This is a genomic window from Corynebacterium sp. HMSC074H12, assembly GCF_001813755.1.
Classification (GTDB): domain Bacteria; phylum Actinomycetota; class Actinomycetes; order Mycobacteriales; family Mycobacteriaceae; genus Corynebacterium; species Corynebacterium hiratae.
The window spans coordinates 1-105436 of sequence record NZ_KV813878.1 but is presented as its reverse complement, the minus strand read 5'-3'; the positions used below and the strand labels follow the sequence as shown (position 1 = coordinate 105436).

The following is a 105436-nucleotide window of genomic DNA, read 5'->3' as shown; positions in this document are numbered from 1 at the left end:
GGACTCCGTGTCCAAAAAGTCCATGGACATAACAATGTTAGCGGGGAGGCCAAACTTTCCGGGGGGAAATGATATGAAACACGGCATTGTGTGCGGCCTATCTAAAGGTGCGCTTGCAACTCGCGTGCGCCGAGGAGAGGTAACGCGACTGGCCAAGGGGCTCTATGTCTGGGGCAAACCCGAGACATTAGAACTATTGAAGCTGTTACAGGAGCACCGGCCATTCCTTAAGACGACAGGAACAACGGCTGCCCAGGTGCTCCTTGGCGAGCCTGTCACTTTTCCGCTGAGGCTAGCCAGCGTGGAGAGAATGCCGGCATCAACTTTCTATGTGCACTCGCGGGTGAGCGTCGAAAGTTTTGTTACCTCGTCTGGGATCCGGATCCTTAATCCTCTTGTCGCTATGAAGTCAGTTAGTCCTGAACTGGGGATTCGCGTGTTTGAGTCCATCTATTCCTCGAAGGCAGGACGTGCTCGCTTGGATAGTCACCGCGAAGCGCTCAAAGTTGTCCCCGTTGCCAGTCAGCGCATGCTGGAGCAAGCTGCGTTGTTCACAGATTCTGGTGCGGAGGTCAAGGTGGCAAGAGGCTTGAAAAGGCGCGGGCTTAAGGTCGAGTGCAACGTTGTTATCGGCCACTACACTTGGGACATCGTGCTCCCAGAGCTCAAGGTCGCGGTAGAAATCAACGGGATGAAATTCCATTCCCAGCAAGCGTCATGGTTGCGGGACCATTGGAAGAACAACGAGGGCGCACTGATTGGGTGGTTAACGCTGCGCTACACAGGTCATTGCGTGGCTCATCATCTGGACTATGTCATCGACCAGATAGCCAATGCCAGGAATCCGGACTTTGAGAAGCGCTACTTCAAATTCATTGGTTTCTGGCATGAGGGCGTGCTGCCTCCTAAACCAAAACCATGGGAGTACAGCGAGCACTTGGGGTATTTGCCGCCTGTGCCGCCGGAACCGCCAGACTATCCAGAACCGCCCGACTTTCCGGAGCCCCCCAACTGCCCTAGGTGACGAAGTTATTGCCAGATCTTGAACCGGAGGCGAGAACTTTGGCAGGACGGGCAGTGTGAAGCGTGAGCCCGGCAGTTGAACCCGAAAGCGGGTCGCGGGCGCTAGGCAGCAACCAGCCCCTCAACAATGAGCGCTAAGGCCGCGCTGATGGCCACGATAAGAACGATGCGGTTGAGTACCTTGGCGTTGATGAAACGGTTAAGGTAGCCAGCGGCGATGAGGCCCACGATGGCTACCGGCAGGTAGGCCGCGGCGGCGGTGAGCTGTAGGCTAGTGATTTGCCCGCTCAAACCCAAGATTGCCAGCGAGATGGTGCAGCCGATGATGAAGGTGCCCGACAGCGTGCCGCGAATGCGGGCGGGGTCGTAGCCCTTGAGTACCAACGCCATGGGCGGGCCGCCGATGGACGTCGACGTGCCCAGAAACCCGGAAGCAGCGCCCGCGACAGCAATGTTGGCGGTGGTGCGCTTGGGAGACCAGCCGAGGCTGGACAAGGTCATGGCAAAGATGACGGCGCAGCCGATGAAAAGGGAGAGCCCGCGGTGGGAGAGGGAAGCAATCGCCCACGCACCCGCGAGCGAGCCGGGGATGCGCGCGATGGAAGAAATGGCCACGATGTCCCAGGACACCGCTGAGCGTGCTTTGAGCATCGTGGTCGTTGAGATGACGAATGCCAGCAGGAGGATGAGCGTGGGAACCAGCTCCGGCTTAATGAGCGCCAAGATGGGGGTGGCGATGGTGCCCAGCCCAAATCCGATGGTTCCCTGGCAGATTGTGCCCACGAGGATGAGCACGCCGATGAAGATATACAGCCAGCTGAACATTGCTCTACTATCTCATGACGGCGTTTAGGAGCGGACGGTGACCTTCTCGTTGTCTGCGATGTCCTCCAAGCGGTCGGCCGAGCACAGGCCCGCCACAATGACGGCGGAGCCGCCCGCAGCCAGTGGTTCGAGGACGGCCCGCTGGAAGGAAGCGCTGTCCGTCCAGCCCTGCGAAAGCACGCGCTCAGCGCCCAAGTCCGTGGGGAAAAGCTCCGGTAGCGGGGTAGTGGTGCCGTAGAAGTGATCGCCGTAGAAGCGTACCGTGGGGCCGAAGTCGATGGTACCCAGTGGCAGTTCGCCGCCGCTTTCGACAACGCCGCGGCCAAAAGGATCCTGCGTGACCAGAACCGTGTCGACCAGTGGGGCCGATGCAGAGCCGGAGCCCGCGTCCGCCGCAGCCTTGAGGTAGGCCTCCGGAGAGGTGAAAACCACGGCGACATCATCGGCGTGTGGCTCTGCAGCAGCCGCGCCATCCGTAATGTCAAAGGGGATTCCGGCGGCTAGTGCCCCGAGTGCAATCACTGCGGCCTGCCAGGACACGGGAAGGTCGATGAGGATGCGGGAATCCGATTGTGGTTCGAGGTCGAGCTCTTCCAGCAACATGTTGGCAATCTTGGAGGTCCAGTTCTCCAGCGTTTGCGCCGAGAAGTCCATGCGGGTGCCGTCAGTTTCGTTGTACACACTGAGGCGGGGAGCGGAGGCATCGGCGGACAGGAGATGCTGTAGGAGTTCCATGTCCGCCCATCGTAGGTGGCGGGCGCCAAGCCCGCCACGGTGTCTTTAGTTCACGCAGCGCGGGCCATCGCCGCCCGCGTCGATCTCAGGCGAAACCTCCGCGGTACCGAAGTCATCGCCTGGGGTACCAACCTGCTGAGTATCGCCGCCTTGGTCGGGCTCCGCAGCAGCCTCTTCTTCCTGCGCGGAGTCATCCTTCGGGCCGGAGTAGTCATCCGTAGCCACCACGATGAAGGTGTCCGGCTCGAGCTCTTCGTTAGCCGTGACTGGCAGGCCGCCGAGCTGCTCAGCCAAGGCGTGGGCGCGCTCGTCGTTGGCATCTGCGGCAACAATCTGCGATTCGGTGTATAGACCCGACTGCGCGTTGGCCGTACGTTCCACGGTATAGCCCACGTTCTTCAACCACGCGCCGATTCCGCCGGCCATTCCGTCGACGTTGCCGGCGTTGAGGACGTGCAGGTTGAGGTTCTCAGCCACGGGCTTCTCGCCTTCCTCGGCGGCCTTGTCGGTGGCGGCGTCCTCGGACTTTTCGTCCTCCTCGGCCTTCTCCTGAGACTTGGCCAGATCCTCCATGAAGCGGTGGACCTCTGCGGTATCGATGGTCACCACCGATTCGCCATAGTCGCCCACGCCGGTAATTGAGGTCACCGGGATCGTCGTAAAGGTCACGTTGCCGCCGGCCAGCCCGGCCAGCTGGGTGACAAAACCCATGATGTCCCAACCATCGTCGATGACTACGGAGCGCTCCACGGCATCAGCAATCTTGTTGAGCTTGCCCGGAGAGGTCAGGGTTCCCGAATCCAGAACCTTCGACGTCAGCGATGCCATGTAGGCCTGCTGGCGCACGATGCGGTCAAGGTCACCGCGCGGTAGCTCATAGCGCTGGCGCACGAAGGACAGGCCCTCGGAGCCCTGCAAGGTTTGGCGCCCAGCCGGGAATTTAGCGCCCGACATCGGATCATCGACGGCGTCGTTGAGGCAGACGTCGACGCCCCCGACGGCGTCGGTAAGCAGCACGAAGCCCAAGAGACCCACCTCAGCGTAGTGGTCGACGTTGACATCAGTGAGCTTGTGCACCATCGAAATGAGACCAGCGCGGCCAGCCTCCGTGCTCTCCTTCTCCATCTCTTTCTCGGTGTGGGGAGGGGTGTTTCCTGCGGCTTCAGCCTCCGCGTTTTCCTGCTGCAACTCCTCCATCTTGTCTGCTTTGTGCAGCGCAAAGACGGCGTTTATTTTCGTGTTTCCGAAGTCCTCGTCGTGGACATAGGTATCGCGCGGAATGGATACTGCCGTGGCGCGCGAGCCATCATTGGGGATGCGGATCACCATGATGGTGTCGGTGTTTTCCTCGCCCTCATCCACACCGGCATGCAGGTCCGCCAGCTCCTGCTCGGAAAGCGGATTCCCCTTGGCATCGGTGCGCGAGTCCTTGCCCACGAGCAAGATATCGACCGCGCCATCGAGGCCGTTGTCCTTAAAACCGCCCTGATTGCCGAGTGCCAGATTGGAGGCGGAGGAGATGTCATTTCCCAGCTTGCCCACGGTGAAGTAACCCACGCCGGAGAGCACGAGGACCACTGCGGACAGGAAGGCGACGACGGCCTTGAGTGGCGTCGATCCTCGTTGGGCGGTGGGCGCGGACTGCGAGGGCGCGGCCTGAATGTGGCGGGCGGCGCGCGGGGAATTCGGGGGAGTCACGGGACTAGTTTAAGTGAGCACGCTGCAAAACCGTGAAGCAGTGTCGCGGGCGCGTGCGCACGCCGGCGTTGGGTACTCTCAAGAACATCGTGAAGAATATACAGAAACCCCTGGCCGTGGTCACGGTGACCTTTTCGCCTGGCCGCTACCTCAGCGACTTCCTGGAGTCGCTGCGCTTGGCGACGTCCCTTCCTACTCTCACCGTTCTCGCCGATAATGGCTCAACCGATGGGGTGCCGGAAGCCGCCGCGCGGGAGCATGAGGACGTGGAATTCCTCGATACTGGAGGAAACATCGGCTACGGCGCGGGAATGAATGCCGGCGCGCGATTCGCCCGTGCGCACGGCGTTGATGACGAGTTCTTCCTCATTGCCAACCCGGACGTGACGTTTAGCGAAGGCTCCCTGGATGAGCTGATCGCGTGCGCGCGCCGCCACCCGGACGCCGCGGCGGTGGGGCCACGCATCGTGGAGCCGGATGGCAGCAACTATCCCTCTGCTCGCGCCGTGCCTACGCTGCTCACAGGGATCGGCCACGCGCTGTTCGGAACTATTTGGCCATCCAATCCGTGGTCGCGCGCCTACCGCGATGATGCCGATATGGATAGCGAGCGCCCAGCCGGTTGGCTCTCCGGTTCCTGCCTTCTGGTGCGGTGGGCGGCCTTTGAGCAGATTGGTGGCTTTGATGAGCGTTACTTCATGTATTTGGAGGACGTGGACTTAGGTGACCGCTTTGTCCGCGCCGGCTGGCGCAATATCTTCTGCCCCACGGCGGTGATTACCCACGCCAAGGGCCACTCGACGAAAGCGCATCGTGGCGCGATGCTGCGCGCCCACCACGATTCGGCTTACCGCTTCCAAGCGGATAGGCACCCGCACTGGTACCAGGCGCCACTGCGCGCAGCCTTGTGGATGGGGCTGCGGGCGCGAGGGCTGATTTTAAGCGCGTGCCGCGACGGCTCCTGAGTCAGGCGCGCCTATACACTAACGGTGACTTATCTGAAAGAGATTAAGGAACGATATGACTGAATCAGCGCCCCAGTGGGGATCGACGGCCGATGCCGTCATTCTGGTGGGAGGTCGCGGCACCCGCCTGCGCCCGCTGACGATTGGCACGCCGAAGCCGATGTTGCCCACGGCCAACTACCCATTCCTCCAGCACCTGCTCGCCCGTATCAAGGAAGCCGGGATTGAGCACGTGGTGCTCTCCACTTCTTATAAGGCGGAGGTCTTTGAGGAGTACTTCGGGGATGGCTCCGATCTGGGCCTGGAAATTGAGTACGTGGTGGAGGAGACCGCGCTGGGTACCGGCGGCGGTATCCGCAACGTCTATGACAAGCTGCGCCAGGACACGGTCATGGTGTTCAACGGCGACGTTTTGTCCGGCATGGATCTCAACGGCATCCTTGATACGCATCATTCCAAGGACGCCGACGTGACGATGCACCTGCTCAACGTCGCTGATCCCCGTGCCTTTGGCTGCGTTCCTACCGATTCCGAGGGCCGAGTAACGGCCTTCTTGGAAAAGACCGAGGATCCGCCGACGAACCAGATCAACGCCGGTTGCTACGTGTTCAAGAAGGATGTCATCGAGACGATTCCGGCTGGCCGCGTGGTCTCCGTGGAGCGCGAGACCTTCCCGCAGCTGCTGGAGTCCGGCCGCCTGGTGGTAGGCCACGTGGATAACTCCTACTGGCGCGATATGGGCCGCCCGGATGATTTCGTCCGCGGCTCCTCCGACTTGGTGCGCGGTATCGCGCATTCGCCGCTGTTGGTGGGGCGCACGGGTGAGTCTGTCGTGGATGAGTCTGCGGGTATCGCCGGTGGCGTACTGCTGCTGTCCGGCACGGCCGTGGGCCGCGGTTCCGTGATTGGGGCGGGCTGCCGCTTGGACGGCACAGTGGTCTTCGATGGCGTCACTATCGAGCCGGGCGCCATCATTAACAACTCCATCATTGCCTCGGGCGCGCACATTGGTGCCAACGCGCACATCGACAACTGCGTCATCGGCGAAGGTGCCACCATCGGCGCGCGTTGCGAGCTGCAGGGCGGCATGCGCGTCTTCCCAGGTGTGAGCATTCCGGACGCCGGCGTGCGTTTTAGCTCGGATGCCTAAACACCTCAGCTAGCTGGGGCAAAGCCTGGGGATAGGCACAGGTCTTGGCGCTGGGAAGTTATCTTCCCGGCGCCTCTTTTCATGCCGTGACGCATGGTTTTTATGGTGCGAATGAGATCCATGTGTTTTGCCCGACTGGGTGGCGACACGCCGAAGAAACCTTGGAATTGTTCACAGGGTCGGGGGTGGCCACTACATGTAGTACCCCCGATGATCACCCCTTAACTAGGAGATCTGTGACTGATGTGAAAGTTGGGGATGCTGTACAGCGTTTTCGCTGGAGCCCAACAAAAATCTTCCGCGACAGGTTGACGATATTTAGTGATCCGGTGTGAAATGACATCAGTGTAATCAACGGCACGGCGGGCGCGGCACCGAGAAATTGTTTCGGTGTAGGGTCGGTGCCACTGAATCAAGAGAGAAACGACCTCGGAGAAAGGAAGCGGCGTGGACAATACAACGAATAACAGCGCTATTCTCCGTGGCGGTGCTGCTGCAGAGATGTCGCTCGATGAACTCTTTGGTGCCGTCGAGCAGGAGTGGCAAGACCAGGCGCTGTGCGCCCAGACGGACCCGGAAGCTTTCTTCCCAGAAAAGGGAGGATCGACGCGCGAGGCTAAGCGCATTTGCCAGGCCTGTGCAGTGCGGGATGAATGCCTCGAATATGCTTTGGAGCACGATGAGCGCTTTGGAATTTGGGGCGGCTTGTCAGACCGTGAGCGCCGCCGATTAAAGCGTGAGATCGGTTAAGCGCAGCGGATCTAGTAGTGCAGCGTCATCGCTCCCCCTATCGTTTGGGCCCTCAGTCCCAGCGGTGAGGGGGAGCGATGGGTTTTCAGGAGTGGTTTACCAGGTAAAGCGCGGATCGATGTCTCCGGGATCGACGTTCAGGTAATTGGCCACTAGTGCGGTAAGCACGGTCGATAGCAGTTCCTCGCGCTCCTGTGCCGACTGCACGCGCTCCTCAATGGGCATGCGGAAAATGACCAGGCGGGCGCGCGTAGGCTGACCGGCGGAATCCACGCCCGCAGGCACGATGCGCCCTAGTGGAACGGGGCCGTCGGCGATGATCTCATCCGGCATGACCGTCATGTCTACCGACAGGCGCATCCGGGGCACGGTATCAACGGCAAGGTCGAGTCCGGTGAGCTGTTCAGCAAAAGCGTTATGGATGGGGGCGTAGGCCTCGAGCACCGCCATATCGAAGCGCTCGGCGCTGCTGCGATAGCGCGGCGTGTTGTGTGGCAGCAGCGGCCCTCGTGCACCGCGGCCGTGGCGGTGGCGGGCCGGGCGGATATGCGGGCGGGGCGTGCTCATGCGGCTTAGTTTAGGCCGGGCTGAAGGAGGGTTGTGGCGAGGCGCGCCGCGTTGGACTATCTAAATCTCAAGTTAGGGTTTAGACTTGGGCGCGTGACTAGCTCTCGCCATTGCTCCCGCCCCGGCTGCGGCCGTCCCGCCGTGGCGACGTTGACCTATGCCTACGCGCAGCAAACCGCCGTCGTGGGTCCGCTCTCCGAAGAAACCGATCCCCACGCTTGGGACCTGTGCGAAAAGCACAGCGCCCGCATCACCGCCCCGCAAGGTTGGGAGATGGTGCGTGTTGATCGCATCGAGCTTGATGAGGATGATGACCTCACAGCGCTCGCCGAAGCCGTCCGGGAGGCCGGGCGAGTGACCACTGGCTTGGTGGATGATTCCACAGCCGGCTCCGGTGCCGATCCCATTGACTACTCCGCTACCTTCGACGGCGCCGATCCGCGGAACTCGAATCACCCTGTGTTCCGTACACGCCGCGTCCACGACGCCCGCCAGCGCCGCCGCGCACACCTGACGGTGGTGCCGGACGCCGAGTAGCCCGTCGGACGCGGATCACCGCGTCCGACCGGGGTATGCTTGTGGGCTATGCGAACTCGTGAACAGCTCAATGCAGTGATCAAGGCCTATGACGTCCGTGGCGTCGTGGGCGAGGATATCGATGACGCCCTCGTGCGCGATACCGGCGCGGCCTTCGCCGCCATCCTCCGTGAAGAAGGGGAGACCACCGTGGCGGTAGGCCACGATATGCGACCGTCCTCCCCGCAGCTGGCCGCCGCTTTTGCGGAGGGCGCTGCCGCGCAGGGCCTCAATGTCATCCAGCTCGGCCTGACGTCGACCGATGAGCTGTATTTTGCTGCTGGCCACCTGAATTGTGCGGGCGCTATGTTCACCGCCTCCCACAACCCGGCGAAGTACAACGGCATCAAGCTGTGCCGCGCGGGTGCTGTTCCGGTGGGCCAGGAGACCGGCCTGGAGCAGATTAAGGACATGCTGATCGACGGCACCCCGGCCTTCGACGGCGAGCCAGGCACCGTGACTGAGCGCGAGGTGCTCGGTGATTATGCCGACTTCCTGCGCGGCTTGGTGCCGCTGGAGAATTCTCGCCCGCTCGTCGTCGCGGTGGATGCCGCGAACGGCATGGGCGGCCACACCGTCCCGGCGGTCTTTGAAGGCCTGCCTTTCGACGTGCGTGACCTCTACTTTGAGCTGGACGGCACCTTCCCCAACCACGAGGCCAACCCACTGGATCCGAAGAACCTAGTGGATCTGCAAAAGTTCACCGTTGAGCAGAAGGCGGATATTGGCCTGGCTTTCGACGGCGATGCCGATCGCTGCTTCGTGGTGGACGAGAAGGGCCAGCCGGTGCCGCCGTCCGCCATCTGTGCGCTGGTGGCGGAGCGCTACCTGGACAAGTTCCCCGGCGCCACCGTCATCCATAACCTGATTACGTCCAAGACCGTTCCGGAGCTCATCGCGGAGAAGGGCGGCAAGGCCGTGCGTACCCGCGTGGGCCATTCCTTCATCAAGGCCCAGATGGCCAAGGAGAAGGCGGTCTTTGGTGGCGAGCACTCCGCGCACTACTACTTCCAGGAGTTCTGGAATGCGGACTCCGGCATGCTCGCGGCCATGCACGTACTGGCTGCTCTGGGTGAGCAGGACAAGCCACTGAGCGAGCTCATGGCGCAGTACTCACGCTACGAGGCCTCGGGTGAGATTAACTCCACCGTGGAGGATCAGAAGGCTACGACCCAGCGCGTGCTGGATGAGCTGGCGGACAAGATTGAGTCCGTCGACGAGCTCGATGGCGTGACCGTACAGCTGAAGGGCACTGACGCCTGGTTCAACGTCCGCGCCTCCAACACCGAGCCGCTGCTGCGCCTCAACGTTGAGGCCAAGACCGCTGACGAGGTGCAGGCCATCGTCGACGAGGTGCTCGCCATCATCCGCGCCTAGTGTGAAGGAACGTGCCTTCACACTAATTCCTTGAAGAAAAACTGCCCTATCTGACGATTTTCCCCGCGTTCATTGCGGCGGGAGCGATAACTTCGTCAGATAGGGCAGTTTTAATTTGGGTCGAGCCGGCTTAGCCGCGCGAGTGGTTGACCATCTCTTCCCACTCGACGAACTTCTTGCGCTCGCGGCCCTCGGCCTCACCCAGGGCGCGCTCGGCGGCGTCGAGCTTCTTCCAGCCCTCCCAGGTCAGGTGCTCCAGCCCCTTGGACTCGAAGAGCTCGACGATGTCCTCGTCACGGGAGTGGGAGAGGTTGCCTGCTTCGGCGTCGGCAAGCAGCATGCCGATGGTCTCCGTGGCATCGGACTTGGTGTTGCCGATGAGCCCCACCGGGCCGCGCTTGATCCAGCCGGTGGTGTACAGGCCCGGCACGACCTCACCGTCGAGGTCAATCACGTGGCCGCCGTCGTTGTTGATGACGTTCTTCTGCTCGTTGAAGGGGACACCCTCAATGGCATCGGAGCGGTAGCCCACAGCCAGGTAGACGGCCTGAGCCGGCCACTCGGTGAACTTGCCGGTGCCGGAGACGGAACCATCGCCGTTGAGTGCAGTGCGCTCGGTCTTCACGGCAGTCACCTTGCCGTTTTCGCCGATGAACTCCACCGGCTGCTCGAAGAGGTGGATCTGCAGGGTGTGCGGGGCGTCCTTCGGCTCGCGGATGGCGTAGCCTTCCAGAGTCTGGCACACCAGGTCGCAAGACTTGGCCTCTTCGCGGGCCTTGAGGGAGGCTTCGTCGTAGTCGATATCCTCCGGGTCCACCACCACGTTGATGGTCGGGGAGTGGTCGAGCTCCTTGAGCTCCAGCGGGGTGAACTTGGCCTGAGCCGGGCCGCGGCGGCCAAAGACGCGGACGGTGGTGGCCTGGTTCTTGGCCAGGGACTCGTAGACGTTGTCGGGAATCTCGGTGGATTCCTTGAGTTCATCGCCGGTCTTGGCCAGGATGCGGGCCACGTCGAGGCCGACGTTGCCCACGCCGATCACCGCGACGTCAGTGGCGGAGAGATCCCAGGAGCGCTCAAAGCGCGGGTTGCCGTCGTAGAAGCCGACGAATTCGCCGGCACCATGAATGCCCTCTAGATCGGAGCCCGGGATGTTCATACCCAAGTCGCCGACTGCGCCGGTGGCGAAGACGATGGCGTCGTAGTACTCCTCGAGCTCGGACACGGTGACATCGCGGCCCACGTTGATGTTAGAAAGAAGGCGAATCTGCTCGGTGTCGAGCACGCGGTGCAAGGAGTTGATGATTCCCTTAATGCGCGGGTGGTCCGGAGCCACGCCGTAGCGGATGAGCCCGAAGGGGGCGGGCATCTGCTCGATGAGATCGATCTGAACGTTGCCGCCGGTCTTCTTCACCAGGATGTCGGAGGCGTAGATGCCGGCTGGGCCGGCGCCGATGACGGCTACTTTCAGGGGCTGCTGGGTCATGATGGCCTTTCGGAATGTTGTGGTAACTAACGAAAGCTTAGGTTTAAAACAAGCGTGGGTTTCATTGAACCGGCTTGTCTGCTGTAGGGCAACTAGGCCTAATTACATTCGGAGAACATTGTGGCATAAACCCAGCGTGCTTTGCATATTCGGAAGAAAATAAAAAAGACCGCTTTGTCTGGTTTAGCTAGACCGGTAGGTTTTCACTATCCGACGAAAGGCAGCAAACATGACCACCGCGACGAAGCGACCACCCCGCGCGAAGAAGCCGGAAGGCCAGTGGAAGATCGATGGCACCGCCCCGCTGAACTCCGACGAGGAGATCAAGCAGGCCGACGATGCCCTGGCCGTGCGCCAGCGCGTTATCGATATCTATTCCAAGCAGGGGTTTTCTTCCATCCCCGCCGAGGATCTCGCTCCCCGTTTCAAGTGGTTGGGCCTGTACACCCAGCGCAACCAGAACCTGGGCGGGGAGATGACCTCCAAGCTCAGCAACACCGAGCTGCAGGATGAATACTTCATGATGCGCGTGCGCTTCGACGGCGGCCGCGCCGATCCCGCCAAGTTGCGCGCCGTAGGAGAGATTTCGCGCGACTATGCGCGCTCCACCGCGGACTTTACGGACCGCCAGAACATCCAGCTGCACTGGATCCAGATTGAGGATGTCCCCGCCATTTGGGAGAAACTGCGCTCTGTTGGTTTGGATACCTTGCTGGGCTGCGGCGACGTCCCCCGTGTCATCCTGGGCTCACCGGTAGCGGGAGTGGCTGCTGACGAAATTATCGACGCCACCCCGGCCATCGAGGAGATCAAGAATGACTACCTCCCGCGCGAGGAGTTCCACAACCTCCCACGCAAGTTTAAGACCGCTATTTCTGGCAACTCCCGGCAGGACGTGACGCACGAAATCCAGGACATCGCTTTTGTTGGCACCGAGCACCCTGAGTACGGGCCGGGCTTCGACTGCTTCGTGGGCGGAGGCCTGTCCACCAACCCGATGCTCTCGCAATCCCTCGGGGCATGGATTCCGCTTGAGCGTGTCCCGGTGGTGTGGGCCGGTGTCGCGCGCATCTTCCGCGATTATGGCTTCCGCCGCAACCGCAACCGCGCGCGCCTGAAGTTCCTCGTGGCGCAGTGGGGCATTGAGAAGTTCCGCAGGGTCCTAGAAGAGGAGTATCTGGACGCGCCGCTTTTCGACGGCCTCCCGCTCCCCATCGCCCCTGGCGACCGCGACCACCTCGGCGTGCACCGCCAGCGGGACGGCAAGTTCTACGTGGGCGTCAAGCCCACCGTGGGGCATGCCACCGGTGAGCAGCTCATCGCCATCGCCGACGTGGCCGAGAAATTCGGAATCAACCGCATCCGCACAACCCCGATGAAGGAGCTTCTCTTCCTCGACGTCGAGGAAGAGGACATCCCCGCCTTGTCCCGCGCCTTGGATGAGACGGGCCTGTACTCCCAGCCCTCGGAGTTCCGCCGCGGCGTCATCTCCTGCACCGGCCTGGAGTTTTGTAAGCTCGCCCACGTGACCACCAAGGCCCGCGCCATCGAGCTCGTCGACGTCCTGGAAGATACCCTCGGTGACCTCGACGTGCCGCTGTCCATCGCCCTCAACGGCTGCCCTAATGCCTGCGCACGCTCGCAGGTATCGGATATTGGCCTCAAGGGACAGATTGTCACTGATGCTGACGGCAACCGCGTCGAAGGCTTCCAGGTCCACCTAGGCGGCGCCCTCGGCCTATCCCCGGACTGGGGCCGCAAGCTGCGCGGACACAAGGTGGTGGCCGATGAAGTGCCCGACTACGTCATCCGCTTGGTCAATAAATATAAGGAGCAGCGCGAAGACGGCGAACAGTTCCGCCACTGGGTCCTGCGCGCGGACGAGGAGGACCTGCAGTGAATTTCCGCCGCCAGCCCAACCCCAACCGCAACCACCCAGCCTTTTGTCCCTACTGTGCCGGAACAAACCTATTTCCCGATGAGGAAGATGATTTTGCCTGGAAGTGCGAAGAATGCCTCCGCATCTTTTCCGTACGCTTCCACGGCCAAGACGATGCCCCCGTAGCGCCCGCGCCGGCGGTCTCCTCCGCGGAGGCGCTGCAGCGCTCTCTCGCTCGCCGCGGCCACTCCACCGCGAAAGCTCACACTTAAGGAAACACACCATGACCGCCCCGACCGCTACCACTGCTTTACTAACCCTGTCACACGGCTCACGCCACCCCGAGGCCGCAGCGAACGTTATGGCTCTGACCCACGCCGCTGGCGAGCTAGCCGGTGTGCCGGCTACCGCCGCACACTTGGAATTCAATGACCCGCCGCTCGATGAGGCGGCGCGCAGCCTAGCAGCGCAAGGGGTACGCGAGGCGGTCGTTGTGCCTTTGCTCTTTACCGAGGGCTACCACCAGCGCATCGACGTTCCTGCCGCTCTGGCCCAGGCCTCTGTGGCGTCCGGAGTGCGCCTTCATCAAGCCCGTGGCCTCGGTACCGGCGAGGACATGGCGCGGTTGCTGGCTGAGCGCGTTCCCGAGGGGACAGACACCGTTGTCGTCTATTCTGTCGGCTCCTCCGATGAGCGTGCCAACGCCGCCGTCGCTGATTTAGCGCGTCGTGTCGGCGAGCTTGCCGGTTGCACGGCGAAGGTCGCCTATGCCACGCGCGGTGAGCGCGAGCCCGTTGGCTCAGATGGCAATCAGGAGGTCGTCGTGCCACTCTTTGTGAGCCCCGGCCTGCTCTTAGATCGCCTCGACGAGGATGCAGGGCGCAGCGATGGGGAGACTCGGCAGATTCTCCCTCCGCTGGGTGAGGCACTCGCCGGCATTGTCTCCCACCGTTATGCGGAGGTGGCCCATGCGTAGCCTCATTCTCATCGCGGTTGCGGGTGCTGCCGCGCAGCTTGTCGACGGTGGCATCGGCATGGGCTTTGGTGTTACCTCCACCACCATCCTGCTGCTGGCGGGTTTGGGACCGGCGACGGCCTCCGCCGTGGTGCATACCTCGGAGCTAGGCACCACCTTGGTCTCGGGAATCAGCCACTGGCGTTTTGGCAACGTGCATTGGCCCACGGTGCTCAAGCTCGGCGTGCCGGGAGGTTTGTCGGCCTTCATTGGAGCGACGGTTCTGTCTAACCTCTCGCTCGAGGCTGCCGCGCCCGTGACCTCCGCTATTCTCGTGGTCCTCGGCATCAACCTCGTCTGGCGCTTCTCACGCCCACGGATCAGTACATCGCAGGAGACCCGACAGCACTCCACTCCTTTTCTCGCGGGGCTCGGCGTGGTGGGAGGCTTTGTCGATGCTTCGGGCGGTGGTGGCTGGGGCCCGATTTCCACCTCGACGCTCATGGCGGTCGGCCGCGAACAGCCGCGGCGCATCGTCGGCACCGTCAACACCGCAGAATTCCTCGTCACTTTTGGCGCCACGGCGGGCTTCATCGTTGGCCTCTGGGAGGAGATCGTAGCTAACGCCGCCGCGGTTGTAGCGTTGCTTATCGGCGGGATGATCACCGCACCGATTGCGGCGTGGCTCATCTCCCGCATTAACCCCACGCTCCTTGGAGGCTTCGTGGGCACGGCTATCGTGACACTCAACATTCCGAAGGCTCTAGGGTGGGCGCTGGCGCATCAGCAGATCCTTCTTCTGCAGGTCGCTGCGCTGGTCCTCGGTGTTGCTCTCACGGTCTGGGCGAACCAGCGCCGGGCCCGGTCTGCACAGAGCTCGGAGGGGGATGCTGCTTCGCAGCAACGCGGTGGCAGTCGTGTCGTTGAAACGACGGAGCCGACCGGCCGCGAGGGCTCCGAAGCTGGCAGCTCTTCGGAATCGGAGGAAGAGCGCGTCGGAGTTGAGTAGAACTCGGGGCTAGAGCCCAGCAACCTCGCCGATGACGATGACCGCCGGGGGAGCCACCGAGTGCTCCTCCATGGTGGCCCCCAGCTCCGCGAGCTCGCAGCTGAAGGCCCGCTCACCATCGAGGGAGCCTTCCTGGATGATGCGCACGGGGGTGTGGGGGGAGAGGGAGGCGTCGATCAGCGCGGCGGCGATGGCGGCCGCGTTCTTGACACCCATAATGACGGATAAGGTAGCCCCGGAACGTGCCAGCGCTGCCCAATCCACCAAGGACTTGGGGTGGCCTGGCGGCAGGTGCCCGGAGACCACAGTGAAGGCGTGCACCACCCCACGGTGGGTCACCGGCGTTCCCGCTAGGGCGGGCACCGCGACAGCCGAGGTCACCCCGGGGACGACCTCCACCGGGATACCCGCTTCGGTAAGCGCCGTGAGCTCCTCGAAGCCACGCCCGAACACGTACGGGTCCCCGCCCTTGAGGCGGACCACGCGGCGCCCCTGGCGGGCATTCTCCACGAGGATCTCGTTGATACGCTCCTGGGCAACCTGGGCGCGGTAGGGGATCTTGGAGACGTCGATGAGCTCCTTGGCGTCAATATCGCACAGCTTATCTAGCTGGGCAGTGGGACCGAGGTGATCGGCCACGATGACCTCGGCTTCCTGCAGCGCGCGCATGCCGCGCACGGTAATCAGATCCCACGCGCCTGGGCCGCCGCCGACAAGGACTACCGGATGAATGCTCATGGCCACTGATCCTAGCTATGCTCGGGCCTATGACTTCCTATGACCCCGAAACCGTGGGCTTCTTTGACATCGCCCACGAAGGCGCCCAAGCGCGCGTGGTGGCTGCATCCGTGCCGGAGCTTGCTCGCGTGCTGGGCGGACTCCGTCCGCGAAGCCTCGTCATCCTTGCCGCCGACCAAGTTTCCCGCGCTGCCGCTCACGTTGCTGTGGGCCTAGCTGAGCCCGCTGAAGTCCCCATCATGGTTAGCGAATCGCTGCCGCGCTTTACTGGTGCCCTCGACGTCGTGGTGGTGGCGGGAGATAGCCCATGGGCGGAGCGCGCGCTGCATACCGCTGCGCGCCGGGGTTCCACGACCATTCTCCTCAACGAGATCGAGGACGCACCCGAAGACGCCATCGTCATAGACACTTTGCCCACCGCCGAAGGGATTTCCCCGGTGCGCGTGATTACAGCTGTGCATGCGGTGTACGCGGTGCTGAGCGAAGACCCAGTTCTCGTTTCTCGTCGCGTGGAGGACGTCGCCGATGCCGTGGACCGTGAGCTGGAAGCACTATCCCCGCAACGTGACTCCACGACGAATCCTGGGCGCGCGTTGCGTGAGTTCGTAGAGGGCGGCCGGGTCATCCACAGCAGCGGGCCTGATCCCTATGCGCTGTCAGAAGAGCGCACGCGCGTGCACCTCGACGCGCTTGTTGCCCGCATGGCCGGTGAGCTGTGGGCAGCCCACGGGCTGGGAGGGACCGTTGTTGACGCGGAAGGCTTAGGGCCGATTCTGCAGACAGACCAGACTGACATCTTCTATGACCCGTTTGAAGCGGAAGAGCCTTTGGTACCCTTGAGAGTTGTTTTATGGGGACAGGAAGAGGCGAACCTTCCCCACTCTTTCGCAGCAGCGAGCGCCGATACCTCCTGTGGGGAATTGGCCCGCGCGCTGCAGCTGATTACGCGCAGTTATGCCGCGACCGCCTACGACGTGAAATAGAAACAGAGGAAGTCAATGAAGTTGCTCACCAGCGCTGCCCGCAACTACTCGTGGGGTTCGCGCACGCTGATCCCCACGCTGCTCGGCGAACCGGAAGCTACTAGCCCGGTGGCTGAGCTGTGGTTCGGCGCGCACCCGGCTGATCCCTCGACGGTGGATGGCGAGAAGCTGGATGAGATCATCGCCGCGGATCCGCAAGGACAACTGGGCAAGCGGGTAGCGGAAACGTACGGCGCCGGACTGCCCTTCCTGTTGAAGATCCTGGCTGCCGCCGAGCCGCTGTCGCTGCAGGCGCACCCGTCCAAGCAACAGGCCGAGGAAGGCTTTGCTCGCGAGAACGCGGAGGGTATCGAACTCACGGCGGCCAACCGCAACTACAAGGATGACAACCACAAGCCGGAGCTCATCGTGGCACTCACAGAGTTTTACGCCATGGCGGGCTTCCGCCCCCTCTCGCAGACCCGCAGCCTCTTCGCGGCTTTGGACTGCGAAGAGCTCGCGCACTACGAGGGCATGCTCGATCCGGACCCCGCTGCCGAAGGCGACAGCCTCCGCGCGCTGTTTACCACGTGGATCACTATCCCCAGCGCTAAGCGCAAGGAGCTTATCAGCGCGGTGGTAGCCGCGGGCGAGCGCCTGCGCGAAAGCCAAGCCGGTGAGCCGTGGATGTCTACCGTGATGGGGACCGTGTCGAAGATCAACGAGCAGTACCCGGGGGACATCGGCGTGCTGGGCGCGCTGCTGCTGAACCACATCGTCTTGCAGCCGGGTGAGGCGATCTACCTCGACGCCGGACAGCTGCACGCCTATGTGTCTGGTCTGGGCGTGGAGATCATGGCCAACTCGGACAACGTGCTGCGCGGCGGCCTGACCCCGAAGTTCGTTGACGTCCCTGAACTGGTCAAGGTCCTGACGTATCAGGCGGCAGAGGATCCGCGAGTGGAGCAAGTAGCGCACGCAGATGCAGCTGAAAAGGAAGCAACAGGCAGCATTACGGGCGCCACGGCGTGGGCCTACCCAGTGCCGATTGGGGAATTCCTGCTGGACCGCGTGGAGCTTTCCGGTGCGGACTCCGCCGAGGTAGACAGCGATGGCCCGATGATCCTGCTGTGCACCGCTGGCGCGGCCACGGTGAGCAACGACGAGGGGGAGAGCGTGGACTTCAGCGCTGGCCACGCCGCATGGATTCCAGCCAGCGACCCGGCTGCCACGATTCGTGCCGCGAAGGCCGAAGGCGCGGAGGTATTTGTCGCTCGCGTCTAGAGCTTAAGGTGCACCTTTAGAGGTGCACCTTTAAGGATGCACCGCTGCCGGTTCGGCGGCGGGTTCCATGGGCTTCTCGCCCTGCTTAACGGCGGTGGGGTTTTCTGCGGACGGTTCCTTCGCGGCGGGGACGTCATCCGTTGGGGCTGCCGGGGTGGGGGCCTCATTGGTTCGGTGCGCCTCGGATTCGCGCGCCAGCTCCTCTAGCGCCTCGTTGCCGTGCTGAGCAGACTCGTCCCACTGCTTTTGCTCGGCTTCGGTCGGCTCACGGTGTTCCGTAACGGAGTCAGGCTCGGCCTCAGGCTTCGGGGCTTCTTGGGCGAGCCCGGCCGGCCGCGGGTTGAAGGAATCAGAAGCCTCGGTGGGTTGCTGCTCGGTCAACTGGGGGTTGTGCTCGCGTTCCCCGCGGGATTCCTGTGGGGCCGAATCCTGCGGTGCGGCAGTCTGCGGCTCCAGGGTGGCCGGCGGTGGCGTTGGCTCGGTGTGCTGCGGGGTAGAGCCAGGTGCCACGGATTCGGAGGCCGTGGACGGGTCAGTCGAGGGAGCCGTCGCTGGGGTGGTAGCAACCGGTGCCGGCGGGTTCTGCACGTTCTGTGTCGCCTGCGGTTGCTGGTTCTGCAGCGAGGAGACGTTATCCGGGCGGTAGACGGCCGTGGGGCCAGCGGGCTCCGTGTTGTTGACAACGGCGTTCGGCGCTAAGTACGGATCCTCTGCCGGTGCAGCAACCGGCGTGTGCGAGTCCTTCGACTGGGTGGTCGTCGGAGAAGCCGTGGTGGTGTAGGAGTGCGTCGCTGATGAGGGCGTGGTGGCTGTGCTGGACACCGCGGTGGCGGCCGAGGGCTTAGCCACGACGGATTCGGGTGCGCTCATGCGCCACACCGCGACGCCCACGGCGACGGCACACAGGAGGCCGGCCGCCACGAAGGCGAGGATGCGGCGTGAACTGCTCGTCATGCGGGGCGCTCTCCTAACTGCACAAAGGTCACAAGTCGGTAACAACGATAGCACGAATATAGGGATAGTAAATGGCCTGGGCAATAATCCCTGTTCATAATTCTTTCTACGATGCAGGCAGGTCGGCGTTACGGAGAACTGTGGCGCAGCTGTAATAAACGGGCTCATTGGCCGAAGCCTTGCATAAGGGCGCCTAAAGAATGGTAGAAATTGGATTAGATAGCGGCTTGGCGGTGGGCGCGCCCCACGACGCCACACTGACCCACCGTGGACACAAGAAAATAGACCCCAACATAAACCCCTATTCGCGTAAAGATGAAGGAGAAACAATGAGCTCATGGGATGAGGACATCTTCGCCGACGAAGTCAACGTCGACTTCTTGGATGAACTGGCAGACCTTGAGGACGAAGAGATCGTTGCCGCGGTCGATGATGCCTGCGCCCTGGCGGTCTCCGGTGAGGATCAGACCGAGGACGAGCAACGCAACGCGCTGGCGGCGGCCACGATCGCCGCGATTTGGGCGGGTGCCCCGTTCAGCGCCGGGGAGGTCGTTGAGGACTACCCGTTCATTCGTGATCTGGCCGGTTCCGGTAGCGAGAACCTCAACGAGCACGCCCTCGAGCTGCTCGAAGGCGTCGAGGAGGACTACGACCTCGAGCCCTTCATCGAGGCGCTGTCCTAGTACGCCAGCATGCTGATCAGTATTGAAGGAATCGATGGTGCGGGAAAGAACACCATCACCCAGCGCCTGCGGGAAGAGCTTGCTTGTGAGGTTTCGGTCTTAAGCTTCCCGCGCTACGAAGACTCCGTGCACGCGCAGCTCGCACAGGAGGCGCTCTATGGGCGCATGGGAGATCTCACCGATTCGGCTTACGGGATGGCCACTCTCTTCGCCCTGGATCGGTGGGGCGCTAAGGAACAGCTGCTCGCCGCCGCCGAATCCACAGACTCCTTGCTCATCCTGGATCGCTACGTGGCATCGAACGCGGCCTACTCCGCCGCAAGGGTGGGCGGGGAGCTCATCGTTGACTGGGTCTACGAGCTCGAATTCGAGCGTTTTGGCCTTCCCATTCCGCAGTTGCAGATCTTCTTGGACACCGACGTCGAAGTCGCCGGCCAACGCGCCGTGGCCCGCGCGGCGGAGGATGAGGGGCGCCATCGCGATCGCTATGAGCGGGATGCGGGGCTGCAGGCCCGCACGGCCGCTGCTTACCGTCGTCTAGCGCAGCAGCAGTGGGCTGGGCAGTGGATCGCCACCGCGGATGCCGATATGATTATCCAAGCTGTCAAGGAGCTTGTAGGAGAACAATAACGTGGCACCAAAAATCTTGGTCGTGGATGATGACCCGGCAATCGCCGAAATGCTCACCATCGTGCTCGAGGCAGAGGGGCTGGAACCAATTGCCGTCAACGATGGTAACGAGGCCATCCCAGCCTTCCGTGAGCACGACCCAGATCTGATCCTGTTGGATCTCATGCTGCCGGGCATGAACGGCGTCGATATTTGCCGTGCCATCCGCACCGAGTCCTCCGTGCCCATCGTCATGCTCACGGCGAAGACGGACACCGTCGACGTGGTCCTCGGCCTCGAATCGGGGGCGGATGACTACATCACCAAGCCCTTCAAGCCCAAGGAACTCATTGCCCGCATCCGTGCGCGCCTGCGCCGGATCGACGGGGGCTCCGGAGAGATCATCGAGGTAGGGGACCTGCTGATCGACGTTCCCGAGCACACCGTCACCCGCAAGGGCGGCGAGGAAATCTCGTTGACCCCGCTGGAGTTCGACCTCCTTTTGGAAATGGCCCGCAAGCCCGGGCAGGTCCACACCCGTGAGGCGTTGCTCGAATCCGTTTGGGGTTACCGCCATGCCTCGGATACTCGCCTCGTCAACGTGCACGTTCAGCGCTTGCGCGCCAAGATTGAGCACGATCCGGAGGATCCACACATCGTCCTCACCGTGCGCGGTGTGGGGTACAAGACTGGAAAAACCGCCGAGTAAAGGACTGCCGCTATTTTTGGTTGGTTAGCGCGAGCCCGGGATGGCATCGTCGAGCGCTGGCGTACGTCACTGCAGACACGCGTGCTGGGCATGATGCTGGTGGCTTCCACGGTGGTCATGATCATTCTGGCCTACGCCCTGGTGTCGGTGCTCACGCAGCAGCTGGTGAGCCAGAAAGAGGACACCGCGCTGCAAGAGCTCGACCGCGCCCGCGTAGCCGTGGAGCAACAGATTGATGCGACAGGAACGGCTAACTCAACGCAGGTGCGCATCAACTCCGCACGCGCCGCACTGGGGCAGATGTCGGCACAGCAACCCGATGCTCAGGCCGTGTACGAACCGGTTCTCCTCGTGGAGAACTCCGACGGCACGGCCACCACCTCGCCGGAGGGCTACCGCATCCCCGATGGCATGCGCGAGCTCGTCGGTCAGGGCCAAGTCGTGCAGCAGTACGCCACGGTGGATCAGCAATCGGGGGCTACCTACAACGCGCTGATGGTGGGCACCCCCATTGAAAGTGATATCCCGAATACCCAGGTCTACCTCGTGCTCTCCATGGAGTCTGAGGAATCGACGATGGCGCTCATGCGCGGATTGCTCTCTGCTGCTGGAGTGGTCGTCGTGGTCCTCCTCGTGGGCATCGCGTGGCTGGCTACCCAGCAAGTGATCGTGCCGATTCGCTCTGCCTCCCGCATCGCGCAGCGCTTTGCCGCCGGCCACCTGCGTGAGCGCATGGTGGTCAACTCGGATGATGAGATGGGCCGCCTTGCCTCTTCCTTCAACGACATGGCGGATAAGCTCTCCAAACAAATCACCCAACTGGAGGAGTATGGCGATCTCCAACGGCAGTTCACCTCCGACGTGTCCCACGAGTTGCGCACGCCACTGACCACGGTGCGCATGGCGGCGGATGTCATTGCGGCGGACGCGGATGAGTTCAACCCTTATACCAAGCGCTCGGCGGAGCTGCTTATTAAGGAGCTGGATCGCTTCGAGGACTTGCTCGCGGATCTGCTGGAGATCTCTCGCCACGATGCGGGCGTGGCGGATCTGTCCACGGCCTCCATCGATATTCGTTCCTGCGTAGACTCCGCACTGAGCCAGGTTGAACACCTCGCCGCCGAGCTCGATGTGGAGGTCATCGTGCATGTTCCGGAGGAACCCGTGGCCGTCGAATGCGATTCACGGCGTGTCGAGCGCATCCTGCGCAACCTGCTCGCGAACGCCATTGATCACTCTGAAGGCAAACCCGTCACCGTGGATATCGGGGCGACGGAGGACGCCGTCGGCATCGCTGTCACCGACTCCGGTGTCGGCCTCAAGGAGGGCCAGGAGGAGTTGGTGTTCAACCGCTTCTGGCGCGCGGATTCTTCCCGTAAACGCCATTCTGGCGGAACCGGTCTGGGCCTTGCCATCGCCCGCGAGGATGCGGTGCTGCACGGCGGTACGTTGGACGCTATTGGCTACTTCGGCGTGGGCTCGCGCTTCCGGCTGATCCTGCCGCGCACACCAGGCCAGACGGTTGAGTCTGAGCCCATCGCTCTGGAGGTGCCGGGCGCCCCGGAGCAGGTCGAGGCAGAAGAACAATCCGCGCTCGAGGTGACCTCGGAGCCGGGCATGCCTGTGTTTAAAGGTGAGTCGGACACAGGAATCGTGTGGCCTTCAGAGCGCGAATCCCGTGGCGTGGACACGCCTTTCAATCACAACACCGTTCCTGATTTCGAGGAGGAGGCCCAGCGATGATGCCGGCCCGCCGCCCACTCGCAGTGTTCAGCTGCGTTGCGCTCATAGCCCTCGTCGGGTGCTCGACCTTGCCGAACAACACGGATCCGCAAGTGATCGGGACTTTCGAACCGCATGACCGGGCAGACGATGCTGTCGTCGAACCGCGTACAGATAGCGAGCCTGATCTCCTCGTGCGTGACTTCTATTCGGCGGTGGCGATTCCCACCGGTAACTACGCCGCCGCCCGCACCTTCCTTTCGACGAATATAGCTAATTCCTGGGACCCCACGGATACCGTTCTGGTGGTGGATTCCATCGATCTCGTGACGTCCAATATGGAAGACGGCGACCTGGAATACTCGGTCCGCGGCAATATTATTGGCCGTTTGGCCAATGGCGGGGCTTATGTCCCCGATAATTCGCGCATCGAAGCAACCGTCCGACTGCGCCAGTTCAATGGGCAATGGCGCATCACGGATTTGCCCACTGGTGCTGTGATTGAGCGCACCGAACTGCGCAACCGCTACCGGCCGCAGTCGCTGTACTTTTTCGATACAACCCAACGCCTGCTGGTGGCGGACCGTCGTTGGCTCTATTCGGGGAAGGAGTCAATCGCCTCGGAGCTAGTGACCCTGCTGCTGCAGGGGCCGTCCTCCGATATCGCGCCGGCGACGTCCACCTTAAGCCCCAAGGACGCTACCTTCTTGGGAATCAACGATGGCGTCTACGAGTTCAGCGGGATGGCAGGAATGACCCAGGAGGAGCGCCTCAAGTTCGCCGCCCAGTTGGTCTGGACCCTCAACAACGCAGAGATCACGAATTCAGTGCGCGCCACCATCGATGGCAGCCCGCTTGTCGACGGCATGGAGGAAATGACCATCGATGACTTTGCTGAGTTCAACCCAGAGGTGGCTGCCCAGTCCGTGCCTAAGCTCTACGCGGTCAATGACGGCTCACTCCTCGAGGTTAAAGGTGAAGGCAGCACCGAGGTGCAGGGAATGGCCGGGCAGATTCACGATATCCAGTCCGCGGACGTCTCCGATGAGGGCATGGTCGCCGCGGTACGCAAGCGCTCTGAGAAGGAGTCACAGCTGGCGATGGGCGAGCTCGGCCACGAGCTCAAGGATTCGGTCAAGGGTGAAACTTTAGCCCGCCCCACCTTCGAGGTGGGAGGACAGGTGGCGTGGACCGTCGTCGACGGCAAGCACGTGGTCCGCGTGACACGCTCGCCGGCCACCGGCGAGCTGAGCACCGCGGAGGTGGACACCTCCGCATTAGAGAACGTGGAAGGCGAAATCTCCGTCATCCGGCTGTCCCTGACGGGAGCGCGTATCGCCATGATTATCGATGGCAGCATTTATACCGGTGTGGTTGCCCGCGCGACGTCGGGTGAGCGGCGCATCGTCAACGTTCACCAGGTGGGCCCAGAGCTGGCCGGCTCTGCTTTGTCGGTGGAGTGGCAGACAGACGGCTCCCTGCTCGTGGGTACCTCGGCGTCGAGCTCTCCGGTGTGGCGCATCGAGCAAGACGGATCTTCGGCCACCACACTGCCCACCGGAAATATCACCGCACCCGTGGTCGCGGTGGCCTCTTCGCCGTCGACGCTTTATGTCACCGATGCGCATGCGCTGCTGCAGCTTCCCGCGGGTGGATCCGAGCGTTCTTATTGGCGTGAGGTCGAAGGCCTGCAGGGAGTGCGTTCCTCTCCGATCATCGCGCGCTAGAGGACAGCTCAGGAGTCAGGCTAGAGTAGGGCGCATGCCGAAACATCGGGGGATAGGGGAGGCCACCGCCGCGCTCGTGGAGCTGTTCCTACCGCGCCCGTGCGCCGGGTGCGGGGGCGAGACCTCTGCGGGTGGGGTGCTGTGCGCAGCCTGCCAGCACCACCTGCGGCAGATACCGCGCCGCGTGGAACGTCCCCAGCCATTAGGTTTTCCGGCGTGGGCGCTCGGACCGTATTCCGATACCCGCCGCGGGGTCATCATCGCGATGAAGGAACGCGGACACCAGGCGGTGCGCGCGCATTTGGGCGCGGTGCTTGCCGCTGGCATCGACTACCTGCGTGCTCGCGGCGACATTCCGGAGACCGCGCTGTTGGTTCCCGCCCCGACACGAGCATCGTCGGCCCGCAAGCGTGGTGGTGATCCGGTGGCCGCGCTGTGCCGGGCGGCGTCTGCTCGGCTTCCTGGTTGGGACGTGGTTAATGCCTTGATGACGGTCGAAGGCAGTGCGGATCAGTCGCAGCTCAACGCCGCGGAGCGCACAGACAATATGCGCAGTGCCGTGCGCTTGCTGCCGTCCGCCCGGATGTTGGCGGGGCGCAGCGTGCTGCTTGTCGACGACGTCATCACGACCGGCGCGACACTCCGCGCCAGCGCCGCTCGCGTGTGGGCCGTCGGGGGTGACGTGGCGGGGGCGATTGCCCTGGCAGACGCGTAGGGTGGAGCGACATCAAGCCTCTGTAGAGGGGGCCAGTGAACCCGTTGGTTATGACCAGTGGTAGCATGAGGGGTGTCACAGGGAAGCGGACACTAAGCCCCGAATCACAGGCTTGAATGAGGTCCGCAGAATGTGCAGTCATTCAGTCCCCACGAGTAAAGGGAGGCATTACATGTCCCAGCAGACCAACGCTCAGGTCACCATCACCGGTCGTAACGTGGAGGTTCCGGAGCACTTCCAGGAACGTGTCACTGAAAAGCTAGCCAAGATCGAGCGCCTTGATCCGACCCTGACCTTCTTCCACGTGGAGCTGCAGCACGAGCCGAACCCGCGCCGCGAGTCTGAGGCAGAGCGCCTGCAGATTACCGCTACCGGCAAGGGGCACATCGCCCGCGCTGAGGCTAAGGAAGATTCGTTCTACGCGGCACTCGAGACCGCTCTGGGCAAGATGGAGCGCTCCCTGCGCAAGGTAAAGGTGCGCCGCGAGAACGTGAAGTCCGGCCACCGCGCTCAGAAGGGTACCGGTCAGATTGCTGCTGAGCTGGTCGCCGAGGCTGAAGCGGCTAAGCCGGGTAAGGAAGAACGCTACATCGATCCGTACGCAGAGACGGTCGAGGACGTTCGCCCGGGCCAGGTTGTGCGCTTCAAGGAGCACCCGGCTACCCCGATGTCCGTGGATGATGCACTCAGCGAGATGGAGCTGGTCGGCCACGACTTCTACCTCTTCATCAACGAGGAGAACAACAAGCCGTCCGTGGTCTACCGCCGCCACGCCTTCGACTACGGCCTTATCTCCCTGACGGACGCTTAAGGGCTAAGCGTCCTAAGGGCTAAGTATTAAGCCCTTCGGGAAAATTATCCCGGCTACAACACGTTTCCCCGCGCTGAACATGCAGCGCGGGGAAACGTGTTTTCGTTTATCGCGACGCAGCTATATTCCGAATTGGCTGGACAGGTGCACTTCGGCCTCAGCTAGCTTTTGCAGTGGCAGCATGAGCAAGGCCACTGGGGCGAACAGAATCAGATCCAGTCCGAAGTTTTCGGTGGGATGCGACCCTGGGCGGTGGGAAGTGGCGATGGCATCCATGGTTCCAGTCATGATCGCGTCATAGGTCCACATGGCGCTACCACCGCGCGGTGCTTCAGAATCATCAGCCACGGCGGCGGGGGCGGTTATGGTGCTCAAAGCTAGGGCTGCGGAGGTAGCGGTAGCTACGGCAATCTTGGAGAACTGCATAGTCATTCCTTTTCTGTCTCGCTCTGCGTCTGGGTGAGTTAGGGAACTTCGGGTTGGGGAAGTGGGCGCCCTTGTCGCGCCCTTACATAAACCTTCGTTGTGAGGCGCGCAACTGTTAGCAGTTGGTTGTTAGCGGTTGGGTGTTGGTGGTTCGTTGCGGTGCCTCGCTCTGTGGTTCTGAGAAAACACAGGATGGGCGCACGAGTGGGCGCGGGCTAAGTATCGGATTTTGCGTTTTGGGTTGGGTGGCGAATCGATACGGAAAAGCTAGTGAGTACAATGGCGACGAGTTAACTTTATTGTCGCGACCAGAAGGACTATCTAGACGTGTTTGGACTTTCCAAGCTGCTCCGTGCCGGTGAGGGACGCACCGTCAAGCGCCTGGCTAAAATTGCTGATGATGTTATTGCCCTAGAAGATAAATTCGCGGCGCTGTCGGATGATGAGCTTAAGGCTAAGACAGACGAGTTTAAGAAGCGTCTGGCGGATGGCGAAAAGATGAATGACATGCTTCTCGAAGCATTCGCCACCGTGCGTGAAGCCGCCTGGCGCGTGCTCGACCAGAAGCACTACAAGGTACAGATCATGGGTGGTGCCGCCCTGCACTTTGGCAACGTTGCCGAGATGCGCACGGGTGAAGGTAAGACCCTGACCTCGCTGCTGCCGGCGTACCTTAATGCCCTGGAAGGCAAGGGCGTCCACATCGTGACTGTCAACGACTACCTGGCTAAGCGTGACGCCGAGATGATGGGCCGTGTTCACCGCTGGCTGGGACTGTCCGTTGGCGTCATCCTCTCCGAGATGCGCCCTGCAGAGCGCAAGGAAGCCTATGCCTGCGACGTCACGTACGGCACGAACAACGAGCTGGGCTTTGACTACCTGCGCGACAACATGGTCCGCTCGCTTGATGAAACCGTCCAGCGCGGCCACAACTACTGCATCGTGGATGAGGTTGACTCCATTCTTATCGATGAGGCGCGTACCCCGCTCATCATTTCCGGCCCTGTCGATGGGTCCTCTCAGTTCTACGGAGTCTTTTCCAAGCTGGCCCCGAAGATGCGCGAGGGCATCCACTACGAGGTGGACCACAAGAAGCGCACCATTGGTGTGCTTGAGGACGGCGTGGAATTCGTCGAAGACCAGTTGGGCATTGAAAACCTCTACGCACCTGAGCACTCCCAGCTGGTGTCCTACCTCAATAACGCGCTGAAGGCGAAGGAGCTCTTCACCCGCGATAAGGACTACATCGTGCGCAACGGCGAGGTCCTCATCGTGGATGGATTCACCGGCCGCGTGCTGGCTGGTCGCCGTTACAACGAGGGTATGCACCAGGCCATTGAGGCGAAGGAAGAGGTGGAGATCAAGAACGAGAACCAGACGCTGGCGACCGTTACCCTCCAGAACTACTTCCGCCTTTACGATAAGATTTCCGGCATGACCGGTACCGCAGAAACTGAGGCGGCCGAGCTGCACTCCATTTACGGTCTCGACGTGGTGCCAATTCCGACCAACAAGCCGAACCAGCGTACCGACCACTCCGACCGCATCTACAAGACCCAGGAAGCGAAGTTCGCTGCGGTGGTCGATGACATCGAGGAGCACGTGGCTGCCGGTCAGCCGGTGCTCGTTGGTACCACCTCCGTGGAACGCTCCGAGTACCTCTCGCAGCTGCTGAGCAAGCGCGGCGTCAAGCACTCGGTGCTCAACGCCAAGCACCACGAGGAAGAGGGCCAGATCGTCGCCCGTGCTGGCCGCCCTGGCACCGTCACCGTGGCCACCAACATGGCCGGCCGTGGTACCGATATCGTTCTCGGTGGCAACCCCGAAGTCATCCTGGATGAGAAGCTGCGGGACCGCGGCCTCGATCCCTTTGAGGACGAGGAGAAGTACCAGGAAGCCTGGGACGCTGAGATCGAACAGGAGAGGGAACGCTCCAAGAAGATGGGCGATGAGGTCCGTGAGGCCGGCGGCCTGTACGTGCTGGGCACCGAGCGCCACGAGTCGCGCCGTATTGATAACCAGCTGCGTGGCCGTTCCGGACGTCAGGGTGACCCGGGCGAGACCCGCTTCTACCTGTCCATGCGCGATGAGCTCATGGTGCGCTTCGTGGGCCAGTCCATGGAGAACATGATGAACCGCCTCAACGTGCCGGATGACGTGCCGATTGAGGCCAAGATGGTGTCGAACTCTATCAAGGGTGCGCAGGCACAGGTGGAGAACCAGAACTTCGAGATGCGTAAGAACGTGCTCAAGTACGACGAAGTTCTTAACGAGCAGCGCAAGGTGGTGTACGCCACCCGCCACGACATCCTTGAGGCCAACGACATCAAGGACAACATCCGGACGATGATCAATGACACCGTGTCTGCCTACGTGGCGGGGGCTACTGCCACCGGTTACGTGGAGGACTGGAATCTCGATGAGCTGTGGAATGCGTTGGATTCCCTGTACGGGCCGACCATGACACATGAGGAGCTCGTTGACGGCACCGAATACGGCGCTGCCGGCGAACTGACCGCGGAGCAGCTGCGCGATGCCCTCCTAGCTGATGCCAACTCCGAGTACGACAAGCTCGAAGACGCTGTGACTGCCATCGGCGGAGAGAACCAGATGCGCAATACCGAGCGCATGATCATTCTGCCGATCATCGACCAGAAGTGGCGCGAGCACCTTTATGAAATGGATTACCTCAAGGAAGGTATTGGCCTGCGTGCTATGGCGCAGCGCGATCCCCTGGTGGAATACCAGAAGGAGGGCGGTGACATGTTTAACGCCATGAACGACGCAGTGAAGGAAGAAACCGTCCGCCAGCTGTTCATGTTGCGCAAGCAGTTCAAGGCCCAGGAAGAGGCGAGCGCAGCGGGTGAAGCAAACGCGGAAGCGGAAGCTTAAATCTGTCGCGGTCTGAAACTTCGCTGATGCGCGAACGCTAGAAAGCGCGGAAAAGTGCTGAGGCGCCGTGAGGGAAGAACTCCCCACGGCGCCTTTTTGTTGGAAGCAGTTAGGTATATACTGTCAAATTATTAATTGTTCTGCTTCGGAAGGTTGAGTTAGTATGCGCCGCTTGTCTCTGCGAGTAGGTCTCTCCGTGTTCGCATCTGCCACTCTGTTGGGCGGCGGCGCAGCTGCGTCAGCTATCGAGCTTGCTCCCGAGGAGCAGTGCCAGCTCTCTTCCGTCTTGAGCTCGCAGGACGATGAGTCCTCCCAGGACGCCGTGCTCAGCTCCCAGGACACCATGGCCACTCAGTGCGGCGCTGTGTCCGCTCCGGAAACCTCCGAGGAAGCTGCAAAGAACCTGCCTGTGGTCGGAGCTACTATGTTTGGCGGTATCAGCTTGGCCCTGGTGAGTGCGTCCGCAGCGTTCGCCGGAATCGATTGGACGCCCATCTTGATCAAACTCGGTTCGCTTTTTTAATCTCCCACAGTTTCCAGCCAAGGTTATCCCTTGGCTTTTTGTTTAGCCTCCCATAGCCTGCCGCTCGCCTCCAGCGATACTGGGGCTGGGGCCGACTGAGAGTAACCGGAAGGAACGTATGTGCCGCCCGGCTGCGGAGCCGGTGAAAGCGCGCTGGTGCGAACCTATCAGCACCGAACCAAAGAACTCGCCGTTTGCGCGCGCATGCAAGCTGGTGAGCGCCATGCCCCCGCGGAGCTCTAACGCTGCATGGGCCTTTCGCCACGCGCGTACATGGGTGATGATTTCTGGGGCAAAGCGCGGGTTGTTGAGATGGCTCATCGGACGCAAAGCGGCGGCAACTTCTAAAACAATGACGACGAGCCCGTGGATCTCGTCACGCGTGGCGAGGTCACCAGCGGTAGGCTCGCGCTCATAGCGGATACGCTGTGGAGCAACATAGAGCTGCAGATGGCTCATGCCGGGGATGGGGGTATACATGCGGAATCCGGTCCTTATCCGCGATGAGCAGCGCGGAGAAAGGCGTTCGGGTAGGAGAAGGCGAGCGGAGGGAAGGAAGCTGGACGCACGTTCATTGTGCCATGCTGGCGCCATCCGCGGCTAGAAGGCGCTGCGCCTTGGCCTGTGGGAGCAGGCGAGCGGTATGTTCGCTATACTTTCGGACGATAAACACAGCTCAATGCGAAGGGTAGATAATATGCGTGGACTCATCGTCGATTTTGTAGGCGTGCTTGACGGCACCGAAGAAGACGTCAAGCGCTGGCGGGAGCTGTTCGCCGCCGCGAAATCCAACGGAGTCGCCACCGCTATTCTCTCTAACGATCCGGGCGGCCCAGGCGCGGAGCACATTCGCGAGTGGGAATACCGCGGCATCGTTGATGCCGTCGTGCTTTCCGGTGAGGTCGGTGCGGAAAAGCCGGATCGTGCTGCCTTCCAGGCTGCAGCGGACGCTATCGACCTGCCGATTAATGACTGCGTCATGGTAGATGATTCCATCGTCAACGTCCGCGCTGCGGTGGAAAATGGCATGGTGGGTATGCTCTACACGGTCTTTGACCGCACCAGCGTGGAAGTCCAGGCAGTCTTCGACATTGAAGGTGAGTTCTAAGTGTCGAAGGATGTGCGCGTCTTCCTGCCAGCCACTTTTGCCATGCTGACAGAGCTGGAAGAAACCGGCCAGCTTGCCGCCCGCAGCGGCTGGGGATTTACAGTAACCCCGGCGCTGCGCGAGTTCTACACCGAGGGCGACGAGGAAGAGATCGAATACTCTGCCTTCCTCGAGGCTTCCATGGCCTCCCTGCGGCTCTTGGCCATCGGCGATGAGGACAAGTTCCCGCACCGCCGAGTCGTCATTTCCGTCGACGTGGACGAGTCCGTAGTGACCCCGAAGCCGGACATGGGTGAACCAGTCGTGGCGCTCAACCCGGCCACTATCACGAAGGACAACCTGCAAGCCATCCACGTGGACATCGAGGAATCCGAGGCTGCCACCGCCAAGGCTATCGCCGCCATCGACAATGCTGACCTCGGCGACGAAGACGCCGAGCTTGCCGTCGGTGATGCCCTGGATAACTTCATGGCCTTCTATGATCCCACTGAGCTGCCCATCCTCGTAGAACTGCTCTAGGATCACCAGCGTTAACAGCCCTAACGCGAGTGGTGGTGCTACTCTAAGCCCTTATTGCCATTGCTTGAGAAAAGGAGCACCATCATGAAGGCAACTCGCCTTGCTAGCCTTATCACCGCTGCAGCCCTGAGCGTCACAACCCTCGTTTCAGCACCAATTGCCGGGGCAGAGGAAGCAGTAGCGCCGGCAGCGCAGACAAATCAGACCGCGCAGGGGAGCTCTGCTCAGGAAGCGGCTCCCAGCGAACCTGACCCCAACAATCCGGACCCCGACATGGCCGTGATGCCGACGACCCCGTGGCTGCGCATCGTTGAGGGCTCCTCCCAAGGGCCGATGGGGGCTATCGTCGCCATCCTCTTCGGAATCATTAGCATCGGCTTCGCCGTGTACAAGGAGTTCGGTGATTACCTGCCCAAGTTGGGCTAAATGCTGATAGTCTGCTGGAGTAAAACTCAGCTCGATCGAAAGGTCCCCTCAGCATGACTTCCTCTCGTCTTCGCCGCGTAGTTGCTACCTCCACCTTGTCCGTCGCACTTGTTGCTGGCGGAATCGCTGCCCCCACTGCGGGTGCGGTGACCACCTCCATCAAGAATGACAAGTGCACCATCACGTTGAGCGAGGACGAAGCCAGCGACCTCAAGAACGCGGAGTCCAAGGACAACGACGTCGACAGCAGCCTGCTGAAGGATGGCCTTAAGATTTCGCCCAAGGACGCGGAGAAGCGTGCTCGCGACGTAGAGAACCAATCGGACGAGCTCTACCGTGCTCTGGCTGGCTATGAGGCAGAGGTCGAGCTCGGTGACGAGGACGCCGTCAAGCGCGCTAAGAACAACATCAAGGTAGCCGAGACTTTCCGCGACATCGCGCCGGAGTACGTCAAGGCTCTCGATGCGTGTGCCAAGAAGGAAGAGTTCAACAAGAAGGCACCGAGCGGTGATAACACCTCCTCCAACATCGACAAGGGTGGCGCCATCATCCTCGGAGTATCCGGCGCCCTGACGGTGCTCTTTATGGCTCTTCGCGCAGCCAGCCCCTTCCTGAAGACCGTCCTGCCGCCGCAGCTGGCGGCTATGCTTCCGGCCTAAGCTTGAGGGCTTAAGGCCTAAGCCCAATCGACGTTGGTGCGCAGGGAGGCCAAAAGGCCCCGCACTGCATCGCGACGGCGTGCAGAAGCAGTGCCTTCCTCGATGTTTAAGTCCAGGCCGCACTCAGGGTCCGCGGGCGGCCCAGCATGTGTGCAGCCGCGCGGGCAGTCCTCGATGGCTTCGGCCAGATCATCGAAGACCTCGATGACGTTCTCGGCATCAATGTGGGCCAAACCAAAGGAGCGGATGCCGGGCGTATCAATGATCCACCCGCCATTCGGCGTGCTTCCTTCCGCCGGCAGGCGCAATGCCACTGACTGCGTCGAGGTGTGGCGGCCCTTGCCCACCGCAGACACCTCACCGGTTTCGCGGTTGGCGTCCGGGACAAGCCGGTTGACCAAGGTTGATTTACCCACACCGGAGTGGCCGATGAGGGCCGTGACATGTCCATCAATTGCGGCACAGACCTGCTCCAGTCCATCGTCGACGCCGGCCTCCACCACCGTGACATCCAAGTCCGCAAACTCTTGGGCAAACGGAGTGGGGTCGGTGAGGTCGGTCTTCGTTAGACATAGGACCGGCTGGATATTGCCGGCAAAGGCCGCGATGAGTGCACGTTCCACGAATCCGGAACGCGGCGGCGGATCCGCCACGGCGCTGACTATGAGCAGGCGGTCCGCATTCGCCACCACGATGCGCTCATAAGGATCGGTATCGTCCGCGGTGCGCCGGAGGACGGAGCGGCGTTCCTCGAGCTTCACGATGCGTGCGAGGGTGTCTTTCTTACCCGAGGTATCGCCCACGACGCCGACGCGGTCGCCGACCTCGACGGGCGTGCGGCCCATCTCTCGGGCACGCATGGCCGTGACGACCGGGCCATCGTTATCTAGAGCGACTCCCCAACGGCCGCGGTCCTTGGTGATGACCATGCCGAACTTGGCATCCTTGTGCTTTGGGCGGTCCTTCGTGCGCGGGCGCGAGCCTTTGCCGGGCCGGATGCGGACATCGGATTCGTCATAGCTGCTTGCGCGCCTAGCCACGGATCATGGCCTCCCACATCCCGGCGAAGCCGGGCAGAGTCTTGGACGTGGTATCGATGTCCTCGACCTCGACCCCTTCGACTGCTAGGCCAATGATGGCGCCGGCGGTGGCCATGCGGTGGTCGGCGTAGGAGTGCCACTGCCCTCCGTGGAGTGGGGCAGGGGTGATGCGGAGGCCGTCGTCAAGCTCGGTGACGTTGCCTCCCAAGCCGTTGATCTCGGTAGCGAGGGCCGCCAGACGGTCCGTCTCGTGACCGCGCAGGTGCGCGATGCCGGTCAACGTCGAAGGCGTGGAGGCCAGCGCGCACAGCGCAGCCACGGTCGGGGTGAGTTCACCGATATCGCCCATGTCGAGATCGATACCGCGCAGACCTGCTAGGCCCTCCTCTGGGCCGGTGACCTTCAGGTACGGATCCTGGCGAGGTGCCTGCGGGACGTACTCAACCTGAGCTCCCATCTGTTCCAAGATGCTGCGGAAAGCGTCACCAGGCTGGTCCGTTTCCTCCGGCCAGTTCGGGATGCTTACGCTGCCGCCACAGGTGGCAGCAGCGGCAAGGAAAGGAGTGGCGTTGGAGAGGTCCGGCTCGATATACCACTCGCGGCCTTCAATCTTTCCAGGGCGCACGACCCAATTATCTTCGCCCGCGACTACATGCACGCCGGCATCACGCAGCATGCCGATGGTCATCAGGATGTGGGGCTGGGAAGGTACGGTGCCGCCTTCGTGGCGCACGCTGAGCCCGTAGCGGTAGCGCGCACCGGCCAGGAGCAGGCCAGAGACGAACTGGGAGGAGGCGGAAGCGTCAATGGTGACCTCGGCGCCCTCTGGGACACCATGGGGCGTGATGGTCAGCGGCAGGCTATCGCCCTTGATGTCAACGCCCAGCTCACGCAGGGCCTTCGTCATGGTGGACATGGGGCGCTTGCGCGCATACGGGTCGCCATCGATGATGACGGGGCCATCCGCCAATGCGGCTACCGGTGGCAAAAAGCGCATAATCGTGCCGGCCAAGCCGCAATCGACGGTCGCCCCATGCAGCTGGCCCGGGGTCACACGCAGGTGCGGGCCCCAGTCGGAGATACCTACGCCCATGGCCTTCAAGGCTTCTTTCATCAGGTCAGTATCGCGGGAGATCAGTGGGTTGTAGATGATAGAGGGGGAGTCAGCCAGCGCGGCGAGGATGAGGGCGCGGTTGGTCATCGACTTCGATCCGGGGACTTCTTGAGTCCAGGACAGCGGGCCGGTGGGTTGGGGAGCACTCCAGTAAGCAGACATGTAGTCCATAATAAAGGGCATGTGCGGAAGATTTGTTCTGTTCACCGAGTCCCTACTGGAGGAAATCGGAGCGTGGGAGTCCATTACGGAAGTTCATGCGCCGGAAGGCCTGCCGCCGGCACGCTATAACATTGCTCCGACCCAGCCCATCGCCATCGTGCGGGTTGCGGAGGAGACCGCCCGTGTGGAGCCAGCGCGCTGGGGACTTATTCCGCATTGGAAGAAAGACCTCGACGGCCCGCCCCTGTTTAATGCCCGCGCGGAGACTGTGGCGCAGAAACCTTCCTTTCGCGATGCCTTCAAGGCGCAGCGCTGCGTCATCCCGCTGGATGGCTACTACGAGTGGAAAGCCGGGGAAGATAAGAAGGCCAAGAAACAGCCCTACTATGTGACCGGACCCGATGGCCTGTTGTGGGCGGCTGGTTTGTGGGCCACGGGGATGGAGAGGCTCTCAGCCACGATGGTGACCACGGATGCCACGGAGGAGATGGCGTGGCTGCATCACCGGCTACCCAAGTTTCTGACTACAGATGAGATCGCACCTTGGCTGGCGGGGGAGGCTCTGTTGGAGCCGAGCTCCGTGCGCGGCTTCCAGGCACACCCGGCGGACCCCGCGGTGGGTAACGTCCGCAACGACTACGCAGAGCTTATCGACGAACCACCGGCCGCCACCCTGTTCTAGTACGCGAGCTCTAGACGGCAGAACTAGTCGGCGAGCACGTCGGCGAAGGAGAGCTCCAGGACGCGGGGGAGATCCTCCGGGTTCATCTCGATGTCGAGGCCACGCTTGCCGCCGGAGAAAAAGATGGTGTCGAAGAGTAGCGCCGTCTCGTCAACAACGGTGGGCAGGACATGCTTGTGCCCTAACGGGGAGATGCCGCCGGGGATGTAGCCGGAGGACTTGGAGGCGTCGGCAGGCGCGGCCATTGTGGCCTTGGACGCACCGAAAGCGGCGGCGGCCTTCTTGAGGCTGAGCTGGTGGGTGACCGGAAGGACGCAGACGGCAAGTTGGCGTTTGGGGCCTTTGCCGGCGCTCAGATCAATGACGAGGGTTTTGAAGATGCGTTCAGGCGCAACATCGAGGGCCGCAGCGGCTGCCTCGCCGAAGTTTTCGCGACCGCCGTCGAAGGTGGAGACGCGGTGGTCAATACCTGCCTCTTCGAGGAGTTTGAGAGCGGGGGTAGCGGCACGCGGGGTCTTCTTAGACATATAAACCACCCTAGTCCGGAGCGCTAGGATGGTCGGTATGGCCACAGAAACGACGAGCGAGACGCTTCAGAAACAGCGGTTGTTTGAGGAGCAAGCCTTGCCCTTGCTGGACCAGCTCTACGGCGGAGCGATGCGTCTGACGCGGAACCCGCAAGACGCGGAGGATTTGATCCAAGAGACCTACCTCAAGGCCTTTAGCAACTTCGATTCCTTCAAACAGGGCACGAACTTGAAGGCGTGGCTGTACCGCATCATGACGAATACCTACATCAACTCCTACCGGAAGGCCAAGCGCCGCCCGGTGGAATCCTCCGCGGATGAGCTTAGTGACTTTCAGCTGTATACCACGTCCGGGCATGATTCCACGGGCCTGGAATCAGCGGAGGTCGAAGCACTCAAGCAGATGCCGGATTCGGAGATTTCCGAGGCCATGAATGACCTGCCGGAGGACTACCGCATGGTGGTGTACTACTCGGATGTGGTGGGTTTGGCTTATAAGGAAATCGCAGAAGTGATGGGCACCCCGTTGGGGACGGTCATGAGCCGCCTCCACCGCGGAAGAAAACTACTCCGCGCGGCGTTGAAGGACGTAGCACGAGAAAAAGGCATTGGTCGCAACCACCCAGAGATGGAGGAGAAGTAATGGAACGCGCAACAGGACGCAATTGCGGTGCGTGTAACTCTCCCGAGGTTGAAGCGCTCTTTCGGGAGCTGTTCGATGAATCAACGAGCTATGCGCGAGCACTGGAAATCCGCGAGCACCTCGCGCAGTGCGATGCCTGTCAGCAACGCGTAGAGAGTGAAGAAGTAGTCCGAGCGCTTGTGCGCAAATGTTGCGGGGGACAGGCTGCACCGCAGTCACTGCGCCAGCGCATTTGCGTGGAGATTACGCGGACTGAAATCACCTGGGGCTAGGGCGGCCAAGGCCAAGTTAAATAGGCCTCGGCGTATAAGCAAAGGGCTCGTTCCCGTCCTCGGAATGAGGAAGGAAACGAGCCCTGAATGCTGACGTTATGCGTTAGGACGCTTGCCGTGGTTAGCGGACTTCTTACGGCGATCCTTGCGCTTACGGCCACGCTTGCTCATCGCGTACTCCTTCTGTTAAGGGTAAATGAACTTATTTAACTGTAGCGGCAGGGTATGCCGGAGTGTTAATCGGGGGTGTGCCTTCTGAGGGGTCTTTAGGCGGAAACGCGAGCGCGGGCGCGGCTGCGGTTGCGGCGCTTGATGGCGCGGCGCTCCTCCTCGGAGAGACCGCCCCAGACACCAGCGTCCTGGCCGGATTCCAGGGCCCACTTGAGGCAGGAAGAGGCAACTGGGCAGCGGTTGCAGACCAGCTTGGCCTTAGCGATCTGGGTGAGAGCAGGGCCGGAGTTACCGACAGGGAAGAAGAGCTCCGGGTCTTCGTCGCGGCAAACAGCTTCGTGGCGCCAATCCATGATTGAAATCTCCTAACAAATTTTTGACAGCAGTGGGTGAAAGTAGGCGCACCTAGGACAGTTCACAGCTGTGAACTGTTCCGAGTGCTACGGGGTGAAGTGGACTGGTCTGCGGTCAGTGGGGCCCTGTCTCGAGTTGGGGCCAGCGTCGACGCCGCCGTGGTTCACTTTCTGTTAACTCGAAGTTTGCTCCGAGTTATGAACTGATTTAACAGCTCGTTGTTTTTGCTACCTGAGAATAATGACACGTTTACTCAAAGTCCGCTAGGGGTAAAGGGTAAAAAGTGTCCAAAGTCACTAAAGAAATGTCGTCGGTTTAGGATTTACTAATGGGTTGAAGGCTGTAAGAAGGCTGTCAATAATTCGTCTACCAGCGTTGATGTGGGTAAAACTGTGAGTGTGGTGACCTGGATCGCGTCAAATCCATATTCAGTCCTCTGCCCCCGAAAACCCTGTGTGAGGGAAGGCCTAGCTGAATGCCGAGGACTGTGTCTGCGGGGCGGGGGAGTCTGCGGTGTGGAGATGGCCTAAACCGAAGGGGTAAGAAGTAGACTAAGCGGCCGTGAACAAGAAGAAGAAACAGTCCTCGACTACGTCACCTCGTACCAGTGGGAATGGCGCGCCGGCTTCAGTCATCGCGGCTGCGGGAATCGCGGTGGTTCAGTCCATCGCCGTAATCATCTTTGGCATTTTCCTCATCGTCCGTGAGGTATCTGGTGCTGAAAACGACTCGATGGTTTCGGACTCAGGCGCGACAGGCTTCGTCGGCCTGGGCACGGCCATCTTCATTTTTATCGTCTTCGGCTTTGTCATCGTCGGCTCCTGGGCCTTCGTGAAAGGCAAACGCTGGGGGCGCGGGGCCATCGTGCTCGTGGAATTCATCCTGGGCGCCATCGCCTTCCAGATGTTTAGTGGGGGCTCGGCCCTGCTCGGTGCGCTAACCCTAGCGAGCGCCGGGTTGGTGCTGTACCTGCTCATGGTGCGACCCGAGGCAGCGCAATGGGCTGAAAGCCACTTCTAGGATGCCTTGAGCGCCACGGCCGTGTCCCCGCGCTGTTCAACGATGACCGTGCCAGACAAGGTCAGCGAAATCGGGCCTGAATAGCCATCACGGTCGACGGGGATGGTGCGCTCCGTCTTACCGGTCGACCAATCCACCACGTCGATCCCTTCTTCAGTGGGCACGAGAACGCGTTCGTCAACGGCTACGCCGGTGCCCAGCGCTTGCTCTAAAACGTGGTCAACCTTGAGCTGAGTTGGCGTAAAGAGGTAGAGGCGCTCGCCATCAAACCACGTCATGTGGTGGGGCAGATCGGCTACGGCAGGAGCAAAGGGGGAGGCGGAGTTGGTGATGGACGTCGAAGGTTCCACGTCCGTGGACGACAGCGCTTCACCCTCAAAGTTATAGGACACAATGCGAGGCGTATCGCCCGGCAAGAAGACTGCGGCCGCCTCCTGACCGTAGGCGACGAGGCGCGCGCCCGGATCCTCGATCTTGATGTCTTTGGAAATCTCCGGGGAGCGGGAATCCTCCGGTGTGGCGGTCTGGATACGCAACCACGTGGCATCCGGGGAATCCGGGCAGGATTCGGTCACTGCCATCGTCTCGGTACGGGTCAGCGCTGATGTGATGGCGCAGTCCTCGTGGGGCTGCATGTTGGGTTCCTGCTTGGCATCGACATCGCCGTACTCCACCGTGCGCACGAGGTCGGAGCGCCACAGCTCTACCCGCTCGGCGGAGACCGTTCCCACGCGGTCGTTCGAGACGATGGGGACCACCTCGTCGGAATTGCGGGCGCTGCGGGTATCGGAATACTGGCCGGAGGCAGCATCGATCGCCACCACATCACCGCAGCCGTTGCCCGAATCATAGGAAGCGACAATCTTGTTCCACGCCGTGCCGAGCGAACACAGGTCGGCATCGCGGCGCTCATAGGTCCACACCTCATCGCCGGCAGCATTCGTGGCGCTCAGGGTGTCGCCGTCATGGGTCACCAGCAGACCCTTCGACGACACAGCCCGGGCTTGGCCCGGGACTAAGGCGTTGGGCAGGCTGAAGGATTCGGTGAGGGAGTTCGGGACGGCGGTGAAAAGCGCTGGCTCGGCGTTGGCAGCAGCATCGACTGCCGGGGTGAGCTCAGCTTTGTGGATCGGTGCGGTGATGACCGCACCGCCGATGGCGATGGCGCATACCGCGCTGATCGCGCCCACGGCAATCCAGTCCGCCTTCGTGGAACGCAAAATGGGTGCCTTCTTCGCAGCGGCGTTGTCGACCGGGGATTCTTGGGCGTGCTCGGTGCTCATCGGCGTCCTCCTTGGCGGGGATTGCGTTTACGGGAACGAGTGCGGCGCGAAGCGCGGGCTGAGCGCGTGGATTCGCCACGCGGGGAGCTTCCACGCGGGGAGCCCGAGCGCCGGGGTCCACCCAACACCTTGGTGGGTGGGCCGACCGTATCGGCAACCCCTTCCGGAACATCAAGTGCTTCCATAAGCTCCGGAGAAGTGCTGAACCACTGCGGTGGCTCCGCCTGGCCCAAGTCGAGCTCATCGTTGATGACCTGCCACTTGCCCAGCTCGTCGTAACCGACGAGGGTCACCGCCGTGCCCGTATGGCCGGCGCGGCCGGTACGGCCGATGCGGTGAACAAACGTCATTGGATCGTCCGGAACCTGATAGTTGATGACGTGGGTGACATCATCGATGTCGATGCCGCGGGCAGCGACATCCGTGGCCACTAGAATCTCCACGGTGCCGTCGCGGAAGGCATCGAGCGAGCGCTCGCGTGCTTTTTGATCCATGTCGCCATGAACCGCGCCCACCGCGAACCCGCGCTGCGCCAGCTCCTCCGCGACGGCGGCCGCCGAGCGCTTCGTGCGCGTGAAAATGATGGTGCGCCCGCGGCCGTGGGCCTGCAGGACCTTTCCCAGTACCGCAATCTTGTCCATGCGGTGCGCTTGGAAGGTGACCTTGCGGGTGGAGGCATGGGTCTGCTGGGCGTCGGCAGATTCGGCACGGATATGCACCGGCTGGTCCAGGAATGTGCGAGCCAGCGTCACGATGGGGCCAGGCATAGTGGCGGAAAAGAGCATGGTCTGGTGCGGGTTGCCGTGCAGCAGGGAGAGAATCTTCTCGATGTCCGGAAGGAAGCCCAAGTCCAGCATCTCGTCGGCCTCATCCAATACAAGAACGCTGACCTGATCGAAGGATAAGTGCTTCTTCTGGCAGAGATCGAGGAGGCGGCCCGGGGTGCCCACGACGACGTCCGCGCCTGCGTTGATCTGTTTGATCTGCTCCTCATAGGGGCGGCCGCCGCACAAGGTGATGACGCTGAGCGGCAAATTCGCGGCAGCGACCTGCAAGTCCCCGCTGACCTGGATGGCTAGCTCGCGCGTTGGCGCAATGACCAGCGCGCGGGGGGTTCCGTCAAGCTCTGGGATGTCGGCGTCATCGAAGACGCGATCGAGAAGCGGTACACCGAAGCCGTAGGTCTTTCCCATGCCGGTGCGAGCTTGACCAATGAGGTCCTGGCCATTGAGAGCGATGGGGAGCGTGAGCTCCTGGATGGCGAAGGTGTGCGTAATCCCGTTGTCAGCGAGGGCATCGCAGATCTCTACGGCGACGCCGAGCTCGGCAAAGGTAGGGGATTCGCGGGATTCGCGGGAAGATTTCGGGGCAAGCACACCTTGATAGTAGAGGACGTGGCTATAGTGGGGCCATTAGAGCGCCGGGGGCGCAGGCCTCACGGCACCGATTAATGACAACGATCTAAGGGAGACACACCACATGGACATCAAGTTTGGTTTTGCCGATACCGCCCGCGAACTGGTTATTCATGCCGAAGGCGAGCGCGAAGAACTGACCCAGACCATTAACAATGCCTTGGCGGAGAACTCCACCCTCGAATTGAAGGACACCAAGGGCCGCTCCTACATTGTGCGCACCGAGCGAGTCGTCTACGTAGAAATCGGCACTGCACGCGCCCACACCGTCGGTTTCGCGGGCTAAGTACGCGCGCGCCGTCTCAGCGGGTAGCCTAAATGGCCATGGAGAATCCCGCGGATCTTGGACAGCACCCACAGCGCCTTTCAGCGGTGGAGCGTTTCGCTCGCGAGTATGGCTGGTGGCGCGTGGTGGCGATCCCCGTCATGGTCGTCATCACCGTGTGGGTGCTCGTTGACGTTTTCCGCTCCCCAGCTCAGGAGGCGGACGTGACGGCGGCAGGGGAGACGTCGACAAGCAGCGCTACCGCAACCCCGTCCCTGCCCAAGGGGCCCGATCCTGCCAACGCCAGTGCGGTCGCTGCTGCCAAGGATGGCTTGCCCGCCGGCGGTGCCTTCACGGAGCAAGGTGATGAAACCTACCGCGATGCCGGCCCTTCCACCATGCACGCGGGCAAGGGTGGAAAACAGACCATCCGTTTTTCCGTGGAGATCGAAAATGGCGTGGACACCTCCGCCTACGGTGGGGATGCTGCGGTGGTCGCTCTGGTCGACGCCACCCTGTCCGACCCCCGCGGGTGGACCGCCAACGGAGACTTCGAATTCATCCACGTCAAGGCCGATGACAACCCAGATACGCACATCCGTCTGACCTCGCTGGGGACCACCGCAAAGCTGTGCGGTGCACAGCTGGAATCGGAAACCTCGTGTCACACGACGATTACCGGTGAATCCGCGGTCAACCTCAACGAGTCTCGCTGGGTGCGGGGCGCTGCACCGTTTGAGGGGGATTTGGGCAACTACCGCCAGTACCTGATCAACCATGAGTTCGGCCACGCCATTGGTTACGCGGCCCACCAGCCCTGTGGTGGCGAGGGTAAGCTCGCGCCCGTCATGATGCAGCAGACGCTGAGCCTCAACAACGGGAAGCTCTTTGAGAAGGAACCAAACGAGGTGTATCCGGACGAGGACGTCACCTGCGAGCCGAACCCGTGGCCCTACCCGAATCCGGCTAATTCTGATCACGCCAAGCCCGAGTAAGCCGCTCGAAATTTAAGGACTATTTCCCCCATGCCACTGCCACCTGAGCCCGTTCTTGCCGCCTTCAACGCCGAGTTTCACCCGCGCCGAACGCAGGGAGAGCTCGTGGGGTCTGCCTGGGATAACGGGATTCGCGTCGGGGATATCGTCTTTGCCGAGGCGCGGCCGTGGACTGGTTGGTCCGCTAAGGTACGCGAGAAACTCAGCGTGCCGGGAGCGCGTATCGCCCGCCCGGTTCTGACCGCCGATGGGCGCTACACAGCCGCTGGGTGGAAGGCCACGCAATTCGTGGACGGTCAGTTGCGAGGGCGCATCGATGAAACCGTGCAGTTGGCGCTTCGCCTTGATGACGCCCTCGATGTGGCCCCGCTGCCCACCATGGACCGGCGCGAGGACGTGTTTGCGCGGGCGGAGCGGGCCGCGTGGGAGGAGAGCGGCGAGGCCTATTCTGATGCTGAGCTTGCGCACCTCCCGTTGGTCACCGCTCACATGGATCTTCTGGGAACCACCATTTTTTCCGGGGCCAATCCGCCGGCGTTGATTGATATCGTGCCTTCTGCCGCTCCGCGTCCGGCGGGCTGGACTGCAGCGATAGTCATGGTGGATGGTCTGATCGCGGGGGCGGTCGATGGTGATATTTGCACCCGCTTTGCGTCGGTGCCCGGAATACAGCAGCTCTTGCTGCGTGCGGTGGCGTATCGCCGTTACGTCAATATCCTGCACCCGCGCTCCAAGGCGACCGTGCGTTCGAACATAGAAAGGGTGGAAGAGGCCCTCGTGTCCGCGGCATCTGACAGACTGTAGGGCGTGAAGTACAGCAGCGAATCCCCCACACGTTCCGGCGTCACGCTTCCTCCCTCGCCGGATGTCCGCCTTGTTCCCCGGAACCGCCGGGCCACGTCGCGCACATGGGATGTACCGGTGCCCACGGAAGGCACGTGGCGGGTGCTCGGCGCGGCCGGGTCCGGAGTATCGAGCCTGCTGATCGACGTGGTCTTGGGCCAGCTCAACGCCGGGGCCGATGCCTCCGGCATCCTCGTCGTCGCCCCGTCCAAGGAATCCGGTTCGCTGCTGCGCAGGGAATTAGCAGAAAACCTCGATGATTATGCGGCGCAAACATCGATGGTGCGCTCGGTGCACTCTTTGGCCTTTGCATTGCTGCGCCAGAGCAGCGAGGAAGAGCTGCGCCTGATTACCGGCGCAGAGCAGGATGCGGTCATCCGCGAGCTGCTCCAAGGCCATGCTGCGGATGGCAGGGGTGCGTGGCCGGAGGAGATGCGGCCGGCCCTGGAGTACGTGGGTTTTGCGCGCCAGTTGCGTGACTTGTTGTTGCGTGCCATCGAACGGGGGCTGGGCCCGACAGAGCTCGAGGAGCTCGGGGAGCGCCATGCTCGGCCCATGTGGACTGCTGCCGGCGAGTTCCTGCGCGAATATGAGCGGACTCAGGCGCTGGCGGGTTCGCATTCCTATTCCGCGGCAGAACTGGTCAGCCAGGTGCTTTTGCGCCCTGAGCTACTGCGCGAGCACCCGTGGCACACCATCGTGGTCGATGACGCCCAGTTGCTCGATCCGACCTCCGGCCAGCTGATCGCGGAGTTGGCGAAGACCGCCCGCCTCACCGTGATTGGTGGTGACCCCGACCAAGCGGTCTTTGCTTTCCGTGGTGCTAATTCGGAATTCCTCACCACGTGGGAGGCGGAGAACGAGCTGTGCTTAGACTCGACGCACCGCACTCCCTCCCCGGCCTGCGTGAGCGTCGTGGAGTCCCGCGGCACCTTGCGCGATGTCCTGGCCAACACGGTTCGCCGCCGGCACCTCGAGGACGGTGTGGACTGGCGTGATATCGCTGTCATCGTGCGCTCTACTGGGGATATCGGCCCCGCCCGGCGCACGCTGCTGTCTGCTGGCGTGCCGGTGCACATCAACCCCACGGACGTGGTGCTCGCTGAGCAGCGCTTGGTCAAGGCGGTGCTTCTGGCTCTGCGCGCCCTGGAGAATGAGCTTGAGCCCGTGGAGCTCGAGGACCTGATTACTGGTCCCGTCGGCGGCGCTGATCCGGTGACGCTGCGCCGACTTATTCGGGGCCTGCGCCGTTGGAAGCCTGAGCAGCGCGGTATGGACACGCTGCGAGAGCTGCTGGATGGTGAGTTGCCGGACTTCAACAACCTCCTGACAGAGCGCGAAGAAGCGATCCTGGCCCGTATTCGCGGGGTGCTATCCGCCGGGCGCGCGGCCCTGCACGTAGGCGCCGCAGTCGAGGAGGTTCTCTGGGAGGTGTGGCAGGCCACCGGTTTGGACACGCGCCTGCAGGCGGCAGCCCTGCGCGGCGGTGCTGCGGGTTCGCAGGCGGACCGAGACCTGGATGCCATGATGGCGCTGTTCGATGCCGCCGGTGACTATGCCGAGCGCCGCCCGGCGGCCTCCCTAGAGTCCTTCATCGTGCACATCACGGAGCAAGAATTGCCCACCGGCGTGCGAGATCGTCGCTCGGCGCTGCCTGATGCGGTAGAGATCCTCACCGCGCACGGCGCGGTGGGCCGTGAGTGGGACACCGTCATCGTGGCGGGCGTTCAGGAAGGAACGTGGCCCTCGGTAGGGGAGACGGGCTCTCTTTTCGGCCAGGAAGACCTCATCGATTTGCTGGATCGCGGCATCACACCCGGCACCCCAGTTAGCCACGTGTCGGGGCGCTTGGCGGAGGAGCGCCGGCTCTTCCACGTGGCCACCACGCGCCACCGATGCCGCCTGCTCGTCCTCGCGGTGGATTCGCCGGAGAGCGATGTGGCTGAGGAGCCGTCGCGCTTCATCGATGAGTTCCTGTCCGCTCGCGGTGTCGATGTTCCGGGATCACAAGCGCGCCGGGAAGCGGGTAAGCGGCTGGCGCGCCAGGCCTGGCCACGCGAGCTGGGCCTCGAGGTTCCGGAACCGCATCCAGTGACGTTGCCCAGTGCGGCTAGTGGGGAGGAAGAGCTCGATCCCCTTGACGTCTCCGTGCTGTCGGTGCCCGCCTTCGTGGCGCAGCTGCGGCGTTGCGCTACCGATCCGGAGACGGGTGAGGCCGAGCGCTCCCAAGCGGTGCGGCAGGTGGCCCGTCTGGCGGAGGCTGGGGTTCCGGGGGCGCACCCGAATCAGTGGTGGGCCGCCCGCGGCGTGGCCTCGGAGCTGCCGCTGCATGGTTCCAGTACCGTGTCGCCGTCCCGGGTCGATGCCCTGCTCACGTGTCCGCTCAACGCGGTGCTCGGGCAGCTCGTGGAAGATGACTCAGCGGATATCAACCTCCTGCGGGGAAACTTGGCGCATGCTTTCCTAGAGGCGCTGGGCCGGGGAGCAGCCGCAGAACCCGCGAAGCAGCTCGTGGTTGATGCCTTCGCTGCGCTGCTCGATGGCCCCTCATGGCGCCGCGAGGCTGAGCGCGCGGACTTTGAGCGCCTCATCGACCGCACGCACGGCTGGGTGCTCTCGAGCTCGACGTCACTCGAACCCGTCGGCGTTGAGGTCCCCGTCACCGTGGACATCGGCCCCGATGTCACCATTCGTGGGTTCATCGACCGGCTGGCGAAGGCCGGTGAGGACTACGTTGTGGTGGATCTCAAGACCGGAACAACGGTTCCCTCTAAGGCCAGCGCCCAGGACAATACCCAGCTCATGACGTATCAACTGGCCCTGGCACACGGTGAACTCGTCACGGCACCAGCAGACTCTGACGGCGAGCCTCAGTCTGTATCCATCCGGACCGGTGCCGGCCTGCCGCGTGGCGGCGGCGTGCTGGTGTACCCGCGATCCAGCGCTGCCTCCGTGTCCACCCGGGAACAAGCCACCAAGCCCCCGGAGGAACTCGAGGAATTTGCGCAGGCGCTACCTGCACTTGTAGCCGAGCTGCGCGGACCGGGGCTGACCGCGCGTGAAAACGCCGATTGTGATCGGTGCCCGATCCGCCCTATTTGCCCTGTGATGAATGAAGGAGCTCTGGTGACCGATGCCTAAGAACCCTACCCAACACTTCAGTCCTGAGGAGCTGGCCAGCGCGCTGGGGAAGCCTTTTCCTCCCACCGCAGAGCAAGCCGCAGTTATCGATGGTCCACTCGGGCCGAAACTGGTCGTGGCCGGCGCGGGCGCTGGTAAGACGGAGACGATGGCCTCGCGCGTGGTGTCGCTCGTCGCAAACGGGTTGGTGCGGCCCGAGCAAGTCCTGGGCCTGACCTTTACCCGCAAGGCAGCCCAGCAGCTGGAGCAGCGCATCCGCCGCCAGTTGCTGACCCTGCGTTCCTCAGGAATCCTTGCTCCGGGCAGCCCAGCGGCAGAGGCAGTGGAGAATATCGCGCCTAACGTCTCCACCTATGACTCCTACGCGGGTGATCTGGTCCGCGAGTATGGCTTGCTCATGCCGGTGGAGCCGAATGCCCGCATTATCACTGAGGCGGAGCGCTATGCCATCGCCCACGAGGTCGTCAGCAACTACACGGGCTCGCTGAGCACCGATAATGCCGTGGCCACGGTCACCGCCACCTTGCTCAAACTGGCAGAGACCATGGACGGGGAGCTCAAGGATCCCCATGATCTGTATGAGCACGAGGACATCTTCCGCAAGACCGCTGAGGACCTAGAGAAGAGCAAGAGGACCAGCAGTGAGTACAGCCAAAAGCTGCAGGGATACCTGGATACCCAACGCCTGCGCCTGGAGTACCTGCCCTTGGTGGAAGCACTGAAGAAGGAACAGGCGGAGCGGGGCGTCATCACCTTCGGCGAGCAGATGTCCATCGCTGCCACCCTGGCCAAAAACTTCCCCCTCTTGGGCGAGCAACAAAGCGCGCGGTATCGCGTGGTCATGCTGGATGAGTACCAGGACACTTCCCACGCGCAGCGCATCCTGCTGCGTTCCCTCTTCGGTGGTAAGCGCGAGGGGCTCTCGGTTACCGCGGTCGGTGACCCCATGCAGTCCATCTATGGCTGGCGCGGGGCGACGGCGGAAAACCTCGAGGCCTTCGTCACGGACTTCCCGCAGGCTGACGGCACCCCGGCGCCCAAAGACCAGCTGACCACCTCCTGGCGCAACCCCTCGACGGTGCTGGGAATGGCCAATGACGTGGCCTCGAAGCTCTTCTCCGAAAGCCCGGGTGAGCGGCCGGTGAATGAGCTATCGCCGAAGCCCACCGCGCCGGCAGGCACGGTGGAGCTGGGCTATTTCGCCTCCGAAGATGAGGAACGAGACTTCATCGCAGAGCACCTGCGTCAGCTCTATGAGTCCACGCCGGAGGGTGAGGACTTCAGCGCCGCAGTACTCGTGCGCACCAATAAACAGTCGCCGTTGATCGCCGCGGCCCTGGACAAGGCCGGGGTCCCCAACGAAATCTTTGGTCTCGGCGGGCTGCTCTGGCAGCCGGAGATCCAAGACCTCGTAGCGGTGGCCACCTTGCTGGTGCGTCCGCAGGACACCGCGGCGGCGCTGCGCGTGCTGACCGGGCCGATGTGCGGCCTAGGTATCGCCGACATCCAGGCGCTGCATTCGCGTCAGCGCAACCTTGCCGGTGCTGCGGAGGGGCGCACACGCTGGGAGGGCGGTGATCCCCTGGAGCACCTGGCTACCCAAATCGAGGACATCACCGCAGAGGGGCCTGACCAGGTGCTGGGGCTTGCCGACGCCCTCGCAGACCTCGGCGAACGCGAGCGCTACAGTGCCGAAGGCCTAGAGCGCATGGAAGAGGTTTCCTCCAAGCTGCGCTACCTCCGCACCTATTCCCTGGGAAAGTCGCTCAACGACATTGTCGCCGATATTGAGTTGCTCTTTGGTCTGCGTACCGAGGTCTTAGCCTCCGGGAAGCCAGGCGGGGCAACACACCTCGACGCCTTCGCCGACGTCGTCGCTGGTTTCCACGGGGAGGGCCTAGCCGGGCTCCTGGACTATCTTGAGCTGGCTAAGGAGAAGGAAGACGGCCTTGAGTTGGGAGAGGTCCCGCTCGTGCGCAACCGCGTCCACATCATGACGGTGCACAAGGCTAAGGGCTTGGAATGGGAACACCTCTGCGTGGCACACGCGGATTCCACAAGCTATAAGGCGCAGGCGGAGACTTTCCTGACCAAGATCGAAAAAGCACCGGGTGATGAGGATGTCATCGATGTCCCCGAGGACGCGGTGACACGCTCCGACTTCGACAAGGCGTGTGAGGCTTTCAAGGAACAAAACCGCGAGTTCCAAGCAGAGGAAGCAGCCCGCCTGTTCTACGTGGCAATGACCCGCACCGAGTCCACCCTGACGGTGACTGGCTCCGGAACCAATAAGGCGAAGGGCAAGAGCAAGAAGGGCCCGTATTCCTACCTGCAACTGCTGGCGGATAAGCACCCAGAGCTCGTCGTCCACTGGGAGGTCCCCGAGAACCCCGTGGAAGACGAAGAGCGTTCTGTTACGGAGGCCTCCTTCCCTGCACTAACCCCGCAACCGGAAGCGCTCAAGGCCGCAGACGCGGTGCGCGCGGCAATGGAGAACCTGCCACCGCTGCGCGATGGCGAGGTCTTTGGACTCTGGGAGCAGGAGGCGAGCGCGCTCATCGAGGAACACAAAGCCCTCCAAGCCCCGGTGGTCGATGTGGAGCTGCCTGGCGAGTTGACAGCCTCCGACATGGTGGCGATGTCAGCGGATCCCACTCAGTTTGCCCGCCGCCAGCGCCGCCCCATTCCCTTCAAACCTAACTCCTATGCCAAGCGCGGCACCGCCTTCCACGCCTGGCTGGAGGATCGGTTTGGGGCGCCCGCCTTGCTGGGGGAGGACGAGCTGCCCGGCTCCCACGATGAGCCGGACCACGACCTGGAATCACTCAAAGAGTCTTTCCTAGATTCGGAGTGGGCGCAGCGCACACCTGCCTATGTGGAAGCGCCTTTTGAGATCACCATTGGGGACTCGGTCGTCCGCGGCCGCATGGACGCGGTCTTCCAACAACCGGATGGTTCCTGGCTCATCGTGGACTGGAAGACTGGCCGCCGCCCGCAGGGCGCTGCACTGAACTCGGCGCAGATTCAGCTCGCCGTGTATGCGGAGGCATGGCGGCGTATTCACGGCGTGGAGACCGTCCGCGCGGCGTTCTTCTATGTGCATGAGAACTACCTTTTGGAGCCGGATGACTTGCCCACTGGAGCACGGCTGGCTGAGCTTTTAAGCTCTGCAGTTTCCACGCCACCAGGGTTGAGTCTAAGGTAGTCTCACGAGGAAATCCGCATCATCTAGGGAGGTTGGCGCTTCGTGCCCAAGCACTTAAGAAAACGCATTACGTCGCGTTTTTTATCGCAGGTTGAGCTGACCTCGCAGCCTGACCACGCGTTGCTCGATGTCATCACGATTCCGCGCACGCAAAGCACCAGCCCGTGGAAGCAACTGGCGCGCCGCGTGATATGGGCCATGGGGCTGATGGTCTTTGTCACCATCATCGTCTTTTTCGACGGTGACGGGTATAGCGAGGATCTGTCTTTCTTGGATGCGGCTTATTACTCGGCGGTGTCGCTGACCACTGTGGGCTACGGCGATATTGTCCCTGTGACCCCGACCGCGCGCTTCATTAACCTTATTATCGTTACCCCGGCCCGCCTGCTCTTCCTTGTCTTGTTGGTCGGTGCTACCTTGTCGGTTTTGACGGATCGAGCCCGTCGCACGTTTGAAATCCAGAATTGGAGAAAGCAATTGCGTAACCACACCGTCGTCATCGGCTATGGCACCAAGGGCGCCGGTGCGGTCGCCGCGCTGATCGCGGATGACGTCCCCGCCTCCCAAATCGTTGTTGTTGATAACAACCGTGCGGCCTTGGCCAGCGCCGAGCACCATGGCCTCGTCACCATCTATGGCTCCGGAACCAAGCAGGACGTCCTGCGCATCGCCGGGGCGCAGCATGCTTCCTCCGTGGTGGTGACTCCGTCCACGGACGATACCGCGGTGCTGTGTACGTTGTCCGTGCGCGAGCTTAACCCTAAGGCCAAGGTGGTCGCGTCTGTGCGTGAATCTGAAAACCGCCACCTACTCCTTCAATCCGGCGCTGATTCGGTGGTGACCTCGGCGGAGACGGCCGGCCGTCTCTTGGGCCTCGCTACCGTAACGCCAACCGTGGTGGAGATGATGGAGGATCTCCTCTCGCCGAACGAAGGCTTTTCCGTGGCCGAGCGCGCGGTGCGCGAATTCGAGGTGGGCTCCAACCCGCGCCACCTCGCTGACATTGTTCTAGCTGTTCTACGCAACAACGAGCTGCACCGCGTCGACACGGCAGATGCGTACGCGCTCAAGCCCGGTGACCGCCTGCTCTACATCAAGCACGAGATGCAGCAGGCTGCGGAAGATTCCGATGAAGACGAGGACGAAGGCAACTAATGTTCCTTCCCGTCACCGAGATCGGCCGCGTCCCGGTTACGCCACAGGGCCAGCCGGTCTTTCTGGCTGAGCCGGCGGGGGACATCGTGGTCACGGCCGGGGCCATCCATGCTTTCCTACTGGACACCAAGGCCGCCGAGCGGCTCGGCGCGCTGCGTGATGCCACCTTCTTTAATGGTCAGCGCGACATCCTCAAAGCCCTGCACCTGATCCGCAACCGTCGGGAAGCGCGCTTTGATCCGCGCAGCGGCCGCGAGCTGTCTTATCCCGCGCCCGGGGCGGTGGGGCGCGACGGCGAGCGCCTCGTCTTCCCACGCCTTGATCCCGCAGTCATCGGCATTATCCGTCACGCAGAGTCGGACCAGATCCTGTTGGCGCGTAACCGCCACCGTCCTAACTTCTTCTCCTTGATTGCCGGCTATGTGGATCCCGGTGAGACCCTCGAAGAAGCGATGATCCGGGAGGCACTGGAAGAGACCGGCCGCCGCGTGGAGTCAGTCAAGTACTGGGGTTCACAGCCGTGGCCGCCGAGCGGTTCGTTGATGGTGGGCTTTTCCGCGGTCACGGAGGATGTCCAACCCGTGTGCGATACTGACGAAGAGCTCGCTGAGGTGCGGTGGGTGTCCCGCGCCGAGCTTCCAACATTGACCATTGCCCGCCAGGGCTCAATTGCACACACGATGATTATGGAGTGGTTCCACGGTGATGAGACCGGATCTGTCCCTGCTCGATGAGGACCAACGGGCCGCCGCCACGGCGCCGCGCGGCCCGGTCTGCATCCTGGCCGGTGCCGGAACGGGCAAAACTCGCACGATCACCTATCGCATCGCCCACATGGTGGATCAGGGCTTCGTCAACCCGCAGCGTGTTCTGGCTGTCACTTTTACCTCTCGTGCCGCGAGTGAAATGCGCGAGCGTCTCAACCAGATGGGTGTCGGGGGAGTGCAGGCTCAAACCTTCCACGCCGCGGCGCGCCGCCAACTGAAGTACTTCTGGCCGCAGGTCGCCGGGGATCTGCCGTGGCAGCTCATCGATAATAAGTTCAGTCTGGTTGCACGTGCGGTGCGTTCGCTCGGTCTGGACAATAACAAGGACACCATCCGTGACTTCCTGGGGGAAATCGAATGGGCGAAGTCTTCGTTGATCAGCCCCGAGGGCTATCCCGGCGTCATCGAGTCCACGGACCGTGAAGCACCGGGGGATCCGGCTAAGGTGGCGGAGGTCTTCCGCCGCTACGAGGATATGAAGGCCACCCCGGATCTCATGTACCTTGATTTCGATGATTTGCTCATGCACATCGCGGGCGCCATCGAGAACGTACCTGCGGTGGCGGAGGTCTTCCGTGAGCAGTACCGCACCTTTGTCGTCGATGAGTACCAAGACGTGACGCCGCTGCAACAGCGCGTGCTGGAGGCCTGGCTGGGGGAGCGCGATGACCTGACGGTCGTGGGCGATGCTAACCAGACCATTTACTCCTTCAACGGGGCTTCCCCGGAGTACCTGCTGAATTTTTCTCGCACCTATCCGCAGGCCACGGTGGTAAAGCTGCAGCGAGATTACCGCTCCACCCCGCAGGTGACGGATTTGGCCAACGAGGTCATCTCGAAGGCCACGGGCCGCGCGGCGGGGACCCGCCTGGAGCTGCAGGGCATGCGCGAGCCGGGCCCCGAGCCCACCTTTAAGGCGTATGAGTCTGAGGAGATCGAGGCCAAGGAGGTCGCAGGCCAGGTTCTGACCCTGCTGAACCAGGGCGTGAAGGCCTCTGAAATCGCTATCCTTTACCGCATCAACGCGCAATCGGAGCAGTTTGAGCAGGCGCTTGCTGACGCCGGAGTGGTCTACCAAGTCCGCGGCGGCGAAGGCTTCTTCCGCCGCCCCGAGATCTTGGAGGCCATCCGCGTGCTCATCGCTGCCACTCGCCGTGATGATCTGCCGAATGACCCGGTGGCCGTAGCGCGTGCGGCCTTCGTGGAGCTGGGACTGTCCGCCACGGAACCGCAAGGCGCGCAGGCCCGCGAGCGCTGGCAGTCGCTCACGGCGTTGGTGGATCTCATCGCGCAGATCGTAGAGGACCACGAAGGGATCGACCTGCCTGGCGTGCTGGGGGAGCTGCACCGCCGATCCGAAAACAAGCACAACCCCACGATGGAGGGCGTGACCCTAGCGACCATCCACGCTGCCAAGGGCCTGGAGTGGGATGCGGTGTTCTTGGTGGGGCTCACCGAAAAACTCTTGCCCATCAACCACGCCATCAAGGCCGGCGATGAGCACGTGGAAGAAGAGCGCCGGCTGTTCTATGTCGGCATTACCCGTGCGCGCGAGCACCTGGCTTTGTCGTGGGCGTTAGCCAAGACCACCGGTTCGCGGGCCTCGCGTGAGCGAACTCGCTTCCTGGACGGCGTGGTGCCGGGAATCGAGGAGAGCCAGACATCGAACCGTCGCTATCGCCCGCGCCGCTGCCGCGTGTGCTCGGGCCAGCTCAGCAGTCCCGCCGAAAAGGTTCTGGGGCGCCACGAGTGGTGCGAATATGAGGGCGATGAGGATGTCTTCAACGCGCTGCGCGCCTGGCGCGCGTCCGTTGCTAAGGACTCCCAGGTTCCTGCCTACGTCGTGTTTTCCGATGCCACCCTGCAAGCCATCTCGGAGGCGCTTCCCGCCAGCGAGGCCGAGTTGCTCGACATCTCCGGGGTAGGCCCCTCCAAGCTGGAGCGCTACGGCGCGGAGGTGTTGCAGATCATCGCCTCTACCCGGGGTTAGGCACCGGCGCAGAACGTACAGCGTGGGTGCTCCATCAACAGCCGGTGTTGCTCGATCCCGTAGGGGTCTATCTCCTTAAGCTCCCCGGCTAACGGCTTGCCGCCGGGAGCCCCGGGCGGGGCGGGCCTTCCCAAAAGGCGGCGGATGGTGACCACAGCATGCATCACTATTGCGGTGCGCACGATCGGATCCCCCGGCGGTTCTACCGCGGCGGCGCGGCGCGCCACCTCGTGCCACTGCTCGTCCGCATCGATGCGGTGCAGATGCGCGCACAGTGGGCAAGGCCCCGCGCCGGCTACGCGGACCGGACCGATGATGCCGCGGGCATCCAGCATCGATACCGGTAGCCACGTCGCCGAGGATTTGTGCAGGGCTTGTGCCCATTCCGTCGCGCCGTCCAGCATGTCGACGGCGACAATCGGCAGGTGCCCGGCCACGTTCGCGATGTACTCGGAGGGTGTTTCGCTGTGGAGAGGGGAGCGGGGCTGGAAGGAATCGTTCAGGAGGACGTCGCGCAGCTCGTTAGCGAGGGCCGACGTACCCAGCACGGCCACGCGCTGCGGCTGGGGCGCTGGCCACAGAACGCGGTAACTGATCAGATCATCAACCAGGCTGCGGGCAGCGGACGGGCTCGTGCCCGTATTCTCTATGGATTTTTCAATGGTCTGCCGGGTCAGCGGGGTGCGCAACCGATTGAGCAGGCGTGCCAGTTGTGGGTGGGCCTCGAACACGCCGACGCGCGTGGCATCCATCCCACACTGGAGCATCCCGGGCTCGCGCTCCAGGATTGTGGTTTCCGGCGCCAGCATATACGTCTGTGCAGACATGGTTTCCTCCCCGTTGATGACCCACCCCAGCTGTGCTTAGCCATCATTGCACCACAGGTAGAATGCCCTGTCATGTCGAACAACCCCGAGGTCCGTGTCATTCGCTCCGCCCGGCGCCGTCGCACCGTCCAAGCCCGCGTTGTTGATGGCGTTCTCGAGGTGCGCATTCCTGCCTGGATGTCGGCAGCAGAAGAACAGAAAGCAGTGGATGAGATCGTGGCGAAGGTGCGTAAGAAGCACACCTCGTCGCAGCGCTCCGATGCCTCTCTCACCGCCCGCGCACGCACGTTGAACACTCGCTATTTGGACGACCGCGCCACGGTGGGATCCATTCGGTGGGTCAGCAACCAAAAATCCCGCTGGGGCAGTTGCACTACCTCAACGGGAGATATTCGGATTTCTGACCGGCTGCAGGACGTCCCCGACTATGTGCTCGATGCGGTCATCATCCACGAGCTGACACACACCTTCATTCCGGGCCATGGCCCGGAATTTTGGGAGTGGGCCGACCGCGCCCCCAAAGCAGAACGCGCGAAGGGGTACCTCGAGGCCTACCAGCGTTTCCGCTAGTTCTCTTCCTCCGGCCCGTCCTTTTTGTCCTCGTCGCCGTCGGCGTCTGCGCCCTCACCAGCGCTATCGCTGGCATCGTCCCCGGCATCCTGCTGGCGGAGCATCTCCTCCAACTTGGAGAATTCTGCCTCAAAGCCCTCATCAGGATTGTCATCGAGCAACCCGTCGATGAAGGACGCCGGGTTCTCCAAGTGCTCGGCCGTGGGCAGAAGATCCGGATGGTCCCAGGCGGAATCGCGCTTATCGGCGCCCACCGCGACGGTGGCGCGGCGCCACAGCTCAGCGGCGGCCTCCACCTTCGGGGCGTTGAGTTCGATGCCGACGACCTGGGAGAAGGCCTTCTCCGCGGAGCCGCCAGTGGAGCGGCGGTGCGCCCACGCCTCAGTCATTGCCTTCGTAGACGGGATGCGCTCTCCCAGGGCCTCGGTCACCACGTGCTCAACCCAGCCCTCGACGAGTGCCAGGAGGGTCTCCAAGCGGGAAGCCGCTCCCGCGTTGCGCGAGGTGATCCGCGGGGACAGGTCCATGCCCTGCAGCTTGTTCATCGCGTCCTGGATGGCCTGCGGGTCACCGGATTCCAGGTTGAGCTCGCGTGTGGCTTCCTCGATATGGGAGGTATCGATGACCAAGCCCATGGCGTATTCCTCGACGGAGGAGACGAGGCGCTCGACCAACCACGGCACGTGCTTGAACAGGCGCTGGCGGGCGGCTTCACGGGCGCCGATGTAGACGAGTACTTCCTGGCCCGGAACGTTGAGATCGCGCGCGATGGCCTGAATATTGTGCGGCAAGAGTGCGGTGGTGCCTGCGGGGGAGACCGGCAAACCGAAGTCAGAACCGGTCAGCGCCTGGGCAGCCAGATCACCGAGGGCGTGGCCCAGCTTCATGCCGAAGTTCATGCCGGACATCGAGTTCATCATCGAGGTCATCGGGCCCATCATCTCGCGGGCCTCCTCCGGCAGGGATTCCAGCTGCGCGGAATTCATGTGTTCGGCTACCGGAGTGACCATGCGTTGCCACATCGGCAGCGTCTCATCCAGCCACTGCGCGGAATTCCACGCGGTGACGGTGCCGGACGCGGTGGGCAGGATCGTGGCATCATCCAGCCACAGTTCCGCCAGGCGCACGGCTTCTTGCACGGCGGTGCGGTCCTGCTCGCTGACCTCTTTATCGCGGGAGATCTGCTGGTGTGCGATGCGCTTGGCCAAGTCATAGTTGACCGGGCCAGCACCCTCCGGGGAATTCATGGAGGAACCCATGCCGGACAGCATCTGGCCGAACTGATTCAACAGGTCTCCTAGGCCACCGTTGCCCGCGCTGAAGCCGAAGGCGCCGAACGGGTTCTGGTCGCGACGATCGTTGTCATCGTCATCGTCGTTATTGGGGAAGGAAAAACCGAATCCGTTGCTCATGGGCCCTAATCTACTAGGTTTCCTAACGCGGATTCTAGGACCACGGCAACGCTGAGAGCGAACAGGCACCCCAAGGCTGTAGGCTGATCCTCCGTGAAAACTCCGCAGAACCCCCGAGCCCGCCGCCTGTCCACCCTCACGTGGGGAGCCATTCCGGTGGTGTTGACGGGAGCCCTGCTCAGCATCGACCACATTCCCGGCACCGATATCACCTTGTCCGTTCCCTACGCCGCCGAAGGACCAGGGCCCACCGTGGACACTTTGGGCGAGGTGGAAGGTGAGCCGGTGGTCAACGTCGAAGCCCCAGAGACGTTCCAGCCGAAGGGGCATCTCAACATGACCACGGTCTCTGTGCGCACCAACATGACGCTAGCCCAGGCCCTGGGCCGGTGGCTGTTGACGGATGACACCATCGTCCCCATCGAGAATGTTATCCCGCAGGGCAAGACAGATAAGGAGGTCCAAGAGGCCAATCAGCAGGCCTTTACCCAGTCCGAGTCAGCCGCCACGGTCGCTGCCATGGACTATCTGGACAAGCCCGTGCGGATTGAGGTCGCACAAGTCCTCGACGACGGCCCCGCAGCAGGCGCGCTTGACGACGCCGACATCATCACCACCGTCAACGGTGACAAGGTCACGGAGCCTGGCCAAGTGCAAGAGAGGATTCGTGCTCTTCAGCCTGGCGATGAGGTGGAGCTAGGCATCGTTCGCAAGGGCGAGGAAAAGACTGTCGGGGTCACCCTCGGCTCCCACCCAGAGCAGGGGGACGTGGCCCTGCTAGGCATCCTTATGACCTCGGTGCCCACCGAGGACATCACGGTGGACTATAACCTGCAGGACATTGGCGGGCCCTCGGCCGGCATGATGTTTACGCTGGCGGTGATTGACAAGCTTTCCAGTGAGGACCTCACCGGCGGCCGCTTCGTTGCCGGCACCGGCACTATCGGCGAGGACGGAGAGGTCGGCCCCATCGGTGGCATCGTCCATAAGGTAAATGCAGCGCAGGAGGCGGGCGCCGAGCTTTTCCTCGCCCCAGCCGATAATTGCGCGGAGGCGGTTAGCCGCAAAACGGGCGACATGGTGGTGGCCAAGGTCCACACGCTGGATGATGCCATCGAGGCTATGCACAACTTCGCCGAGGGAAGCCCCGTCGAGACCTGCGAAGGCTAGACCTTAAGGAAGTTGCGGCCCTAGACCAAGCCAAGCTCCTTGAGGCGCTCTTCCGGATCGTCCTGGTCCGTGGAAATCATCTGCTGCATGATGAGGCCCTCATCGTTATCCACCACGGTGAGGATGGCCGTGTTACCCAACATGGACCAGCCCACGACGCGGCTTCCGCTGTCCTCGATGACACGGGAGCTGCGCAGCTCGGTGAGCACCTGGGTGGTCTGGGAAGCCTTGGTCTTCGACTTGAAGAACTGGAACTGGCCCACCTCCGAGCCGGAGCAGTTGAAGGAATCCGTCACGCCATTGGGATCGCAGCGGTCGAATTGCGCGAAGATCTCCTCTGGGACGAGGCCGCCAAAGATCTCATAAGCCTGTTCCACAGAGTCGGTGAACTTGCCGCTGGGCTCAGCGGACCCGCTGGCGTCCTTGTCTTTGTCCTTCCGAGCAGCGGAGCTTCCTGCTGTCGAGGATTCATTCTCCGCTTCCGAGCTGTCTGCAGACTCGGACGCAGCGGGAGTGGTCGTCTCGGATTCCTCGGCGGAGGTGGCCGGGGCCGGCGCGCTGGTCTTCTCCGCAGCGGTGGTTGCTTCGCTCGCAGGTGCCGGCTCAGGGGCGGGCACATCGTCCTTCCCACATGCGGTGAGCAGGCAGCCGGTGGCAAGCACGGCCGAAGCTGCGGCGGTGAAGCGGGATGTCAAGCGCACGAGAGACTCCTCTATCAATTGCGTGCCCAGCCCCGAGAGCTGAGCGCTAATGGCCACTGCATTCTGAGTTTAGTCGATTAGAGTATCTCCTCCGGATCCTGCTCCAACCCGTAGCGCAAGGCAGCGATGACCCCCGGTGCCACATTCGGACCGCCGCGCAGCTGAATATCATCTTCCGCGAAGGGACCGGCCTCCGCTAGTTCCTCCTCGGTTGGACGCAATTGCAGCAGGGTGAGCTCGGCGCCGTTCTCCTCGAACTCCGTGGCGCCGTCCGCGGAGCCACCGTCCATAGCGGTAGCGCGCAATACCCCGGAGAAGAGGCGGGCGGGGCGGGCGTCGGCAAGCGCGGCGTCTGAGGTGTCCTTAAACGTGATCTCCTGTGCCAGGATGACCCCGGCGATCTCCTGTGGCCAGGCCAGGCGGGAGACGTAGTCCGCGAGGTGCTCGGAACCCGGCTCGATGCCTTCCGGCAACTCTTGCACCACGAGCGTGAGGGGAGAGGAGTCGTCGACGTCACCGAGCTGTGCGGCCACCAGCTCAGTGGGGACGAGAGCAAAAAGTGTAGGAGGCGCATCCCAGCCCTCGGCGTGGATGAAGTCCACGGCTTCGCGCATAGCCTTGTTGAGCGCGCGGTGTACAGCGGGCTGGGAGGAAGGTTGGGAACTCATAAGCGTCCTTGTTCGTTGACGGTCATAGTGCTTCTCTAGACTAGAAGCTTGATACCTCTATATTCGCACGACACTTGATTGGAGCTGGAGTTGGCTTCCGGACTCAACCGACCCACCGCCCCGATGAAACGTCCACCCAAATTTCTCTCGTGGGTTGTCGCCATCATCGCGGTCCTCTTGTTCATTGGCCCCATGCTCGTGGGCTTTTATACAGATTGGAAGTGGTTCGGCGCGATTGAGTACCGCGGGGTCTTCACCAAGACCCTGGTGACGCGCATCGTGCTTTTCTTCCTCTTCGGCCTCGTAGCGGCAGCCATCACCTACGTGGCAGGCCTCGTGGTCTGGCGGGGGCGCGGGGACTCGATGGACATGGCGGATTTCAATTCCCCGGTCTACCAGTACCGCAAATCCATTGAGAGCACGATGAGTGTCTTCCTCAAGGTCATCCCGGTGCTCGTTGGCGTCGTTTCCGGCCTGTTGGGGCAAGCCAACTGGCGGACCGTCATGCTCTTCCTCAATTCCCACGATTTTGGGGTGACGGATCCGCAGTTCAATCACGACCTTGGCTTCTACGCTTTCCGCTTGCCGGTGTGGTCAATGCTGGTCAGCGCCGCCTCCATGCTGGTCGCCGTGTGCTTCCTCATCGCACTTGTGGGGCACTACATTTTGGGCGGCATTCGCTTGGGCAATCGCGCCGCTGGCGTGCGTGGTTCGTTGTCGAAGGCGGCCCGCACCCAGCTCGCCGTGACTGGTGGCATTTGGATGCTGCTCCAGGTGGCTGGCTACTGGCTGGGGCGCTACGAGTTGCTGTACAACCAGCATTCGCTGTTTACGGGTGGTTCCTACACGGATATCAATGCCTACCTGCCGGCAAAGATCATCCTCATGATCATCGGCGTGTTCGTGGCCGTGGCGATCTTCTCTGCCGTGGTGATTAAGGACCTGCGAATTCCGGGCCTGGCCGTAGTTCTCATGGTGCTGTCTTCCTTGGTCATTGGCCAGGGCTGGCCGCTCATCATGGAGCGCTTCTCCGTGAACCCGAACCGTCAGGCTAAAGAAGCGGAGTCCATCTCACGCAACATCGAGTCCACCCGTTTTGCCTATGGCCTCACCGATGACAAGGTGACCTACGAGGAGAATTGGGGTGCCGACGACGTCGCCGATGACAAGGTCGCCTCGGATGACTCCACCATTTCCAACCTGCGCCTGCTGGACCCGGACATCTTGGCGCCGACGTTTACTCAGATGCAGCAGCTGAAGAACTTCTACGGCTTCCCAGAGACGCTGGCGATGGATCGTTATGAGATCGACGGCGAACTCCGCGACTTCGTGGTTGCAGCCCGCGAGCTGGATCCGAACGAGCTGCAGGAGAACCAGCAGAACTGGATTAACCGCCACACCGTGTATACCCACGGCAATGGCTTCATTGCGGCGCAGGCCAACACAGTCGATGAGGTAGCTCGTGATGCCGGTTCGGCCCGTGGTGGTTTCCCCATCTTCACGGTGGCTGACTTGCAGACCCAGGCGGGTAAGGACGCCGAAGGGGAGGGCGAAACCCAGAATGCTGAAGAATCCCTCGGTATCAAGGTGGACCAGCCGCGAACCTATTTCGGCCCGGTGATCGCTAGCGCCCAGGATGGAATGGACTACGCCATCGTGGGCAAGACCGGTGATGAGGCCGTCGAGTATGACACCGATACCTCTACCTACACCTATGACGGTAAGGGTGGCGTCGACATCGGCAACATTGTTGACCGCACTGCCTTTGCGCTGAAGTACCAGGAACTCAACTTCCTGCTCTCGGACCGCGTGGGGCCGGAGTCCAAGCTGCTCTATGACCGCGACCCGCGCGAGCGCGTGGAGAAGGTTGCTCCCTGGCTAACGACGGATTCCTCCACCTACCCGGCGGTCATCGACGGCCGCATCAAGTGGATCGTCGACGGCTACACCACCTTGGATTCTTTGCCGTACTCGCAGCGCACCTCTCTGACGGAGACCACCCAGGATGCGCAGAACCCCACGGGCACGACGCAGCGCTTGGTCAACGATCAGGTGGGCTATATCCGTAACTCGGTGAAGGCGACTGTCGATGCCTACGATGGCACCGTCGACCTCTATGAGTTCGATACCGAAGACCCCGTGCTTAAGGCCTGGGAGGGTGTCTTCCCGGGCGTCGTCAAGCCCGAGTCGGAGATCTCCGACGAGCTGCGTCAGCACATGCGTTACCCGGAGGACATGTTCAAGGTGCAGCGCAACCTGCTGGCCAAGTATCACGTGGATGACCCGGGTGTCTTCTTCAACAACGATGCTTTCTGGTCCGTGCCGGAGGATCCAACCGCAGGCGAGGCTCAGGGCCTGAACCAGCCGCCGTACTACGTGCTGGCTTCCGACCCAGAGACCAGCAAGCCGAGCTTCCAGCTCATCACCTCCTATCGTGGTTTGAACCGTCAGTTCCTCTCTGCACACATGGCGGTGTCTTCCGACCCGGACACCTACGGTGACATCACCGTGCGCGTGCTGCCGACGAACACCCAGACCCAGGGCCCGAAGCAGGCCCAGGATGCCATGATGTCTTCCGACCAGGTGGCGCGTGACCGTACCCTGTGGGAAGGCTCGAATGATCTGAAGAACGGTAACCTGTTGGCCCTGCCGGTGGGTGGGGGAGAGATCCTCTACTTGGAGCCGATCTACTCGCAGCGCAAGGGCCAGGAATCTGCATTCCCGAAGCTGCTGCGCGTGCTGGTCTCCTACAAGGGCCGCGTGGGCTACGCGCCGACGATTGGTGAGGCTTTGGAGCAGGTCGGCATCGACCCGAAGGCCGCCCAGGACATCACTGAGATTGAAGGCGACTCCGGCAAGCAACCCGAAAAGGAGTCTGATAGCGGCGACCAAAAGGAATCCAAGGATTCCAAGGATGCTGAGGCTTCTGCGCCGGCATCGGCCCCGAAGGCTTCGAACGAGGGCGAGGCTATCGACGCCATCAACAAGGCTCTCGACGGTGTGGACAAGGCCAAGAACGGCTCCTTCGAGGAGTACGGCAAGGCTTTGGACGAGCTGGACAAGGCAGTGGAGGACTACCGCTCGCTGCAGTCTAAGTAAGTCCGGATAGGCGCCAGCGAAAAACTCGGCGCCTCACCTATGAAATGGCGCCTGCCCAGGGGATTTGGGTAGGCGCCAAGGTGTCTGTATAGTTACATCCGTCGCCAGCACACGGGACAGTGTGCAGAGCGCTTGATGTTTGGAAGTACATCTCGACGCGGGGTGGAGCAGCTCGGTAGCTCGCTGGGCTCATAACCCAGAGGTCGTAGGTTCGAATCCTGCCCCCGCTACCAACTTCCAAGCCCCTACCAGGAGAAACACTGGTAGGGGCTTTAGTTATTTCTCTTAAGGCGCACGTCCTGGGACTCAAATCGGGACTTTAGCGATGGCATTTTGTCACTTAAGCCGGTTTGGAAGTGATGGGGTTAAGTGACAATTTTCGATTTTGTGACCTTGGATGACTGTGTCGTTTTGAGGAGTCGTCTGCACGGATTTCAGAAGTCCTCTGTACTATCGCCATCCACTCCGGAGAGGCCGCGGGCGTTCGTCCACTTCATCTGGAACGCGATTCGACAGAGCGCATTCAATACGATGGTCTTTTTCTCCCTGCGAAGGATGGGGCAGTTTAGGGTGCCAGGGTGTTGACCAGATCGAGGAATTCCTCAGCGTAGGCAATTTGCTTGCGTAGCTTTTCGTAGCGGGTGCGCGTCTCCTCACGAATGTCGGCAAGGGTGGCCTTGGCATTACTCCGTGCCTGCTGTGCGGTATCACTGTCCTGCCCGCCATCTGAACTATGAAGAATCTCCGCAGCTTCCAGGAATTCCCGCATCTGATCCAGAGTAAACCCCAGCGGTTTCATCCGTCGCACCAGCAAAACACGACGTACATCAGCCTCACTATAAAGCCTGAACCCACCAGGGCTACGCCCCGATGGGGTAATCAGGCCGACGTTGTCATAATAACGCAAGGTGGGAATCGACAACCCCGTCTGGTCAACGACCTCGCCGATCTTGAAATTACTGTTTTGCATTGCCTGTTCTCCTTCACGGTGATGTTGCCCACGGGTTCCTGTGCCTGGGTTGGCGGTTGAGTAAAACTCCCGCTACCATGACCACCATCACCAAACCTAAAGTTACTAGAGGGTTGGATTCCTTTCGGGCGTTCGCCCAGTTACCTATCCCCTCAAAGATTGGACATCTATGACTGAAACTAGCACGGCGGCCCCCCGCCCCCTCCTGAGTCCAGACGGCGCTGATGCCCCTACCGGGATCATCGCATCCTTCCGTTACGCATTTTCTTCCCCCGCCCGTATCCGTATAGAGATTCTGGCCGGACTGGCGGTATCCCTGGCGCTGATCCCTGAGGCCATTGCCTTTTCCATCCTTGCCGGTGTTGACCCAGCCATGGGTCTGTTTTCCTCGGTAGTCATGGCCATTGCGATCGCCTTTACCGGTGGCCGCCCGGCAATGATCACCGGCGCCACCGGGGCTATTGCCCTAGTCATTGCTCCTGTGGCGCGTGGTTACGGGATGGATTATTTCATCGCCACCGTCCTGTTGGGCGGTGTCCTACAAATCGTGCTCGGCGCCCTCGGTGTGGCGAAACTTCAGCGTTTTATCCCCCGATCGGTGATGCTGGGTTTCGTCAATGCACTGGGCATTATGATTTTCACCGCCCAACTCGAACACCTCATTGATGTGCCTTGGATAGTCTACCCACTCGTCGGCTTGGGTGTGGTGATCATGATTTTCTTCCCCAAGCTCACCAGTGTGATCCCCGCCCCGCTGGTCACGATTATCGTGCTCACCGGTTTGGTCATTGCCGCCGGTTTGACTGTCCCGACGGTCTCGGACATGGGCAAGATGCCGGAGACCTTACCGTCCCTGTTTATTCCGAACGTGCCGTGGACGTTGGAGACCCTGCAGATCATCGCGCCTTATGCCCTGGCCATGGCCGTGGTCGGTCTCATGGAATCGTTGATGACCGCCAAGCTCGTCGATGACATCACCGACACTCATTCCGATAAAACTCGTGAATCCTGGGGACAGGGGGTGGCTAATATTGCCTCCGGTCTCTTCGGCGGCATGGGTGGCTGCGCGATGATCGGTCAAACCATGATCAACGTCCGCGAATCCGGGGCACGTACCCGCCTATCCACCCTGTTAGCCGGTGTGTTCCTGCTGGTCCTGGTCCTGGCACTGGGCGACATCGTTGGCATGATCCCGATGGCTGCGCTGGTGGCAATCATGATCATGGTCTCGGTCGGCACCATCGACTGGCACTCGGTGCATCCACGCACCCTTAAACTCATGCCGGTCTCTGAGACCATTGTTATGGCCGTGACGATTATTGCCACCCTAGCCACCAGCAACCTGGCCATTGGTGTGGTGTTGGGTGTGGTCACCGCGATGATCATGTTCGCCCGTCGGATGGCACATATCGCTTCCATTGAAAAGGTCTCCGAGATCGACGGCGACGGCGATGGCGAGATTGATACTCGTACCTACCGGGTGCATGGCCAGTTGTTTTGGGCATCAAGCAATGACCTGGTTTATCGCTTTGATTACACCGATTCTGCCCGTCATATCACTATTGATCTCACTGAGGCGGAGATCTGGGATGCCTCCACGGTCGCGACCTTTGACGCGATTACGCAGAAGTTCCAGGACAGAGGCAAAACCGTGTCCATTATCGGGCTCGACGGTCCCAGTCAGGACCGGCTGAACCGCCTGTCTGGCCGGCTTTGCACCGGCCACTAACATCCCCCGACTCGAGCACATCGACTTGGCGCCCCAACTTATAACCGGGGCGCCAGTTTATTGGTGCTGTTGCAAAGTTGGGGCATAGGAAGAGCATAAAAGAAGCGTAGCGGTTAACCGCTACGCTGTGTTGTGGGGATTTTTACTTTTTACGGTGCACGTGTTCTAGTTAGTGGTTCGTTTCTTTCCTCGGGTGATTGCGACGGTATTCCTCGACTAAGTGAGCAATACCCGGCGCAGCCTGGGACAACATCCAGGTCATAAGCGCTATAAGAACCCCTATGACGATAAGTGTTAACGCCAACCAGCCCAGTGTTGGGCCGATGCCGTTGGCCTCCTGGACGTGACCCCACAAGGCAGACACGCCGTCGGGTATGCCGAGCATACTTAGCAGCCCGTTCCCCAAGGCTCCGACAGCAACGAGTGCGATAGCAACGAAGAGAACACTGGCTGCAATCCACGAGGCAGACATGCAGGCCTTAATAAAGTTCGTGTTCGACTTTTCCATGTCGTCGTTGTACTTTTTGCGCTCTGCACGTATCTTCTCCAGCAGCTTTTCGTTGGACTCCTTCTCCTGGAGCAGGGCGCTGCGAGCCTTCTTAGATGCTTCTGCTGCCTTGTGCAGGCTTTCGGACTCTTTCGACATTGCCTCAGATACAGCTACTTCTACCAGCGGTTCCAGGCTAGAAGTCAGGCTCGAAGTCATCTGAGCGTTCAGGCTCTGGGCTACTGCTTGGCTGGAATCCTTGTCGAGATGGATGGGGCTTTCGGCTGCTTTGAGTACCAGCTGTTGCATCCTTGTCAGACGCGACATCTGCTCGCTTATCTCGATTAGGTACCCTTTTACCCCCTCCAGGCCGTTGGGCAGATCCTCGATGTTCCTTATCAGCCCGGTGATCATCTGCTGCACTTCCATCATCGTTACTTGGAAGTGACTGCTGCTCACGTAGTTCTTGTTTGCGGCGAGATTGCTTTTTACGTTCCTTAATTCGCTTTCCGCTTGCGTCAACCTCGTCGAGAAGTCGCTGGGCAGAGAACTGAGAATGTCCCCTGTATTCTCCGGCAGACTCTTCAGTTTCTCCTGCAGCGTCTTGATAGCCTTCTCCGCCTTGTCCAGGCGTGGGCTGAGAACCTTCAAGACGCTGTCCATCTTGCCTTTCGCCGCTGCTTGGGCTAGCTTCGTCATCTCGGTCACTGACACCATGATTGAATACCTCCTGGTTGTTATAGTTTTCTTCCTCCTCGTCATCGAGAAGGCTGGAGCCGTATTTCGCCTCCAGGTCGTCATCGGTTGAATTGGCTTGAAGTGCTGCAAGCTGCCGCGCAAGAAGGGCTGATTGGGCCTCGTTAACGCGTTCGGTCACACCCTCTAGCGAGTAGCTGCGGCCCAATTTTGAGCCAGCTTTAGCTGCTTTACGCTTTCGAGTACGTCCGGCCTTCGTGGTGTTCGTGAAGTAGGCATCCTCGCCGTCGTCGTCGACCAGGGCCACGGTTAGCGACTCACCCTCGGTTTTTGAGTTGGGCTGCACTTTTAGAGACAGGTTGTATTTGCCAGCAATCTCTACTGCCTTCGCCAGTGGGTCGTCAGCATCTGCCACCTGTTTATCCGCGCACAGCTCATCCATGCGCTTGCGGGCAAAATCAGCCCACGTGGCTGCGGTCAGCTCATCCACGCCCAGGCCCGTCGAGTCTGTGGACTTGCCCTCCTTGCGTGCCCTGCGCTCAGCAGGAAGCAGCGATATTTCCGGCTCTCGCTCCAGGACACGCATCCCCAAATCGCGCATCAGCTCGTCGTTGATATTGCGCAGCTTGTACCAGTTGCGCATATCCCGAGGTGCAGCCTTCTTTGTCTGCGTATCGTGGTTGGCAAAGACGATATGGTTGTGGACACAGCCGCTTTTACTGTCGGTGTGCGTAGCCACGGTAAACGGAACTCCCGTGCCCTGCGTCAGCCGCATCGCCAGCTCTGAGCCAGCCGCATTAGCCCGAGCTACATCGGCCGGGTTATCCTTATCCAGCTCGTCTTTAGCCCACGATTGGATATAAATAATTGCTTCGTCAGTGCGCTGAGCCGGAGCATATCGCTCCATTTCTTCCACACTGGCTTCTATGAAGTCCACACCCGACCAACGGCCAGCCGTAGCCTCCGGAGAAAACGATTCAGCGTTAGGTTGAACCGTGCATAAAGCATCGGCTCGCACCTCACCCTTGCGGGCATTGTCTGCCGTTCCATAGACGGCGTAGACCGTTGCCGCGCGGATATTCTGGCTGTAGTTAATCTTGATTGTGGACAAAGTCCTTCACCTCTTTGCGAAGAGAAGAAACCTCGGAGCCAATGCTTTCTACAGCCTCAGACACGGGGGCCACGCCGTCGATATTCGCGCGGCGAGCCAACTGGTTTAGATTGACGCCAATCCGCCGCAGTTGGTCGTTCATCTCGTCCAGGCGGCGCAGCGTGTCCGGGGCCAAACGCTTTTGCGTCAGCACGCTCTCCTCCTCCGCGAGGACATAGAGAGCTTCCCGGAACACGACGGCCTTTTGCACCCCTACGACCCGTGCGACCTCCTCGACAAATCGGTCTAAATCCTTATCGAGGCGCACGGTGGTGCGCGAATATGTCGAGAACTTGTCTCGCATATCCACCTCCTACTTATCGTGCTTACTGTGGCAGGGTGGCCCCGACTGCTGATGCAGCCGGGGCCACAGTCTGTTTGTAAGGGTCACGCTTCTCCGGTGTCGGCCCCCTGAATCTGCGGGGCAGATTCAGGCGTACTCGCCACCGTCAAAGACGGCCCTCACAAACAGGCGGCAAGCAAATACGTGCCGCCAGAACGAAACTAAGCCCTGGGGAAGATTCCATCGATCGCGTCGTTGATGCTTTACCGCCGCGTGGTCCATACGAAGCGAAAATCACCGTCCGACTATGGGACGGAACGACTTACCGCCCGACAATCCGGGCAAGGACAAAGGGGGAATTCCGGCGAATTGCCGTCGAGAAGCGGGACAGCAAGCTCAACTCGACGTCGACCAATTGGGATAAGAGTAAGAACTTCTCGGCGTTCATTACCGACGTTTCTAAGCCGGCCATCCAGGCGGCACGGCTGCGGCCGAACACGCGCGCCCGGTATGAGCTCGCATTGAAACAGGCCGAAGCACAGCTTGGAAAACATGCCATTGGCGAGGCTGTGAAATTCCGAACTCTCGAACGCACATTGCAGGCCATCGCCACCGCAAACGGGTCGGAATCCGCACGGCAGGCCCGTACTGTCGTGAGCAAGTATATTCTGGATCAACTCATCCGCGAGGGCGTTATCGACCACAACCCGTTACGCGGAATCAGTATCGACCTCGGCGAGGTCAAGAAGGGCAATAAACCGCAAGGTGGTCACGCCCTGACGAACGCACAATACGACGCCGTTGTAGACCATCTCATTGCACGCGATACGGCCAGACCGTTACCACCGGGTACGGACAGACGAGCAAGCTCCATCGCAAAACATGACAACGTGGTCGCGCTGGCACTACTACAAGCGGGGACGGGACTTCGCATCTCAGAGGCGCTGGCGGCGACGAGACAATCTGTAAAAGTCGCTAATGGGCAAATCGCGATCAGCATTACATCTGATCAATCCAAAACGCACAGAGGCCGTTCTATCCCGTTCCTGGACAAGCGTGTCGAAAAGTTTTGGTTAAACCGGCTCGACGGACTAGGAACGACCGACCCACTGATCCCTTCGCCAGGAGACAAGCAGGCGCACTGGCGCACCGACAACGCCGTGAAAGCGTCAGCGGCTCTGTTTAAAGATGTCGGCGCGCAGGTCCAGGACGACCACATCGCTTTAATGAGATCCCATGACTGGCGCACGGTGCTCAATAACCGGGCCATCGCGCGAGGGGTGCCCGCCCAGGTGCGTGCAGCCTACTTCGGGCATGACGTCGACGTGAACGCGCGCAACTACACGGATTGGACTGATGTCGACGCTATGCGGGGAGCCTTGAATCTCGGTGAAGAAAGTGGGACTCAAAACGGGACTTAAGAGTCGGTAATCCGCGGTAAGGCGCAGTAAGGCCCAGTATGCTTATACCTCTCTAATCAGCAGGTAAAAGGGTAATAACTGCAGGTGGCTCGAACTTGAGGGTGAGAACCCAGAGGTCGTCGGTTCGAATCCGGCCCCCGCTACCAACTTCCAGAACCCCACCAGTCAACATGGCTGGTGGGGCTTCTTCGTTTTCGACTAGCGGGCTTAAGGGACATTTCGTAGCGGGGCGGAACCCCGATTTGCGGAACGATGTTTGCGTCTAGGAATCCTGTGGCAAGAGCTAAGTGGATAGAGTGGGGTCACGTATAAATCGCAAGGTAATGGAGGATTGTCATGTCTGCTTCGGCTCCACGAGTATTGCTCCTTGGGTTTGGCGCAATCGGGCGTCAATTGGTGTCACTCTTTGACCCATCGGAATTCGAAGTCAGTGCATTTGTTCGTGATGCTGCCCCGCACCGAGAACGCGGCGCCTTGGGAGTATCCCTTTACGATGACAACCTTCCCAGGCTCATCGATGCCCACGATATCGTGGTTGAATGCGCAGGCGTTGCGGCGGCGAAAGAACACGGACCGGCGGTGATTACACGTAGCAAGGATCTGGTGTTGACTTCAGTAGGCGCTTTGGCCGATCCTGATGCGCGCCAAACACTGTTGTCTGGGCCTGGAAAAGTGCATGTCACCTCTGGTGCGATCGGCGGATTTGATTTGTGGGCAGCGCTTGCAGAGTCGAATGCCGTGGACACCGTAAAGATTCGAACGACCAAGAAAGCCGAAGCCCTCATTCAAGGCTGGATGAATGATGACGAGCGCGCGCAACTAGAAAACGCAACAGAACCGTTTCTACTTTTCAGTGGCAGCCCTAGTGACGCGATTGCAAAATTCCCTGGCAACGTCAATGTTTCCGTCGCCCTTGCCTGGGCGACTCGCGGCAAAGGCCCCAGCGATGACGAGTTACTTGCGCGTTCACTTGAGCGCGTATCGGTTGAGCTCATTGCTTCTCCGAATCTGATTAGAACACGTCATGACATCGAGGTATCAGGCTCTGCCGGTAAGTTCTCTCTGGTTAGCGAATCTGCTCCCAGTCCCGTAAATCCCAAAACCTCAGCCATTACGGCGTTGTCGGTTGCGCACACTTTAAGACACGCGATGGCTCCGCTTCAGTAGCGGAGGTGGTGCCCTGCAGGGTGGAGTACTACGTCACGACAGTCACCGTAAATAAGCCCCGAAATCTTGAAGATTCGGGGCACTATTTACCGTGAATGACGTTCTTCGGGAGAGCGGTTAGCGGTTCAGGCTTCTAATTACGACAACCAGAGCGATAACGAGACCGAACAAGACTAGCAATCCAAGCCCCACCAAAAGGAAGGGGAATCCGGAGAAGAGCGATGAGTCATCGCTGTCTTGCGCGCGGTTCTCCGTGCCTTCTTTATCTTCTTTTTCTGCTGGCGCAGAGGGCTTCTCGGTCTCGAGTTTGACCGGTGCAAAAGTTGGCTCCGGAACGGGATCGCCCATGGCGTCTACCACGAGGTCATAAGTAAGCACCGGCAACTGGGTGTTTTCGTCGATTTCTTGCTCGGTCAGGAGCTGCTCGTAGTTAACAGCGATGTATTGCTCGCCGCCCTGCCACACGCTTTCGGTTTCCCACATCCCAGACCCATCGTTGTGCGAGCCGCCGTAACGGTTGGCAAAGAGGATTGGTGCTGGGTAGCTGAAATCCATCTTGGTGTCTTTCTGAATGGTCGCGTGGGACCCCTCAACGTGAATCTGTGCCCGGGCTTCGTTGTACGCGGTAACGATCAGGGCGTCACCCGGCCCATTGTTGTCAAAGTCATCGGCCTCTTCGACCATGGAGACCGTGCCGGCAACCTGTTGCCCGTGTTCGGCAGAAATGCGATAAAAGTGCGTTTCACCAGGCACAATCTGTGCGCGTACCGGCTGCTGTGGGGTGAGCTCAGCAGCGTTGGTAAACCACGTTCCGGGAGTAACCTCAGTGGCGTCGCCGGAAGCCGTGACATGGCCGGGTTCGGTCTTTTCCTCGGCCAGATCTGGTTGGCCCTCCATGTCCGGCTCGCCAAAGCGGGTGATGGTCACTTCTACGCCGAGCTCCTCATCCTGTTTCCAATCACCTCGTCGCTCGATAATGAAGGCAAGTTCATCGGAGTCGCAGCCCTCTTCACCACCCTGGGTGCTATACAAGGTCGCTGTTTGGTACTGGTTTACCGAGTTATCACCAGCGGTAGCGGTGTCGAGCTCGCAAGATAGCTCGGCTGCGTGAATTCCCAAGTACAGAGTTCCACCTTTTCGGAAGTTGTTGATGCTTGGTGTTTGCGTTGAGTTGGCGCTGATCACAACGCGCTCGCCTTCAGCAATGGGGGTGGTGAAGAAGGTAGTGGATTCAGCCGAGTGCCCTTTACCTTCCGTCGGAAGAAGAGTGGTGGAGAAGGCCTCTACGTCACGGTCTACCTTGGCCGGGGAACCTTCGGTTTCGCCGCCTTCGATCTCCTCTAAGTCTGACTCGTAGGCGTTGAAGGTGCGGGGTGCTGCGCGGTTCAGTTCCTTGGCCAAGCTATCGGCGTCGGAGGCGTCGGCGTAGGTGCCGCCGGTGGCGTCGGCAATGCACTGCAGTTCCTGCTGTGCCTCGGGCTCAACGTTGAAGCCGACGGTGTTGATGACCAAGTCGATGCCCTGCTCCTTCAGCTCTTTCGCCACATCACACACCGGTGGCGGGGTGCAGGTGGCAACGCCATCGGAGACCAAGATGATGCTGCGCTGGCCTTCCTTTGGCAGTTCGGCCGCGGCCTTGCGTAGGGACTCGCCGATGGGCGTAAAGCCGCGCGGTTGCAGGCCATCCATGTGGGCGATCATCTTCTCAGAGTTACCGGCCTCGGGTGGTGTTACTACGGTGATGTCCTGGCAACCGGCCGCCTCATCTTCGGGGGCTTCGCCGGTGTTGCCACCATAGGTGACAAGCCCCAGAGGGGCGTCATCCCCGGCTTCGGTGATGAAGGTGCGGGCAGCCTCCTTGGCGGCATCAATGCGGGTCTGCCCGCCGGCATCGTTGGTGATCATCGAGCCGGAGGAATCGAAGACCACCATGGTTGGAGCCATGTTGCTCGAAGAGGAACTGGAGGCATTCGTCTCTTCTTCAGCAGCGGCTACTGGAAGGAGACCTGATACAACGGCAAGAGCGGTTGTTCCAAGAACAGCGATCAACGCCGTTAACAGGGGCGTTAGAGAGAAGCGTGACGTGTTATCCATGTGAGCCAAGCTACATTGAACGCCTGCGTGCCGCTTGCATTCGAAAAGGCGGTGGGGAATAACCCCCGAGCTACCTGCATGATTCTTTTTTAAAATCGCCCCCATGACAGCAGAAGATGACTTTTATGCCCTGAAGTATTCCTTCGACAGTGTCCCCACGCGCCCGATCATCGACTTTGAGGAAAGCTCCCGCCCAGATTCGCCTACCACCTCCAAGCTGTGCGGAACCCCGTACCTGCCAGAGCACGCGCCGTACCCCGAGTACGACGACGAGCCCATGTTCTTCATTGCCCAGTTCAACTTCGCTGAGTTTGAACCGCTTCCCGGTTTCCCTACCTCCGGCCTCCTTCAGCTTTTCGTACCCGGTGAGTACGGATGGGGAATGGAACTTTGTAACAAGTATGTGGCGACAGGTGAACGCACTTCCACGCCCTTCGCTCGATACCTCGAAGATCTTTCCGCCCCACACGTAGGCGAGGTGCCGGAGGAAGTAGAGGATTCAGGAGAGCACCCAGCGGAGGAACCGCTGGAGGCTACGACTATCGACGGGAAGCTGAGCGAGCTGAGCGTTATCGAAAACGCGCACGAGTTCGGCCGCACCGCCTTCTGGAACAATGATCTCCGTGCCCTCCTGCGGCGCGGCGAGGACCTGGTGGATGTTCACACATACGGCTGGGACATTATCACGCGGCGCGTTATCGACGGGGAAACCACAATCGAGGCGACCAAGCTCCCCGGCGATACCAAGGACGGCCAGAAGGAAATGTTCGATGAGATTGTGGCCCGCGTTGAAGCCGAGGGGTTCAGCGTTGATCCCACCGCTGAGGAATCAGAGGAGCGCGTAAACCTCGAGGACGGGCAGTGCGAGGTTCGCCTCGGCGGCTACGCCACCTACTGGAACCCCAGCAAGCTGCCTATCGGCGATGAGCACATCACACTCGCGACGGTGGATAATGGTGGCACCTTCGAATGGGGTGATGGAGGAATCGGAAACTTCTACATCCACCCGGAGGATCTCGCTGCGCGTAACTTCGACAAGGTTCTCTTCGACTGGGACTGCGGTTAAAGCGGCTGCTATCCCTATCACTCATCCAGCGCCCGCAGGTAAAACCACCAGATCAGTGCGCGCCGGGGAATATCGAGCAGCGGGCGCAGGAAGGTGAGGCGGGCGGGCTGGGAGGAGGCGTCGACAAGCAGCAGCGTGCGCCCATCCCGCAGGAGCTCCAGCGTAAAGGTTTCCTCGCCGCGCTCGATATGGCCGGGGAGGGTGCCGTACGTAAATCCACAACGTCCAGGCTCCTTGAACACCTTTACTACCCGGCAGCGAAACTCCCACGGCCCCAACCCGAGGCCGACCTCCGCGCCTTCTTCCACCGTGGCGTGGCTGGGGCGAACCCGAAAAAGACCGCTGCGCTGCAGGCGCCAGCGGAACAGTTTGTCTGCGGCGGTATCGAAATCGGCATCGATGACACGGGACATGTGGAGCTGCGGGAAGCCCTCGGTGGAGGAGTAGGACAGTGGCTCAGGCATGGGACTTAGCCTAGTCAAACGGCCCTTAGATGATGCTTGAGAAGAGTAAAATAGGGTGTATGCAGGAGAAACGACAACGGCTCATCGTGCCGGATCTCGCGCGTGGAACGGCCCTACTGGGCATCGCCATGGCGAATGCTGTGCAGAGCTGGGTAGTCAATGATTGGTCGATAGGTCCCAGCTCCACCGTGGGTGGTGTGCGCCCCGGCAGCACTTTAAACATTTTCTCCGCGGTATTTACGGCCATGGTTGTTCGGGTACGTGGCCTGCCCATGTTCTGCATGCTGTTGGGATTCGGCATTGGTCTCATTGCTGCCAGCCTGCACCGCAAGGGCTACACCGATACGGAATCCAGACGCATTCTGGTACGCCGCTACGGGCTGCTGGCGGTCTTTGGCCTGGCGCATGGCTTCGTGCTTTTCGACGGTGACATCATGCTGTTCTATGGCCTCATGGGCATCGCTTTGGCTTGGTGCTTTACGCTTTCGACGCGCATGCTGCGGCGCATTGCCTACTGGTTCTTTGGCGGCTATGCGGTTTTCGCCGGTTCGGGTGCATTGGGAGCCTATTGTGGTTACTTCAGTCCTCTGCCCAGTTCGCGGCCGATGACCGGTGACCTTGTCACCTTCGGCGACTACTTTGCCCGCAACCTGCGCGGTGAGGTTGCTGCTTTGGGGCAGGTCCCCATCGTCTTCGTGGGGCTCGTAGGCGCTTTGCTCATCGGGTACATCTGGGCGCGGGAGGGTGTGCTGGCCAGCGTTTCTGCGCACCGCCGCACCCTAGTCACCTGGGTTGTCATCGCAGGCGTGGTCATCGTCTTTGTGGGGCTTCCGTGGGGCCTTGCTGCCGCTGGTGTCCTGCCAATAGAACTGGAACCGGTCTTCTTCATGCTGAACCAAGCTTTCGGTTTTCTTACTGGGCCGGGCATTCTGGCTGTACTGGCACTGCTCACAGAGAACCTCAACAACCGTGTTCCCGGGTGGGCCTATGCTTTTGTAGCGCTGGGCAAGCGTTCAATGTCGGGCTACATTGCGCAGTCGATATTATTCATTGTCCTGGTTACCCCGGCTGGCTTCGGTCTGGGAGCGGATGCTTCGGTGAGTGGCAAGCTCGGAATCGGTCTGTTGGTCTTTGTCCTGACGCTGCTTCTTGCCGCTTTGCTTGAGGCTTGGGGCAAACCCGGCCCATTCGAGTGGGCGCATCGCCGGCTGGCATACGGTCCAACGGGCCGCATAGAGCCTAAATCAGCAGGTACACCGGCCTGACGATGGTTTAAGCGGCTGATTCCTCATGCAAGAGCCAGCCGCAGAGATCTTTTTGGGCGCGGACGACGCCTCCGGGGTAGCTTTCCTCGAGCTCCAGCTTGACGTTATCAAAAATGCGCTCTGAGATGAGCTCCGCGCGTTCTCTGCTCAGCTTCCCCCGCAGCTCATCGAGCGGCACCTTGAGCTCCGTATATGGGCTCGGCCGGAAGTACCATGACCGCATGTCGTCGGAATAGACGACGATAATCGTCTTCGTCATATGCGATTCCAGCACTACGTTCCCAAAGACCAGCGATGTCAGCTTCTTGGATTCCATGGCCGCGATTGTAGGCTGTCGTCGATGATTTAGCTGCTGAGACAAAAGAGAAGACCCAGAACCAAACCGTTCTGGGTCATCGGGAAACTAGTGATTAGCGGTGGAGGCGTGCGTTAAAGATGGCAAGGCCGGGACCGTGAATAGGCTCCACCTCAACAATTACCTTGTCCAGCCCGCTGATGTTGATGGGGCCAGAGTTTACTACCTGACCGGGCCTAACAACGTAAGACTTCGCGTATTCTGCGCGGTTCTTGCCGAGGTAGACCTTCACGATGGCGGAGTCGTTGCCCTCCCTGCGCTTGATGTTCTCATCCCAAGCAAGGCTAAAGGTCAGGGTGTTGTACTTGCCATTCAGATCGCCTCGTCCGACGTACGCTTCACTGTCCGATGTGGTGCGGGTACGGACCATGGTGTCGGAAATGGTTTGGCCATTGACCGTAATGCTGTTGACGTAGTCCATGTTCAGCAGGTACTGGCTCGAGTTTGGCTGAACAAGGTTCTCACTTGTCACTGATGGGCGCGGAGCCGGTTGGGTCGTGCTGCCGGGGCCAGAGTGCGAGCTGCCAGCACCGTTAACGGCACCGGCGATGATGGCGATGATGGTGATAATGGCACCAATAATCTGCGGCAGGGTTTGCTCAAGCCTGTAAAGATGAATCATGAGAGCTCCTTGAGAGAGAAGAGAATCGCCAGTATGTGGCAGATTTATAATGCCTCCTGTGTGATTGCTGTGCAATAGCTTGGGAGATCAACTTTAAAAGTTTGTTACGTGAGGGGCGTGAGTTGCATGATTTGCGGCCAGTTACGTTGAAAGGTCTATTTTCTAATCCCCCCCCGGGGGTGGGCTTTAGGCGGCGGAGACCGGCTGGATTGAGAGGTAATTCGCATCGCTGGCGCAGCCTTCGAGGCCTTCGACGCGGATGAAAGCGCTGGCGGTTTCGCCGGGTGGGTACACGCGCAAGCCGTCGGCAGCCTGGGGTTGGCAGGAAGCCGGGTCGAGGACCCCAACGTTGGTCATCTTGAGGCCCGCGCGGGCCGACTGGCCGGGCTGAAGCGTGACGGTTGTTGCTTCCTTGCCGGTTTCGCGCACAGCGGCGGCGCCAAGCTGGGTGCCGTCATCGTTGGTGACGGCGGAAACACCGGGGAAGCCGTGCAAAGTGCAGGGTTCGGAAGACGTATTGGTGAAGGTGATATCCGCCAAATGCGAACCGGCAGCGCCTTGCTCATCGGCTAAGCCGATATCGAGCTGGGCCGTTGCGCAGGATTCGTTGCCAGCTGCGGCCGGGTCGGTGTTCTGAGTGGATTCAGCGTCGTCGCCTGCCGCAGGTTGGGAGTCCTCTGGGGCCGGAGCATCGGCCTCGGGCGATTGCGGAGCCACGGGTGCTGGAGCCCCGGATTCGGCGTCGGCGGCCTGGGTGGTTGTAGGGGAGACGTCGGAAAGCGTGGCGTCGGTGCTGTCATCGGTGGCGCAGCCGGCCAGTGCAAGGGCAAGAGAACCGGCGGCGAGGACGGGGAGTAGTCGCTGCGTAGTCATGGGGTGGAGTCTAAAACTTGGGAGGCTAGAGTTCCTGCAAGGCGGGGAATACCCTCTCCTTGAGTAACGGGGCGACATCGACATCCGGGGCAGCGGGATCGACCCACGCCAGCTCAGCGATCTCCTTATCCGGGTGTGCCACGGAGATTTCTTCTTCGTAGACATAGACGTGTGCGTGGATAGTTTGTGGGGCGTCGTTGGCGGCCGGGGAGATGTAGGTAGCAAGCCGGCGCAGTTTGGACATATCGACCACGGCACGTATGGCCTCGTGAGCGATGAGCTGGGCTGCGTGGGCGGGATTGATCGTGTCATCGATGGAGCCATACGGCAGGACAAACTCCGGGGTGGAGGTGATGCGGAGGACGAGCACGCGGCCGTGGGTATCACGCAGAACAACGGCGACAATTTCCTCAATGTCTGCAGCGGGTGAAGGAGAATTGGAGGTCTCAGACATGCCTCCATAGTAGGGCCGCGTCGGGGTCGGGAGGCGGTGAAAGAAGGGAGGGGGCACCCGAAAACTGTCAGTAATGTAACGGGTTGGACACAGTCTCACACGTTAGAAACGGCCGCTTCGATGCGCGTGCCATCATGGGTAGGTCTTATAGACCAATACGAGAAGAAGTGAAAGAGGAATTGCTCAATGCGAAAAATTCCGCACCTTAAGAAAGTCCTCGTGGGCTCGGCTTTCGCAGGTGCGTTCTTCCTGGGTAACCCAGCGGCGGGTGCCCAGGAGCTCCCCACCATCCCGGAGATCGATTCGGCTGGTTTTGTTGACCAAGTGCGCGCGGACCTGAAGTCCGTTGGTATTGAGACCAAGCCAGTGGACGCAGCGCTGACCGACGCCGTCGACACCGCCGTCAACGGGGCTGCCGCAGCGGCATCGAAGGATGTGAACAAGGCGGTCGAAGGAGCCGTGAATTCTCCTGCGGCGCAGCGCGTCGCGGAGCAGGCGAACCTGCAGACGCAGCTGCCGGCCCCGTCCGAGCAGCAGGACTATGCCGGCGCTGATGCCATCACGGGTGAACCGCTGACGAACCCGACTCCCATCGGGTTGCTGGAGGAGGCCACGCAGCCGGAGTTCGTGCCCCAGGGTACTGATCCGAACTACGTGTGGAAGAACGACCTGTTCTCCAAGATTGCGGCCGGTAAACCGCACGCGGACTATGTTCTGCACCGGGTACCCGGCTCCTTCTACGATGCGCCCCAGATTCCCGAGGAATCTAATGTTGCGATGACTGAAGGCAAGTCGCTGTACGGCCCGGGTACCCCGCTGTACATCCGTGAGGACACCATGTGCACGCTGACGGCTGCCGGCACGGATGCTGAAGGCCGCAAGGTCGGGATTACTGCCGGTCACTGCGGCAACGTGGGTGATCCGGTGTCTTCGGCGGATTCCTGGCAGGTAGGTCCCACCGGCACCGTGGTGTCCAAGAACGCGCAGCTGGACTACTCGCTCATCGAGTTCGGCTCCCAGGCAGAGGTGACTCGCAGCTACAACGGTGTGACCGCGTACGGGATTGGTGGGGCCACCCAGCCGGGTGACATCACCTGCAAGCGCGGCGTGGCTACCGGCCGCACCTGTGGCATGACCTTCCAGCACAGCCAAAAGATCACCATCAACCAGGTGTGCGCCATGGTTGGAGATTCCGGTGCGCCGGTCTTCCACAATGGCCGCATTGTTGGCTCGGTATCCCGTGGTCTGATTCCGGGGCTGCCGTCCTGCCGCACTCCGTGGCAGGGTGCGCTGCACAACCCGACGGTCGTGTCCAACACCGATGCCATCATCGCGGACCTGAACCGCCGCGAGGGCGTGGGTTCCGGATTCACGATTCCGGAGAACTAGAAGTACGTTTCTAACATTTAAGGCCCCAGATCGTTAACGATCTGGGGCCTTATTTGATCGAAATGACCTGCGGAGTGCGGTTCGCGGGCCGGCGCTGGGGGATGACGCTGGGGTGCGGCGCCGCACGGCGCTAGGAGAGGGCGCTGAGGGCGGCGTCGTGAAGCTTGCCGTTGGAGGCCAGCGCTGAGCCGCCGTGGGGGCCGTCTTCGCCGCGGACGTTGGTGAAGCGGCCGCCCGCCTCGGTCACGAGGAGTGCCGGGGCGGCCAAGTCCCACAGGGAAACCTCCGGCTCGGCGGCGATATCGACGGCGCCTTCGGCCACGAGGCAGTAGTTCCAGAAGTCGCCGTAGCCGCGCAAACGCCACACCTCGTCCGTGAAGGAGATGAAAGCGTCGCGGTTTGGCTGCCACCCAGACAAGGAGCTCATGGCCAAGGAAGCATCCTCCAATTTGGAGACCTCGGAGACGCGCAGGCGCTTCGGCTCTCCGCCAAAGACGCGGTAGGCGCCGCCGCCCTTGGCCGCGTACCAGCGGCGGCGAAGGGCGGGGGCGGAGACGACGGAGACCACCGGCTCGCCGTCTTCCAGTAGCGCGATGAGGGTGGCCCAGACGGGAACACCGCGGACGAAGTTTTTCGTGCCGTCGATAGGGTCGATAACCCACTGGCGGCCCTCGAAGCAGGCCTCGCCACCAAACTCTTCACCCAGCACCTCATCGCGCGGGCGGGAGCGTTTGAGCGCCTCACGGATGGCCTTTTCGCAGGCCAGGTCCGCATCGGAGACCGGGGTCATGTCCGGCTTTTCCTTGACGGACAGGTCCGCAGCCTCAAAGCGGTGCATCGTGATGGCGTCCGCGTGGCCTGCCATCTCCAGCGCCAGGCCGAGGTCTTCTTTGTACTTACCCACGAAGCCATTCCTCCATCTGATCAACTACCTGTTTATTACCCGCGATACACCATTCCACACCGCCGGCCTCAACCTTGCGCGCCGCGCCGCCCGCGGCCAGCACTAGCGCCTGACCTGGATACCAATCCCAGTTCTTGACCGAGTGCTGCATCCAGGCACCCCACGTGCCATCCGCCACGCAGGAGAGATCCACGGACCCCGCCCCCAGCATGCGCACGGTGGCAAAGTGTGGTGCCACCTTCTCCCACGCGGCGGCGATGTTCGGGTCGGTCATGGACGTAGGGTGCAGGTACGTCGACAAGCACAGTTTGTCGGCGGGGGCATCGCTGAGCTTGGCGACGTCCTTTCCGTCCAAGCTCGTGGTGTGGTCGCGGCCGCCGAACCAGGTATAACCCATGGCGGGGCGGTGGACGGCGCCGAGGGCGACCCCTTCAGCGTCGACAAGCGCGAGCGCAGAGCACCAATAGTCGGAGCCCGAGGCGAAGTTGTAGGTGCCGTCGACGGGGTCGATGACCCACGTGCGGCCGGACTTCGACTCGCGGTTCGCGCCCTCCTCGCCCACGATGCCGTCCTCGCCGCGCAGGGCCTCGAGCACACCGGCGACGAAACGCTCAGCGGCGAAGTCGGCGTCGGTGACGACATCGGAGACGGAGGTCTTTTGCTCGATGCCTACTCCCTGCTCGCGCAGGCGCCAGGCCAGGCGGCCGGCGTTATAGACAAGCGCCTGGGCAAGGTGGGCGTCGGTATCGTCCGCGTGGGCAACGATGAAGGTCTTGATGATGGCATCGATCATCTCGGTGAGGCTTGGCTGGTCACTCATGCCGCCTATTGTCGCGCTAAACGCGGCCGATGGCTAATCAGGGAGAAAGAATAAGTAGAGTAGGGGGCTATGCGTCCGGAACAAACAGCACGACTTGAGGAACTCAGCGCCACCTTGACCTCCATTGAAAAGGTGATGGACCCGGAGGCGGTGTCCGAGCGCGTGCGCGAACTCGAGGCCCAAGCGGGAGACCCGTCGCTGTGGGACGACCCCGACCATGCGCAGAAGGTGACCTCGGAGCTGTCGGCGCAGCAGGCAAAGCTGCGCAAGTTGAAGTCCCTGCGCGGGCGGATTGAGGATCTGCCGGTGATGGCGGAGCTAGCGGAGGAGGAGGGCGATGAGGCCTCCCAGGAGCTCGTGGATACGGAGCTGGAAGAGCTCGGCGCGGCCATCGAGGCACTCGAGGTGACCACCATGTTGTCCGGTGAGTACGACGAGCGTGAGGCGGTGATCCACATACGCTCCGGAGCCGGTGGCGTGGATGCTGCGGACTGGGCGGAGATGCTCATGCGCATGTATACGCGCTGGGCGGAGAAAAACGGCCACAAGGTGGATGTTTATGACATTTCCTATGCCGAGGAAGCCGGTATTAAGTCCGCTACCTTCGTGGTGCATGGCGAATACATGTATGGCCAGCTTTCCGTAGAGCAGGGCGCGCACCGCTTGGTGCGTATTTCTCCTTTTGATAACCAAGCCCGCCGCCAAACCTCGTTCGCGGAGGTAGAGGTGTTGCCGGTGGTGGAGCAAACCGACTCCATCGAAGTGCCGGATTCGGAGGTGCGCGTGGACGTCTACCGTTCCTCGGGCCCGGGCGGACAGTCGGTCAACACAACGGATTCGGCGGTGCGCTTGACGCACATCCCGACCGGCATCGTGGTGACCTGTCAGAACGAAAAGTCCCAGATCCAGAACAAGGCCTCTGCTATGCGCGTGCTGCAGGCGAAGCTGCTGGAGCGCAAGCGCCAAGAGGAGCGCGCGGAGCTCGATGCGCTGGGTGCGGGTGGCAATGCTTCCTGGGGTAATCAGATGCGTTCTTATGTGCTGCACCCGTACCAGATGGTCAAGGATCTGCGCACGAACTATGAGGTGGGGGATCCCTCCAAGGTCTTGGATGGTGATATCGATGGTTTCCTGGAATCCGGGGTCCGGTGGCGTATGGCGCAGCAGGAGGCCTAGGCCCGAGTAACAAATGTTGCTAATGTGGCTTAAGTGATCACTTTTGAGAATGTGTCCAAGGTCTATCCGACCTCCACAAGGCCCGCGTTGGACAACGTGTCCTTTGAGATTGAAGACGGAGAATTCGTCTTTCTCATCGGCCCGTCCGGCTCCGGCAAGTCGACCTTCCTCCAGCTCATGGTGCGCGAAACCAATGTCAGCTCGGGAGATATCTACTTCGGGGACTTCCACGTCAACGCGTTGAAGGGGCGCGAGGTCAACCGCCTGCGCCAGTCCATCGGCTACGTTTTCCAGGACTTTCGCCTGCTGCCCAAGCTGAACGTTTATGACAACGTGGCCTTTGCCTTGGAAGTCATCGGCAAACGCAAGGCGCGGATTGCCAAGCAAGTCCCCGAGGTCCTCGACATGGTCGGCCTGGGTGCCAAGCAGCACCGCATGCCGCATGAACTCTCCGGCGGTGAGCAGCAGCGCGTGGCGATTGCGCGGGCCTTTGTTAACCGTCCCAAGTTGCTGCTTGCCGACGAGCCCACGGGCAACCTTGATCCCTCCACGGCTGCGGAGATCATGGCCTTGCTCACCAAGATCAACCGCCGCGGAACCACCGTGGTGATGTCGACGCACAATGCGCGCGCAGTTAACGAGGCCCGCCAGCGCGTCATTGAGCTGCACAACGGCACGCTGGTGCGCGATGAGAAGAGCGCGATGTACGGGGAGGCGGTTTAGGTGAATCTGGGCTTTGTTTTTAGAGAGGCTTTCAAGGGGCTTGGGCGCAATATCACCATGACCATCGCCATGGTGATTACCACGGCCATTTCGGTGGCCCTGGTGGTGGCCGGTGTTCTGGTGACCCAGATGACCAACGAGACCAAAGACATCTACCTCGAGCGCGTCGAGGTCATGGTCCAGCTCAACGAAGATATTTCCGCGACCGATCCGGAGTGCAAGGACTCTGTCTGCGCGGGGCTAAGGAAGAAGCTGGAAGCGGATGAAGACATCGAGTCTGTGAGCTACCGCAACCGTGCGGATTCTTATGAGCGCTTCGTGGAGTTGTTCAAGGAAACCGATCCAGTCATGGTTGAGGAGACATCCCCGGATGCGCTGCCGGCGGCCTTCCATGTGCGGCTGAAGGATCCGACGGATACCGCGCCTATCGACGCCATCGCGTCCGACCCCGCCGTCAGCGACATCATCGATCAGCAGGAGGAGGTGCGCAGCGCCGCCGGCAACCTCGACGCCATCCGGAATGCCACCTTCGTCCTGGCTGCTGTGATGGCGCTGGCCGCCGTCATGCTGATTGCGAACATGGTGCAGATTGCTGCCTATCAGCGCCAGCGAGAGACCGCGATCATGCGCATCGTCGGTGCTTCGCGGTGGGTGACCCACGCGCCTTTCATTATGGAGGCGGTCCTCGGTGCCGTCGGTGGTGTCGTTCTCGCCGGGGTAGGTGTCATCGTAGGAAAGAACACGGTGATCGATCCTGCGCTGAAGGACCTGTACCACAACCAGCTTCTGGCCCCGGTGACCGCAGGCGACGTGTGGACGGCTCTGCCCATCGTGGGGCTTGTGGCAATCCTGTGCGCTGCACTGACCGCGCAGGTGACCATGCGCGCCTACGTGCGGACATAGGTCAGCAGGCCTGTTGTGGGTTGTGCCTGGCAGTAGCGTAATATAGTTCGAACTATGGCGAAGAAGGCAAAGAAGAAAAAGGCGGCCGTCGACAATAACTCGACCTTGGCCACCAACCGACGTGCCCGCCACGACTACACCATCCTCGACACCCTGGAATGCGGCATGGTGCTGGTGGGCACCGAAATTAAGTCGATGCGCGAAGGCAAAATCTCCTTGGCAGATGCCTTCGCCACCATTGACGACGGCGAGGTCTATATCCGCAACCTCCACATCCCGGAGTATTCCCAGGGCTCGTGGACGAATCACTCGCCCAAGCGCACACGCAAGCTGCTGTTGCACCGCAGGGAGATTGACAAGCTCATGGGCCAGGTGCGCGACGGCAATAAGACGCTGATCCCGCTCAAGGTGTATCTGAAGGACGGCCGCGCCAAGTGCGAGCTGGGTTTGGCCAAGGGTAAGCAGGACTACGACAAGCGCGAAGCAATCAAGCGCCGCGACCAGGACCGCGACATCACCCGCGAGCTGGGCCGCCGCGTAAAGGGGATTAACGCCTAACCTGGAAGCCATGATTTATACGGCTAAGGTTCATGACGTTATTCGGGAAGATGAGCAGCCGCGTGGGGCAGCGGTGCTCGTCGATAAGCTCTGGCCCCGTGGCGTGGCCAAGGAGCGTCTGTCCTATGACCACTGGTTCAAAAGTGTCGCGCCCAGTCCGGAATTGCGTAAGTGGTGGGGGCACGATGCCGATGCCTTCGAGGAGTTTGCACGGCGCTACCGCGCGGAGCTCGACGAGAACGACGGCGAAGAGCTGGAGCAACTGTGCCAGCTTGCTGAGCTTGGCGACGTCACCCTACTTTTCGCCGCCAAGGACCGCGAGGTCAACCACGCCACTGTGTTGAAGGCGTGGTTAGAGGAGAGCTAGGCGAATAGCCCCCAAATGGTGGCGCCGACGGCGATGAGACCCGTGATGACGACGAAGACGTTGCTGGCACGGCCGCGGAATTGCTTGAGCGCGTCGATGCGGTGGATGGCATACATCGGCAGCAGGTAGAGAATCGAGGCGATGAAGGGGCCGCCGATGGCCTCAATGAGGCCCAGGATCGACGGATCGATAATGGCCACGATCCACGCACAGACAAAGATGATGCCGTGCATGATGGAATTGAGTTGTTTCTCCGAGAGCTTCTCGGTGGCGCGCGGAGCGGCGCTGCGTAGCAGGAAGTTGCCGCCCTCGGTAGCTCCCAGCACGTGCCCGAAGTAGGAGGAAATAATTGCGATCATCGCGATGATCGGGGAGAGGAAAGCCAAGACCGGAACACCGGTGACGTTGGCCAGGTAAGACAGGACCGGCAGGTTTTGCTCGCGGGCCTCGGCGAGACCGTCCGCACCAAGCGTGAGGGTGCAGGACCACACGAAGAACATGGTGAATACGGTGAGCAGAATTGCGGTTAGTGCCAGCGCGCGCGAGGCGTTCTCCGAGCTCTTCTCGCGGCCGTGTGCGGCGACCATGGCCAAGGAGAACTGGGAAATCGCGGGGGAGTGGTTAAAGGAGAAGACCAGCACGGGGATGATGAGGGCGACAGCACCGACGACGCGCCAATCATTGTTGCCCACCTCCATGAAGGAGGCGATATCCCAGCGCGGGATAAGGTAGATGGACAGTGCGCCAAGGCAGAAGATCAGCGGGTAGACCAAGAACTGCGTTACGGCCAGCACCATGCGTTGACCGAAGGCGAAGACGATGGTCATGATGCCCACGAGGAGGAAAGCCAACAGCGGGCGTGAAATCGTGGGTCCATTTAATTGGTTGACGATGAAGCTGTTGACCGTATTGGTGATCGAAACGCCATAAATGAGGACGATGGGGAAGATGGCGCAGAAATAAATCACCGAAATGATAAAACCTGCGCTCTTGCCGAAATAGTCCGTGACCACTGCGGTGATGTCCTCGCCCTGGCGTGGTGACGCACAAATCATGCGGGCCAGACCGCGGTGGGAGAAGTATGTCATCGGCCCAATCAGAATCGTGGCCGCGAGGAGGGGCCAGAAGCCGAAACTGCCCGCGTTGATGGGGAGGAAAAGAATGCCGGCGCCTACGGCGGTGCCGAAGAGCGAGATGGCCCACTCGGTGTTGCTTGCTGGGCGTTTAGCGTCTTCCGGGGAACTGGTGGTTTCGGTATGTGTGCTCACTTTGCAGCCTTTAACAAAGTAGGAGTATCGGACTCACACACCTTAACAGCGTTTAAGTTGATGCTAATCACAAGGGGGTGCTTATGAAAGCTATGCCTCATGTGGCCTGGGGTGAAGCTTGCGGGAATAGGGGCAGGTGCAGTAGCGTTGAACAGACCGTAGGGCGCATAAAGATGCGTTCTGCGCAGCTTTCACAGCAATGTGTAAATGAGGGGTCGACTTGGTTTCGACTTCGTACATTGAGCCAGGGGAAGCGTGCCGGTGCAGGCTAGAGACCACCGTTAAGCGTCGTAGCAACCAATAAACGCAGAGAAGAACTCTCAGCGTGACTACGCCCTCGCTGCCTAATTACAGCGACGCGTGTCTGTCAGCCTAGGTTTGGTTCCTGACCTAGATCCTGGCATCGACTAAGGAACTTGCCTGACCGGTTTGTTGTTCGGCCGGTTGGGGACTTCTAGAGCAACTGGGCCCATCATCCGGAGCGAGTTTGCCCGAGCCGGAGGGCCGAGTAGAGATCCTGTGCAGACTGCGCACGGAGAAGCCCTGGCGAGGTGACGAAGGACCCGGGTTCAATTCCCGGCGGCTCCACAGATAGCATTTCCCCTGGTGAGCGTTCACCGGGGGATTTGCTGTATCTGTGCAGTTCATTGGCATGATACTGTGTTGCCACAGGTGGCCACGAGTTGCCACTAAATGACTCTGATTAGGGAATGAATAGGGAACGTTTCCCTAGTCCCTAGTCCCTCGTTGTGGAAGGTGTGGCAATGGCACGGAGGAAGGCTGAGCGCACGCGCCGGGCATTCGGCAAGGTGTCGGTTAAGGGCAAGCGCGTCTATGCGGAATACACCGGGCCGGATGGTGCGTTTCACCGCCCTGGGCATTCCTTCCCCTCAAAGATTGATGCGGAAGGTTGGCTAGCGGAGGAATCCTTAGCTGAGGGAGGAACTAAACCCAGGGCGCTTCATTCTGAGTGGAACGATGAGCGGATCTCCAGTCTCCGGATCCTCGATCACCCGTGCCCGCAGATCAAAAGCCTGCTGCAGCAGCTCTGCGGTGATGATATCGGCGGGTGGGCCGGAAGCTATTACCTGGCCTTCCTTCATAACCACAAGGTAATCGGAGTAGCGCACCGCCAGGTTTAGATCGTGCAGCACCATTACTACGGTTCTTCCTAGTTTCTGACGCAGGCTATCGACAAGTTCGAGGATGTCCACGGAGGTAGCCAGGTCAAGGTAAGTGGTCGGCTCGTCTAGGAAGAGGATGTCGGTGTTTTGCGCTAGCACCATGGAGATCCACGCCCGCTGGCGCTGGCCTCCGGAAAGCTCATCCAACGTACAGCTCGCAAGATCTGCAGAACCGGTCTGGCTTAGAGCCGCGAAGACTGCTTCCTCGTCGGTAGAGGACCACTGCCGGAACCATGCTTGGTGCGGGTGCCGACCGCGGGCTACCAGATCGGAGACCAACAGGCCTTCAGGTGCCACGGGTGATTGGGGCAACACTGCCAGTTTTCGGGCGACGTCCTTGCGCTTGATGGCCGAGATATCTTGTCCATTTACATATACGGTCCCTGTATCGAGGTCGAGCAGTCCGGACATGGCACGCAGCAAGGTCGATTTACCGCACCCGTTGGGCCCCACGATAGTGGTGATTTTTCCCGCTGGGAACGTGGCGTTGAGATCGCGGATGATGGTGCGCTGGCCGTAGCCTACCGTGACCGAGGAAGCGACCACGCTACTGGTGGTATTCGGTTGGTCTGCGCTTGACTGAGGTATGGGGGAGGTCATGCGTCTGTGCTCCTAGTGCGTTGAACGAGTAGGTAAATGAGGAAGATACCGCCCAGCGCGGAGGTGACAATACCCACCGGAAGTTCCACCGGCAGAATAGTTTGGGTCACGATGTCCGCACCTAGTAACAGTACTGCGCCGGTAAGAGCCGACGCCGCAAGCGGGGGACTGGGTACGCCGCACATCCGAAGGGCTACTTGAGGCGCTACAAAGGCGATGAATCCGATGGGGCCGGCAGCGGAAACAGCTACCGCAGCTAGCGCTACGGCCAACGCCAGCATTGCCACCTGCACGCCGTTGACTCGCTGGCCCAGCGCTCGGGCTAGATCGGGTCCCAGAGTGGTGGCCAGCGTTTGGTGGGAGATCCAAGCCAGCAACGGGGCGCATACAATCACAAGGGCGACCATGGGGATGGTGGTATTCCACTCCGACTTGGCCAGGGACCCGGTGAGCCAGAACTGTGCCTGGCTGGCATCCCGCAGTTCCGCGCGGACCATGAGGAAATTGATGTAGGAACTTAGCAGCGCGGTAATGATGATGCCCACGAGTACGAGGCGGTAGGAATCCGCGTGGCGCCGCCAAGCCAACGCCCAGATAGCCGTGGTGCTCAGTATCGCGCCCAGAAACGCGGCCAAGGGAATCCCAATTCCAGCGAGCCAGCCGGCGAAGCCGCTGCCGCCACCGCCGAGCACGATGACCGTTACGGCCATGGCAGAGGCGCCCGTGGTGATGCCGAGGATATCGGGGCTGGCCAACGCGTTCCGGGTGACCGTCTGGGTTAGCGCTCCAGAAAGTCCCAGTGCGCAGCCGACCGCGATGGCTGTGGCTACTCGAGGCATGCGCCACTCGAGGACCACGAGTTTTTCCACGCGGGATCCTTCCCCATGAAAGATCACCTGTAGTACTCGGGGGACGGAAATAGGGTAGTCGCCCAGTCCGATGGAGAGTGCTCCTAAAAAGACAATGAGCGCTGTGGCGATAAGACACACCAGCACCACCCGCGGGCGCCAGAGAAAGGAGATTGGCCCAGCTCGGAATGGCACCCTGCCCGGCATCTGCCACGAAGTGCTTTGTTTATCCTGTACAGCCTTGTTATGTCGTATCACAGCGTCATCACCTTTTTCCGAGAGATTAAGGCGAGGAAGAACGGCGCGCCAACGAAGGCCAATACGATGCCCGCTTGGAGCTCCCCGGGGCGGGCGATGAGGCGGCCCACTACGTCCGCACACAGCAACAGTGCCGCGCCGGCCAGTGCAGAGTAAGGCAAAATCCACTTGTAATCTGGGCCTGTGAGAGCCCGGACAATGTGGGGCACTACCAGACCAATGAAGCCCAGCGGGCCCGCTGCAGCCGTGGCCGCCCCGGCCAGCAGTGCGATGATGCCCATGCCGCCAAGTCTTGCGGCCGCGTTGTTGATGCCGAGTCCTGCGGCCACGTCGTCGCCTAAGTTCAAGATGTTCAACTGTGGGCCGGTGGCAAACGCCAGGATCAGTCCCAGCACTATAAACGGCAGGATGCCTAGTGCAATGTTCATATCCCGACCGGCAAGGGAACCGACGGTCCAAAAGCGCATTCGATCCAGGTTATTGTCATTGGTGAGAACGAATGCGCTGGTAATGGCGCTTAATACCGCCGACAGTGCGGCTCCGCCCAGTACTAAGGTCAAAGGGTCCACTGCTGCTTTGCCTGCGGAGGCTAGGCCGAAGACTAGTGCAGTGGCTGCGATCGCGCCGAGGAAGGCTACTACTGCGGTGGCCCACGGGGCGGTGATGCCAAACAGAGCGAAGCTGACCACAACGCTCAGGGCCGCGCCGGAGCTGACACCTAGGATTCCCGGATCTGCCAGGGGATTGCGGGTATGGCCCTGAATGAGAGCACCGGCCACTCCCAGTGCCGCCCCCACCATAATGGCCAGCAGGGTGCGCGGTAGCCGCAGCTCGGCTACTACGCGTTGATTGGTTGGAACTTCGTCTTGGGAGCCGCTCGCCCCTGGGAGATCCCGCAGCGCGGCCCACACATCCTCCGCAGGAATGGAACGGGCACCGTACAGCAAACTGCAGATCGTGCCGCCGAGGACCAGTAGGAACAGTACCCCTAGGCCCAGTAGGCGGGTAGTGCGCACACTCATAGCGTGGCCTCCAATCCCTGCAGTGGCTGCCAGCCCGCACCTAGCTGCAGGCGACCACATAACCGAGCCTGTTGGCCTGCCCACTGCTGCTTTCCGATGTCCGTGAAGTAGGCCCTAAAGAGTGCCCAGTAGGCGCTGGTGCTTCGGTAGTCTGGCCCGGACAAAACCATGAGGAGCTCCGAGTCCAGATCCAAGGGTGCTGTGACCCGATGGCCCAAGAAGGACGAGAGACGCTCATGACCGGTCATCTCTGCCATATCGATCACGATGGGAAATCCTAAGTTGTGGGGGCGGGAGAGGTGCGTAACGGTGAATTCGTCCCAGTGCGGTTGACAAAATTCCATATATCCCGACGTGCCCACAGGTTCGTTCCTCCGCGATCGGGTACTTGCCACCTCTGGAAGGGGAGGGGAGCTTCGGCCGAGTTGTGGCTCAGACTTTTGCTGGGGGTGGTTGTCAATCATGGGAAAACATATTACCACTTAAAGTAAGGTAAGCCTTCATTTACTTAAGGGGCGTTCAAAATAAGTTGCTGGAGATTAGGGATTGGCGTAAATGCGGCTACGCCGCTGGCGTCGGCATTCGGCATAACGACAGAATCGAGGGCGATACTCCGCGTATCGAAAAGACGATCCAGAACTTATCGTGACCGTGTCCTCGGACATTGATGAAAATGCATACAAGTAGCTGTCTGATATCGCCCCTGTCGTTGTGCGAAAGGGTGAAGGTATACCCCTTTAGGTAGGTAATAACTATAGATCAATAACTAGAATAAACTATTGCAACGTGGCATAGGTAATGCTAACCTAACTTAAAAGTTACCTTCGGGTCTACCGAAAATTCTGATGAAAAGAGCTGAAAGGTAGCTTGAGGAAACCGACTTTAAGGATAAAGGATGTCAGTAAAAAGAGGTGCGCGGTCATTCATTGCTGCCGCTATCTGTGCCGGATTAGTTCTGTCGGGCTGCTCGTCGAACGATTCAATCGATGAAGCGGCAACAACCTCCGAGGTTGCAGAATACGTGACCATTGAGCACGCACGGGGAACGGACACGTATCCGGTCAACCCGCAAAACGTGGTTGCCGTAGGAACGGCCGTTGATAACCTGCTGGAACTTGGAATTAAACCAGCTGCCGTTGTGCAGCATAGAATAGACAAGAACTCGCCTTGGCGCGAGGCCAAGCTCGATGGCGTCAAGGTGATCGATCAGACAGACTTCAAGACTCTGCCCCAGGAACAAATCGCGGCAATCGAACCCGACTTCATCGTTGGCGACTACTGGACAATTTCCGAGGCTCATTACAAGGAATTGTCTGCAATCGCACCGACTCTCGGCGGAATCTCCGATAAGGGTGAGGGAATTGGCTGGGAATCTCAGCTAGAAGCTTTGGGCAAGATCTTCAATAAGGAATCCGAAGCGAAGAAAGCTATTGAAGAGGATCAGAAGCGTTTCTCCGACGCAAAGGAAAAATTGCCTAACCTCTCCGGTAAAACCGGCGTTGTTTCCCAGTTCGCCCAAGGCTCCTTTGGCGCCGTTGCTGACCCTGAGGATCCGGGTGCTTCCTTCATCTACGATCTGGGCATGAAGTTCCCGGACAAGCTGACGGACGGATCCGTCCCAGCTAATAATAGTGGCCGCGTCACGCTTTCCCCGGAAAATGTTTCCTACCTAGCCGCTGATTTCATGGTTATTTATAACCGCGACGGCTCAATCGAAGAGGTTGAAAATATTCCGGGATACAAAGATTTGCCACAGGTGAAAGCCGATGCGACTCTCGCTGGTGATTCAGCCGTCGTCGCCGGACTTAACAACCCGACGAGCTTGAGTCGAGCTTGGGTATTGGATAAGACGATGCCGACGCTGGAAAAGGTTGGAAAGTAGTCAAGGCCCGCACAACCCTGATACCTGCTAGAAGGGGCTCACTTCGTTGCAGCAGGTAGTCATGAACGCCTTCCGATTTATCGGAAGGCGTTGTTTTAGGTGATGAAGTCCAAGGAAGTGGTGAGTTCGTTCTTGCCTCTCCGGCAACGAAATAAAAATCAACTTGACCAAAAGGAATGGTTAAAACTATGCCCAGAAACAGTCGAGGTAGAGAAATTTATCCAATCTCTTACCGGGAATTATATGTGCAAAATGTCGAAGATATATCGCCATGCATGCGGCGCATTACGCTCAGCGGAGAGCAACTCCAGGAGCACAAACACGATGGTTTTTCCGTTCCTGCATTATTAAGCAATGGTTTTGATGACGACGTTCGGCTGATCTTCCCGGATCCGGAAACTGGAGAAAGGCCGCACCCAATCGCCCAAAAAGATGGCAACCTACTGTGGCCAGAAGCTGTCAAAAATCTATTCCGGACATACACGGTCCGCCACTTTGACGCTGCTAACCAGCGGTTAGCAATAGATTTCGCGCGCCACGGTGAGGGCCTAGCAGAAAACTGGTCACAGAACGCTCGAATAGGTGACGCCATTTTTGTGGCAGGTCCGAAGTCTTGTGCACAGTTACCTACGCATACCGATTGGCTATTTTTGGCAGGAGATGAGACTGCGCTCCCGGCAATTGGCCGCTGCGTAGAATCACTCCCGTGCGGGCACCCTGCGATTGCGGTGATAGAGGTTCCTACGAGCGCTGATATTCAGAGCTTAGACATTTCCGATTCAGTACAGGTCCACTGGGCGGTACGCGAACGGGGTGAGGACTTCGTGGAAAAGACTAGGGCGCTTTTTGAAGCTACTTCTCCTTCATTATTGCCTGATGGCGAAGGATACGTATGGGCGGCAGGGGAAGCTTCTCGGCTAAAACCGCTGCGCCGTTTGTTTAAAGCTTCCGGAATTACCCCTGAGCATCAAGAAATCACGGGCTACTGGCGGCGTACTAACCCGAAACACGGCAAAGGAAACGCATCGAGCAGTAGTAATAGTGTTTTGCATAATATCCATGATTTAGCTGAGTTGAACTCGGCCTTTGCGCTTCGCACTGCAGTACGTTTAGGACTATTTCAAGAAATCGATGCGGGTGCCAACACAGTCCCTGCCCTTGCTGTTGCGGCAGAACTTCACGAGGAGGCTTTGGGAAGATTTGTCCGTTACTTGGCCGCTCTTCAACTCGTCGAAATCAGCGGGGACGCCCTCACGTTGACTGCAATGGGAATGGAACTGGCGGACCCAGATTCAAATGCGGTGCGCTGGTTAAGCGGGCCTGCGCATCTTGAGGCGATGGCGCTGATGCGACTTGAGCACAGTCTTCGTACCGGTGAGTCAGCACCTCAAGGGGAAAAGGGATTGCCGTGGTCAGAGTATGTTAGCCGTGACCCACAACTCGTGGCCGAACGCTTTGAGCAAAAGAATGTGAGCGCTGGGTGGACTGCTCCTTCGGCAGCTAAGGCACTACAGCAGTATTTAGATGAAACCGCTCGCGTTCTCATCATTGGCCAGGGAGGCGCGGTATATGCAGATGAAATACTCCGACGATGGGAGCATGCCCAGAGCCGTATTATCAGTGATGCTTCCTCGGAAGCGGTGCTACAGGAAATCGCAGTAACCTCTCGTGCACGATGCGAGACGAATGGCGAGGGAAGCGGTTTTTATCCCACTGAAGTGGACTATGTGTGGGCAACTGATGTAGTTTTCATCGATCCCTGGGGTGTCTTTGGTAGCGAGGAAGTAGCTCACCAATTAAACCGTGCAATAAGTAAGGATACGTTCCGGCGGGTTTATATCTTTACCGAGGTTATCGATACGGTAGGCGGAGATGAGCATTCCTATGAAGAGGACATGGTGAGGCTTTCCATGTTCGGCACCAAGATACCGACTCAGGAAGACATCAACGCTGCTGTCGCTGACAACGGCGCTTTTATTGCCTCCACCACGGCTGTTGGCTGGGGTAAACGCCTTTTCGTTCTTGAGGCAGAGGCGAAATCCTAAAGAGGAACTGCTGAGGTTCCCCTCGTGTAGTCGACACCCTGGCTGAGGTCAAAGAAAAATGCCGAAGGAACCACGGTGTCTATGCTGCGGTTCATGCCGGATAAAAGCCGCTGCTGTCCCTGTGAAAGAGAAACCGAGGGCAGCAGCGGCTAAAGCGTAGAGCGTGGCGGCTTAGAGCCCGAAGTACTCGCGCAGATCGGCGGCGATGGCATCGAGGCGATCGGCGTCGGGGGACTCGAGGTAGCACTTGAGCTTGGGCTCAGTGCCGGAGGGGCGGACGATGACGAGGTCATCGTTGTCGGTGAAGAACTTCGAGCCTTGGGCGAACTTTTCCACCTTGGTTATAGGGGAGCCAGCAAGCTCGGTCGGTGGGTTCGCGGAGACCTTCTCCATTGCTTGAGCAATGAGGCTCAAGTCTTCTACGCGGAAGGTCAACGGCTGCGTGTGCAGTGCGCCAACCGTGGCGTAGATTTCTTCCAAGCGGCCTAGCAAGCTAGTTCCAGCGGCCTTGCATTCAGCGGCAAGGCTGGCAAGTACGACGGAAGTAGAAATGCCGTCTTTGTCGCTGACCGCGGCGGGATCGGGGCAAAAGCCAATGGCCTCTTCATAGCCGAAGGATAGCTCTGGGGTGCGGGCGATCCATTTGAAACCGGTAAGCGTTTCCTTATGGCCGAGACCGTAGTGCGCGGCGATGCGCCCGAGCAGGCGGGAGGAGACCAGGGAATTGGCGAAGTTACCGGTAGCGCCGCGGCGAGCAAGGTAATCGCCCAGGAGGGCACCGGTTTCGTCGCCGCTTAGTTGGCTCCAAGAGTTTTCCGCCGTGGGGACGGCGGCGGCGCAGCGATCGGCATCTGGGTCATAAGCGATAAGGATATCGGCATCGATCTCCTCAGCGTGCTTGATTCCAAGGTCTAAGGCGCCGGGTTCTTCCGGGTTGGGGAAGGACACCGTAGGGAAGTCAGGGTCGGGTTCGGCCTGCTCGGGCACCAGCGAGACGCGGAAGCCACAGCGGGAAAGCAGTTCCTTGCCGAGCTCGGCCCCCACGCCGTGCATGGCGGTCAGCGCGATGGTGATATCGGTACTGTCACCGACTAGCTGGGCGGCGCGGTCGAGATAGTCCTCGCGGGTATCGACGTCCTCGATGCGCTCAGAAGAAAGCGCAACCTCGTCGGCATAGGGAGCCGCAGCGATAGCGGCGGCAATTTCGGAGTCTGCCGGAGAAATAAGCTGCACGCCCTCGCCTGGGCCGGTGGCGATGCGGCCGCCCAAGTACACCTTGTAGCCGTTATCGGCTGGAGGGTTGTGGGAGGCGGTGACCATAATGCCGGCATCTGCGCCCAAGGAGCGAACCGTAAAAGCCGTCAGTGGGGTCGGGTTCTGTGCAGGCAGAACCAGGGCCTTACCGCCGGCGGCGGAGATGACCTGGGCGGCATCGCGCTGGAACTGCGCGGAACCGTGGCGGGCATCGCAGCCAATGACGACGACCGGGGCATCGACCTGCTGGTTGAGCCAGGTGATAAGCCCGTAGGTGGTGCGGATGACCACGGCGCGGTTCATACGGGATTCGCCCGCCCCCACGGCGGCGCGCAGGCCCGCGGTACCGAAGTTCAAGGGGCCAGCGAAGGCCGCGGCGAGTTCTTCGGAATTGCCTTCCTCGATCCACGTCAGTACCTGGCGGGTGGTGTCCGCATCCGGATCGTGTTCGGCCCAGGTGCGGGCGTAGTCGACATCGAAGTTCGTGTGTGCGGGCATGGCTTAAAGCTCCTCGAGGATCTTGGCGGAGGAAGACAGCCCCAGGCGGGTAGCGCCGGCTTCGATCATTGCCAGTGCATCCTTGCCGCTGCGGATGCCGCCGGATGCCTTAACGCCGAGAGCGTCGCCTACGGTCTCGCGCATGAGCGTGACCGCGTGGGTGGACGCACCGCCGGCGGGGTGGAAACCGGTGGAAGTCTTGACAAAGTCCGCCTGGGCGGCTGCGGCGGCCTTGCAGGCGAGGACAATGGCGTCGTCGGAAAGCGCGGCAGACTCGATGATGACCTTGAGCACCTTGCCAGGGATGGCATCGCGCACGGCCTGGATTTCGGCCTGCAGATCCTCGGCGCGGCCCTCGATGGCCAGGGGGATATTGATGACCATGTCCACCTCTTCGGCGCCATCAGCAACCGCGCGGGCTGCCTCAGCGGCCTTAATCTCCGGCTTTACGGCACCGGAGGGAAAGCCCACGACGGTGGCGATGTGCATGGATTCTGGAACCTCGATGGGCAGGGCGGACGGGGAAACGCAGACGGAGTAGGTGCCCAGCTCGGCCGCCTCATTGACCAAGGCGCGGAACTGCTCCGGGGTGGCCTCCGGCTTGAGCAGGGTGTGGTCGATGATGGAAGCAACGTCGGTGCGGGAAGTCATAATTGTTCTCCTGAGCGGGTTAGGCGGGATTCGGAACGGGCCATCTTGAGGTCAGAGACGACGTACAGGGCAATACCGATGGCGGCGACTGCCGCGAGGATCCACAGCACGGTGTTATAGCTGGTGAGGTCCTGCAGCTTTGCCGTATAGGCAATGCCCAGTGGGATGGCGATATTGATGGTCAGGTTATAAAAGCCAATCGCGATGCCGGACTTGGTGGCGGTGATATTGCGCAGTGCGGTATTGACCAGCGGGGCGTACATCAGCGCAAAGCCGGAGGCAAAGGCCACGATGACCAGGATGAGTACGGCGACGTGAAGCTGCACGAAGAGCGCGGCCGCCACCAGCGCGCCGGCGACAAGGGCGAAAGCGGTGTAGATGGTGGCGCGAGAGGACAAAACGCCACCGATCTTGCCGGAGAAAATACCAATGAGGATGGCGCAAATATAGCCCGGGATCATCAGCAGGGAGGCCTTGTCGATGCTCATGCCATGCAGGTCATGTGCGGCAAATGGCAGCAGGAAAATGAAGCCCATCTGGGTGGAGTAGACGAAGAAGACCATGAGGATGGTCCACACATAGCGGCCGTTAGTAAAGAACTCCGGGGTGACCACGGGGTGCTTGGCGTGGCCGATGTGGATGATGAAGCCTACGACGCCCCGGTGGTGGCACCCTTATTCTTGTAGAGGCGTTGGCCGCATAGAGTGTGGATTACTCCGTGTGGTTCGATGTGGTGAATGAGGTGCCGCAAGCGTGGCGTGCCGGTACTCCGGCGTGCCGGGTTGGTGGTGGTTTGTGGGGTGGTCATGGTTGCCTTTCCTGGTGCTATTAGGGAAGGATTAGGGAATTTTCCCGTCCTTGTTTCTTGAATTGCGCCTGTGACCTGCTGTGTTGTGGTGTGGGGGTTCAGTCCCCGGCGGCTCCACCGGAAAGCCCCAGCTAGATAACGTTCTAGCTGGGGCCTCTTCTCGTTTTGTATCCCTGGCCTGCAGTAATGGCGCATGTCCGGTGCGTGCAGGTAGGGCCACCCGTGTCCCGCATTAGTCCCACAAAAGCCCCCAATCAAGCCCCGACGGCTCCACAAATAGCATGAGTGTTCACCGAGGGGAATGCTGTATCGAGACCGTTTTGGTGGCTAAGCTTGGGTAGCAGCTGTCTGGCGGGAAGCGTCAGGGGGTTCTGAATAGAGAAAGAAGCGTGAAACCGCTAGCAGGCTTTCTTGAGTTCCTTTAAAGGGGGGTAGAAGTGATCGCTTTCGCTGGGACTATCACAGCCGTGCTAGGGCTGAATGTTGTGGCGAATGAAACTGGTGCGAATGCCGTGGGGTTCGTAATTACAGCTATTCTCTTGGGATTCGGGCTCGCTCCCTTTGTTGGGGATTCTCTGGAGCGCCATATTCCGGTTTCGCTGTGGCGGCGGATGTCATTTTCTCGCGTTGCTAGCCGTCGGTGGGGTGTCGAGCTATTCAATGCTGTGCTCACGAGAATCGGATGGAATGGCATGATTTTGGCGATGCGCAGAGAAGAGTCTGCCAAGCGTGAAGGGGCGACCCCTCTTCGTCCCATGCGAGCGTCGGCAGCCGGTCATGCGTGGGGATTGTTGCTCCATATATGTAGCGCTGGATGGTGCGCTGCGGCAGACGGATTGTTTGCGGCTACAGTTCTTCTTGTTGTCGGGGTTGTGGGCCATCTGTATCCGGTTTTGCTTCAATTACGTGTGCTCACGGATGCTCGGGGGAGGTAGTTCAATATCGGTGTCGTTGCGGCCTGCTTTAGGATGGCCGCATGGATACCGAACCTCTCCGCATCACAGTCGTCTTGTTTGAGGGCTTTGAGCTTCTCGACGTCTTCGGGCCCGTCCAGCTGCTTCAAGCGGTGCCTGATGTCGCCGTTGTTTTCGCAGGACCGGATAGTGGGCCAGTTGCTAGCTCGCAGGGCGTGGAAGTGGTGCCGACAATTTCTTATGGGCAGATTGAGCCGGCCGACGTTCTCCTCGTCCCGGGAGGAAAGGGGACCCGGAAGCTCGTGGAAGACGAATCTTTTCTGACGTGGCTTCGTGAGGTGGGTGCGCAAGCGCCGGTGGTTGCCTCCGTGTGTACGGGTTCTGCGGTCCTGGCGGCGGCTGGGCTCTTGGAGGGCTACGCCGCAACAAGCAATAAGCGTGCTTTTAGCTGGGCCACGTCCTTCGGGGGCGATGTGTCCTGGCGGCCGGAGGCGCGGTGGGTGCACGACCGCAATCGATGGACCTCCTCAGGCGTGGCGGCGGGGATGGATATGACTGTCGCGCTCATTGCGCACCTCGTATCAGACAGTGCTGCCATCAATGCTGCCAACTTTGCGGAATATGATGCGCACCGCGACAGCGAGTGGGATCCTTTCGCGCGGCTGAATGGACTGGTGCCTTAGAACCCTGGTAGATGGGGGTAGCCGGTGGGATGGACGTAGTACCGCTGTACGAAAAGTGTGACGCGGAGCGACGCTTGGTGTTACTCAAGTTACAAACGCGTGGTAGCCTTTCCTCAACAGTGTGACGTGGAGCACTGGGACTGACCCCTACGACAGGAGTACCCATGAACAGCCCATCCAATACAGCGCCGAAAGGCGGCGCTGACACCACGGAGAAATCAAAAGCACATCCCGCCACGGCAGAGCAAAAATCGAGTCAGCAATCCAGCGGGGGAATGCTGGATAAGTTCCTCAATGGCGTTGAATACGTCGGCAATAAACTGCCCGAGCCCTTCACCATCTTCCTTATCCTTTTCCTTATCACCGGCGTGCTCTCCACCATCATGGCGAAGATGGGCGTGGAGATTAAGATTCCCGGCAGTGATGAGATTCAGCCGGTCAAAGGGCTCTTCACCGGTGAAGGACTGACGTGGTTCACCACGACGATGGGGGAGAACTACATCAACTTCCCGCCGCTGGTGACGGTGCTGCCCATCATGCTCGCAGTCGGCGTGGCGGAGCGCTCCGGAATGCTCTCAGCGCTGATCCGGAAGCTCTTTGGTTCGGCGAAACCGTGGCTGCTTCCGTACGCCGTCGGCGTTATCGGCGTGACCGCTTCCGTCATGGCGGATGCCGCCTTCGTCATTGTTCCGCCGCTGGCCGCGATGGTCTTCAAAGCCGCGGGCCGTCACCCGGTGGCAGGTCTGATTGGTGGCTTCGCCGCCGTGGGCGCTGGTTATTCCACTGCCTTGGTGCCGACCTCCCTGGATGCCCTCTTTGCAGGTATTACTACCGCCGTGATGGAAACCCTGCCGAATACCGAGTTCGCGCCGGTTAACGCCATGTCGAACTATTACTTCAACGTGGCTTCTTCCATCGTGCTCGGTGTGCTGGCCGGCTTCATCATCGACAAGGTGATCGAGCCGCGCATGTGGAAGCAGGAGGTTCCCACCGAAGAAGACATTGATCCCGAGGATGCCGCCGAGCGCGGCGACCGCGACGAGAACGGCGAGGAGCTCACCGCTGAGCTGCGCCCAGCCGAGTCCAAGGGCCTCATCTGGTCCGGTGTGGCCACGGTCATCCTCACCGCCATCATTCTCTTCGCAGTTCTTCTGCCAGAATCGCCGTGGCGCAATGAAGAAGGCGGCTTCTTGCCCAAGTCCCCGCTGTTGAACTCCATCGTCTTTATCGTGTTCGCTTACTTCTTGCTCCTCGGCGTGGTCTACGGCAAGGTTGTCGGCACGGTCAAGGGAATCACCGATGTTGTGAACATGATGATCGGCGCGCTCAAAGATATGCTGAGCTTCCTCATCTTGGCGTTCATCCTGGGCCAATTCGTGGCACTGTTCTCTTGGACCGGTATCGGCACCTTCACTGCAGTGAAGGGCGCGGCTTTCCTTGAATCCATCGGGCTCACTGGTTTCCCAGCCATCTTCGCCTTCATTGCACTCGCATCTTGCCTTAACCTGCTGATTATTTCCGGATCCTCGATGTGGACTCTCATGGCCGCGGTCTTCGTTCCCATGTTTGCCCTGCTGGGCTATGAGCCGGCGTTTATTCAGGGCGCATTCCGCGTGGGCGATTCCGCAACCCAGATCATCACCCCGCTGAACCCGTACATGATTGTCATGCTTGGCTTCCTCCAGCGTTATGAACGCGAGGCGGGCCTGGGAACCCTGATGTCACGCCTCGTGCCCTTCGTGGTGCCGTTCTTTACGGCTTGGGCGATCTTGCTGGCCATCTGGTTCTATGTGGATCTTCCGCTGGGACCGGGCAACAACGTCATGATTGGTTAAGCGCATGAATCAACGCAACAATCCATCGACAGCGTATTTGGAAGCGATGGAGGAGGGCGTCGCCAAGCGCGTGGCGTCTGCAGCACCACCGGAAAAACAGGGAGAGGACTACCCAGGCCAGGCGAAGCTCTGGGATGCGGTGGCCGCGCGGGCTGAGGCCTTGCGGGAGAAGGCCGCGCACATCGTCGCGGACCTGCACGCTCACCCTGAAACGGCCTTCGAAGAACATCGTTCCATGGCGGTGCTCGCGGACATCGTTGAAGAGCACGGCTTCTCCACGCGCCGCGGGGTCTACGGCGTGGAGACCACGTTCGAAGCTTCCTGGCAGAGTGCAGATTTCGACCCTGAACGGCATCCCACCGTGGCCATCCTGGCGGAGTACGATGCCCTGCCTCAGATCGGGCACGCGTGCGGGCATAACGTCATTGCCGCGGCGGGCGTTACTGGATTCTTGGCGGCTACTGCCGTGCTGGACGACGCCCCTCCCATGTCTGGCCGCATCCTCCTCCAGGGGACCCCAGCGGAGGAAGGCCATTCCGGCAAGGAATACATGATCCGCGGTGGCAGCCTCGACGGCGTGGATACCGCGGTGATGATCCATGGCTTTGGCTATGACATTGGCGCGCATGCCTGGGTGGGCCGGCGCATCCTACGCGTGACTTATCGTGGCGTGGCCGCGCATGCCAGCTCCCAGCCCTTCATGGGGCGCAACGCCCTTGATGCTGCGAGCCTGGCCTACCAGGGGATTGGGCTGATGCGGCAGCAGATGCCGCCCTCGGATCGGGTACACGCCATCATGAGCGGCGGCGATCGCCCCTCCATCATCCCGAGCGAGGCGGAGATGACCATCTATGTGCGCTCGTTGGGGACGCGCACGCTCATGGACCTTTCTGCCAGGGTGGAAGACATCGTCCGGGGCGCTGCACTTATGGCCGGAGTCGAGGTGGACGTGGAGTGGGATGAGCACCCGATGACCCTGCCCGTGCGCAACAACGCGGCGCTGGTGGAGCGGTGGTCGGCCACGCAGGCGCGCCGCGGACGCACCGCGCTGCCTGCTGGGACGGTGCCGGATACGGTGGCCGCATCGACTGACTTTGGCAATGTCTCTCACCTCGTGCCGGGCCTGCATCCAATGGTGCAGGTTTCACCCACCGACGTGGCTCTGCACACGGAGGACTTTGCCCGCTGGGCGGCCACACCGCAGGCGGTGGATGCGGCTGTCGACTCGGCGGCGGGATTGGCGCAGGTAACGCTAGATTTTTTGGCGGATAAGGAATTCCGCAGGGCAGCGCGACAGGACTTCGATAGGGAAGGGCCTGTGGCGGTTAGTGATCTGCTTGCAGAGAAGGGGGAGGGCTAAGCGTAAATATTTTGTTCTAAAAGGCATGTCAAGGGGTATCGCGCGGCAGTCTGTCACCCCCGTCGTGAATTAGAAAACATAAGCGTGCTTGAAAGGTAAGCCTTACTTGAGTTAGGTTTAGCGGCGTCGTCATTTGCCAACTGTGGTTAGCCACACCTAATATGCAAGGAAGATATGTTTACTCTAACTCGCCGTGCCTCGCGCAAAACCGCCGCCAAAGTTGCCGCCACTCTCTCGGTCGCAGCGCTTGCTCTCACCGGCTGCTCTTCTAGCCAGTCTGAGGAGACTGCTGAGCCAACCGAATCCGCGGCGGCAGGCGCTTCCACCATCACCCTGGATGATAACTTCGGCTCGAAGGAAATCACCCTCCCGGTGGAGAACCCTGCGGTGACGGATAACCGCGCCTTCTCTATCTTGGCGCAGTGGGATATTGACCTTGCTGCCGCACCGCTGAACCTGGTGCCAAAGTCCCTTCGTGATACCTACAACGAGGACACGGTCCAGGTAAACCTGGGCTCCCACAAGGATCCGGACCTCGAAAGCCTCGTAGCAGCGGACCCGGATCTCGTGTGGAACGGCCAGCGCTTCGAGCAGTACCAGGAAGACATCGAGAAGCTGCTTGAGGATGTCCCGGTCGTTGATTTCGAGCCGCGCGATGATGAAGACTTCTTCGACGAGCTCAAGCGCCACACTGAGGCACTGGGCCAGGTTTTCGGCCACGAAGAGGATGCTGCGAAGCTCATCGAGGATTTCGACGCCGCTGCTGAGCGTGCTAAGAAGGCCTACAACCCAGAGCAGAAGGTCATGGCTGTGAACACCTCTGGCGGCGAAATCGGCTACATCGCTCCCGGTATCGGGCGCGTGTATGGCCCGGTCTTTGAGCTGCTTGGCCTGACCCCGGCCCTGGAGGTGTCCAACGCCTCCGATGACCACGAGGGTGACGACATCTCCGTTGAGGCCATTGCTGAGTCCAACCCGGATTGGATCCTCGTTATGGACCGTGACTCTGCTATCGCCAAGGAAGGCCAGGATGTCACGCCGGGCGAGAAGCTGGTCAAGGACAACGCGGCGCTTCAGAACGTCACCGCTGTGAAGGAAGGCAACGTTTACGTGGCGCCGACTGATACCTACATTGATGAGTCCATCATCACCTACACCGAGATCTTGAACGCGCTTGCCGACGCCTTCGAGAAGGCCAACGCCTAAACAACTCTCTCGGCAGCCAAGGAGGAGACTAAACCGTGACGGTGAAGAGCAGCGCTCCGGCCGAGCACTCAGCTATAAGCCGGCGTAACTCCCGCGGACCCGTGCTGACCTGGAAGCTAGGCCTCGGCGTGCTCGGCGTCATTGCACTGCTCCTCCTTTCCCTCATGGTGGGGGAGTACAGCATCCTCGATAATGAGGACGGCTGGTCCATGTTCTTCACCACCCGCGTGCCGCGCACCGTTGCGCTTGTCTTGGCGGGCGCTGCGATGGCGATGAGCGGTTTGGTCATGCAGCTGCTGACCCAAAACCGCTTCGTGGAACCCACGACAACGGGAACCACCGAGTGGGCCGGACTGGGCTTGCTCTTTTCTCTTATCCTTTTCCCGCACTCATCCGTGCTGGTGAAGATGGTTATTTCGGTTTGCTTTGCCTTCGTGGGAACCATGGTTTTCTTCGCGTTTCTGCGTCGCGTAGCGCTGCGCTCCTCACTCATTGTGCCGATCATCGGCATTATGTTGGGTGCTGTCGTTAGCGCAGTGTCTTCCTACGTGGCGCTAGCGACGGATACCTTGCAACAGCTCGGAATCTGGTTCATGGGATCCTTTACCTCTGTCTATGAGGGTCAATACGAGGTCCTGTGGATCGTGCTGCTGGTTTTGCTGGCGGTATATTTCTACGCTGACAAGCTCACCGTCGCAGGCTTGGGGGAGGACATTGCCACCAATATCGGCCTGAACTACAAGCGGATGATTCTGTTGGGAACCGGGCTTATCGCGGTGGCGACGGGTGTAGTCACCGTCGTCGTTGGCTCCCTGCCGTTCCTCGGGCTCATCGTGCCCAACGTAGTGAGCATGTTGCGCGGCGATGACCTGCGCTCTAACCTTCCGTGGGTCTGCCTGCTCGGCATCGCCACGGTGACCTTGTGTGACCTCATTGGCCGCACCATTATCTCCCCGTTTGAGATGCCCGTATCAGTCATCCTGGGTGTTGTCGGTGCTATCGTATTCGTCGTCTTGATCGTGAGGTCGACCAAGTGAGTGTAAGTATCTCTATCCCTAAGACGAAGAAACCTGTGCAAACGTCACGTGCCCGGCGAAACGTGGGCAGCTTCCAGTCTGCTGCGGCGGCACGAAAGTACTGGATCATCCTCGCCGCCTTGATTGTTGCCGGTTTGGCCTTCGCCTTCGGGCTTTTGGCCTACGACAACCCGATGGAGTTTGGCACCCGCAAGTGGTGGCTGATCGCGCGTCGCCGCGCGGATGCGGTGACCGCCATGGCGATCGTCGCCGTATGCCAGGCCGTGGCCACGGTGGCTTTTCATACGGTGACGAACAACCGGATCCTTACTCCCTCCATCATGGGGTTTGAATCCCTGTACGTCGCGATTAATACAGCCACGATCTTTTTCCTTGGTGCCTCCGGCCTAACTCAGGCCCGCAACATGGGGACCTTCCTTGTGCAGCTTGTTCTCATGGTGGGCCTTTCCCTCGTGCTGTACTCCTGGCTGCTGACCAGCCGCCGCAACAATATGCATGCGATGTTGCTCGTGGGCATCATTATCGGCGGAGGCCTGGGCTCGCTCTCGACGTTTATGCAGCGCATGCTCACGCCCAGTGAATTCGACGTGCTCACTGCGCGGCTCTTTGGTTCCGTTAACAACGCGGAGAGCGAGTACTATCCCATCGCCATACCGTTGGTCCTCGCGGTGACACTGCTGATATTCCTGAACTCCCGCCAGCTCAACGTGCTAGCGCTCGGGCGCGATGCCGCGACGAACCTTGGCGTTAACCACAAGGTCAATGCAATCTACACGTTGATTTTGGTCTCCATTCTGATGGCGACGAGCACCGCGCTTGTAGGGCCTATGACCTTCCTTGGCTTCCTCGTGGCCACCTTGGCTTACCAGGCGGCGGAGACGTATGACCACCGCTTTTTATTCCCAATGGCGGTTGCCACGGCCTTTGCTGTGCTCACCGGCGCCTACTTCCTCATGCAGCACGTCTTCTACGCGCAGGGCGTGGTCTCCATCATTATTGAGCTAGTAGGCGGCAGCGTCTTCCTTCTGGTCATTCTGCGAAAGGGCAAGCTGTGATCAAGCTTTCCAATGTTTCGAAGTCCTACTCCGGCGAGACCAACATCGGTCCAATCGATTTGGAGATCCCCTCCGGCGGTATTACCGCGCTGATTGGGCCGAATGGCGCAGGCAAGTCCACGATGCTGACGATGATTGGCCGGCTTCTCGACGTCGACGAGGGCACCATCGAGGTCGCCGGTTACGACGTGTCCTCCACGAAATCGCAGGACTTGGCGAAGATCCTCTCTATCCTGCGCCAGGAGAACCACTTCATTACCAAGCTGACCGTGCGCCAGCTGGTGAGCTTTGGCCGCTTCCCTTACTCGAAGGGGCGCCTGACCGCGGAGGATGAAGAGATTGTCTCGCGCTACATTGACTTCTTCCACTTGGGTGAATTGGAGAACCGTTACCTTGATGAGCTCTCCGGCGGCCAGCGTCAGCGCGCCTACGTGGCGATGGTGCTCTGCCAGGAGACGGACTACGTGCTTCTCGACGAGCCCCTCAACAACCTCGACATCTCACACTCCGTGGAGATGATGAAGCACCTGCGAAAGGCCGCTAAGGAATTTGGCCGGACGATCATCATCGTTCTCCATGACATTAACTTCGCTGCTCGTTATGCCGACCATATTTGTGCGGCCAAGGACGGGAGCATCGTTTCCTTCGGAAGCCCGGACGAGATCATGCGCGATGAGATTCTCACGCCCATCTTCAAAACCCCAATCACAGTTATCGATGGCCCGGACGGGCTGTTGGCCTGTTACCACTAGCTATTAGCATTCAGGTGGAGTTCCCGACAGTCAGAAAACCGCCCCAGGATGAGTACAAAAAAGTGCCTCTTCCTGGGGATTTGTTGTTTGTTGGGGGTGTGCGTATATTTATCGAGGTCGCCGCGAGGTAGCCGGGAAGTTAACTGGTGGTAGATGTTCGGGCAATGTTTGTTCGGCGGGTTTGACTTTGGTTGAGCTTGTTGGGTAAGGTTGTTCGGGCCGCCGCAAGAGGGTTAACGTTTGGTTAACTTTTGTTGTGGTGTGCGGATGATGTTTGAGAACTCAATAGTGTGCCAATGTACTTTTTGTGTTGGTTGATTTTTATCATTTTGGCTACGATACGCCGTATGCGTATCGCGGTTGGTGTATGCCGGATGGCGCTTTTCCTTT

At 60.7% G+C, this 105436-nt stretch carries 100 protein-coding genes, 1 tRNA gene, 1 other RNA gene and 1 pseudogene; 62 read left to right on the top strand and 41 right to left on the bottom strand.

Annotated elements, in window-relative coordinates; translation table 11 throughout:
* Nucleotides 1–73 precede the first annotated feature (73 nt).
* The gene (locus HMPREF2932_RS01510; RefSeq protein WP_071409449.1) at nucleotides 74–1024 is read left to right on the top strand and encodes an endonuclease domain-containing protein; all 951 of its coding nucleotides are present in this window, start codon (nucleotides 74–76) and stop codon (nucleotides 1022–1024) included.
* Nucleotides 1025–1125: 101 nt separating this feature from the next.
* Here the strand turns inward: HMPREF2932_RS01510 and HMPREF2932_RS01505 are convergent, their stop codons facing one another.
* The 3 genes from HMPREF2932_RS01505 to HMPREF2932_RS01495 are packed head-to-tail and all read right to left on the bottom strand — an operon-like array spanning nucleotide 1126 to nucleotide 4281.
* Complete coding sequence (locus HMPREF2932_RS01505) at nucleotides 1126–1848, bottom strand: sulfite exporter TauE/SafE family protein (RefSeq protein ID WP_070821585.1); 723 nt, start codon at nucleotides 1846–1848, stop codon at nucleotides 1126–1128.
* A 24-nt stretch (nucleotides 1849–1872) separates the two neighbouring features.
* Nucleotides 1873–2583 carry a TIGR03089 family protein gene (locus HMPREF2932_RS01500; RefSeq protein WP_071409444.1) on the bottom strand — a complete coding sequence of 237 codons (711 nt, stop codon included), beginning with the start codon at nucleotides 2581–2583 and terminating at the stop codon, nucleotides 1873–1875.
* 45 nt (nucleotides 2584–2628) lie between these two features.
* A complete protein-coding gene (locus tag HMPREF2932_RS01495) occupies nucleotides 2629–4281 on the bottom strand; it encodes an LCP family protein (protein WP_246818604.1) in 1653 nt (550 codons plus the stop codon).
* 53 nt (nucleotides 4282–4334) lie between these two features.
* Here HMPREF2932_RS01495 and HMPREF2932_RS01490 point away from each other — a divergent pair, with 53 nt between their 5' ends.
* The 3 genes from HMPREF2932_RS01490 to HMPREF2932_RS01480 all read left to right on the top strand — a co-directional run bounded on the left by HMPREF2932_RS01490 (nucleotide 4335) and on the right by HMPREF2932_RS01480 (nucleotide 7146).
* Entirely contained in the window at nucleotides 4335–5246 is a 912-nt protein-coding gene (locus HMPREF2932_RS01490; protein WP_305764060.1) for a glycosyltransferase family 2 protein, read from the top strand.
* A gap of 55 nt (nucleotides 5247–5301) precedes the next feature.
* Nucleotides 5302–6396 (top strand): mannose-1-phosphate guanylyltransferase, encoded by a 1095-nt coding sequence (locus HMPREF2932_RS01485; RefSeq protein WP_049156050.1) that lies wholly within the window; start codon nucleotides 5302–5304, stop codon nucleotides 6394–6396.
* Nucleotides 6397–6897: 501 nt separating this feature from the next.
* Nucleotides 6898–7146 carry a WhiB family transcriptional regulator gene (locus HMPREF2932_RS01480; RefSeq protein WP_005528147.1) on the top strand — a complete coding sequence of 83 codons (249 nt, stop codon included), beginning with the start codon at nucleotides 6898–6900 and terminating at the stop codon, nucleotides 7144–7146.
* A gap of 96 nt (nucleotides 7147–7242) precedes the next feature.
* Here HMPREF2932_RS01480 and HMPREF2932_RS01475 read toward each other — a convergent pair whose 3' ends face one another.
* On the bottom strand, nucleotides 7243–7713 hold the full coding sequence (locus HMPREF2932_RS01475; protein ID WP_070512251.1) for a metallopeptidase family protein: 471 nt from the start codon (nucleotides 7711–7713) through the stop codon (nucleotides 7243–7245).
* Between the two features lie 93 nt (nucleotides 7714–7806).
* Here HMPREF2932_RS01475 and HMPREF2932_RS01470 point away from each other — a divergent pair, with 93 nt between their 5' ends.
* Together HMPREF2932_RS01470 and HMPREF2932_RS01465 are read left to right on the top strand one after the other, a co-directional pair.
* A complete protein-coding gene (locus HMPREF2932_RS01470) occupies nucleotides 7807–8250 on the top strand; it encodes a DUF3499 domain-containing protein (RefSeq protein WP_080975101.1) in 444 nt (147 codons plus the stop codon).
* A gap of 48 nt (nucleotides 8251–8298) precedes the next feature.
* Nucleotides 8299–9666 carry a phosphomannomutase/phosphoglucomutase gene (locus tag HMPREF2932_RS01465; RefSeq protein WP_070545219.1) on the top strand — a complete coding sequence of 456 codons (1368 nt, stop codon included), beginning with the start codon at nucleotides 8299–8301 and terminating at the stop codon, nucleotides 9664–9666.
* Between the two features lie 130 nt (nucleotides 9667–9796).
* Here the strand turns inward: HMPREF2932_RS01465 and HMPREF2932_RS01460 are convergent, their stop codons facing one another.
* Complete coding sequence (locus HMPREF2932_RS01460; protein ID WP_071409443.1) at nucleotides 9797–11149, bottom strand: FAD-dependent oxidoreductase; 1353 nt, start codon at nucleotides 11147–11149, stop codon at nucleotides 9797–9799.
* Nucleotides 11150–11378: 229 nt separating this feature from the next.
* On the opposite strand from HMPREF2932_RS01460, the gene HMPREF2932_RS01455 reads away from it, so the two are divergent.
* From HMPREF2932_RS01455 to HMPREF2932_RS01440, 4 genes are read left to right on the top strand one after another with little or no spacing between them, the layout of a single operon-like run.
* A complete protein-coding gene (locus HMPREF2932_RS01455; protein WP_071409442.1) occupies nucleotides 11379–13049 on the top strand; it encodes a nitrite/sulfite reductase in 1671 nt (556 codons plus the stop codon).
* Entirely contained in the window at nucleotides 13046–13300 is a 255-nt protein-coding gene (locus tag HMPREF2932_RS01450; protein WP_049156060.1) for a hypothetical protein, read from the top strand. Before HMPREF2932_RS01455 ends, HMPREF2932_RS01450 begins: the two co-directional genes overlap by 4 nt.
* Nucleotides 13301–13311: 11 nt before the next feature.
* Complete coding sequence (locus HMPREF2932_RS01445; RefSeq protein WP_071409441.1) at nucleotides 13312–14004, top strand: sirohydrochlorin chelatase; 693 nt, start codon at nucleotides 13312–13314, stop codon at nucleotides 14002–14004.
* Nucleotides 13997–14992 carry a sulfite exporter TauE/SafE family protein gene (locus HMPREF2932_RS01440; RefSeq protein WP_071409440.1) on the top strand — a complete coding sequence of 332 codons (996 nt, stop codon included), beginning with the start codon at nucleotides 13997–13999 and terminating at the stop codon, nucleotides 14990–14992. The genes HMPREF2932_RS01445 and HMPREF2932_RS01440 overlap by 8 nt, the downstream gene beginning before the upstream one ends.
* A 9-nt stretch (nucleotides 14993–15001) precedes the next feature.
* Here HMPREF2932_RS01440 and cobA read toward each other — a convergent pair whose 3' ends face one another.
* Nucleotides 15002–15730, bottom strand: coding sequence for a uroporphyrinogen-III C-methyltransferase (gene cobA / locus HMPREF2932_RS01435; protein WP_053089090.1), 729 nt, complete (start codon nucleotides 15728–15730; stop codon nucleotides 15002–15004).
* Nucleotides 15731–15759: 29 nt separating this feature from the next.
* On the opposite strand from cobA, the gene HMPREF2932_RS01430 reads away from it, so the two are divergent.
* Together HMPREF2932_RS01430 and manA are read left to right on the top strand one after the other, a co-directional pair.
* A complete protein-coding gene (locus HMPREF2932_RS01430; protein ID WP_246818603.1) occupies nucleotides 15760–16713 on the top strand; it encodes an exopolyphosphatase in 954 nt (317 codons plus the stop codon).
* Nucleotides 16714–16728: 15 nt separating this feature from the next.
* Nucleotides 16729–17976: a mannose-6-phosphate isomerase, class I gene (gene manA / locus HMPREF2932_RS01425; RefSeq protein WP_071409439.1), complete on the top strand. Its 1248-nt coding sequence runs from the start codon at nucleotides 16729–16731 to the stop codon at nucleotides 17974–17976.
* A gap of 30 nt (nucleotides 17977–18006) precedes the next feature.
* Here the strand turns inward: manA and HMPREF2932_RS01420 are convergent, their stop codons facing one another.
* Nucleotides 18007–18930 carry a DNA-directed RNA polymerase II gene (locus tag HMPREF2932_RS01420; protein WP_071409438.1) on the bottom strand — a complete coding sequence of 308 codons (924 nt, stop codon included), beginning with the start codon at nucleotides 18928–18930 and terminating at the stop codon, nucleotides 18007–18009.
* Between the two features lie 329 nt (nucleotides 18931–19259).
* On the opposite strand from HMPREF2932_RS01420, the gene HMPREF2932_RS01415 reads away from it, so the two are divergent.
* The 7 genes from HMPREF2932_RS01415 (at nucleotide 19260) to hpf (ending at nucleotide 25906) form a co-directional block, all read left to right on the top strand.
* Nucleotides 19260–19613: a DUF4259 domain-containing protein gene (locus HMPREF2932_RS01415; protein WP_046647442.1), complete on the top strand. Its 354-nt coding sequence runs from the start codon at nucleotides 19260–19262 to the stop codon at nucleotides 19611–19613.
* A 9-nt stretch (nucleotides 19614–19622) separates the two neighbouring features.
* Nucleotides 19623–20243, top strand: a complete 621-nt coding sequence (locus HMPREF2932_RS01410) for a dTMP kinase (RefSeq protein ID WP_071409437.1) — start codon at nucleotides 19623–19625, stop codon at nucleotides 20241–20243.
* A 1-nt stretch (nucleotide 20244) separates the two neighbouring features.
* The gene (gene mtrA, locus HMPREF2932_RS01405; RefSeq protein ID WP_046647444.1) at nucleotides 20245–20931 is read left to right on the top strand and encodes an MtrAB system response regulator MtrA; all 687 of its coding nucleotides are present in this window, start codon (nucleotides 20245–20247) and stop codon (nucleotides 20929–20931) included.
* Between the two features lie 69 nt (nucleotides 20932–21000).
* Entirely contained in the window at nucleotides 21001–22674 is a 1674-nt protein-coding gene (mtrB, locus tag HMPREF2932_RS01400; protein ID WP_284467130.1) for an MtrAB system histidine kinase MtrB, read from the top strand.
* Nucleotides 22671–24380, top strand: coding sequence for an MtrAB system accessory lipoprotein LpqB (lpqB, locus tag HMPREF2932_RS01395; protein WP_046647445.1), 1710 nt, complete (start codon nucleotides 22671–22673; stop codon nucleotides 24378–24380). Before mtrB ends, lpqB begins: the two co-directional genes overlap by 4 nt.
* 34 nt (nucleotides 24381–24414) lie before the next feature.
* Nucleotides 24415–25095, top strand: a complete 681-nt coding sequence (locus HMPREF2932_RS13770) for a ComF family protein (protein WP_046647446.1) — start codon at nucleotides 24415–24417, stop codon at nucleotides 25093–25095.
* Nucleotides 25096–25267: 172 nt separating this feature from the next.
* Nucleotides 25268–25906 (top strand): ribosome hibernation-promoting factor, HPF/YfiA family, encoded by a 639-nt coding sequence (gene hpf, locus HMPREF2932_RS01385; RefSeq protein WP_046647448.1) that lies wholly within the window; start codon nucleotides 25268–25270, stop codon nucleotides 25904–25906.
* Between the two features lie 120 nt (nucleotides 25907–26026).
* Here hpf and HMPREF2932_RS01380 read toward each other — a convergent pair whose 3' ends face one another.
* On the bottom strand, nucleotides 26027–26332 hold the full coding sequence (locus tag HMPREF2932_RS01380; protein WP_070545201.1) for a hypothetical protein: 306 nt from the start codon (nucleotides 26330–26332) through the stop codon (nucleotides 26027–26029).
* A 327-nt stretch (nucleotides 26333–26659) separates the two neighbouring features.
* Between HMPREF2932_RS01380 and secA the strand changes: the two genes are divergently transcribed.
* Both secA and HMPREF2932_RS01370 read left to right on the top strand, forming a co-directional pair.
* A complete protein-coding gene (gene secA, locus HMPREF2932_RS01375; protein WP_070680683.1) occupies nucleotides 26660–29224 on the top strand; it encodes a preprotein translocase subunit SecA in 2565 nt (854 codons plus the stop codon).
* A gap of 163 nt (nucleotides 29225–29387) precedes the next feature.
* The gene (locus HMPREF2932_RS01370) at nucleotides 29388–29747 is read left to right on the top strand and encodes a hypothetical protein (RefSeq protein ID WP_071409436.1); all 360 of its coding nucleotides are present in this window, start codon (nucleotides 29388–29390) and stop codon (nucleotides 29745–29747) included.
* A 42-nt stretch (nucleotides 29748–29789) separates the two neighbouring features.
* On the opposite strand, the gene HMPREF2932_RS01365 is transcribed toward HMPREF2932_RS01370, so the two are convergent.
* Nucleotides 29790–30227, bottom strand: coding sequence for a hypothetical protein (locus tag HMPREF2932_RS01365; RefSeq protein WP_071409435.1), 438 nt, complete (start codon nucleotides 30225–30227; stop codon nucleotides 29790–29792).
* Nucleotides 30228–30444: 217 nt separating this feature from the next.
* Between HMPREF2932_RS01365 and HMPREF2932_RS01360 the strand changes: the two genes are divergently transcribed.
* The 4 genes from HMPREF2932_RS01360 to HMPREF2932_RS01345 all read left to right on the top strand — a co-directional run bounded on the left by HMPREF2932_RS01360 (nucleotide 30445) and on the right by HMPREF2932_RS01345 (nucleotide 32459).
* Nucleotides 30445–30855, top strand: a complete 411-nt coding sequence (locus tag HMPREF2932_RS01360; protein ID WP_010189184.1) for an HAD-IA family hydrolase — start codon at nucleotides 30445–30447, stop codon at nucleotides 30853–30855.
* A 12-nt stretch (nucleotides 30856–30867) separates the two neighbouring features.
* The gene (locus tag HMPREF2932_RS01355) at nucleotides 30868–31374 is read left to right on the top strand and encodes a DUF6912 family protein (protein WP_175974375.1); all 507 of its coding nucleotides are present in this window, start codon (nucleotides 30868–30870) and stop codon (nucleotides 31372–31374) included.
* 84 nt (nucleotides 31375–31458) lie between these two features.
* Nucleotides 31459–31800, top strand: coding sequence for a hypothetical protein (locus HMPREF2932_RS01350; protein ID WP_071409434.1), 342 nt, complete (start codon nucleotides 31459–31461; stop codon nucleotides 31798–31800).
* A gap of 53 nt (nucleotides 31801–31853) precedes the next feature.
* The gene (locus HMPREF2932_RS01345) at nucleotides 31854–32459 is read left to right on the top strand and encodes a hypothetical protein (protein ID WP_046647456.1); all 606 of its coding nucleotides are present in this window, start codon (nucleotides 31854–31856) and stop codon (nucleotides 32457–32459) included.
* A gap of 17 nt (nucleotides 32460–32476) precedes the next feature.
* On the opposite strand, the gene rsgA is transcribed toward HMPREF2932_RS01345, so the two are convergent.
* Both rsgA and aroA read right to left on the bottom strand, forming a co-directional pair.
* The gene (gene rsgA / locus HMPREF2932_RS01340; protein ID WP_070512182.1) at nucleotides 32477–33499 is read right to left on the bottom strand and encodes a ribosome small subunit-dependent GTPase A; all 1023 of its coding nucleotides are present in this window, start codon (nucleotides 33497–33499) and stop codon (nucleotides 32477–32479) included.
* Entirely contained in the window at nucleotides 33492–34796 is a 1305-nt protein-coding gene (gene aroA / locus HMPREF2932_RS01335) for a 3-phosphoshikimate 1-carboxyvinyltransferase (protein WP_046647458.1), read from the bottom strand. Before aroA ends, rsgA begins: the two co-directional genes overlap by 8 nt.
* Between aroA and HMPREF2932_RS01330 the strand changes: the two genes are divergently transcribed.
* On the top strand, nucleotides 34795–35457 hold the full coding sequence (locus HMPREF2932_RS01330; protein ID WP_070517846.1) for an SOS response-associated peptidase: 663 nt from the start codon (nucleotides 34795–34797) through the stop codon (nucleotides 35455–35457). The two genes, aroA and HMPREF2932_RS01330, sit on opposite strands and share 2 nt — an antisense overlap.
* Before the next feature lie 23 nt (nucleotides 35458–35480).
* Here the strand turns inward: HMPREF2932_RS01330 and ybaK are convergent, their stop codons facing one another.
* Entirely contained in the window at nucleotides 35481–35984 is a 504-nt protein-coding gene (gene ybaK / locus HMPREF2932_RS01325) for a Cys-tRNA(Pro) deacylase (protein ID WP_049156088.1), read from the bottom strand.
* A gap of 37 nt (nucleotides 35985–36021) precedes the next feature.
* Here ybaK and HMPREF2932_RS01320 point away from each other — a divergent pair, with 37 nt between their 5' ends.
* The gene (locus HMPREF2932_RS01320; RefSeq protein WP_049156090.1) at nucleotides 36022–36627 is read left to right on the top strand and encodes a sigma-70 family RNA polymerase sigma factor; all 606 of its coding nucleotides are present in this window, start codon (nucleotides 36022–36024) and stop codon (nucleotides 36625–36627) included.
* A complete protein-coding gene (gene rsrA, locus HMPREF2932_RS12960) occupies nucleotides 36627–36899 on the top strand; it encodes a mycothiol system anti-sigma-R factor (RefSeq protein WP_080975102.1) in 273 nt (90 codons plus the stop codon). Before HMPREF2932_RS01320 ends, rsrA begins: the two co-directional genes overlap by 1 nt.
* Before the next feature lie 96 nt (nucleotides 36900–36995).
* Here rsrA and HMPREF2932_RS13980 read toward each other — a convergent pair whose 3' ends face one another.
* Entirely contained in the window at nucleotides 36996–37070 is a 75-nt protein-coding gene (locus HMPREF2932_RS13980; RefSeq protein WP_012714902.1) for a 50S ribosomal protein bL37, read from the bottom strand.
* 95 nt (nucleotides 37071–37165) lie between these two features.
* Nucleotides 37166–37423 (bottom strand): WhiB family transcriptional regulator, encoded by a 258-nt coding sequence (locus HMPREF2932_RS01315; protein WP_042529827.1) that lies wholly within the window; start codon nucleotides 37421–37423, stop codon nucleotides 37166–37168.
* A gap of 562 nt (nucleotides 37424–37985) precedes the next feature.
* Between HMPREF2932_RS01315 and HMPREF2932_RS01310 the strand changes: the two genes are divergently transcribed.
* A complete protein-coding gene (locus HMPREF2932_RS01310) occupies nucleotides 37986–38444 on the top strand; it encodes a hypothetical protein (protein WP_046647461.1) in 459 nt (152 codons plus the stop codon).
* Here HMPREF2932_RS01310 and HMPREF2932_RS01305 read toward each other — a convergent pair.
* Both HMPREF2932_RS01305 and HMPREF2932_RS01300 read right to left on the bottom strand, forming a co-directional pair.
* Nucleotides 38441–39727: an Rv3212 family protein gene (locus tag HMPREF2932_RS01305; RefSeq protein ID WP_046647463.1), complete on the bottom strand. Its 1287-nt coding sequence runs from the start codon at nucleotides 39725–39727 to the stop codon at nucleotides 38441–38443. The genes HMPREF2932_RS01310 and HMPREF2932_RS01305 overlap by 4 nt on opposite strands.
* The gene (locus tag HMPREF2932_RS01300) at nucleotides 39724–41103 is read right to left on the bottom strand and encodes a DEAD/DEAH box helicase (protein WP_046647464.1); all 1380 of its coding nucleotides are present in this window, start codon (nucleotides 41101–41103) and stop codon (nucleotides 39724–39726) included. Before HMPREF2932_RS01300 ends, HMPREF2932_RS01305 begins: the two co-directional genes overlap by 4 nt.
* Before the next feature lie 103 nt (nucleotides 41104–41206).
* Here HMPREF2932_RS01300 and HMPREF2932_RS01295 point away from each other — a divergent pair, with 103 nt between their 5' ends.
* The 8 genes from HMPREF2932_RS01295 to HMPREF2932_RS01260 are packed head-to-tail and all read left to right on the top strand — an operon-like array spanning nucleotide 41207 to nucleotide 53503.
* Complete coding sequence (locus tag HMPREF2932_RS01295; protein WP_046647465.1) at nucleotides 41207–41428, top strand: DUF3107 domain-containing protein; 222 nt, start codon at nucleotides 41207–41209, stop codon at nucleotides 41426–41428.
* A 32-nt stretch (nucleotides 41429–41460) separates the two neighbouring features.
* Complete coding sequence (locus HMPREF2932_RS01290; protein WP_049156095.1) at nucleotides 41461–42402, top strand: DUF3152 domain-containing protein; 942 nt, start codon at nucleotides 41461–41463, stop codon at nucleotides 42400–42402.
* 30 nt (nucleotides 42403–42432) lie between these two features.
* A complete protein-coding gene (locus HMPREF2932_RS01285) occupies nucleotides 42433–43206 on the top strand; it encodes a hypothetical protein (RefSeq protein WP_049156097.1) in 774 nt (257 codons plus the stop codon).
* A gap of 3 nt (nucleotides 43207–43209) precedes the next feature.
* Nucleotides 43210–46386, top strand: coding sequence for an ATP-dependent DNA helicase (locus HMPREF2932_RS01280; protein ID WP_084738939.1), 3177 nt, complete (start codon nucleotides 43210–43212; stop codon nucleotides 46384–46386).
* Complete coding sequence (locus HMPREF2932_RS01275) at nucleotides 46379–49591, top strand: ATP-dependent helicase (RefSeq protein ID WP_070512170.1); 3213 nt, start codon at nucleotides 46379–46381, stop codon at nucleotides 49589–49591. Before HMPREF2932_RS01280 ends, HMPREF2932_RS01275 begins: the two co-directional genes overlap by 8 nt.
* A 42-nt stretch (nucleotides 49592–49633) precedes the next feature.
* Nucleotides 49634–50746: a potassium channel family protein gene (locus HMPREF2932_RS01270; RefSeq protein ID WP_049156104.1), complete on the top strand. Its 1113-nt coding sequence runs from the start codon at nucleotides 49634–49636 to the stop codon at nucleotides 50744–50746.
* Nucleotides 50746–51480, top strand: coding sequence for an NAD(+) diphosphatase (locus tag HMPREF2932_RS01265; protein WP_071409432.1), 735 nt, complete (start codon nucleotides 50746–50748; stop codon nucleotides 51478–51480). The genes HMPREF2932_RS01270 and HMPREF2932_RS01265 overlap by 1 nt, the downstream gene beginning before the upstream one ends.
* Nucleotides 51452–53503: an ATP-dependent DNA helicase UvrD2 gene (locus tag HMPREF2932_RS01260; RefSeq protein WP_210397729.1), complete on the top strand. Its 2052-nt coding sequence runs from the start codon at nucleotides 51452–51454 to the stop codon at nucleotides 53501–53503. The genes HMPREF2932_RS01265 and HMPREF2932_RS01260 overlap by 29 nt, the downstream gene beginning before the upstream one ends.
* On the opposite strand, the gene HMPREF2932_RS01255 is transcribed toward HMPREF2932_RS01260, so the two are convergent.
* Nucleotides 53500–54270 (bottom strand): hypothetical protein, encoded by a 771-nt coding sequence (locus HMPREF2932_RS01255; protein WP_246818602.1) that lies wholly within the window; start codon nucleotides 54268–54270, stop codon nucleotides 53500–53502. The two genes, HMPREF2932_RS01260 and HMPREF2932_RS01255, sit on opposite strands and share 4 nt — an antisense overlap.
* Nucleotides 54271–54402: 132 nt before the next feature.
* Here HMPREF2932_RS01255 and HMPREF2932_RS01250 point away from each other — a divergent pair, with 132 nt between their 5' ends.
* The gene (locus HMPREF2932_RS01250; protein WP_071409430.1) at nucleotides 54403–54900 is read left to right on the top strand and encodes a M48 metallopeptidase family protein; all 498 of its coding nucleotides are present in this window, start codon (nucleotides 54403–54405) and stop codon (nucleotides 54898–54900) included.
* On the opposite strand, the gene HMPREF2932_RS01245 is transcribed toward HMPREF2932_RS01250, so the two are convergent.
* Nucleotides 54897–56312 (bottom strand): zinc-dependent metalloprotease, encoded by a 1416-nt coding sequence (locus HMPREF2932_RS01245; protein WP_070545179.1) that lies wholly within the window; start codon nucleotides 56310–56312, stop codon nucleotides 54897–54899. The genes HMPREF2932_RS01250 and HMPREF2932_RS01245 overlap by 4 nt on opposite strands.
* Nucleotides 56313–56405: 93 nt before the next feature.
* Between HMPREF2932_RS01245 and HMPREF2932_RS01240 the strand changes: the two genes are divergently transcribed.
* Entirely contained in the window at nucleotides 56406–57482 is a 1077-nt protein-coding gene (locus HMPREF2932_RS01240) for a YlbL family protein (protein ID WP_071409429.1), read from the top strand.
* 20 nt (nucleotides 57483–57502) lie between these two features.
* Here HMPREF2932_RS01240 and HMPREF2932_RS01235 read toward each other — a convergent pair whose 3' ends face one another.
* A complete protein-coding gene (locus HMPREF2932_RS01235; protein ID WP_071409447.1) occupies nucleotides 57503–58183 on the bottom strand; it encodes a beta-N-acetylglucosaminidase in 681 nt (226 codons plus the stop codon).
* A 77-nt stretch (nucleotides 58184–58260) separates the two neighbouring features.
* Nucleotides 58261–58851, bottom strand: a complete 591-nt coding sequence (locus HMPREF2932_RS01230) for a PPA1309 family protein (protein WP_071409428.1) — start codon at nucleotides 58849–58851, stop codon at nucleotides 58261–58263.
* A 123-nt stretch (nucleotides 58852–58974) separates the two neighbouring features.
* On the opposite strand from HMPREF2932_RS01230, the gene HMPREF2932_RS01225 reads away from it, so the two are divergent.
* A complete protein-coding gene (locus tag HMPREF2932_RS01225; protein WP_071409446.1) occupies nucleotides 58975–61950 on the top strand; it encodes a UPF0182 family protein in 2976 nt (991 codons plus the stop codon).
* A gap of 156 nt (nucleotides 61951–62106) precedes the next feature.
* Nucleotides 62107–62183: transfer RNA gene (locus tag HMPREF2932_RS01220), tRNA-Met, on the top strand.
* Between the two features lie 332 nt (nucleotides 62184–62515).
* On the opposite strand, the gene HMPREF2932_RS01215 is transcribed toward HMPREF2932_RS01220, so the two are convergent.
* Complete coding sequence (locus HMPREF2932_RS01215; protein ID WP_005293770.1) at nucleotides 62516–62920, bottom strand: MerR family transcriptional regulator; 405 nt, start codon at nucleotides 62918–62920, stop codon at nucleotides 62516–62518.
* Between the two features lie 169 nt (nucleotides 62921–63089).
* On the opposite strand from HMPREF2932_RS01215, the gene HMPREF2932_RS01210 reads away from it, so the two are divergent.
* The gene (locus tag HMPREF2932_RS01210; RefSeq protein WP_071409427.1) at nucleotides 63090–64649 is read left to right on the top strand and encodes a SulP family inorganic anion transporter; all 1560 of its coding nucleotides are present in this window, start codon (nucleotides 63090–63092) and stop codon (nucleotides 64647–64649) included.
* A gap of 169 nt (nucleotides 64650–64818) precedes the next feature.
* On the opposite strand, the gene HMPREF2932_RS01205 is transcribed toward HMPREF2932_RS01210, so the two are convergent.
* From HMPREF2932_RS01205 to HMPREF2932_RS01200, 3 genes are read right to left on the bottom strand one after another with little or no spacing between them, the layout of a single operon-like run.
* Complete coding sequence (locus HMPREF2932_RS01205) at nucleotides 64819–65295, bottom strand: hypothetical protein (protein WP_012359769.1); 477 nt, start codon at nucleotides 65293–65295, stop codon at nucleotides 64819–64821.
* 37 nt (nucleotides 65296–65332) lie between these two features.
* Nucleotides 65333–66943, bottom strand: a complete 1611-nt coding sequence (locus HMPREF2932_RS12955; protein ID WP_084738938.1) for a relaxase/mobilization nuclease domain-containing protein — start codon at nucleotides 66941–66943, stop codon at nucleotides 65333–65335.
* A complete protein-coding gene (locus HMPREF2932_RS01200; protein WP_005293765.1) occupies nucleotides 66924–67286 on the bottom strand; it encodes a MobC family plasmid mobilization relaxosome protein in 363 nt (120 codons plus the stop codon). Before HMPREF2932_RS01200 ends, HMPREF2932_RS12955 begins: the two co-directional genes overlap by 20 nt.
* 500 nt (nucleotides 67287–67786) lie before the next feature.
* Between HMPREF2932_RS01200 and HMPREF2932_RS13765 the strand changes: the two genes are divergently transcribed.
* Together HMPREF2932_RS13765 and HMPREF2932_RS01190 are read left to right on the top strand one after the other, a co-directional pair.
* Nucleotides 67787–68686, top strand: coding sequence for a tyrosine-type recombinase/integrase (locus tag HMPREF2932_RS13765; protein ID WP_246818601.1), 900 nt, complete (start codon nucleotides 67787–67789; stop codon nucleotides 68684–68686).
* A 336-nt stretch (nucleotides 68687–69022) separates the two neighbouring features.
* Nucleotides 69023–69853, top strand: coding sequence for an aspartate dehydrogenase domain-containing protein (locus HMPREF2932_RS01190; RefSeq protein ID WP_070547127.1), 831 nt, complete (start codon nucleotides 69023–69025; stop codon nucleotides 69851–69853).
* Between the two features lie 117 nt (nucleotides 69854–69970).
* Here the strand turns inward: HMPREF2932_RS01190 and HMPREF2932_RS01185 are convergent, their stop codons facing one another.
* Nucleotides 69971–71947 carry a vWA domain-containing protein gene (locus HMPREF2932_RS01185; protein ID WP_246818600.1) on the bottom strand — a complete coding sequence of 659 codons (1977 nt, stop codon included), beginning with the start codon at nucleotides 71945–71947 and terminating at the stop codon, nucleotides 69971–69973.
* 103 nt (nucleotides 71948–72050) lie between these two features.
* Between HMPREF2932_RS01185 and HMPREF2932_RS01180 the strand changes: the two genes are divergently transcribed.
* Nucleotides 72051–73013 (top strand): YwqG family protein, encoded by a 963-nt coding sequence (locus tag HMPREF2932_RS01180; protein WP_070701022.1) that lies wholly within the window; start codon nucleotides 72051–72053, stop codon nucleotides 73011–73013.
* Nucleotides 73014–73030: 17 nt separating this feature from the next.
* On the opposite strand, the gene HMPREF2932_RS01175 is transcribed toward HMPREF2932_RS01180, so the two are convergent.
* Nucleotides 73031–73477 (bottom strand): DUF1990 domain-containing protein, encoded by a 447-nt coding sequence (locus tag HMPREF2932_RS01175; RefSeq protein ID WP_070512087.1) that lies wholly within the window; start codon nucleotides 73475–73477, stop codon nucleotides 73031–73033.
* A gap of 59 nt (nucleotides 73478–73536) precedes the next feature.
* Between HMPREF2932_RS01175 and HMPREF2932_RS01170 the strand changes: the two genes are divergently transcribed.
* Nucleotides 73537–74742 carry a DUF418 domain-containing protein gene (locus HMPREF2932_RS01170; protein WP_246818599.1) on the top strand — a complete coding sequence of 402 codons (1206 nt, stop codon included), beginning with the start codon at nucleotides 73537–73539 and terminating at the stop codon, nucleotides 74740–74742.
* Between the two features lie 7 nt (nucleotides 74743–74749).
* On the opposite strand, the gene HMPREF2932_RS01165 is transcribed toward HMPREF2932_RS01170, so the two are convergent.
* The 4 genes from HMPREF2932_RS01165 to HMPREF2932_RS01150 all read right to left on the bottom strand — a co-directional run bounded on the left by HMPREF2932_RS01165 (nucleotide 74750) and on the right by HMPREF2932_RS01150 (nucleotide 77046).
* Nucleotides 74750–75058 (bottom strand): hypothetical protein, encoded by a 309-nt coding sequence (locus HMPREF2932_RS01165; protein WP_070547130.1) that lies wholly within the window; start codon nucleotides 75056–75058, stop codon nucleotides 74750–74752.
* A gap of 94 nt (nucleotides 75059–75152) precedes the next feature.
* Nucleotides 75153–75719: a hypothetical protein gene (locus HMPREF2932_RS01160; RefSeq protein WP_070547131.1), complete on the bottom strand. Its 567-nt coding sequence runs from the start codon at nucleotides 75717–75719 to the stop codon at nucleotides 75153–75155.
* A gap of 186 nt (nucleotides 75720–75905) precedes the next feature.
* Nucleotides 75906–76592: a DUF4232 domain-containing protein gene (locus HMPREF2932_RS01155; RefSeq protein WP_070821266.1), complete on the bottom strand. Its 687-nt coding sequence runs from the start codon at nucleotides 76590–76592 to the stop codon at nucleotides 75906–75908.
* Between the two features lie 25 nt (nucleotides 76593–76617).
* Nucleotides 76618–77046 (bottom strand): NUDIX hydrolase, encoded by a 429-nt coding sequence (locus HMPREF2932_RS01150; protein ID WP_070821265.1) that lies wholly within the window; start codon nucleotides 77044–77046, stop codon nucleotides 76618–76620.
* Between the two features lie 186 nt (nucleotides 77047–77232).
* On the opposite strand from HMPREF2932_RS01150, the gene HMPREF2932_RS01145 reads away from it, so the two are divergent.
* Nucleotides 77233–78435: a S1 family peptidase gene (locus HMPREF2932_RS01145; protein ID WP_070680304.1), complete on the top strand. Its 1203-nt coding sequence runs from the start codon at nucleotides 77233–77235 to the stop codon at nucleotides 78433–78435.
* A 130-nt stretch (nucleotides 78436–78565) separates the two neighbouring features.
* Here HMPREF2932_RS01145 and hisN read toward each other — a convergent pair whose 3' ends face one another.
* Both hisN and HMPREF2932_RS01135 read right to left on the bottom strand, forming a co-directional pair.
* Entirely contained in the window at nucleotides 78566–79339 is a 774-nt protein-coding gene (gene hisN, locus HMPREF2932_RS01140) for a histidinol-phosphatase (protein ID WP_071409425.1), read from the bottom strand.
* Nucleotides 79332–80159 carry an inositol monophosphatase family protein gene (locus tag HMPREF2932_RS01135; protein ID WP_071409424.1) on the bottom strand — a complete coding sequence of 276 codons (828 nt, stop codon included), beginning with the start codon at nucleotides 80157–80159 and terminating at the stop codon, nucleotides 79332–79334. The genes hisN and HMPREF2932_RS01135 overlap by 8 nt, the downstream gene beginning before the upstream one ends.
* 69 nt (nucleotides 80160–80228) lie before the next feature.
* Here HMPREF2932_RS01135 and prfB point away from each other — a divergent pair, with 69 nt between their 5' ends.
* The 5 genes from prfB to HMPREF2932_RS01110 are packed head-to-tail and all read left to right on the top strand — an operon-like array spanning nucleotide 80229 to nucleotide 83886.
* A complete protein-coding gene (gene prfB, locus HMPREF2932_RS01130; protein ID WP_071409423.1) occupies nucleotides 80229–81335 on the top strand; it encodes a peptide chain release factor 2 in 1107 nt (368 codons plus the stop codon).
* Nucleotides 81336–81368: 33 nt separating this feature from the next.
* The gene (gene ftsE, locus HMPREF2932_RS01125; protein WP_071409422.1) at nucleotides 81369–82058 is read left to right on the top strand and encodes a cell division ATP-binding protein FtsE; all 690 of its coding nucleotides are present in this window, start codon (nucleotides 81369–81371) and stop codon (nucleotides 82056–82058) included.
* Entirely contained in the window at nucleotides 82059–82961 is a 903-nt protein-coding gene (gene ftsX / locus HMPREF2932_RS01120) for a permease-like cell division protein FtsX (RefSeq protein ID WP_071409421.1), read from the top strand.
* A gap of 54 nt (nucleotides 82962–83015) precedes the next feature.
* On the top strand, nucleotides 83016–83519 hold the full coding sequence (gene smpB, locus HMPREF2932_RS01115) for an SsrA-binding protein SmpB (protein WP_010189093.1): 504 nt from the start codon (nucleotides 83016–83018) through the stop codon (nucleotides 83517–83519).
* Nucleotides 83520–83529: 10 nt separating this feature from the next.
* Complete coding sequence (locus tag HMPREF2932_RS01110; RefSeq protein ID WP_071409420.1) at nucleotides 83530–83886, top strand: DUF488 domain-containing protein; 357 nt, start codon at nucleotides 83530–83532, stop codon at nucleotides 83884–83886.
* Here the strand turns inward: HMPREF2932_RS01110 and HMPREF2932_RS01105 are convergent.
* Nucleotides 83883–85154 (bottom strand): SLC5/6 family protein, encoded by a 1272-nt coding sequence (locus HMPREF2932_RS01105; RefSeq protein ID WP_071409419.1) that lies wholly within the window; start codon nucleotides 85152–85154, stop codon nucleotides 83883–83885. The two genes, HMPREF2932_RS01110 and HMPREF2932_RS01105, sit on opposite strands and share 4 nt — an antisense overlap.
* 211 nt (nucleotides 85155–85365) lie before the next feature.
* Between HMPREF2932_RS01105 and ssrA the strand changes: the two genes are divergently transcribed.
* Nucleotides 85366–85745, top strand: a transfer-messenger RNA (tmRNA) gene (gene ssrA / locus HMPREF2932_RS01100).
* A gap of 338 nt (nucleotides 85746–86083) precedes the next feature.
* On the opposite strand, the gene HMPREF2932_RS01095 is transcribed toward ssrA, so the two are convergent.
* Genes HMPREF2932_RS01095 through HMPREF2932_RS01080 form a run of 4 tightly spaced genes read right to left on the bottom strand, consistent with a single transcriptional unit; the run spans nucleotide 86084 to nucleotide 89332 of the window.
* Nucleotides 86084–86938, bottom strand: a complete 855-nt coding sequence (locus HMPREF2932_RS01095; RefSeq protein WP_071409418.1) for an ABC transporter ATP-binding protein — start codon at nucleotides 86936–86938, stop codon at nucleotides 86084–86086.
* Nucleotides 86935–87993, bottom strand: coding sequence for a FecCD family ABC transporter permease (locus tag HMPREF2932_RS01090; RefSeq protein ID WP_070512353.1), 1059 nt, complete (start codon nucleotides 87991–87993; stop codon nucleotides 86935–86937). The genes HMPREF2932_RS01095 and HMPREF2932_RS01090 overlap by 4 nt, the downstream gene beginning before the upstream one ends.
* 47 nt (nucleotides 87994–88040) lie before the next feature.
* A complete protein-coding gene (locus HMPREF2932_RS01085) occupies nucleotides 88041–89066 on the bottom strand; it encodes a FecCD family ABC transporter permease (protein ID WP_070512037.1) in 1026 nt (341 codons plus the stop codon).
* The gene (locus tag HMPREF2932_RS01080; protein ID WP_141754747.1) at nucleotides 89063–89332 is read right to left on the bottom strand and encodes a hypothetical protein; all 270 of its coding nucleotides are present in this window, start codon (nucleotides 89330–89332) and stop codon (nucleotides 89063–89065) included. Before HMPREF2932_RS01080 ends, HMPREF2932_RS01085 begins: the two co-directional genes overlap by 4 nt.
* Nucleotides 89333–89961: 629 nt before the next feature.
* Between HMPREF2932_RS01080 and HMPREF2932_RS01075 the strand changes: the two genes are divergently transcribed.
* Nucleotides 89962–90948, top strand: a complete 987-nt coding sequence (locus HMPREF2932_RS01075) for an ABC transporter substrate-binding protein (protein WP_071409417.1) — start codon at nucleotides 89962–89964, stop codon at nucleotides 90946–90948.
* Nucleotides 90949–91136: 188 nt separating this feature from the next.
* Complete coding sequence (locus HMPREF2932_RS01070) at nucleotides 91137–92993, top strand: siderophore-interacting protein (protein WP_070512031.1); 1857 nt, start codon at nucleotides 91137–91139, stop codon at nucleotides 92991–92993.
* Between the two features lie 171 nt (nucleotides 92994–93164).
* On the opposite strand, the gene HMPREF2932_RS01065 is transcribed toward HMPREF2932_RS01070, so the two are convergent.
* The 4 genes and pseudogenes from HMPREF2932_RS01065 to HMPREF2932_RS13530 all read right to left on the bottom strand — a co-directional run bounded on the left by HMPREF2932_RS01065 (nucleotide 93165) and on the right by HMPREF2932_RS13530 (nucleotide 96204).
* Nucleotides 93165–94745, bottom strand: a complete 1581-nt coding sequence (locus HMPREF2932_RS01065; RefSeq protein WP_071409416.1) for a phospho-sugar mutase — start codon at nucleotides 94743–94745, stop codon at nucleotides 93165–93167.
* Nucleotides 94746–94748: 3 nt separating this feature from the next.
* Complete coding sequence (gene deoC, locus HMPREF2932_RS01060; protein WP_070512024.1) at nucleotides 94749–95396, bottom strand: deoxyribose-phosphate aldolase; 648 nt, start codon at nucleotides 95394–95396, stop codon at nucleotides 94749–94751.
* Nucleotides 95393–96055: pseudogene (locus HMPREF2932_RS01055) on the bottom strand (MFS transporter); the annotation flags it as partial. The gene deoC and the pseudogene HMPREF2932_RS01055, both read right to left, overlap by 4 nt.
* Nucleotides 96046–96204 (bottom strand): hypothetical protein, encoded by a 159-nt coding sequence (locus HMPREF2932_RS13530; protein ID WP_158010535.1) that lies wholly within the window; start codon nucleotides 96202–96204, stop codon nucleotides 96046–96048. The pseudogene HMPREF2932_RS01055 and the gene HMPREF2932_RS13530, both read right to left, overlap by 10 nt.
* Nucleotides 96205–97180: 976 nt before the next feature.
* Here HMPREF2932_RS13530 and HMPREF2932_RS01050 point away from each other — a divergent pair.
* The 7 genes from HMPREF2932_RS01050 (at nucleotide 97181) to HMPREF2932_RS01020 (ending at nucleotide 105046) form a co-directional block, all read left to right on the top strand.
* On the top strand, nucleotides 97181–97801 hold the full coding sequence (locus HMPREF2932_RS01050; RefSeq protein ID WP_071409415.1) for a DJ-1/PfpI family protein: 621 nt from the start codon (nucleotides 97181–97183) through the stop codon (nucleotides 97799–97801).
* 164 nt (nucleotides 97802–97965) lie between these two features.
* Nucleotides 97966–99636, top strand: a complete 1671-nt coding sequence (locus HMPREF2932_RS01045; protein WP_071409414.1) for an AbgT family transporter — start codon at nucleotides 97966–97968, stop codon at nucleotides 99634–99636.
* A gap of 4 nt (nucleotides 99637–99640) precedes the next feature.
* Entirely contained in the window at nucleotides 99641–100996 is a 1356-nt protein-coding gene (locus HMPREF2932_RS01040) for a M20 family metallopeptidase (RefSeq protein ID WP_071409413.1), read from the top strand.
* 174 nt (nucleotides 100997–101170) lie between these two features.
* Entirely contained in the window at nucleotides 101171–102202 is a 1032-nt protein-coding gene (locus HMPREF2932_RS01035) for a siderophore ABC transporter substrate-binding protein (protein ID WP_070818466.1), read from the top strand.
* Between the two features lie 35 nt (nucleotides 102203–102237).
* Nucleotides 102238–103239, top strand: coding sequence for an ABC transporter permease (locus HMPREF2932_RS01030; protein ID WP_071409412.1), 1002 nt, complete (start codon nucleotides 102238–102240; stop codon nucleotides 103237–103239).
* Nucleotides 103240–103274: 35 nt separating this feature from the next.
* On the top strand, nucleotides 103275–104294 hold the full coding sequence (locus HMPREF2932_RS01025; protein WP_046647510.1) for an iron chelate uptake ABC transporter family permease subunit: 1020 nt from the start codon (nucleotides 103275–103277) through the stop codon (nucleotides 104292–104294).
* Nucleotides 104291–105046, top strand: coding sequence for an iron ABC transporter ATP-binding protein (locus HMPREF2932_RS01020; protein ID WP_071409411.1), 756 nt, complete (start codon nucleotides 104291–104293; stop codon nucleotides 105044–105046). Before HMPREF2932_RS01025 ends, HMPREF2932_RS01020 begins: the two co-directional genes overlap by 4 nt.
* Nucleotides 105047–105436: the final 390 nt, after the last annotated feature.

Bases quoted from the DNA above. Each gene is read 5' to 3' on its own strand.
- HMPREF2932_RS01380 (WP_070545201.1), bottom strand. From the start codon at position 26,332: ATGCAGTTCTCCAAGATTGCCGTAGCTACCGCTACCTCCGCAGCCCTA.
- HMPREF2932_RS01505 (WP_070821585.1), bottom strand. From the start codon at position 1,848: ATGTTCAGCTGGCTGTATATCTTCATCGGCGTGCTCATCCTCGTGGGC.
- HMPREF2932_RS01065 (WP_071409416.1), bottom strand. From the start codon at position 94,745: ATGCCCGCACACACGAACTTCGATGTCGACTACGCCCGCACCTGGGCC.
- HMPREF2932_RS01320 (WP_049156090.1), top strand. From the start codon at position 36,022: ATGGCCACAGAAACGACGAGCGAGACGCTTCAGAAACAGCGGTTGTTT.
- HMPREF2932_RS01145 (WP_070680304.1), top strand. From the start codon at position 77,233: ATGCGAAAAATTCCGCACCTTAAGAAAGTCCTCGTGGGCTCGGCTTTC.
- HMPREF2932_RS01455 (WP_071409442.1), top strand. From the start codon at position 11,379: ATGACCACCGCGACGAAGCGACCACCCCGCGCGAAGAAGCCGGAAGGC.
- HMPREF2932_RS01175 (WP_070512087.1), bottom strand. From the start codon at position 73,477: ATGCCTGAGCCACTGTCCTACTCCTCCACCGAGGGCTTCCCGCAGCTC.
- HMPREF2932_RS01155 (WP_070821266.1), bottom strand. From the start codon at position 76,592: ATGACTACGCAGCGACTACTCCCCGTCCTCGCCGCCGGTTCTCTTGCC.
- cobA (WP_053089090.1), bottom strand. From the start codon at position 15,730: ATGAGCATTCATCCGGTAGTCCTTGTCGGCGGCGGCCCAGGCGCGTGG.
- HMPREF2932_RS01035 (WP_070818466.1), top strand. From the start codon at position 101,171: ATGTTTACTCTAACTCGCCGTGCCTCGCGCAAAACCGCCGCCAAAGTT.
- HMPREF2932_RS01225 (WP_071409446.1), top strand. From the start codon at position 58,975: ATGAAACGTCCACCCAAATTTCTCTCGTGGGTTGTCGCCATCATCGCG.
- HMPREF2932_RS01170 (WP_246818599.1), top strand. From the start codon at position 73,537: ATGCAGGAGAAACGACAACGGCTCATCGTGCCGGATCTCGCGCGTGGA.
- HMPREF2932_RS01290 (WP_049156095.1), top strand. From the start codon at position 41,461: ATGGCCATGGAGAATCCCGCGGATCTTGGACAGCACCCACAGCGCCTT.
- HMPREF2932_RS01510 (WP_071409449.1), top strand. From the start codon at position 74: ATGAAACACGGCATTGTGTGCGGCCTATCTAAAGGTGCGCTTGCAACT.
- HMPREF2932_RS01095 (WP_071409418.1), bottom strand. From the start codon at position 86,938: ATGACCTCCCCCATACCTCAGTCAAGCGCAGACCAACCGAATACCACC.
- HMPREF2932_RS01070 (WP_070512031.1), top strand. From the start codon at position 91,137: ATGCCCAGAAACAGTCGAGGTAGAGAAATTTATCCAATCTCTTACCGG.
- HMPREF2932_RS01085 (WP_070512037.1), bottom strand. From the start codon at position 89,066: ATGAGTGTGCGCACTACCCGCCTACTGGGCCTAGGGGTACTGTTCCTA.
- HMPREF2932_RS01250 (WP_071409430.1), top strand. From the start codon at position 54,403: ATGTCGAACAACCCCGAGGTCCGTGTCATTCGCTCCGCCCGGCGCCGT.
- HMPREF2932_RS01150 (WP_070821265.1), bottom strand. From the start codon at position 77,046: ATGTCTGAGACCTCCAATTCTCCTTCACCCGCTGCAGACATTGAGGAA.
- HMPREF2932_RS01260 (WP_210397729.1), top strand. From the start codon at position 51,452: ATGAGACCGGATCTGTCCCTGCTCGATGAGGACCAACGGGCCGCCGCC.
- HMPREF2932_RS01050 (WP_071409415.1), top strand. From the start codon at position 97,181: ATGGATACCGAACCTCTCCGCATCACAGTCGTCTTGTTTGAGGGCTTT.
- HMPREF2932_RS01110 (WP_071409420.1), top strand. From the start codon at position 83,530: ATGATTTATACGGCTAAGGTTCATGACGTTATTCGGGAAGATGAGCAG.
- HMPREF2932_RS01200 (WP_005293765.1), bottom strand. From the start codon at position 67,286: ATGCGAGACAAGTTCTCGACATATTCGCGCACCACCGTGCGCCTCGAT.
- HMPREF2932_RS01135 (WP_071409424.1), bottom strand. From the start codon at position 80,159: ATGAGTGACCAGCCAAGCCTCACCGAGATGATCGATGCCATCATCAAG.
- HMPREF2932_RS01045 (WP_071409414.1), top strand. From the start codon at position 97,966: ATGAACAGCCCATCCAATACAGCGCCGAAAGGCGGCGCTGACACCACG.
- HMPREF2932_RS01410 (WP_071409437.1), top strand. From the start codon at position 19,623: ATGCTGATCAGTATTGAAGGAATCGATGGTGCGGGAAAGAACACCATC.
- hpf (WP_046647448.1), top strand. From the start codon at position 25,268: ATGTCCCAGCAGACCAACGCTCAGGTCACCATCACCGGTCGTAACGTG.
- manA (WP_071409439.1), top strand. From the start codon at position 16,729: ATGAAGTTGCTCACCAGCGCTGCCCGCAACTACTCGTGGGGTTCGCGC.
- aroA (WP_046647458.1), bottom strand. From the start codon at position 34,796: ATGCCCTTTATTATGGACTACATGTCTGCTTACTGGAGTGCTCCCCAA.
- HMPREF2932_RS13530 (WP_158010535.1), bottom strand. From the start codon at position 96,204: ATGACCACCCCACAAACCACCACCAACCCGGCACGCCGGAGTACCGGC.
- HMPREF2932_RS01190 (WP_070547127.1), top strand. From the start codon at position 69,023: ATGTCTGCTTCGGCTCCACGAGTATTGCTCCTTGGGTTTGGCGCAATC.
- HMPREF2932_RS01180 (WP_070701022.1), top strand. From the start codon at position 72,051: ATGACAGCAGAAGATGACTTTTATGCCCTGAAGTATTCCTTCGACAGT.
- deoC (WP_070512024.1), bottom strand. From the start codon at position 95,396: ATGACTTCCCGCACCGACGTTGCTTCCATCATCGACCACACCCTGCTC.
- HMPREF2932_RS01275 (WP_070512170.1), top strand. From the start codon at position 46,379: ATGCCTAAGAACCCTACCCAACACTTCAGTCCTGAGGAGCTGGCCAGC.
- HMPREF2932_RS01255 (WP_246818602.1), bottom strand. From the start codon at position 54,270: ATGCTCCAGTGTGGGATGGATGCCACGCGCGTCGGCGTGTTCGAGGCC.
- HMPREF2932_RS01305 (WP_046647463.1), bottom strand. From the start codon at position 39,727: ATGAGCACCGAGCACGCCCAAGAATCCCCGGTCGACAACGCCGCTGCG.
- HMPREF2932_RS01160 (WP_070547131.1), bottom strand. From the start codon at position 75,719: ATGATTCATCTTTACAGGCTTGAGCAAACCCTGCCGCAGATTATTGGT.
- HMPREF2932_RS01295 (WP_046647465.1), top strand. From the start codon at position 41,207: ATGGACATCAAGTTTGGTTTTGCCGATACCGCCCGCGAACTGGTTATT.
- HMPREF2932_RS01350 (WP_071409434.1), top strand. From the start codon at position 31,459: ATGAAGGCAACTCGCCTTGCTAGCCTTATCACCGCTGCAGCCCTGAGC.
- ybaK (WP_049156088.1), bottom strand. From the start codon at position 35,984: ATGTCTAAGAAGACCCCGCGTGCCGCTACCCCCGCTCTCAAACTCCTC.
- HMPREF2932_RS01365 (WP_071409435.1), bottom strand. From the start codon at position 30,227: ATGTATACCCCCATCCCCGGCATGAGCCATCTGCAGCTCTATGTTGCT.
- HMPREF2932_RS01445 (WP_071409441.1), top strand. From the start codon at position 13,312: ATGACCGCCCCGACCGCTACCACTGCTTTACTAACCCTGTCACACGGC.
- HMPREF2932_RS01475 (WP_070512251.1), bottom strand. From the start codon at position 7,713: ATGAGCACGCCCCGCCCGCATATCCGCCCGGCCCGCCACCGCCACGGC.
- HMPREF2932_RS01430 (WP_246818603.1), top strand. From the start codon at position 15,760: ATGACTTCCTATGACCCCGAAACCGTGGGCTTCTTTGACATCGCCCAC.
- HMPREF2932_RS01165 (WP_070547130.1), bottom strand. From the start codon at position 75,058: ATGGAATCCAAGAAGCTGACATCGCTGGTCTTTGGGAACGTAGTGCTG.
- HMPREF2932_RS01460 (WP_071409443.1), bottom strand. From the start codon at position 11,149: ATGACCCAGCAGCCCCTGAAAGTAGCCGTCATCGGCGCCGGCCCAGCC.
- HMPREF2932_RS01360 (WP_010189184.1), top strand. From the start codon at position 30,445: ATGCGTGGACTCATCGTCGATTTTGTAGGCGTGCTTGACGGCACCGAA.
- smpB (WP_010189093.1), top strand. From the start codon at position 83,016: ATGGCGAAGAAGGCAAAGAAGAAAAAGGCGGCCGTCGACAATAACTCG.
- HMPREF2932_RS01230 (WP_071409428.1), bottom strand. From the start codon at position 58,851: ATGAGTTCCCAACCTTCCTCCCAGCCCGCTGTACACCGCGCGCTCAAC.
- HMPREF2932_RS01420 (WP_071409438.1), bottom strand. From the start codon at position 18,930: ATGACGAGCAGTTCACGCCGCATCCTCGCCTTCGTGGCGGCCGGCCTC.
- lpqB (WP_046647445.1), top strand. From the start codon at position 22,671: ATGATGCCGGCCCGCCGCCCACTCGCAGTGTTCAGCTGCGTTGCGCTC.
- HMPREF2932_RS01285 (WP_049156097.1), top strand. From the start codon at position 42,433: ATGCCACTGCCACCTGAGCCCGTTCTTGCCGCCTTCAACGCCGAGTTT.
- prfB (WP_071409423.1), top strand. From the start codon at position 80,229: ATGCGTCCGGAACAAACAGCACGACTTGAGGAACTCAGCGCCACCTTG.
- HMPREF2932_RS01265 (WP_071409432.1), top strand. From the start codon at position 50,746: ATGTTCCTTCCCGTCACCGAGATCGGCCGCGTCCCGGTTACGCCACAG.
- HMPREF2932_RS01370 (WP_071409436.1), top strand. From the start codon at position 29,388: ATGCGCCGCTTGTCTCTGCGAGTAGGTCTCTCCGTGTTCGCATCTGCC.
- HMPREF2932_RS01330 (WP_070517846.1), top strand. From the start codon at position 34,795: ATGTGCGGAAGATTTGTTCTGTTCACCGAGTCCCTACTGGAGGAAATC.
- HMPREF2932_RS01090 (WP_070512353.1), bottom strand. From the start codon at position 87,993: ATGCCGGGCAGGGTGCCATTCCGAGCTGGGCCAATCTCCTTTCTCTGG.
- HMPREF2932_RS01205 (WP_012359769.1), bottom strand. From the start codon at position 65,295: ATGTCGAAAGAGTCCGAAAGCCTGCACAAGGCAGCAGAAGCATCTAAG.
- HMPREF2932_RS01210 (WP_071409427.1), top strand. From the start codon at position 63,090: ATGACTGAAACTAGCACGGCGGCCCCCCGCCCCCTCCTGAGTCCAGAC.
- HMPREF2932_RS01245 (WP_070545179.1), bottom strand. From the start codon at position 56,312: ATGAGCAACGGATTCGGTTTTTCCTTCCCCAATAACGACGATGACGAT.
- HMPREF2932_RS01315 (WP_042529827.1), bottom strand. From the start codon at position 37,423: ATGGATTGGCGCCACGAAGCTGTTTGCCGCGACGAAGACCCGGAGCTC.
- HMPREF2932_RS01440 (WP_071409440.1), top strand. From the start codon at position 13,997: ATGCGTAGCCTCATTCTCATCGCGGTTGCGGGTGCTGCCGCGCAGCTT.
- HMPREF2932_RS01185 (WP_246818600.1), bottom strand. From the start codon at position 71,947: ATGGATAACACGTCACGCTTCTCTCTAACGCCCCTGTTAACGGCGTTG.
- HMPREF2932_RS01215 (WP_005293770.1), bottom strand. From the start codon at position 62,920: ATGCAAAACAGTAATTTCAAGATCGGCGAGGTCGTTGACCAGACGGGG.
- HMPREF2932_RS01480 (WP_005528147.1), top strand. From the start codon at position 6,898: ATGTCGCTCGATGAACTCTTTGGTGCCGTCGAGCAGGAGTGGCAAGAC.
- HMPREF2932_RS01485 (WP_049156050.1), top strand. From the start codon at position 5,302: ATGACTGAATCAGCGCCCCAGTGGGGATCGACGGCCGATGCCGTCATT.
- rsrA (WP_080975102.1), top strand. From the start codon at position 36,627: ATGGAACGCGCAACAGGACGCAATTGCGGTGCGTGTAACTCTCCCGAG.
- HMPREF2932_RS01415 (WP_046647442.1), top strand. From the start codon at position 19,260: ATGAGCTCATGGGATGAGGACATCTTCGCCGACGAAGTCAACGTCGAC.
- HMPREF2932_RS13770 (WP_046647446.1), top strand. From the start codon at position 24,415: ATGCCGAAACATCGGGGGATAGGGGAGGCCACCGCCGCGCTCGTGGAG.
- HMPREF2932_RS01500 (WP_071409444.1), bottom strand. From the start codon at position 2,583: ATGGAACTCCTACAGCATCTCCTGTCCGCCGATGCCTCCGCTCCCCGC.
- HMPREF2932_RS01075 (WP_071409417.1), top strand. From the start codon at position 89,962: ATGTCAGTAAAAAGAGGTGCGCGGTCATTCATTGCTGCCGCTATCTGT.
- HMPREF2932_RS01465 (WP_070545219.1), top strand. From the start codon at position 8,299: ATGCGAACTCGTGAACAGCTCAATGCAGTGATCAAGGCCTATGACGTC.
- HMPREF2932_RS01345 (WP_046647456.1), top strand. From the start codon at position 31,854: ATGACTTCCTCTCGTCTTCGCCGCGTAGTTGCTACCTCCACCTTGTCC.
- HMPREF2932_RS01040 (WP_071409413.1), top strand. From the start codon at position 99,641: ATGAATCAACGCAACAATCCATCGACAGCGTATTTGGAAGCGATGGAG.